Genomic DNA, 87,082 nt, shown 5'->3' with positions numbered 1-87,082 from the left:
CCGTCTCCGTAAGCGAGGTGGCGCATTATAGAGACCCAAACCCCAGAGTCAACACACCGCAACAAACTAATTACAAAAAAATGACAATCGATCAAAACTACAGCAATTAACGGTCAAAACAGCAGCAGGTTGATCAGCGAATCACCAGCAGCTGGTACTTCTTCTTCCCAAGACGCACTACATAGTAGCCATCGCCCAGCGCCTTTTCCGCCGCAAAGACCTCTGCAGCCTTCATATTGTCATCCATACCCGCAGCGACAGTGTTCACCCACACTGCATTTCGCCCCAGCGCATCCTTTACCTGCTTGCCCGCCGCCATTCCGACATCGGCAAGCAGCTGCGTGAGCGGTCGCTCCAGCAAGTCACCTCGCGACAACTCAGCCGAGGGCAAGCCATCCAACCGCAGTTGCTCCAGATCGGCCACCGAAAGATCTGCCAGTTCACCGGAGAACAACGCCTCAGTAATACGCTGCGCCGCCGCGAGCCCGTCATCGCCGTGAATCAGCGCCGTCATCTGCTCTGCCAATACGCGCTGCGCTTGAGGGCGACCTCCCGCCTGCGCGTCTTCGGCTTCTATTTCAGCAATCCGCTCTACACTCAGGAACGTGAAGTAGCGCAGGAATTTGTATACATCGGCATCGGCGGTCCCCAACCAGAATTGATAGAAGGCGTAAGGCGATGTCTTTTCCGGATCCAGCCAAATCGTGCCGGACTCCGTTTTACCGAACTTCGTACCATCAGCTTTGGTGACGAGCGGCATTGTCAAACCGTGCACAGCACCGCCATGCATTCGGCGAGTCAGGTCGATACCCGCTGTAATATTCCCCCACTGATCTGAACCACCCAACTGCAAGCTGCACCCATGACGCTTATGCAACTCTGCAAAATCCAGGGCCTGAAGCAGCGAGTAGCTAAACTCGGTAAATGAAATCCCAGAGCCCTCACGATCGATTCGCTGCTTCACAGACTCCTTGGCAATCATGCTATTCACCGAGAAGTGCTTGCCGACATCACGCAAGAACTCAAGCGCTGTCATGGGCCCAAACCAGTCCAGGTTATTCGCCATCTCCGCGGAATTATCACCGCAGTCAAAACTCACGAAGCGCGATATTTGGGAGCGCAAACGCTCAACCCACCCCGCCACCACATCAGGCGTGTTCAACTGCCTTTCCTGTGCTTTAAAGCTGGGGTCACCAATCAAACCGGTCGCACCACCCACCAACGCTATGGGTTTATGACCGGCATCCTGAAAACGCTTTAGCGCCAATAGCGGCACTAAATGGCCAATATGTAAACTGTCTGCAGTGGGGTCAAAGCCACAATACAAGGTCCGAGGAGCTTCAGAGAGGTACTCCGAAAGACCGTTTTCGCCGGTCATTTGCGCGATGAGCCCACGCGCCTCCAAATCGGCCAGTAACCGAGTATCGAGCCTTGTCATGTTTAAAAGAACCTTAATTCACTATTTCTGTCATACCAAACGCAGGGTACTGCGTCGACGCGAAAGGCAGGGACTGCCTAGGGCCGAGCACGATACAACAAGCCCTGTAAAAATGGAACGCGGCCCCTAGACCGCAGGCGCCACAAAAGCTAGAAATTACGTTAACATTCGGTAAATACGCCTTATAGCACCACAAGTCTTTGTTATAATGGTCAAAAAAACGCCAAATGACATTTACCCGGAACCACGATGCTTGACCGCCAAAAAAAACGACACACAGCCTTCCGGGAAGGCCCTCGCTTCCCACGGCGGCATTTAGCTATTGCCGCGTCAACGCTGATCGCCTTGGGGATCTCCCTGCTGATGCTGCCCGGAGAAAATGCCGAGGCCAAACGCACAGCGATTCCTCTTAACCTGGAACTCACGCCGATCAGCCCGAGCGAACAGGAACCGGACCCCCTCTCACCCATAGAACCGCAGCGCGAGTGGCTGGAGATCGAGGTTCGGCCAGGCGACTCGCTCTCAAGCATTTTCAATCGCGCCAAGCTGAGCCCGCAAGACCTACACGAGCTGATAAGCACCGCTAAGAAAACCAAGGCATTGAATCGCATTCGCCCCGGCCAGAAACTCGGCTTTCAGATTAGCGACCAAGGCAAGCTGGACGCGATGAGCCTGCAAGTTGATAAGCTCAACAGCCTGATATATGAGCGCGGCGTAACCGGCTTTTCTACGACAGAAGTCAGCGAAACCCCAGAGGTTCGACAACGCGTCGCGAGTGCGACCATTACCAGCTCTCTATATAAAGCAGCGCAAGAAGCCGGCGTCAGCCAGAGCATCATCATGGAGCTTGCCAATATTTTTGGCGGGGTTCTGGACTTCGTCTACGATGTGCGGAAGAACGATTATTTCATCGTCATCTATGAGGAGCTCTACCTCAATGGAGAACACCTTGGCAGCGGCCAAATCCTCGCGGCCCAGTACTTTAATCGCGGCGACTCCTTCCAAGCGTACCGCTATGTGAACAAACAGGGCGAGATCGACTACTTCTCGGAAAGCGGCGAGAGCATGCGCAAGGCGTTTTTGCGAGCCCCACTCGATTTTACCCGCATCAGCTCCCGCTTTGACCCCAAACGCCTTCACCCCGTCTTTAAAACGGTACGCCCGCACCGAGGCGTTGACTACGCAGCCCCCCGCGGCACGCCGGTATATGCGGCAGGCGATGGCAGAGTGCTGGAGGCCGGCTACTCAAGAGCAAACGGCAACTACGTTTTTATCAAACACGGCGAAGCTTACGTGACCAAATACCTCCACCTGCACAAGCGCGCCGTGTCTCGCGGAGAACGAGTTCGCCAGCGGGAGACTATTGGCTGGGTAGGCTCAACAGGCTATGCCACGGGGCCACACTTGCACTACGAATTCCTGATGAATGGCGTGCATCGCAACCCCGCCACGATCGTCGACAAACTGCCGCCGCCCACTCGCGTCGGGCGTAACGATATGCCGGACTTTTTACAACAGATCAGCGGTCTGCAGTTACAGCTGCGCACCTATGCCGCACAGCGCAACTACAACAGCCCCGGCTCCGAAGGGTGAGCAGCTCGCTATATATTGGGCTGATGTGTGGCACCAGCCTCGATGCAATAGACATTGCCCTGATTGACACCGCGAACCAGTGCGAACTACTTGCCGCCGCCGAGGCACCACTGCCCAGTGCGCTTCGCAACGCTCTACTCGCACTGTGCAGTGCTGGCGACAACGAAATTGAGCGAATGGGCCAAGCCGATCGCGAGCTTGCCCTCGCCCTTGCGCAAGCGGTGAATCAGTTTCTGCGCTCCCAAAGCTTAAACGCTCAACAGATCGCCGCCATCGGCTCCCACGGCCAAACAATACGGCACCGCCCCACAAGCCCGCAAAGGCCTGTCGAGCAGGCATATACACTGCAGATTGGCGACCCAAACACAATTGCCGAGGAGACCGGCATAACCACCATTGCCGACTTCCGTCGCCGCGATATCGCCGCTGGCGGCCAAGGTGCACCGCTCGTCCCCGCCTTCCATGCGGCCGTCTTCTCCCGCGCGGGCAGCAATCGGGTGATCGCAAATATCGGCGGTATGGCCAACATCACTGTATTGCACAAGAACGGCAGCGTTAACGGCTATGATACCGGCCCTGGCAATGTCCTTATGGACAGCTGGATTCAACATCGCAGGAATAGCGAGTACGACCGCGATGGCGACTGGGCCCGAAGCGGAACCGTAGAGACCGGCTTACTCGAGAAGCTACTCGACAACCCCTATTATCGGCAAACCGGCCCCAAAAGCACCGGCCGAGAGCACTACAACCTTGCCACCCTGAAGGCGCTGCTAAATACACTCCCGCCAATACCCGACAACGACGTTCAGGCAACGCTGCTTGAAGCAACAGCGGTAACATTGAGCGATGCAATTAAAGCTGAAAACTTGGAGGGCGAGGTATCGCTATTTCTTTGTGGCGGAGGAGCATATAACGGCGCATTGCGGCAGCGGCTTGAAGAAAAACTATCAGAGATGGTCGTTGAAAAGACAGATGCTCTCGGCATTCCGGCCAACGCAGTAGAGTCTGCCGCATTTGCGTGGTTGGCCTATGCCGCGCTCAACGGCAAGCCCGGCAATGTGCCAAGCGTAACGGGCGCCAAAGGCGCCCGCATACTAGGGGCTATCTACCCCGGCTAAGTTAGCGTTTAAAATTTGTAACCCACGCTAATGGTGTAAACCATTGGATCCACATCGATATCTGCGGTGAACTTACTGCCACCGTCAGTGCGAATTTCGGCCTCAGTTTCCAGGTCGAGCCAACGCGCCGACGCATTCACCAACCAACGCTCGTTCACGTGGTAGTCAGCACCCACTTGCAAGGCAATACCGAATGAGTCTTCAAGGTCGATACTGCCCTTGTCTACCGCGCTTTCGAATTCAGACGTCAGGTCCTCGTCAAACAGCACTGTATAGTTCAAACCCACACCCGCGTAGGGTTGAAAGCCGTTCACCGATGCAAAGTGATAAACCATGCTCAAGGTGGGTGGCAAATGTTTGAAGGTAGCGATATCAACACCGGCTAACGCACCGCGACCTGTCGCCGTATGTTCGAACGGTGTTGCCGCTAACAACTCGACCCCCCAGTTCGCATCCAGCATATACTCGGCGGTAATACCCAGCTGCGTGTCGCTGTCCAGGCCCACTTTCGCGGCCATTGGGCTTCCATTCGCAACGATATTATCGCTACTTTCCCGCGGGTCAGTCGTGGTAACACCACCACGCACCACCCAATCACCAGCTTCGAAACTGTGTGCGGCAATTGGCGCTACCAAGCTACCGAGAAGAAGGGGAACCCATGCTTTCATCTGTTTCATATCGTCATCCTCATGAGGAGTTATCTTCGTTCTGGGTTCCATTAGAACGAATTTTCTGAGGGCGACTCTTGATCTAGATTAAGCCTTACTAAAAATAAGGGAATTTAGCGATTGCATAAAAAAATACTGACTGGCGCCAGTATCTTAAATGCGCGTCAGCGCAGATTTACTCAGACGAGAGTTAAATAGAAAAGGACGAACCACAACCACAGGTGGTACTGGCATTTGGGTTGCTAACAACAAAACGCGAGCCTTCCAAGCCTTCGGTATAGTCCAGCTCAGCACCTTCAATATACTGATAACTAAGCGGGTCGACCAGGACGACAACACCCTCTTTCTCAACCAGCGTATCGTCTTCCTCTGCCAACTCGTCGAAGGTAAAACCGTATTGAAAACCAGAGCACCCACCACCGGTGACAAACACCCGAAGCTTGAGGTCATCATTCGCCTCTTCTTCCATCAGGTGCTTAACCTTCGCCACAGCACGCTCCGTTAACTGCAAAACTGACGGCGTATACTCTTCTACTACTGACATACCTTACCTCACTGCTTTTACCCAAAGGGCAGGACACAATTATCCTCTTATCCGAGTAAAACAGTCAAGAATACCAAACACTAGGGCAACAGCGCGACATCATCCAGGCCCGCTGACTCATCCAAGCCGAACATCAGGTTCATATTTTGAATGGCCTGACCCGAAGCACCTTTTACGAGGTTGTCGATCACTGACAGTACCACCAGCGTGTTGCGGTTTTGCGGGCGATGCAGCGCAATACGGCAGGTGTTTACGCCGCGCACTGTCCTTGTTTGCGGCAGACTTCCCAGCGGCATTACGTCGACAAAGGGCGCATCGGCGTAGCGCTTTTCAAACATAAATTGCAGCTCGTCCAAACCCACGGCGGGGTCCAACAGCTCTGAGTACAAGGTAGCGTGGATACCGCGCACTTGTGGCAACAAATGCGGTGTGAAGGTCAACTGCACGGGCTTGCCCGAGGCTACCGATAATTCTTGCTCAATCTCGGGCAAGTGGCGATGCCCCGCCACACCATAGGCTTTAAAGCTGCCATCTAACTCAGCAAACAAGGTATCCACCTTCGCCTGCCGGCCAGCGCCACTCACGCCTGACGCCGCACTGGCAATAAGCCGTTGATCGTCAATTAGCTGCTGTTCAAGCAACGGCAAAAACCCTAACTCCACTGCCGTGGGGTAACAGCCTGGACAAGCGATTAAGCGAGCATCTTTAATCGCAGCACTGTTACTCTCTGGCAGCCCGTATACGGCCTCAGAGAGCAATTCTGGGCAGGCATGCTCTTCGTTATACCATTGCGACCACAACGCAGCATCGCGGATACGGAAGTCGGCCGACAGGTCAATTACCCGAGTACCTGCGGCAAGCAATTCCGGCACCAACTGCATAGCAACGTTGTGGGGGGTCGCGAAGAACACAACGTCGCAGGAAGACAGTGCTGCCACATCGGGCACCGAAAAGGCAAGGTCGCAAACGCCGCGCAAACTCGGAAAGAGCTGATCAACCGGCACGCCGTCTTCGGCCCTTGAGGTAATCATTGCCACTTCAGCATTGGGGTGGGCGGCAATAAGGCGCAGCAGCTCCGCACCGGTATACCCCGTTCCACCAACAATCCCAACCTTTAACACGGGCCTATCTCCTATTCACTTATCTGTCGTCGATGAAGTATTGCTAGCGACCTCATCATCTTGCTTGCTTTTGAGCAAATGCTCCCAACTGCGAACTAAATCCTGTGCGAGCACGTGGTATACCGGCTGCGGCATTACCAGCTTTGAAACGACCGTTGCCGCTAATGCACTCACCATTAAGGCCGGTAGTATATCGTGATTATTCCCCGTTAACTCTAAAACAATCACGAAGGCGGTGATTGGCCGCTGCACCACACCAGCAAAATAGCTCGCCATGCCAACGAGTATCAATGCTGTCGCCTGCACATTGGGGAAGAGGCTCGTCATCGATGCACCCAACTCCGCCCCCGCCGCTAAACTGGGCGAAAATATCCCGCCGGGGATACCACTGAAATAGGTAAGCATCGTCGCCAGAATCCGGCCAAACGCCGTCCACCAGCTGCCCTCCGCTTGCTGAGCCAGCAGCGCTTTTGCCTCCACGTAGCCACTACCCATGGTCGCGCCGCCGGATACCAAGCCCATCAGCGCCAACACCACGCCAATCACCATTGCCACCCGCATTGGTCGCGCTCGCACCAAAGGCGCCACCGCACGACTTCCTTCGACCAAAAAGAAACTGAACAGACCACCGAGTAATCCGCAGACGACACTGGCAGCAATAATGAAGGGGTAGTCTTCAAACGGCATGGCGGTGACATCTGGCACGCCGAAGTAACTGTAATGACCAGCAAACATGAGCACGACAACACCCGAGAGGATGATTGCCATAATCAACGTCCCGGTCGTGCGCGCCTCCATCGACTGCTGCAGCTCTTCGATGGCAAAAACGATACCGGCCAACGGTGCATTAAATGCAGCAGACACTCCAGCGGCACCCCCGGCCACAATCAGGCTGCTTTCAATTTGTTTTTGCTTCAACTTTGCCCAATGGCCAAATTGATACATTAGCGCGGCGCCAACATGTACGCTGGGACCCTCACGCCCCACTGTTGCCCCCAACAGCAACGCGGCACAGGTTAGCAGTACTTTTAATATCGCGACCGGCAGCGATAGGAAGGGGCCTCGAAGCCAGTGATAACTCTGTTTGTGCACCAACAGCACCTGCGGTATCCCACTGCCTCGCGACGCCTTGGCCAAACGGTTCATCAACCACACAATCGCCATCAGGCCGAGTGGCGTTATCACCAGAAACGCATACGGATACTGCGAGTGCGCGTGCTCAAAAAGAGAAAAACTCTCCTCAGAGAGCCAGGCGAACCCCTGTATCACCAACCCCACAGTTAAGGCGCCAAGCCAAAACACCGCACGCATTTTCCAATCTTCCAGCGTACCGAGCTGACGCCGAGTGTGACGACGGTTCAATATCCACCACAAACGCAAGCGACGACGAGCGCGAGCAATGATGCTGTATTCCATGCCAATAAAGCCTGCGGGTAATTGCGAGAAGTGAGATAGCAGCCTAGCCAGACTGCCCAATAAGCGCGCAACTATTGTATGCTAAAGCCACCTACCGCCCAACTGCTGAGTAACATAAGCGAGCCCCACCCCCATGCTCTGGTTTAAAGCCCTGCATATTATTGCCGTTGTTTGCTGGTTTGCCGGCATATTTTACCTCCCCCGCCTGTTTGTTTATCACGCCATGGCTGAAGACGCCGCCACCCAGCGTCATCTCTCGACCATGGAGCAAAAGCTCTACCGCTTCGTTAGCCCGTTTGCGATGTTGACCGTCATCTTTGGCATCGCCATGATGGCGTACAACCCCAATTACTACCTGCACGCTGGCTGGCTGTGGCTTAAGCTGGCCTTTGTCGCCTTCTTAATCGTTTACCACCTATACTGCGGCAAACTCGTAAAACGCTTTGCGAATAACGAGAACCAACGTGGCCACGTGTTTTACCGCTGGTTCAACGAAGCGCCCGTTATTGCGCTGTTCGCTATTGTATTTCTTGTTGTACTCAAACCCTTTTAAAACCCGTATACCCAGTGAAGCCGACGACAAGATGTCGCGCTTCCCTAGGAAAAATCGCCCCAAGTCGGGATAATACCCGGCGCTTATCTGCCCAATATTGAGGTTCTCGCATCTACCATGAGTCGTTCAGAGCAGCTATTCCAGCAAGCCCGTCAACACATCCCCGGCGGTGTAAACAGCCCAGTCAGAGCCTTCAAAGCCGTTGGCGGCACCCCGCGTTTTATTGAGCGCGCAGAAGGAGCCTATGTCTTTGATGTCGATGGCAAACGCTATATCGACTACGTTCTCTCGTGGGGGCCTATGCTGCTCGGTCACGCCAACCCCTCAGTGATTACTGCGGTAACAGAACAAATTCAAAAGGGCCTCAGCTTCGGCGCGCCCACCGAAATAGAAACACGACTGGCAGATCGTCTTTGCGACATCGTTCCCGGCATGGACATGGTGCGCATGGTGAACTCTGGCACCGAGGCAACGATGAGCGCGATACGCCTGGCGCGAGGTGCCACGGGGCGAGATAAAATTATCAAATTCGAAGGCTGCTACCACGGTCATTCCGACTCCCTGCTAATCAAAGCCGGCTCTGGAGCACTGACCTTTGGCGTACCCAGCTCACCAGGGGTACCGGCCGCACTCGCCGAGCATACCGTCACCCTCAGTTACAACGATGTTGAGGGCGTACAAAAGGCGTTTGCTGAGTTTGGCGACCAGGTTGCCTGTGTGATCGTTGAGCCCGTCGCGGGCAACATGAACTGCGTTCCCCCGCTGCCCGGCTTCTTAGAGTGCCTGCGCGAGTGTTGCGACGCCCACCAAAGCCTGCTGATTATCGATGAAGTAATGACCGGCTTCCGCCTTGGCCTGCAAGGCGCTCAAGGCTATTACGGCGTAACAGCAGACATCACCTGCCTGGGCAAAGTGATCGGCGGCGGCATGCCGGTGGCTGCCTTCGGCGGTCGACGCGACATTATGGAGCAGCTGGCACCCAGCGGCCCCGTCTATCAAGCGGGAACCCTGTCCGGCAACCCCGCAGCCATGGCCGCCGGTCTGGCGATGATTGACGCCATTTCTCAGCCGGACTTCTACAACATACCCTTCGCTCGCACTGACATGCTTATTAATGGCTTACATGCACGCGCTGAAGCGGCTGGCATTCCCCTGAGCAGCAACCATGTTGGCACCATGTTCGGTGTGTTCTTCACCGAAGAGAAACGCATCAGCAACTACCAGCAGGTCATGGCCTGTGACACCGACCGCTTTAACCGCTTCTTCCACGGCATGCTGGAGGGCGGCGTATACCTCGCCCCAGCGTCCTATGAAGCAGGCTTTATGTCGGCGGCCCACACTGAGGCCGATATTCAGGAAACGCTGGATGTTGCTGAGCGCGTGTTCGCCAACCTTCGCTGATCCCACATTACAAGGATGCAAATCATGACGACCTCCCTGCAACGCGGTGCTTTTCCTGCCACGCGGATGCGTCGCTTACGCGCAGCTGATTTCAGTCGCCGCTTGGCGCGCGAAAGCTCACTCACGCCGGACGACCTGATATACCCGATGTTCGTCCACGAGGGTGAGAATCGGCGCGAGGCCGTGGCGTCCATGCCCGGAGTCGAGCGGTTGAGCATCGACCTGCTTGCCAAAGAAGCGAAAGCCCTGGTCGAGCTAGGCATACCGGCGATTGCCCTGTTCCCTGTTGTCGGCGACGGCGGCAAATCTCTTCACGCCGAAGAAGCTTACAACCCCGACGGTTTGGCGCAGCGAGCGATCAGAGCCGTCAAAGATGCCGCGCCCGAACTGGGCGTGATTACCGATGTCGCCCTCGACCCTTACACCACGCACGGCCAAGACGGCATCATTGATAAGCACGGCTATGTACTCAACGACATCACCACCGAAGTACTGTGTAAGCAGGCTCTCGCACAAGCGGATGCTGGCGCCGACGTCGTGGCCCCCTCTGACATGATGGACGGCCGTATCGGCGCCATCCGCCAGAACCTCGAAGCCGCGGGGCACATCAATACCTGCATACTCAGCTACGCCGCCAAATATGCATCGAGTTACTACGGCCCGTTCCGCGACGCCGTCGGCTCAGCGGGCAACCTGGGTAGCGGCAACAAGTACAGCTATCAAATGGACCCCGCCAACAGCAACGAAGCACTTCATGAATGCGCTCTCGACCTTGCCGAGGGTGCCGACATGATCATGGTGAAGCCCGGCATGCCCTACCTGGACATTGTTCGCCGAGTGAAAGATGAGCTGCGTGTCCCCACCTACGCCTACCAAGTGAGTGGGGAATACGCCATGCACTGCGCAGCATTCGACAATGGCTGGCTGAATCGCGAAGCAGTCATTTTGGAATCGCTACTGTCATTCAAGCGCGCTGGCGCCGACGGTGTTTTGAGCTACTTTGCCAAAGAAGCGGCAATATTACTGAACCGCTAGTCTTTACCCTGTAACAGGGAGGACTTATGGTTCTAAAACAATAGTTACGCACAACAAGAAATAACGACCACAACAGGGGAAGAGCATGATCAACAAAAAATTGATGACCGCAGCAATGCTAGCGACATTCGCGGCCGGCACACAGGCCGACATTCTCGGTGCCACAGCAGGTGCCTATCAGTGGAAGCAAAGCTGGGAAGGTGACGTTCAATCAGGCCCAGACGCCATCGACATGAACGACGACCTGGGCTACGACGACGAGACGGGCACCAGTATTTACGTCGCCCTGGAACACCCCATTCCGGTACTCCCTAATATCCGCCTGCAGCGCACCGACCTGGATATTTCTGAGCGCAACAACCTGTCTCGCACTTTCACGTTCGAAGGAGACGTCTACACCGCGGCTGATACCGTCGATTCAACGACCGACCTCACGCATACCGATGCCACGTTCTACTACGAAGTGTTGGACAACTGGGTAAACCTGGATGTCGGCCTGACGGTTCGTATGTTCGACGGTGAGGTTCGCCTGGCCACCACCGGCCGCGAAGGTTCGATCGAGCTGGATGCGCCGGTACCGATGCTCTACGGTAACGCACGTTTCAACCTGCCCTTAACCGGTTTGTATGCACAGGCAGTGGGCAATGTGATTAGCTTTGGCGACAACAGCGTGACCGACATGGCAGTAGGACTGGGCTACGAAGTCGCTATCGTGTCTCTGGAAGTCGGCTACCGCAACTTTGACGTCTCGCTGGAAGATGACGACGAAGAAGCCAGTGTGACTGTCGATGGCATTTACTTTGGCGTTAACATCGACATCTAAGCCCCGCGGTAAATAGAGGCTTCACAAACGCGCAGTACGGGGAACCGCTGCGCGTTTTTATTTGTCTGATGACCACATAGCCCTGCGATAACCCGAGTACGACAACATGCTCAGATTATTCGGCCCACTGCTACTCTCATTGCTAAGCCCATCAGTCCTCGCCTGCGACTGCCTGTGGCAGGGCCCCTTCAAAGCCGTATACGACAACGCCGACCTGCTCGCGCATGTGCGTGTTGAGGCCACCAAAGGCAATAGCGCCGACCTCAGGTTATTAGAGACCCTATCCGGAAAAGAGTACCGTGAGAACATTCGCTTGTGGGCAGACACTGGTGAACTCTGCCGCCCCGAAATCGACCAGTTCAGCGAGGGCAGCGAATGGGTTATTGCGGCGCAGCGCATCGACACCCCGCCCGAAGATAGCTTTAACCCCTTCAAGCCCAACATCAGTTTTGGCCGCCGAGGCGATTACTTTTTGTCCAGCTGCGGCGTATATTGGCTCCCGGTCAAAGGCGGACGCGTCAGCGGTAACATATTAACGGCAACCCGCTGGCAGTACCTCGACCCAAAAAAAACGCCAGTCATCATGCCCTTGTTTTACCAGTGGCTAAATGGCGAAGTCAGCGACGCCACGCTAAACGAAGCCGTTCGTCCGCAGCCAGCCTCTCGCCAACTGCTTAACGATACAAAAATATTCCTATGGCAGCTTGAGCGGGAGCGGAGCGAGACCGAGTAACTCGTCCAGCATCGCCAGGGACATTCCCCATATCCGCCGACCACCATAAAAGTAGCAGGGTAAATTCAACGCCAGCTTTCCCCTGCGCCACTCCATTCGCTCGCGGTTACTGTGGTCCATTAAAAATGCCAGCGGCACCCATACTGCTTCGGCCACTTCGTGATTGGGGGTAATACCCACCGGCGTATGCAAGCGGTAAACGTAGGGCGAAACCACCATTGGCCGGCGCCCGGAGTGAGGCCTGCTGACCAAATCCGACAATCGGCCAATGCAATGACCGGCCTTTTCCAAATCGACACCCAGCTCTTCCAAGGTTTCGCGCTCTGCAGTGCGAATGCCCGTTATGTCATCTGGATCCATGCGCCCACCGGGAAAACCCATGTGACCGGACCAGGGGTCGCCCTCCCTTTCGGCCCGCTTTATCATCAAAACCTCTAACTCATCAGCATGCTCGCGAAGCACAAGCGCCACCGCCGAGCGCTTAACCCAACGACGCCACCAGCGGCGGCGCGGGCGCGATGCGCTGAGTGCCGACATGAGATGTTTCAGGGTTAATTTGCTGCCTTTCACCGTTTTCAGCCTCGCGTTTCCCAGAACTTAGCCATAAAGGCGTTGCAAGCGATCTACCGCTTTTTCCAGTTGCGCCATACTGGTGGTATAGGCAAACCTAACATGCTTCTCTGCACCGTAACGGCCGAAGTCTGCCCCCGGTGTTATTGCAATGCCGTGCTCCTCGAGTAATTCCAGGCAAAATTGCTGGCTGTCCTTGGCAAACCGGTCAATGCCCGCGTAAAGGTAGAACGCCCCAGCGGGACAATGTGGAATCGAAAAACCGAGGTCGCGCAGCGCTGGGTACAAGAAGTCGCGGCGACGGGCAAACTCGTCTCGACGCGCATCCAGAATCACTCTGCTTTCAGGGGCAAACGCTGCCAAAGCGCCGTACTGCCCCATCGTCGACATGGAAATAAATAAATTCTGCGCGAGCTTCTCTAAATGAGGCACCGCCCACTCCGGCGCCACCAGCCAGCCCAGCCGCCAGCCGGTCATACCAAAGTATTTTGAGAAACTGTTGATCACAAAGGCCTCGTCGGTAATCGACAGGACACTCGGTGCCGCCTCGCCAAAACTCAGGCCATGATAAATTTCATCAACAACGAGGTGGCCGTTGCGCTGTTTGCAGAGCGTGTGCAGATCGCGCAATTGGCTGGCGCTCAGTATCTCGCCACTCGGGTTGGCGGGCGAGGCCACCATCACCCCGCAGGTATTGGGGCGCCAGTGCTGCTCGGCAAGTTGCGCATCGAGCTGATAACGCTGCTCGGGACCAACCGGCACCAATTGACCCTCACCCTCGACCAAACGCAGGAAGTGACGATTACAGGGGTAGCCTGGGTCGGTCATCAACATTCCCTCACCAGGGTTGACCAGCAGGCCCGCCAGCAACATCAGCGCTCCACTCGCGCCCGGCGTGATCATGATGCGCTGCGGATCGATGTCCAATCCGTAGTCACTGCGATAATAGTCTGACAGTGCCTGGCGCAGCTGAGGAATTCCCGCAGCGGGACTGTACTGAGTCTCGCCACGCGCCAACGCCTGCTGCGCAGCGACAACAATGGGCTCTGCCGTTGTGAAGTCAGGCTCACCGGCCGCCATGTGAACAATATCCTCACCGGCCTGCTGCAGGGCCTTGGCGCGAGTGAGAACCTCTACAACACGAAACGGTTCAATATCAGCGAGACGATCCGCGAAACGCATTACCACAACGACCTCCAGTCCGTTTTTCAGCCCCCTAGTGTAACAGCGCCCCTCACCCACCGGCAGCGCTACATCGCTTTCTGCGCGTTTTTCTGTAGCACCAACTACACTTATCTGGTAGTTTTGCCGGTTTGGCGGCACAGCGTCGCGCGCACATCCGCGGTCTGCGGTTAACGGCTTGTTAATAAAGAGGGCCAAGCATGCCTGCAAAGGACACAGCACAAGAAAGCCTCAAGTCATTTGTTCCCTACGTTCCAAAAAAGGGCGAGGAATACATGAACGAGGCGCAAAAAGATCATTTCCGTAAAATCCTGTTCAGCTGGAAGGCCGAACTGATGGAGGAAGTTGATCGCACGGTAACTCACATGAAAGACGAGGCGGCGAACTTCCCCGATCCCGCCGACCGCGCCACCCAAGAAGAAGAGTTCAGCCTGGAACTTCGCACCCGTGATCGCGAGCGCAAGCTGATCAAAAAGATCGACGCCACGCTCGACCTTATTGATGAAGACGACTACGGCTTCTGTGACACCTGCGGTATTGAAATCGGCATTAAACGCCTAGAGGCACGCCCAACGGCGACACTGTGCATTGATTGCAAAACCCTGGACGAAATTAAAGAGCGCCAGGAGCGCGGTTAAACGACAGGGCGGCCACCGCCGCCCCATAAGTCTCTGTGTATGGCCCACTCCCACGCTGGCTATGTCGGCCGCTTTGCACCTTCGCCTACCGGCCCCCTGCATTTCGGCTCACTGTGTAGTGCGCTCGCAAGCTATTTAGATGCCCGCGCTCACAACGGCCACTGGCTGCTACGTATAGAGAACCTAGACCCTCCTCGCGAACAAGTCGGCGCCGACCACGCCATTATCGAGTCGTTAAAAGCCCATCGGTTGCTCTGGGATGGCGAAGTACTCTGGCAAAGCGATCGCCTGAGAGCCTACCAAGATGCACTGGACCAACTCCTGACAGCCGAACACGCCTTCCTTTGCAGTTGCTCGCGCGCGCAGCTGGCAAGTCGTAATGGCATTCATCTCGGTAGCTGCATTGCCCCCCTGGACCGCAACGACGCGGCCGTCAGGCTGCGCACAAACCACCAAACCTATACCATCGAGGACCGACTGCTAGGCCCACAGCAACACCGCGTCGAGGACGGCGGCGATGTCGTGCTAAAGCGCCGGGATGGTCTGTTCGCCTACCAACTTGCCGTCGTCGTCGACGATGCCTACAGCGGCATTACCGATGTCGTTCGCGGCAGCGACCTGCTCAGCTCCACAGCCTGGCAATGGTTGCTGCAAGAGCGCCTGAACTACGCGCACCCAAGGTACCTCCACCTCCCCCTGCTCACTGACGACAAAGGGGATAAACTCAGTAAACGCAGCCACGCCCCAGCACTAGACAACAGCTGCGCCGAGGACAATATTCGCACTGCGTTGCGCTACCTGGGTCAGCCATCGCCACCACCACTAGGGAGCCTTGATGCAGTGCTAACGTGGGCGGCTCAGCATTGGTCTGCCAGTGCGATTCCCCACAGCGATATCGTCGTGCGCTAACACAGGCTTTGCAGTTTGCCGATGCGGCAGTAATAATTCGCACCATTACCTCTGCACACGGCTCACTCATGCGCTTACAAGCCCCACTACTATTGCTGCTCTGTTTCATGGTGGTGTTCACCCCCACGCTGAACCACTGGATATACAGCGGCGGGCAGGCCTGGTACCGACTGCATTTACTGTGGCTGGCCGTTATTGTTTTTGTTTTCCTGGCCAACTATCGGCGCAAGCGCGATGTTTGAAGCCAATGTTCTGCTGCTCTGCGCGCTCGCCTATCTGCTCACCTTGTTTGCCATCGCTTATGCCAGTGAGCATCGCTGGCTGCCGAGCAAGTTAATTGATCACCCGGCGGTCTATGTTTTGTCGCTCGGTGTCTACGCCAGCGCTTTCGCTTTTTACGGCGTAACGGGCATGGCCAAGGCCTATGGCCTGGGTTACCTTAATTATTACCTTGGCATTTCAGCTGCACTGTTTTTGTTACCGATCGTTATTACCCCGCTGTATCACATCTGCAAAAACTACCAGCTGCATTCACTGGCCGACTTGTTGAGCTTCCGCTATCGCAGCCAGTGGGTAGGCTCTTTAACGACTGTTTTCTGCAGCATCGCCATGTGGCCGCTGCTGGCGATGCAAATTCAAACAGTCTCCGATGCCACGCTACTACTTACGCCCTCAGCATCTGAGACTGACAGCAGCACGTTCAGGCACCTGTCTGCATTTATGTTCTGCCTGATCATTAGCCTGTTTACCATCCTCTTTGGCTCTCGCAATTTATCCTCGCGCGATAGCCACCAGGGGTTAGTCGTCGCACTGGCATTCGAGTCGCTGGTTAAACTTGTCGCTTTTATTTGCCTGGGCGCCGCGGCGATATTTGGCATATTCGGCGGTTTCAGCGACATGCAGAATTGGTTGCAAACTCAGCCTGAGTTAATTGAAAAATTACGAGATGCCAGCCAGCGAGAAAATGCCCGCATGATGCTGGTGCTGTTCTTCTCGGCATCGCTGTGCATGCCACATGTCTTCCACATGCTCTTCGCGGAAAACCCCAGTGGCAAAAAACTCTACGGCGCAGGCTGGGGCCTCCCCCTTTATTTATTGCTTATCAGCCTGCCCGTACTGCCACTTTTGTGGGCAAGCACGGCAATTGGCGGCGGGGAAAGTAGCGGCGACTATGCCGCGCTGCACGTGCTGAGCGCGCTTGATAGCCCTTTACTCACATTGCTCGTATTCATTGGCGGGATCTCCGCGGCCAGCGGCGCAATTATTGTCGCCACCCTGGCAACCGCCTCCATGAACCTCAACCACATTGTCCTGCCGCTACACAGCCCCCAGCGCCGCCCAGGCGATATTTATCGCCAATTGCTCTGGTCGCGACAGCTGCTGATATTCACCACCATCATGCTGGGCTACTTGCTATACGTCCTTATCCCTGAGCGGCAAGTGCTCAGCTCACTGGCCGTCATTTCCATCGCCGGTTGCGCGCAGTTTCTACCCGGTTTGCTGGCGGTCATGTACTGGCCCTCTGCAAACAGAAACGGCTTTATCGCCGGACTGCTTACCGGCTTTTCTGTCTGGCTACTCGGCCTGCTGATACCAGCATTTGGCCTGGAAACACCTGCGCTAATCCTTGCCCTGCCAGGCATCGACCCCAGCCGAGGCCCGCAGTGGATGGAGATCGCCACACTCTCACTCGGGCTAAATGCCTTTGTAATGATCCTCGTCTCACTATTAAGTGAAACCTCCAAAGAAGAACAAAGCGCCGCAGAAGCCTGCGCCATTGACGACTTAAACCGCCCTGGCCGCCAGGCACTTACGCTCAAAAGCGCTCACGAGATGCGCCACCGCCTTGCCGAGTCGCTCGGCAGCGCCGTCGCAAAGGAAGAGCTGGATCGGGCTCTGGAGGAACTCCAACTCGACGACAATGAGACCCGCCCTTACGCCCTGCGACGTATTCGCGACCGCATAGAGGTCAACCTCTCTGCGTTACTCGGCCCGACGATCGCCCGCAGGGTCATCGACCGCAGCCTGCCTTATGCCAGCAATTTGATGGGCGAGGGCGAAGACATCAATTACATCGAAGATCGCTTAGAGCATTATCAGGCCCACCTCACGGGGCTGGCCGCCGACCTCGACGCCCTGCGGCGGTACCACCGCCAAACCCTCGAAGATTTACCCACAGGCGTCTGCGCCTTGGCCGCCGATCAGGAAATCCTGCTGTGGAATAAAAGCATGGCGACCATCACCGGCGTGGCCAGCGGCGATATCACCGGGTCCAGCCTCAGCGGGCTCCCCGCCGAGTGGCAAACCTTGCTGCGAGATTTCAGCGCGAGCAAAGACCAACACTGGAGCAAGGCAGGCATTGTTGTCGACGGCGCGCCCCGCTGGCTAAATCTCCACAAAACGGATTCCGAGCTGCCCGGGCGCGACGAGCTGATTATCGTCGTTGAAGACATCACTGACACCCAGCTGCTGGAAAAAGAACTCGGACACCAGGAGCGACTAGCCTCTATCGGCCGACTGGCCGCTGGCGTTGCTCATGAAATCGGCAACCCGGTCACCGGTATCGCCAGCCTGGCCCAGAACCTGCGCTATGAAACCGACGACCCCCTACTACTGGAAAGCGCCGAACAAATCGTCAAGCAGACCCAGCGCATTAGCAGCATTGTGCAAAGCCTGGTCAACTTCGCGCACAATGGCCGCGAACACCCAACGCGAGCGAAAGAGGCGGTTGCGATACGCAGCTGCATCGCCGAGGCCATTCAGCTACTCGAGCTCGATCGCGCCGCCGAGCAGGTCCGCTTCGTGAATCAATGCCCCACTGACCTCGACGTCGCCGGCGACCAGCAACGGCTAATGCAGGTATTTATTAATTTGCTCACCAACGCCCGGGATGCCAGCCCCGGCGGCGGCCAGGTGACTATCGATGCCAATGCAGACGACCACCGTCCCTGGGCACATATTCGAATCAGCGACCAGGGCGGCGGCATCGATGCAGATTTGATCGAGCAGATATTCGAGCCATTCTTTACCACAAAAGAACCTGGCAAAGGCACCGGACTAGGCCTTGCTCTGGTCTATCGAATCATCGATGACCTCGGCGGCGAAATCAGCGTAGAAAGCCCCTATAACGACGGCGCTGAGCGCGGCACCCGCTTCCATATCCGGCTGCCTCTGGCCTGTCACCTCAGCGGCGACTGCGCTCCCCCAACACCCTCTGAAAAGTAGAAATATAGAGCCGGACGCGTTATGTTGTTCGGCTGAACTCAGGCAAGCAAATGTAGCGATGGAGTCCTCAATATGCCTCGTATTTTGATCGTTGAAGACGAAGATGTCATTCGCCTTGCGCTGCGGCGCCTGCTCGAACGCAACGACTATCAGGTAGACGAGGCCGGTTCGGTTCAAGAGGCCCTGGAGCGCTTCGACCTCAATAGTTACCAGCTACTGATCAGCGACCTGCGGCTGCCCGGCGCACCGGGCACGGAGCTGATTAGCAAAACCGAGCGCCCGGTTCTTATCATGACCAGCTACGCCAGCTTGAAGTCCGCGGTCGACTCGATGAAACAGGGGGCAATTGACTATATTGCCAAACCCTTTGACCACGATGAAATGCTGGAAACCGTCGCGCGCATCATTGCCGATAACGCCAGCAACCCGCCGCCGATGCCTGGCCAGCAAAAAGCTCTGCAGGCAGACACCAGCGGCATGATCGGTAGCTGCAAACCCATGCAGCGATTATATGAATACATCAACCGCGTAGCCCCCACCGACACAACCGTACTGGTACATGGTGAAACCGGTACCGGTAAAGAGCTGGTGGCCAGAGCCATTCACAGCCAGAGCACCCGCGCAAACAAACCCATCGTTTGCGTGAACTGCGCGGCAATACCTGAGACTTTAATTGAGTCAGAACTTTTCGGATACGAAAAAGGTGCCTTTACCGGGGCGAACGCCAATCGCATCGGCCTTATCGAAGCCGCGGATGGCGGCACGCTCTTCCTCGACGAAATTGGCGAGCTGCCACTGGAAGCGCAAGCGCGCCTGCTGCGCTTCATTCAGGAAGACGAAATCCGCCGCATCGGTTCAGTGGAGTCAAACAAAGTCGATGTACGGCTGATTTGCGCCACGCACCGCGACCTCAAAGACATGGCCCACAATGGCCGCTTCCGCGAGGATTTATATTACCGCATCAATGTGATGAAGCTGGAACTCCCCCCTCTTCGCGAACGCGGCAAGGATATCCTGGAAATCGCAGAAACACTGCTTAGTCGGCGCTGCGAGGCACTGGGGCGGGGGCCACTCAAATTCAGCCCCAAAGCCATCCAAGCAATTACCACCTACGTGTGGCCCGGCAATATTCGCGAGCTGGAAAACGCTGTGGAGCGCGCGGTGATTCTCTGCGAAGGCGATGAGATCGACAACGAGCTATTGGATATCGATCTGGAGCTGGTAGACATCAGCCAAATTCGCGGCCGCAAACCCGACCGTAATCGCAGCAGCAATAATCTGGGAAGCGATCGCAAAGACAGCCGCCCCAGCAGAGTGCGAAGCTCGGATCCCGCGGAAGACCTGTCACTCGAAGACTACTTCCAACGCTTTGTACTGGAACATCAGGACAGCATGAGCGAAACAGAGCTCGCACAGAAACTCGGTGTTAGCCGAAAGTGCCTGTGGGAAAGAAGACAACGCTTGGGCATTCCGCGCAAGAAGAGCTCACGCTCCAGCAGCAACTGACACCGTTACCCAAACCAGCTACGCGTAACAAACGCCGTTTACTAAGGTAACAACCGGCCATAAAAATCATGTCGCCGCCAACCTCACAAAAACACAACTCATTGATTTATATAGAAAATAAAAAGTTGGCACAGGCAGTGCATTTATAAGCGGCAAAGAAGAATAACAAATACAATAAAAATAATAAGAACGCGGAAAAATAAAAATAATAGACGTAGTAAAAAGACCTGGGTGGGGAAGACATTGTTTTCCCCTTCTTCATTTCTGGCCCCTCGAAAACCTTTCCCTTTCCAAAAAGCGCCTTCAGTTCTGCTTGTGCTAGAATACTCGCTTTGCCCTTCCAGGCTGACATCGAGAGCAATGAGCGCAAACACCGTTTCAGGACTTTGGAAAAAACTCGCTGGCAAACTAAGCCGTTCCAACAAAGGTTCGCATAGCCCGACTATTATCCCCCGCGACGACCACGGCGTGTCGCGCAGCATGATCAGCGACAGCGCCCTAAAGGTCATTCACCGCCTCAACCAATCGGGCCACGAGGCCTACCTTGTAGGCGGCGGCGTCCGCGACATTCTGTTGGGCGGCGACCCCAAAGACTTTGACGTCGCCACCGACGCCACCCCCGAGCAAGTAAGGGGCTTATTCCGCAACAGTCGCATCATTGGCCGGCGCTTTCGCATAGTCCACGTCCGCTTCGGGCGCGAAGTTATCGAGGTGACCACCTTTCGCGGCAGCCACGATGCCCCCACTTCGCAGAGCAGCCCGAAAGGCAAACACTCTGCACGCAATGAAGCCGGCATGCTGCTGCGGGATAATGTCTATGGCAGCATCGATGAAGATGCCATGCGCCGCGACCTCAGCATTAACGCGCTGTACTACTCCAGCCGGGACTTCGCCATCTACGACTTCGTCGGCGGCATCGAAGATTTGGAGCGCAGACTGATACGCGTAATCGGCGACCCCGAAACACGCTATCGAGAAGACCCTGTGCGCATGCTGCGCGTTGTGCGCTTTGCTGCCAAGCTAGACTTCGACATTGAGGCTGCAACAGAGGCGCCCTTGCGGGAACTCGCGCCACTGCTTGGCGATATCGCCGCCGCCCGTATGTTTGACGAGGTGCTAAAACTATTCATGGGTGGCCGCGCTCTGCAAACGTATGCCCTGATGCAGCGCTACGGGCTATTCGCCCCACTATTCCCTGCCACTCAGCGCTTGCTTGATGAAGAGTGCCCGGAAACACAAGAGCTCATTCACCAGGGCCTGGCAAATACCGACGCGCGCATTGCCGCAGGCAAGCCAGTCACCCCGGCCTTCCTTTACGCGGTACTGTTATGGCCAGTCGTGAAGAAGCTGCATAAAGAGGTGCTGGAGGATGGCGTCCCGCCGATTCCGGCCCTTCATCAAGCCGCCGAGCGCTGCCTCCACAAGCAGCAGCAACGCATTGCTATTCCCAAGCGCTTCTCGCTGCCTATGCGCGACATTTGGGAGCTACAGCTGCGCTTTGAGCGCCAGTCCGGCAAACGCGCCTCGCAATTAGTCGAGCATCGCTATTTCCGCGCCGGTTACGATTTCCTGCTATTACGAGAGCAATCCGGCGAAGTCAGCGAGCAGCTCAGCCAGTGGTGGCAAGCATTCTATGAGGCGCAGCCAACAACTCGCAGCGATATGCAAAAGCACACCAACGACGCCGCCGAGCGGGAGCGCAACCGCCGCCCCAGACGTCGACGCAGAGGTCCGCGCAAGCCATCATGATTCGCTGTTATATCGGCCTGGGCAGCAACCAGGCCTCTCCGCTCGCACAAATTTACGGCGCCCTGAACGCACTGCGGCGGCTGCCGGGCAGCCGCTTAGTGGAGAGTTCACGGTTCTATGGCAGTCGCGCTATCGGCCCTGGCGAACAGCCCGACTACATCAATGCCGTCGCCGCGCTAGACACCGCGCTCTCCCCTGAAGACCTGCTCGCCGCCCTGCAACGCATTGAGCATCAGCATGGTCGCAAACGCGATGTACGCTGGGGCGCGCGCACACTAGACCTGGACATCCTGCTGTACGGCGAACAATACATAGACAATAGCACGCTGCAGATCCCGCATCCGCGCATGCCCATGCGCCCCTTCGTACTCGCCCCACTGGCAGACCTGTCTGAGGAACTTGCCCGGCAACACAGCCAGCTCAGTGCGCCGACCGACCAGTGGGTAGGCAGCGAAGAACTCTGGCTGATAGGCACTGAAGAACTGTCGCAATATGCAGAATAGACCGCTGTTCAAGTCCGACGCACCACCACGCCATATCGCTATAGAAGGCCCGATTGGTGTGGGTAAAAGCACACTGATGCGGCGCCTTGCTGAATCATTAGGCTACGCAACCCTCGAAGAGAAGGCGGACGAGAACCCCTTTCTGGAGCGCTTTTACAGCAATCGCCAGCACGCCGCTCTCGCCACACAGCTGTTTTTTCTGTTTCAGCGCGCCCAGCAGCTCAGCGATCTGCAACAAAGCGACCTCTTTGCTCAGGGCTACGTCGCCGACTTCCTCTTTCAAAAAGATCCGCTATTTGCACAACTCACCTTAGACGCCAACGAACTTGAGCTATACCAAAAGGTTTACCAACAACTTGCCGTCGACCTGCCACCGGCCGATCTTGTGATTTACCTACAAGCGCCGAGCAAGGTACTCAAGGATCGCATCCAGCAGCGCGGCGTTCGCTTTGAGCGCAATATCGACAGCCATTACCTGGAGCAGGTAAACGAGGCGTACAGCGAATATTTTCTTCATTACAGCGCATCGCCACTCTTGATCGTGAACGCAGAAGATATAGACTTCGCCCACAACGACCGCGATTATCAGCAACTACTCGACTATTTGCTGGAAATTCCCAGCGGTCGCCATTACTTTAACCCCACCTTCTTCTGAGTCTCCGCGAGGCCCACTATGAGCAAAATCAGCATCCCCAGCCTGATGCAGAAAAAACAGCGTGGCGAGAAATTTGCCGTTGTCACCTGCTACGACGCCAGTTTTGCCCGCCTGGTGGAGAAAGCCGAGATTGAAGTCATTCTTGTTGGCGACTCCTTAGGAATGGTCCTGCAAGGCCACGACTCCACCATCCCCGTGACCGTCGATGACATGGCCTACCATACCGCCTGCGTGGCCCGCGGCTGCTCAACACCACTCATCATCGCCGACCTGCCGTTCGCCAGCTACCACAGCACTCAGCAATGCCTCGACAATGCAACGCAACTGATGCGTGCCGACGCACAGATGGTCAAATTAGAGGGCGGAGGCTGGCTCTGCGACGACATCCGCCTGCTAAGTCGTGCAGGCATTCCGGTTTGCGGACACCTTGGGCTTACGCCTCAGTCGGTGAATGTGCTCGGTGGATACCGCGTACAGGGGCGCGACGATGACCAGGCCCAGCGCATCATCAACGATGCAAAAGCACTAGAAGCTGCCGGCGCCGCAATGCTGGTGCTGGAATGCGTACCCCGCCAACTGGCCAAACAAATCAGCCAAGCCCTTGCTATCCCCGTTATCGGCATTGGCGCCGGCGCTGACACCGACGCTCAAGTACTGGTGCTGCATGACCTGCTTGGCATCACCGAGAAAACCGCCCGTTTTGTCCGCAACTTTGCCCAGGACAGCTCCAGCATCGAACACGCCCTGCAGCGCTATCGCAGCGCAGTGCTTGATGGCAGCTTTCCCGCCGCCGAACACGGTTTTGACTAAGCGGCTGAAATCCCTGAAACTGTTACCCAGCGAAACACTTTTGAGCGGTAACAATGCCATGAATTTTTTGTTACCAAGGCATTGAACGGCCATTGCTCTTGGGGCATACTTGCCCGCCACCGTAGAACTGGTCAGTTTGTGACCAATGTAAGCAGTGTAAACGCACCGCGGTGGAAAGGTCGCCAGCCCGCAGAATCAGCGGACTGACTTCACAGCAAACTGCCTTTACGCAAAGCGCGTAAAGATCGAGATTGGGAAGTTAGGTGGTATGAAAACATACAGCACAACCGCAGCGCTCAGGGCAGCACTTTCCGCCGCTCGACGCGCAGGTAAAACTGTTGCCTTCGTTCCCACTATGGGTAATCTGCACGAAGGCCACTTATCGCTGGTGAGACGCGCGGCTCGCGAGGCCGATGTCGTTGTCGTGAGTATTTTTGTCAACCCGCTGCAGTTTTCCGCTAGCGAGGATCTCGGCAATTACCCGCGCACCCTGGCGGCTGACAAAGAGAAACTGTTCGCTGAAGGCGTCCAGTTCCTGTTCCAACCTCAGGTGGAAGAAATCTACCCAGAAGGCATGGAGCAGCACACCAAAGTTTCCGTTCCCGCCGTGTCGGAACAGCACTGCGGAGCCAGTCGCCCAGGCCACTTCACCGGTGTGGCGACTATTGTAAACAAACTGTTCAATATGGTTCAGCCAGACACTGCGGTGTTTGGTGAAAAAGACTTTCAGCAGTTGAGCGTGATCCGCAAGATGGTTAAGGATCTCTGCATGCCCATCAACATTATTGGTGTGGCAACTGCCCGAGCTGAAGACGGCCTGGCTCTGAGTTCGCGCAACGGCTACCTAGACGATAGCCAGCGCAATACCGCGCCCCTGCTGCACCGGGTGCTGCAAGAAATGCGCGAAGCCATCGCCTGCGGCTACGACAGCTACAGCGACCTTGAGCTCTACGCCAAACTGGCGCTCAAGGACGGCGGCTTTGAACCCGATTATGTAAATATTTGTGATGCCCGCAGCCTAGAGCAGGTTCGCCCGGACACAGAAGAAGTTGTTATACTAGCCGCCGCTAAGCTCGGCTCGACGCGGCTTATCGACAACGTCACCCTGACCCTGAATCCCAGTGCCGACTGGGGCATGCTGGCGGCTAACTAAGCCCCGGCCGAGACCGAAGAGAAAGGAACAGCGTTATGCAGTCCGTTATGCTGAAAGCCAAACTCCATAAAGCTCGCGTGACCCATGCGGTATTAAACTACGAGGGCTCGTGCGCCATAGATGGCAAACTGCTGGACATGTCTGGCATTCGTGAGTTTGAACAGATTCAAATCTACAACGTCACCAATGGTGAACGCTTCACGACCTACGCGATTCGCGGTGAAGATAACAGTGGCATCATCTCCATTAACGGTGCAGCCGCCCACAAGGCCGGCGTCGGTGACACTATTATTATCTGCGCGTACGCGAGCTATACCGAAGCGGAACTGCTTAATTTCAAGCCGCGCCTGATTTATATGAACGAAGACAATACCGTGAGCCATTCAAGCAACGCCATCCCTGTACAGGTTGCGTAAACTCGCTCACAGACTTCCTTAAAAGGCCCCTTATGGGGCCTTTTTTATTGCCAATTTATAGACTTGCTCACATTTCGCGAGGCTGAGACATTGCCTTGCCCCCCTACCTCGTTACTATTTGCCAGCACCTTCCGGGGCCCAGCGCCTGCGGCAGCATAACAACAATAACAACGGCAGCACCGCGCGCCATCGCAGTGATCCATTCGCTGTATGCAGCTGCGCCTTGCCTCCAATACAAAAATAAGGAAATCTATGAAGCACTTTCTTAGCAGTCACCTGGCTGTTCTGCGCCGCTGCGCGGCAACCTGCGCTATGGTTACTGCCAGCATGTCAGCACAAGCACTGAACTTAGGCGCTCTATTCGGCGGCGGCAGCGAAACACTGCCACTCCCCCAAGCGGTTAGCTTTACCTATACCGCAGGTGAGCAGCTTATTCCCGACAAACTCACCGCGGAGGGGATTGAGTTGACCCCCGCCGTCAACGGGGAGGCCCTTACGCACTACCGGCTGTACTGGGCAGATACGCAAGGCAACAAAATCCTCAGCCTACCGCTGCTCGGCACACCCGCCCTGATTACCGAACTCCCCGCAGAGAGCGGCGAACTCAACTATCGGTTTGACGAAGACACCATTGTGCCCATTCAAGCTTTCTCGGTGCTCGCCTGCTCGGTGGGAGCAAATGGGGAATACTGTGGCGGCAGCGCTGAGGACAAGGTCATCTATCGTTTCCGGGATAGCGATCTGCCTGGCCTACTGACCGAGCTCCCTCTTTTAGTCGGCGATATCGGCGGGCTTGCCACATGCCCTAGCCTGGAGATCGCCGCCAGCTGCGGCAACCAGATGTGCGACGCCCTCGAGACCGCCGACAATTGCCCCGCCGACTGCGGCGATTGGCAACTCGCTTCTTACAACTACCAAACCCTGTGCGACGACATTGAAACACTGCACACACCCAGTAGCGTTGACGAGGTAAAGCAACTGGTGAGTGCAGCTGCCGCGGCCGGGAAACGCGTGAAGGTCACAGGCAAAGCCCATTCCGCGACCGATGTAATGTGCACCGACGGCGTGTTAATCAGCACCGCACAACTCACGATGCACAACCCCAATATGGGCATACAACTGGAGACCTTTGAAGGCGTCGACGTTGTCAACGTGCCCGCGGGCACACTGATGTGGGATCTCTCGGAATGGCTGCATCCTCGCGGCAAGTCCATTGGCTACACCCACCTGGGTTACGCATTTCCCACTGTGGCAGGGCACATTGCAACCAGTTCACACGGCAGTTCTCCCAAGCATCGCACCGTGCTTTCCCACAGCGTGGTCAGCATGGACGTCGTGACCGCAGACGGGCAGTTGCGACACTTCTCTCGCGGCACAACGAATAAAGACGAGTGGAAAGCCCTGACCGCCAACCTCGGCTATCTCGGCGTTGTCACCCGTCTGAGAATCGAGGTGCAAGACACTAAAAACCTTCACGTCAAAGTCACCTACCACGATGACGACTACCTGTTTAACAACGGCCCCGACTCAGCCTGGGAGAACATTAAGCAGTGTGATTTCGGCCAGTACAACTGGTATCCCGGTGTTGGCAAGGTCGTGCGAACCTGCGGCAAAGAAACAACCGCCGCGGCCGAGCCCGGCGCCCAGAATCGCCTATTGAACCCCGCCGTGCCCGCGCAGATTTTCCCCTTCTTCAAACAGGCCATGCACACCGCCGCGTGTAACCCTGGCGGGTATCTCGACGGGGTAATGGAGCGATTCCGCTATCTGCAGTTTGTGAATCAACCGCCCTTCACCAAAGAGCAAGACGGAAAAACGGTATTCAGCGCCGATGTTATTGGCCCCCAACACCGAATGATTACCAGCACCCTGGTCGACGGCCAAGACGGCTTCTTCCAAATGGACTGGGAAGTCGCGGTTCCTCGCGCCAATGCTGCCGCCGCCATGGAATATATCAACCGCTTCCTGCACGGCCAAAACCGCAAGAACCTTGACGTTCGACTTCCTCTTGTTGGCGTCTTCACCCGCTACGCAAAAAGTGAAGACCACACTCTCATGGCCTACACAGGCACCGGCGGCCCATTTGAAGACAACAGCCATGTCGTCCACATTGAGATGCCGATCTACGTGCCGGCCGGTTTCAGCGACGCAGAGCTGGAAGCGTATATGGCACCCTTTGTGGAGTATGTCACGGTATTGATTGAAGACTTCGGCGCCCGAGCCCACTGGGCGAAGAATCGTGAATGGGCCTTCGACCTGCAACGTGAACTCGGCGTTTACGACTACGGCAAACGCCTCAGCCGCTTTAATAAAGTGCTGGCAAAATTGGACCCCAATGGGGTTTTCGCCAATGAGTACGCCAAGCGCATCGGGCTTGAATACCCCAACTTCGACTACCCCGAACACTGGTAGCTCGCGCACAGGGCCTTCGGGCCCTTTTGCCCCACCATCCGCCCATTCGAGCGGAAATATCGCTAAAAAATCCCCTTCGACTTTAGTCTATTTGGGCTTCAACGGCGTGTTATCAGCAGGTATGCTCAATGCATCGGTCGCTGCCTAATGGATTCCGGCAGCCACAATAAATGCAATAAACAGGATGCGCCATGACGACTTTTACTCCCCATTCCGTACCCGAAGCCTTTGCCCGTGATGCGCATATTGATCGCGATCGCTACGAAGAAATGTATCGGCAATCCATCGACGACCCAGACACCTTCTGGGCGCAACAAGCCAGTGAAATGCTGAGCTGGGACACGCCTTGGAACAATATCTGTGAGTACGATTTCCCCAAGGGAGAAGCCAGCTGGTTTGACGGTGGCAAGCTGAATGTAAGTTATAACTGCATCGACCGGCACCTGGAAAGCCGCGGCGATCAAACGGCGATTATCTGGGAGGGCGACGACCCCAGCGACAGCGCTCATATCAGCTATCGCGAACTGCACACCGCGGTGTGCAAACTCGCCAACGTGCTGAAAGCACGCGGCGTGACGAAGGGCGATCGAGTATGCATTTACATGCCGATGATTCCCGAGGCGGCTTACGCCATGCTAGCCTGCGCCCGCATCGGCGCCGTGCACTCAGTGGTATTCGGCGGGTTCTCCCCCGAGGCACTGAAAGACCGCATTCAAAACGCCGAATGCAAAATGCTGATCACCGCTGATGAGGGTGTTCGCGGCGGCAAGGCAATTCCCTTGAAAGAGAATGCCGACAAAGCCCTCGCCGACTGCCCCACCGTCGACAGCTGTATTGTGGTGCGCCGCACCGGCGCCGATGTCAGCTGGCAGGAAGGCCGCGACGTTTGCTACGAAGAAGCCACCCAGGCGGCAAGCGCCGAATGCGCCCCTGAGGCCGTCGAGAGCGAGGCGCCTCTATTTATCCTCTACACCTCCGGCTCAACCGGCAAACCTAAAGGCGTGCTGCACACCAGCGCTGGCTATCTGTTGCAGTCAGCCATGAGCCACAAGTACGTGTTTGACTACAAAGACGGCGAGGTCTACTGGTGTACCGCCGACGTCGGCTGGGTAACCGGACATAGCTATATCGTATACGGCCCACTGGCTAATGGCGCGACCACGCTACTCTTTGAAGGCGTGCCCACTTACCCCGATGCCTCGCGCTTTTGGCAGGTCATCGACAAGCACAATGTCAGCATTTTCTACACAGCACCCACGGCAATTCGTGCACTCATGGGGGCAGGCGATGAATTTGTGGAGCGCAGCTCGCGCAGTAGTCTGCGACTGCTGGGCACCGTCGGTGAGCCGATCAATCCAGAAGCCTGGGAGTGGTACTACCGCGTTGTTGGCGACAAACGTTGCCCGATCGTAGACACGTGGTGGCAAACAGAAACCGGCGCACATATGCTCACCCCCCTGCCCGGCGCCACCGACATGAAACCGGGAGCAGCCACCAAGCCCTTCTTTGGCGTTGAGCCCGCCCTGCTGGACACCGAAGGCAACGAAATTGAAGGCCCCGGTGAAGGCCTGCTGGTAATCAAACGCTCCTGGCCTAGCCAAATTCGCAGCGTCTACGGCGACCATCAACGGATGATCGACACCTACTTTAGCGCTTACCCCGGCTACTATTTCACCGGCGACGGCGCGCGCCGCGATGAAGATGGCGACTACTGGATTACCGGCCGCGTCGATGATGTACTGAATATCTCCGGCCACCGCATGGGTACCGCCGAGGTGGAAAGCGCTCTGGTACTACACGATAAGGTCGCCGAAGCGGCGGTGGTCGGCTACCCCCACGATGTGAAGGGCCAGGGTATCTATGCCTACGTCACGCTAATGCATGACGTAGAAGGCAGCGAGGAACTGGTTAAAGAACTCACCGCGCTCTGCGTGCAGGAAATCGGCCCCATCGCAAAACCGGACCTGGTTCAGTGGGCACCGGGGCTACCCAAGACCCGCTCCGGCAAAATTATGCGGCGCATCCTGCGCAAGGTTGCCGCAAATGAGCTGGAGAACCTCGGCGACACCTCAACACTGGCCGACCCCTCCGTTGTCGACCAGCTGATCGACCAGCGGCTCAACCGCTAACCCCATAAGCTGAAACAAAAACGGAGCCATAAGGCTCCGTTTTTTTGCTGGCAGACAACGTTGTCTCAGTAGACAAACTCGTCTTCGCTAACATCCATTAACGCGTCAGCCCCCGCTAGCATAGCCGCCTTGTGGGTTGCGGTGCGCGGCAGCAGGCGCTGGAAGTAGAAGCGCGCCGTTTTAACCTTACCTCGGTACAGACCGTTGTCTTCACCGGCATCCAACTTCTGCTGGGCCACCTCGGCCATTTGCGCCCAAATGTAGGCAAATGCGACATAACCGGAGTACATCAGGTAATCCACCGACGCCGCGCCGACTTCGTCAGCATTGGTCATCGCTTTTTCACCCACCGCCATGGTGAGCTCGCCCCACTCTTTGTTCAGCGCCGCCAGCGGTTCAACAAATTCAGTCATCGCACTGTTGTCTTTGTGAGACTCACAGTACTTGTGAATGATTTTGGTAAAGTGACGCAGCACTTCGCCACCGCTGCCCATTACCTTGCGGCCAATCAAGTCCAGCGACTGAATACCGGTGGTTCCTTCGTACACCGTTGAGATGCGGTTATCACGTGCGATGCGCTCCATGCCGTGCTCACTGATGTAGCCGTGACCACCAAATACCTGCATGCCAAGGTAGGTAACTTCTTGGGCCGTTTCCGTACAGAATGCCTTGGCAATGGGTGTCAGTAACTCCAACAACTTGCCCGCGTGTGCCTGCTGTTCTTCATCGCCGTGCTTGGTTAAATCCACCTGTTGAGCCAACCAGTAGATGAACGCGCGCTGGCCTTCCACAAAGGCCTTCTGAGTAAGCAGCATACGGCGCACATCGGGGTGAACAATAATCGGGTCGGCGGGGCCATCTGGGTTCTTCGGCCCTGTCAATGAGCGCATCTGCAAACGCTCGCGGGCATAATCCATCGCCCCCTGATAGGCGATCTCACCCATGGCCAGCCCTTGCAAGGCTGTTCCCAATCGGGCGGAGTTCATCAGCTTGAACATAATTTCCAAGCCGCGATTCTCTTCGCCCAACAACACCGCCCGCGCGCCGTCGTAGTTCATTACGCAGGTCGCCGAGGCTTTCAAACCCATTTTCTTTTCAATGGAGCCGCAGTTGATGTTGTTGAAGTCGCCCGTTGAGCCGTCTTCATTCACCCAGTATTTCGGCGCGATAAACAGTGACACGCCCTTGGTGCCCTCAGGCGCCCCGTCAACACGCGCCAAAATGGCGTGAATGATGTTGTCGGTCATATCCTGCTCGCCACCCGAGATAAAGATCTTGGTGCCCTGCAGGGTGTAGGTGCCATCGTCATTCTTGGTGGCTTTTGTGCGCAGCAGGCCGACGTCGGAGCCACAGTGCGCCTCGGTCAGACACATTGTGCCTGCCCACTCGCCGCTTAGCAGTTTGGGGAGATAGCGCTGTTTTTGCTCCTCAGTGCCGCCGTTAAGCAGGCAGGTAACGGGAGCCAATGCGAGGCCGCCGTACATACTGAATGCCCAGCTCGGGGCGCCGACCATTTCACCGATCACCGTGCCAAGCGACGAAGGCAAGCCCTGGCCACCGTCTTCAGCAGGTACACCCAAGGCCTGCCAGCCGCCTTCGCCCCACTGGCGAAAGGCTTCCTTGAAACCATCTGGCGTAGAGACCTTACCATCAACGAATTTACAGCCTTGCTCATCACCAGTAGCGGCAATGGGGTTAACGACGTTCTCTGCGAACTTGGCCCCTTCGCTAATGATCGCATCCATCAGGTCACTGCTAAGCTGCTCACAGCCCTGCAGACCAGCATAGTGTTGTTCACTATTAAGGAAGTCATTCAAGACAAAATCGATATCACGCAGGGGAGCTTTATAATCGGCCATCACGAACCTCGTGGTGCATAATCTATTGGACAAAACGAGGCCGAAGCATAGCAGATACGCCGAAACGGTTGAGTAACATTGGGGGTCAATACAAGAACAGTTCGTGCGCCTAGCGGCCGGCCGCCCTTACTCGGCGTCAGCCGCCAGCCAGCAGTAGGCATAGGGCGGCAGCATTAGATCGCCGCGCTCGGCGCCAATCTCCGCGCCGCTGAGCAATTCCCGCCAGCGCAAGCCAGCATCGAGATTCAGCTCGGCAAGGGGCAGTCGCTGCGTGTCCGCACTGAGGTTGTAGATTGCCAGCAGGGTTTGCTCTGCGCCTTCAACAACGCTCTCTCGGCGCAGGCCAAACAGGGCGCTGCCCAAGTGAAGCGGGTACTGGGCGGCATTGGGGTGAAACGCCGGCTGCTGAGCGCGCCGACGAATCATCGCTTTAAGGGTATCGAATATCCGCCGGTGATGACCGCCCTCCGCCAGCGCGCTGGCGAGCTCGTCAGCCTGCCACTGGTGACGATTAATCGCGCGGTTGTGGTTGCTATGCGCTACGCGCTGCTCATCGTTAGGCGTCGCCAATAGGCTGTGAATATAAAACGCGGGTATGCCCTGCAGGGCCAGCATCAAAGCGTGAGCGCAGAGAAAACGCGCCTCTTGGAAGCCATCCTCGCCCGCGCCCTGGCGCTGGCGCATCGCATCGAACAAGCTAATGTTAATCTCGTAGGGGCGACTGGCACCACTACCCAAGGCGCGCCACGACACCCGGCCACCGCTGCGCTGCATCAGCGCCACCAGGTCATCAATTTCGGCATCGCTCAACAAGCCCTCGGCCGGGCGCAAACCAATGCCGTCGTGAGAGGCAATAAAGTTGAAGTAACTGGTACCGTCCTGCGCCGCTGGCATTCCCATCATCCAGTTAGTCAGCGCGGCGCTGTCACCGCTGACCAGCGCATTGAGCAGCAGTGGCGGCAATGAGAAGTTGTATACCAGATGCGCCTCATTGGCGTTGCCGAAGTAGGCCAAATTTTCTCGCAGCGGGATATTCGTCTCGGTAATCAGAATGGCATCTGGCGCGGCGTGCTCAACCAAGCTGCGAAACAGCCTGACAATTTCGTGGGTCTGACTCAAATTTAGGCAGCTGCCACCGACCTCCTTCCACAGAAAGGCAACCGCATCGAGACGAAAAATTTTTACCCCCTGATCCAGGTAGTGCCGAATAATGCGCACAAACTCCAGCAGCACCTCGGGGTTGCGGAAATTGAGGTCAACCTGGTCGTGGCTGAAGGTGCACCAGACATGGCGCTTACCGTCGAGCGTTTGCACCTCCGCCAGCAAATCGCTGGTTCGCGGCCTAACCACCGCAGACAGGTCCCATTGCGGGTCACCCTCTACGAAGTAGTCCTTTCCCGGGTGGCGGCGCTGCTTGTAATTTTCAAACCACTGACTGCGGCTGGAGCAATGATTGACGACCAAGTCAGCCATTAGATCGAAGTCGCGAGCAATGGCGCTCACGTCCTGCCACTCACCCAGCGCCGGATTCACCTCAACGTAGTTGATAACCGAAAAGCCGTCATCAGAACTCCAGGGATAGAACGGCAAGATATGCACACCACTGATCACCCCACGGCATTCGCTGCGCAAGAAGTCGTGCAAGGTATGCAGCGGCCATTCCCCCTCTTTGAGCAGCGAATCGCCGTAGGCAATCATTAAACAGTCGCGCTCGTCCCACAGGTTCTTGTGTGGCTCAGGCATAAAACAGCGCTGATTGAGGTCCATCAGCGCAATCATTTTTTCTACGAGCTTGTCAGCATTTTCAGCGGGGTAGATATGCTCAACATGCGCATAGAGCTTGTCTTTCAAGTGCTGCTGGGCGTCGCTACCTGTCATTGGCTGTACTCGGCCATATCAGCGTCCACCGCCGCCAGCAATTCGCCGGGAAGTCGGGGCTCAGCGCTACACACGCGGTTCCAGCTGGGAATGAAGGGCGTCTCCATCGGGTTGTCGAGAAAATCATTGCCCGCTTTAACAATATTGCCGGCAAACAACTCCACCGCCTCTTCCTCTCGGTGAAGATCCAGGTCCAGACCATTCATCACGGCGTCATTGCGATAGCTCTCAACAAAGTCCAAGGCCACGCGAAAATACGTTGCTTTGATGGAGCGGAAGGTCTCGCTGTTAAACACCACGCCGGTAGTCGCCAACTTGCGAAAAATCGCCTTGGATATGTCGATAGACATTTTCGACAAGCCACCGGCGTCGTTATCGGCAGACAGTGATTGATGCTTGTGATCGTAGGCATCCGCGATGTCTGCCTGACAGAGACGGTTCGTCGAGTAATTGCGGTACATCTCCGACAGTACGCCGATCTCCAGCCCCCAGTCGCTGGGGATACGCAGGTCATTGAGCACGTCTCGTCGCATGGAGAATTCACCGGACAAGGGGTAGCGATAGCTATCCAAATACTCCAAGTAATCGAGATCACCAAAAATCTTTTTGAGTGAGCGAATCAAGGGGGTCACCAACAAGCGACTAACCCGGCCATTCATCCTGCCGTCGGCAACCCGCGCATAGAAACCCTTGCAAAACTCGTAGTTGAAAGCGGGGTTGGCAACCGGATAAAACAGCTGTGCAAGCAGGCGTCGATCATAGGTCAAAATATCGCAGTCATGCAGCGCGATCGCCTCACTGTCGCCCGACGCCAATATGTAGCCGAGGCAATACCAAACGTTTCGCCCCTTGCCCGCCTCGAGCGGCGCCAGCCCGCGCCCTTGCAGTTTGGCATCCAGGGCGCGCAGGCGCGGACCATCATTCCATAACACTCTGTGACGCTGAGGAAGGCGGTTGAAAAAGGCCAAGGCGTGGCGGTACTGCGCTTCATCCGCTTGGTCTAAGCCGATCACCACCTCGTTGATGTAGGGCACTTTGGCGATTTCATCAATGATATTCGCCAGTGCCGGCCCCTCAAGCTCGGAGAACAGCGATGGCAACACCAGCGCCATCGGCCGATGTTGCGCGAATTGGCTGAGCTCTGTCTCAAGGGCTTCAATGGGGCGATCAACCAGATTATGCAATGTGGTGATGATGCCGTTTTGATAAAAATCTGCCATGGGGTTTCCCTGTCGTTATTGTCCGTCTGTGCATGCCGCCTCGCTGCCATAGCATTGTCGAGGTGGCGACCAGACGCCCGATTACCTATACATTACTAGGCATTTTCCGTGCCGTTTCTAGCGCTGTCGCCCAACAGCGCTAATACAGCGCTATTCCACCCCTCAGGGCCAACAGCATCGGTTAATTGTAGGCGCCCCCTCGGCGCGGGAACCGGCGGTGGCGCATTGGCATGGGAGCGAATCAACACCGCCTCATCCGCCAGCGCGAGCATGGGCACATCATTCCCGCCGTCACCCAAGGCAATGGTGCGAGGGGCCTGGCAGCACTCGACCAGGCGAGGCGCCAGCCAGAGCATGGCCTGCCCCTTGTCGCAGTGGTCGCTGATATGAATAAATCGTCCGCCACGCTGAGCTCGGAGCCCCTCCGCCGTTAACCGTTGTTCAAAGCGCTGCCAGCTCGCGTTGTCGCCCTGCCAGACAATCGGCTCGGAATATTCCCGCTGCAAAGCCGACTCTGCTTCATTTTGGGTCAACCCGGTTTCGTCGCACAATTCTGGTGCAGTCATATCCGCAAAGCCGCGAAAGCGAAACCCCTCCTCCGCTCGCCACTGGTGCAAGCGAGGAAGAAAGTCCTCTCGACAGCGGGCCAACTGCTTTACCCGCCCCCAGCGACACTCGCGCAAGCCCTCTGGCCCATTCTCTGGGTAAATCACCGCCGCGCCATTCTCAACAATGTAGGGATAACGATTGTTCAGCTGTCGGCGGAGCACTGACATCTCGGCGGCCGTTTTGCTGCTGTTCAATATCCACGGAATGTTGCGCAACGCCAGCAATGCCAGCGCTTGCGCGGCCGCCGCAAACGAGTAGCTGTCGTGGTCGAGTAGGCTGCCATCTAAGTCGGTAAACACAACGCTGGGCTTCAAGAATCCGTCTCCCGATAATGTAATGCACGCACTCGGCGCTGAGCGTCGAGCACCATGCAGGCATCGGCCTGCGCCGGCAGCACGGCAATGGCATGGCGCGTTAAGCGCTCGTAATGGCTGATAAACCGATGTATCTGGGCGGCGCTCATAAACTGTGCGTTGAGGTCATTCGCTCGCCGAGCCATTAGCTTTTTTTCCTGTTCACTGCGCCAGTGTGCCACACAGTCAAAGCTCGGCGCCTGCAGCATCAGTAAATAATCGAGCTCAGCAAACAGCGGTTGATAAACCGCTTGCAACTGCCCATTCACCCAGCGGCGCCAGTTTCCCGAGGCATCTTCGCCATGCTCTAGGGCATTAATTGGGTCACGTAATTCGGCATCCCGCTGAGGGGGCACTCCCAGGCACCAGCCTTCGAAAATCACTACATCGACACCACTCACCTGAGGCCATTCGACTGAGGGAAAGGCGCGATCCCGCGCTTTATCAAATCGCGGCAACGAGCACGCCTGGCCTGCCCTGAGCGCGGACAAGGTGCGACGAGCCAAGGCAACATCGTGCGTGCCAGGCACGCCTCGGGTAGCGAGTAAGGGGTGAACCTGCTGCGCTAATTGTTCGCGCTGTTCAGGGGAGAGGTAGAAGTCATCCAAAGAGATAGCCGCCACGCTAAGGCCACAACACTCACTCAAATACCATTGATAAAAGGCCGTTAACGTGGATTTACCACTGCCTTGCGCGCCGTGAATACCCAGCACGCGAACACCCTCGGCCGGGGCTGCCAGATACCCCTGAATAAAGGGCAGAAAATACTCATGGATTTGCTGGGAATACCTGGCCGGCAACGACTCACGCTGCAAAAACGCTGCGATACCAAGTTCTAATTGAGACACTCAATGCTTCTCCTTGAATTCTTATAAGCATAATAGCCACCAATAAAAGCGGCCGCTCAAGGTAAACAAGCAGGTTTCTTGCCAGCAACGGCAACAGGGTGAAACACGGGGGGGGGAAATACGAATGTGGGGAACGCAGGGGGGGACAGGCCGATGGCTACCGGCCCGTCAAACCGCTCAATCAGTGCACGTGACCGTGAGCAATTTCCTCTTCGCTTGCCTGACGCACGTCGGCAATGCTGACTTCGAAGTGAAGTGTTTGGCCTGCCAGTGGATGGTTGGCGTCGACCGTGACATTCTCGTCATCAACCGCTTTTACAACGACCATCTGCACTTGACCACCAGCGCCCTGCGCCTGGAACTGCATACCCACCTCGATCTGCTCTACACCCTGGAAAGCCTCGCGGGGCACAGCTTGAATCAGCTCGGGGTTGAGCTCGCCATAGGCGTCGCCTGGCTGAACAGTCACTTTCAATTCATCACCCGCGGCTTTACCTTCCAGCTCGCGCTCAAGGCCGGGGATAATGCCGCCATGGCCATGCAGATACGCCAGGGGATCCTGACCTTTTGATGAATCGAGTTCCACACCGTTGTCGTCGGTGAGGGTGTAGTGAAATGCCACCACGCAATCGTTGGCAATATTCATGGGAACCTCCCGTTAAAATGAGGCGGCAAGCATGACAGCTTTAGCCGACGAGGTCACGCGAAGCGGCGGTTCAGGCCAGGGTTTGGGGAATATTTGTCCGATTAATGGGTCACGGCCAAGTGTTCTCTAAGCCACTTGCAAGCGCTGTCGCGCGAGGGAAATAGCTCTAGTTTCAGTACGTGATCGCGCGGCAGACGACGAATAACATCGAAAACCAAGTCACTGCGCGGGAATTGCCGAACGATGGCGATAGCCTGTAAGCCCGCAACATTTCCCAAGTCGGCCTGCGCTTCAAAGCCCAGCGAGAAATCTAAAGAACCCGTGACCAACACCGCAAACCGCGGGGGCATATGCGCGCCTATCCACGTGCGAAATTCAGTGAGGGACTGGAGCGACAATTCACGCCCCTCGTCAATACAGAGTTCGACAATATTGCCGACTGGTCGAACGCGACCAAAACTCAACTGGTGCACCCCGGATGCCCTACAGATAAAAACTGCAGTGTACGCAGTGCCGGCGGGCGGCTATATAAGTAAATCTCGCTAGCCGTGCTCGATCATTTCCTGGCCCATATCAACGATGCGGCGGCGCAACCAAATGTGGCCGGGGTCATGCTGCAGGAGCGGACTCCAAGCCAGTTTCAGCTCGATGGGAATAATCATAAATGGCGGCTTGCGAACTGCCAGCCGTGGATCTTCGGCGTACAACTTGGCGACCTGGGTAGGCAGGGTAGCGATCAGGTCGGGGTGCCTCGCCAGCAAAGCAGCCACTTGATAGTGGCGCGTGAAAACGCGAATCTGACGTTCGTGCCCCACTTCGGCCAGTGCCTCATCCACCCAGCCCAAGCGCTGACTGTCTCTGTGGCTCATGCCACGGCCAACCCCCATACCGGTCTTGCTTACCCAGATATGCGGCGCAGCAAGAAAGGCATCCATATCAAAGTTCTCCAGCGCCTTATTCTCGCTGCTCATCAGGCAGGAAAAACTGTCGCGCCAGACGGTAGCCTGATGGAAGGATTGCGGCAAACGGTCGAAACGGTTGACCGCCATATCGATCTTGCCTTGCTCAAGGTCCTGGAAGGTCACATCGGAGGGCGTCAGGATATCCAGTGTAATATTAGGTGCCTCGTCGCGGAGCTTGAACAAGAGCCTCGTCAACAAGGTCGACTCGGCGTAGTCACTGGCCATAACCCGGAACACCCGCGTGCTCTCTGTCACTTCAAAGTCTGATACGGGCAGCACCGCCTGTTCTACTGAGGACAGAATATTCCTTACCTGCGGCTGCAGCTCCAGCGCGCGCTCTGTCGGCGTCATCCCCTCACTGGTGCGCACTAAAAGCGGGTCATTAAACAGGTCACGTAAGCGCCGCAAACCGTTACTCAGGGCTGGCTGGGTAATTCCCAACTGCTCCGCCGCTCGCGTGACATTTTTCTCGCGCAGAAGCACGTCCAGGTAAACCAGCAGGTTCAGGTCGATACGCGATAAATTCATGAGACTGATGACTCCGCTACTCAATATAATACGGGGTGATTATGGGCAGTTTTTCGCCACTTCGCCAGCAAAGCACATAGAAAGCAGGCAAAAAAAAGGCCCGGTAGAACCGGGCCAAGCCTCACTGACAGGAAATCGTTGTGGACCGGAGTCCTTAAGCGCCGTACTTCGCTTTGTATTCAATACGGCGGCGGTGCAATACTGGTTCTGTGTAGCCACTGGGCTGTTTGACACCTTCAAAAACCAGCTCACAAGCGGCCTGGAAAGCCACACTATCGTCGAAGTTCGGCGCCATATTGCGGTAGCTTGCATCGCCGGCATTCTGGCGATCAACAACTGCCGCCATCCGCTGCATAGTTTCCATTACCTGCTCTTCACTGCAGATGCCGTGGCGCAACCAGTTGGCGATGTGCTGACTGGAAATACGCAGTGTCGCGCGGTCTTCCATCAGGCCCACATCGTTGATGTCTGGCACTTTAGAGCAGCCCACGCCCTGATCGATCCAGCGAACAACATAGCCGAGAATACCCTGGGCATTGTTATCCAGCTCGTTCTGAATTTCTTCGGCGCTCCAGTCGGTGTTTTCGGCGACTGGGATGGTCAAAATATCTTCCAAAGCGGCGCGCTGACGGTCCGCCAACTGCTCTTGCTGGCTGCGCACATTCACTTCATGGTAGTGCATTACGTGCAGGGTAGCTGCCGTGGGCGACGGTACCCAGGCACAGTTGGCGCCAGCTTTGGGGTGGCCGATTTTGGCTTCCATCATCTGCGCCATTTCGTCTGGCATGGCCCACATGCCCTTACCGATTTGCGCCTTGCCACTGAGGCCGCAGGCCAGACCGATATCGACGTTCCAGTCTTCGTAGGCGTTGATCCAAGCCTGTTGTTTCATGTCAGCCTTGCGGACAAAAGCGCCGGCTTCCATGCTGGTGTGAATTTCATCGCCGGTGCGATCCAAAAAGCCGGTATTGATAAAGATCACGCGCTCACTGGCGGCAGCAATACAGGCTTTAAGGTTAACCGTGGTACGGCGCTCCTCATCCATAATGCCTATTTTCAGGGTATTGCGAGCCAGACCCAGAGCGTCTTCAACGCGGCCAAACAGCTCGGCGGCAAAAGCCACTTCTTCGGGGCCGTGCATTTTAGGCTTAACGATGTAAACACTGCCGGTGCGCGAGTTGCTCAGGCTGCCGGTCTTTTTCAAGTCGTGCATCGCCGCCAGTACGGTAACCATGGCGTCCATAATGCCTTCAGGGATTTCGTTGCCCTGTGCATCGATAATCGCGTTATTGGTCATCAGGTGACCGACGTTACGCACCAGCAGCAGGCTGCGGCCGTGCAGCACTTTTTCACCGCCATTGGGCGCGGTGAACACGCGGTCTTCAGCCATGCGACGAGTCTGCTCTTTGCCACCTTTGCTAAAGGTTTCGCTGAGGTTGCCCTTCATCAGGCCGAGCCAGTTGCTGTAGGCCACACACTTGTCTTCAGCGTCTACCGCAGCAACTGAGTCTTCACAGTCCTGAATGGTGGTCAGGGCAGATTCCAGGCAAACATCTTTCACCTGAGCGGCATCGGTTTTGCCAATCGGGTGGCTGCCGTCAATCTGAATATCAATATGCAGGCCGTTGTTAACCAACAGGATATTGCTGGGCGCAGCGGCATCGCCGATATAACCGGCAAATTTCTCCGGCGCTTGCAGACCGGTATTGGCGCCATTCGCCAGGCTAACTACCAGACTGCCATTTTCTACTTTGTATGCCGTGGCATCGGCGTGACTGCCTTCAGCCAGAGCAACATGCTTGTCGAGGAAGGCCTTGGCATAGGCGACAACCTTATCACCGCGAACCGGGTTGTAAGCGCCAGCGCGCTCGGCACCACCCTCTTCAGAAATCACATCGGTGCCGTACAGAGCGTCGTACAGGCTACCCCAACGGGCGTTGGCAGCATTCAGACCAAACCGGGCATTCATCACCGGCACTACCAGTTGAGGGCCAGCCAGTTCGGCAATTTCTTGATCGACGTTTTCGGTGGTAATGGTAAAATCAGCGGGCTCGGGCAGCAGATAACCCAGCTCCTCCAGGAACGCTTTATACGCCGCCATATCCGGCTTACCCGGGTTGGCGCGGTGGTAATCGTCGATCTTGGCCTGAATCTCGTCCCGCTTGGCCAACAGAGCTTTGTTCTTTGGCGCCAGATCAGCGACAATCTCGGCCAGTGCAGACCAGAATGCGTCGGGCTCGATGCCGGTACCCGGGGCAACTTGCTCATTCACCAGACGGTACAAGACCTCGGCAATCTGAAGACCACTGTGTTCTACCCGGTTGATTTGCTGCGCTGACATCTGCCACTCCTTCTAGCGTCGGTGAGTCTGTAAACCGCCCTTTATATAAGAAGCATGAATGTTAACAGCTAACACATGCAAGTCAGAGATAACGGCTTAGGAGGACATCCTAGCTACCCGCCAATAATTTCACAAATATATCCACATTATGCTTGTTATTCATTTATTAAATGGTGGACGGGCAGCAGGCCCCGCAGCAATTTATTAAAATAGAAATCGCTTAACATAAGCGAAGCAGCACACCCCCCCAGCAATATTCCCACCGAAAATACCGAATATAGAATCTATAAATTAGAAAAATTTATAGGCCGCGAGTACACTAGCCTGCGTTAAACCACCCACCGCAATGAAAAGGGACCGCATATGTCATCGTTAGAAGCAGACATCCAATCCATCGCCGGACTTAAAGAGCAAGCCGGTAGCCCATGGGATGCTATCAACCCCGAATCTGCCGCGCGCATGCGTGCTCAGAACAAATTCAAAACCGGCCTGGACATTGCCAAGTACACTGCTGGCATCATGCGTCGCGACATGGCCGAGTTCGACAAAGACAAAACCAAGTACACTCAGTCTCTGGGCTGCTGGCACGGTTTTGTTGGTCAGCAAAAGCTGATCTCTATCAAAAAGCACTTCGGCTCAACTGAGCGCCGCTACCTCTACCTGTCTGGCTGGATGGTTGCTGCACTGCGCTCTAGCTTTGGCCCTCTGCCTGACCAGTCTATGCACGAGAAAACCGTTGTTGCCGACCTGGTAAGAGAGCTGTACACCTTCCTGCGCCAAGCTGACGCACGTGAGCTGGGTGGCTTGTTCCGCGAGCTGGACGCAGCACGCGAAGCTGGCGACAGCGCTAAAGAAGCTGAAATCCAAAGCAAAATCGACAACCACGAAACTCACGTTGTACCCATCGTTGCCGACATCGATGCCGGTTTTGGTAACGCTGAAGCGACTTACCTGATGGCCAAGCAAATGATCGAAGCCGGTGCATGCTGCCTGCAGATCGAAAACCAGGTTGCCGATGAGAAGCAGTGTGGTCACCAGGACGGTAAAGTAACCGTACCTCACGCTGACTTCCACGCTAAGCTGCGCGCGCTGCGTTACGCTTTCCTTGAGCTGGGTGTTGATGACGGTGTTATCGTTGCACGTACAGACTCTGAAGGTGCTGGCCTGACTAAAGAGATCGCTGTTGTTCGCGAGCCAGGCGACCAAGGTGACATTTACAACTCCTTCCTGGATTGTGAAGAAGTTGCCCCAGAAGACACTGCTGAAGGCGATGTACTGATCAGCCGCAACGGCAAGCTGGTTCGTCCTAAGCGTCTGCCTTCAGGTCTGTACCAGTTCCGTCAGGGCACTGGCCACGAGCGTTGCGTATTTGACTGCATCGAAGCGATCAACGCTGGCGCTGACCTGCTGTGGATCGAAACTGCAGTACCGACTGTTCACGAAATCAAAGGCATGATGGACGAGATTCGCAAGGTTCACCCCGATGCGAAACTGGTTTACAACAACTCACCTTCGTTCAACTGGACACTGAACTTCCGTCAGCAGACTTACGATGCGTGGGCGGCTGAAGGTAAAGACGTTTCTGCTTACGACCGTGACAACCTGATGTCTGCTGAGTACGACGACTCTGAACTGTCTGCTGCAGCTGATGCACGAGTACGCACCTTCCAGGCAGACACTGCCCGTGAAGCGAACGTATTCCACCACCTGATCACTCTGCCGACTTACCACACTACAGCACTGTCTGTAGACAACCTGGCGAAAGAGTACTTCGGTGACAAAGCAATGCTGGGTTACGTTGAAGGCGTTCAGCGTAAAGAGATCCGTCAGGGTATCGCCTGTGTTAAGCACCAAAACATGGCCGGTTCTGACCTGGGCGACGATCACAAAGAGTACTACGCAGGTGAAATGGCACTGAAAGCAGGTGGTGCGAAAAACACCTCTAACCAGTTCAGCTAAATCTGAACACGCGTTAGGCGACGTGCCCGGCAATTAGCAACACGCGGGGCACAGCGCACTTGCGAATCGAAAGGCGACACCTTAAAAAGGCGTCGCCTTTTTTGTGGGCAGAATTAGCTAAATAAGATAATCGCAGACCTTTTAGGGCCCGCAGAGATATTGCTAAGCTGTGCAAAGCTTCCCTAAACTTCTACATGCTTTCCAACTCAAACCGACTGTGTAACTTCTACTATGACTGACGCACCAGATTTTCTTAAAGATGCCAGGGCTTTATTAAGCGAAAAGGGCTTTACCACCAGCAGCACGTGGTATCACGGCACCTCTTCGGCGCTGGTTGACGCCATCATGGAGCAGGGCTTAAAACGCTCAGGCGACAAGGCACTGAAGCAAGCGGCCAAAGAAACCATGGCCACTATCGGCAATAGCTATTCCGAATCCATTGAGCCGGTCTTCTTAACCCAGAGCAAGGAATTGGCTTTTTACTGGGCCGAGCAAACCGTGAGAAATCGCCTCGTAAGGTTTCAGGGAGAGGAGCAACCAGTTGTACTTGCGGTAACACTTCCCGAAGCACTGAACGCCAAAGTGAAACCCGATGTAGGCGCCGCCAGCTTATTATTAGTCGAAGAGGGCGAGCAATTTATGGCTTATCTGGCAGGTATTTACCAAGCTAACAATTTCGACGCGCCCGAAATAGACCTAATGAAAGCTGACCGCTTGGAGTACCTAAATAAATTGGGCATGGCCTATTACGATGCAGATATTAGTGCATCGTGCCTCGCTGTAGTCACAGACTAAGGCCCAAACCGAATCATTTATTTTATGCTCAGCGCCAACACTGCCGCGTTGAGCCCCCGGAGGAAAATCATGCCCATCTCTACACCCGATCTCTGCGACGAATTCGGCGACGACGTACGCGTTCTTGAACTGCCGCTGCGCCACTACGGCGCGGCTCACAATTTCGGCGGCCAAGTTGTCACCATTAAGTGCTTTGAAGACAACTCCCTGGTTGCCGAGCAAGTTAAACAACCTGGCGAAGGCCGCGTATTGGTCGTTGATGGCGGCGGCTCAGTGCGACGTTCACTGCTTGGAGACAACCTTGCTGGCGCCGCGGTCAAAAATGGTTGGAGCGGTATTATCATCTACGGCTACCTGCGCGATGTGGAAGAGATCGCCCCGATGGAGCTAGGCATATTGGCACTGGGCAGCGTGCCGCGTAAAACCGAGAAGCGCAACGAGGGGCAACTCAATGTCGCCCTACACTTTGGCGCTATCGATATCGCACCGGGCGACTATGCCTATGCCGATGAAACCGGCGTTATCTTCTCCAGCAAAGCGCTGGTAAGCTAACCGCTTCAAGGGGGCGCAGGGCCCCGCTAAAATAATAAGGGGAACAGCAATGAAACTGGGACTACTACTGGGCTACTCAGGCGCGAAATTAACGCTGCCAATGGATGACATTAAACACGCCGAAGCCCTGGGCTTCGACTCAGTGTGGACAGCTGAAGCCTATGGTTCTGATGCCGTTAGCCCGGCCGCCTGGATACTTGCACAAACCGAAAAAATTAAGGTGGGTACTGCCATTATGCAGATGCCTGCTCGCAGCCCCGCCATGGCGGCGATGACGGCAATGAGCCTGGACTCCCTGTCCGATGGCCGCTTTATCGTCGGCCTGGGTGCATCGGGACCGCAGGTGGTGGAAGGCTGGCACGGCGTGCCCTACGGCAAGCCCGTCACCCGCACCCGCGAGTACATCAAAATTATGAAGCAGATTTTCGAGCGCAAAGGCCCGCTGGAGTTTGACGGCAAGATGTACCAGATTCCCAACAAAGGCGAAGGCACCACCGGCCTGGGCAAAGCGCTTAAGTCAATTTTGCACGGCGACCCCAGCATCCCCATTTACACGGCGTCCATCACTCCCGCCGGGGTAGCCGCCTCGGCCGAAGTCGCCGACGGCGTATTCCCGGTGTGGATGAGCCCAGACAAATATTCCGTGCTTGAGCCGGCGATCAACAAGGGCCTGGAGAAGAGTGGCCGCAGCAAGGCCGACTTCGATGTCGCCCCCTTTGTCGGCGTTATCATGGACGACAACCTCGATGGCTGTCGCCACTTCATTAAAGACTTCCTCGCGCTATATATTGGCGGTATGGGCGCCAAGGGCAAGAACTTCTACACTGACTACGCCACCCGTATGGGCTACGGCGACGCGGCAGAAAAAGTGCAGGACCTCTACCTGGCCGGCAAGAAGGATGAAGCCCGCGAAGCGGTGCCCAACGAACTTGTCGACGAGGTCGCGCTGGTTGGCCCAGAAGCCCGCATTCGCGAGCGCGCCCAAGATTGGAAAGCAGCGAATCAACGCGGCGAAGTCGGCACAATGATCCTCAACTGCCAGCAGGCTGAAGCCCGTGAAGTAATGGCGGACTGCTTCCTGTAAGCGCAAACATCGCAGCCCCCACTGTCCGACTTCGCTTTTCTGCGAAAGTCGGGCAGACTCTTAGCTATACCCTCCTACGTGACAGGACACTACCAGCAATGACCGCTGTTACCCGCCGACTCGCGATGGCCATTCTCAATGGCTTCGATGCGTTTTTCGCCGAATTTAAAAATATCACCCTCGGCGCCCAAGCCCGTTTTGAAGCCGCCGATTGGCACGGCTCTCAAGAGGCGATGCGCGCGCGCCTCAACCTCTGGAAGCAAAAACGGGTCATTGTCGCCGAAGCCGCCCACACCATTACCGGCGGCAGCGTGCAGGACCGCGAGCACTGGGAAGTCGCCAAGCAAGAATACGCCGAGCTAATTCAGAATCACGACAATTACGAGATTGCACAATCCTTCTTTAACTCCATTTACTGCTACGTCTTCGAGCACGAAAAAATTCGGGATCAACACACCTTTGCCACCACACCGGCAGGACACCGAGGCCCAATCGACAGCGACTCTATTCTCCGGCGCTACAAGTTCAACGGCGATAATGGCGCCGCCATCGTCAAACAAATGTTGGACGATTGTGAGTTCAATATTCCCTGGGAAGACCAGCAGCGCGACATTCAATTTGTCATGAACGTCGTCAACCAAGACCTGGTGCCCCGCATCCCCGAAGGCACTGGGGAGATCTGGGTCGAGACCCTGGAGTCACTATTCTTTCGCAACAAAGCGGCGTATTTGGTTGGGCGCGCCTACAGCGGCAATTTCAGCAAGCCCTTCGTGCTGCCGATCCTGCACTCCGATGACGGTTCGCTCTTCGTCGACACCCTGTTGCACGAGCCTGACGACCTCTCAATTCTTTTCAGCTTCAGCCGCAGCTACTTCATGGTCGACGCCTCGATTCCTTCGGAATACGTTGCATTTTTACGACGCCTCATGCCGCACAAAGAGGTGTTTGAACTCTACAACGCAATCGGTATGCAAAAGCACGGTAAAACCGAGTTTTACCGCTTTGCCGTCAACGATACGTTAAACAGCGAAGATCCCTACGTGATCGCCCCCGGGATCAAGGGCATGGTGATGCTGGTATTCACCCGGCCAGACTTCGGGTACGTGTACAAAGTTATCAAAGACAAGTTCACGCCCCCTAAAGAGATGAGCCGGGAACACGTTAGGAAATGCTACAGCCTGGTAAAACGCTGGGACCGCGGCGGCCGCATGGCCGACACCCAGGAGTTTAACAACCTGGCCTTTGACCGCCGCCGTTTCTCCGACGAGCTCATGGCCGAGCTCTACAAAGAGGCTCCCTCGTTGGTCGAGGAGCACGGCAATGTGTTGATACTCAAGCACGTCTATATTGAGCGGAAAATGATTCCTCTCAACCTCTACCTGAAAGACTGCAACGAAGAGCAGCTTTACAGCGTGATGGACGAATACGGCAGCGCCATTAAACAGCTCGCCGCGGGGAATATTTTCCCCGGCGATATGCTGCTTAAAAACTTTGGTGTTACCCGCCACGGACGCGTGGTGTTCTATGACTACGACGAAATTTGTCCGCTGACCGACTGTAACTTCCGCCGCCTGCCAGAGCCCAAAACAGAGGAGCAGGCCATGGCCACTCACCCCTGGTATGAGGTCAAACCCGAGGATGTGTTCCCGGAAGAGTTTCGCCTGTTCTTCTCAGGGAATCAGCGCGCCAAGAAGGTATTTGACGAGTTGCACAGCGACCTCTACGACCCCGATTACTGGCGCGAGCTGCAGGACAAGATTCGCAACGGTTATGTCGCCGACGTATTCCCATATAGAAAGAAACAGCGCTTCCAACAGCGCGATGGCGGCAACAACAGCCCGGCCACCTCAAATTAACTCTGGCTGGGAATAACACCTTTATAGGCAGCAATTTCAGGGATCGCGATTACCGTGTTAAGAAAACGCCTCAAGTTCGTACTACCACCGTTAATCGTTATCGGCGCACTGCTACTGGCCAAGGTGCTTATCAGCAGCCGGCCAGAGCTTGCATCCCAACCCCGCGTGGACGAGCAACCGCTTGTGCAGGTGCACACCATCGAGCGCCAAGGGGCCGCGATGACCCTTGGCTCGCACGGCACGGTGAGAGCAAAAACCACCTTGCAATTAACCAGTGACGTCGCCGGCAGAATCACCTGGGTGAACCCTGCGCTGGAGGTCGGCGCCATTATCGCTGCCGATACCCCCATCGCCAGAGTAGACCGCAGCCAATACAAACTGGCAGAAGCCCAGGCGCTACTCGCCCTGCGCGATGCCGAGCTAGCCCTGGCAGACACCCGCAGCCGCTTTGAAACCCGCAACCCTCGCCACCCGCAAATTCGACGGGCGCGCGCCCAGATTGCCGCCGCCAAAGCGCAAATCCGCAAGGCCAATGTCGACCTTTCGCGGACAGAAATCTCGCTGCCGATGGAAGCGCTGGTCAGTATCAAACAAGTGGCTCTCGGGCAGTATGTGGCTCCCGGCAGTGTCCTCGCCAGCTTTCAAGCGGTCGACCAAGTAGAGATTCCCCTGCCGATTAGCCACGCCGAGTTAGAGATGCTGGAGGCAGTCGATGGCGCCAGCGTTACGCTCCATGCCATCGACCAACAAACCGGTCGCTGGCAAGCGCGCCTCGGTCGCCTCAATCAACAATTGGACGACGCGACTCGGGTCGCCTATGCCGTGGCAGTGCTGGATGCCCCCTACGCAACCAAGCCGGCGTTGCGCATCGGTCAGTTTGTTCGCGCCGACATTCACGGCGTTGAATTTGACGACGCGTTTCGCATTCCCGCGAGCGCGGTTTTTGAAAACCGCTTCGTTTACCGCCTCGACCCACAGCAGCAATTGCAGAGCGTGGCGGTAACCCTACTGCAAAAGAATGCCCAATACGCCGTGGTAAGAGGAGACATAAACATCGGCGACCAGCTGGTACTCAGCCGCCTCGACATTATGACCGAGGGCATGAAAGTTAGAGTCGAGTCGCTATGACCCCCTATGATCGCCGCAGTGGCGCCATTGGCTGGATGGCCCGCAATCCTGTCGCCGCCAATCTGTTAATGGCCGTGGTGATGCTCGCCGGGCTGGTCTCCCTGTTAGATTTGCGCAAAGAGGTCTTCCCCACGATCCCACTGGAGATGATCCGTATCACTGTTCCCTACCCTGGCAGCTCCCCCAGCGAGGTAGAGGAGGGCATTCTGATCAAAATTGAAGAAGCCCTGCAGGATATGGAAGACGTCGACGACATCATTGCCGAAGCCAATGAGAATGTCGCCACAGTGCTAGTGCAAATGCAGCCCAAGACCGATATGGCGCCGGTGCTCAACGATGTCACCTCCCGCGTTAACGCCATCACGTCGTTTCCCGCCAATGCCGAAAAACCCATCATTGAAGAAATACTGGCCAAGAATCACACCATCAACCTGAGTATCGCTGGCGAAAAACTTAGCGAGCATCAACTCAAAGCCCTTGCGGACGACGTGCGCGACGACCTGCTGGCCACTGGCGAGATTACCCAGATTGAACTCGTCGGTGTACGCGATTACGAGGTGGCCATCGAGCTCTCCGACAGCACACTTCGCCAGTACGGCCTGAGCTTCGACCAAGTGGTAACGCTCATTCGCAGTCGATCCGAAAACTTACCCGGCGGCAATGTTCGCACCGACAGCGGTACGATTACTCTTCGCTCACAAGGTCAGGCCTACAGTGGCGATGAATATCGCCGCATTCCGCTACTCACCCGCCCGGACGGCACCCGTTTGCTGCTAGGCGATATTGCCAATGTGCGCGATGGTTTCAGCGAGCAGCCTATTCTCAGCCGACTGAATGGCGCCAACGGCGCGCGGCTCACAATCTTCACCGTCGGCCGCCAGAGCACCCTCGATGTCAGCCAGTTAGTCAAAGACTACGCCGCCCAGAAGCAACTGGAATTACCCGATGGCGTCAGCCTCAATGTCTGGTTCGATAACTCGCGTATCCTCAAAGGCCGAATCGACCTACTACTCAAAAATGCGCTGCAAGGGGGCATTTTAGTTCTATTGGCACTGGCGCTATTTTTACGCCTGAGCATGGCATTTTGGGTGTTAATCGGCGTGCCATTCAGCTTTCTTGGCGCCATGATGGTAATGAACCTTGGCTTTTTCGACTACTCGATAAACCTGATGTCGCTATTCGGTTTTTTGCTGGTGCTGGGCATTGTGGTGGACGATGCCATTGTTACCGGCGAGAGTGCCTACAGCTATCTGGAGAGAGAACAGCAAGGCTTAGACAGCATTATTCACGGGGTAAAACGCGTCTCGACAGCGACAATTTTTGGCGTGCTTACGACTATTATCGCCTTCACCCCAATGCTGACAATGACCTCGCACATCGGCCGCTTTGGCTCCAATATCGCGGTGGTCGTGATCTTCTGCCTGATTTTTTCTCTGATAGAAACCAAGCTGATCCTGCCCGCCCACCTTCGTCATATCAAACTGGATAAAAAATCCACCGGCCCCATCGCCGCCCTGCAAAACGGCTTTGACCGCCAGCTAAAAGCGTTTGTGTACAATATTTATCGCCCAGCGTTGCAAACCTTGCTTGCGTATCGCTATGTCAGCCTCGCTGTATTTGTGGCCGGCTTTATCGTCGTTCTCAGCCTGGTACCCGCTGGCATTGTCCGCATGGTGTTCTTCCCCGATGTTCCCTCAGACCAGATCGTAATTAGCCTGCGACTGCCGCCCAGCGCGCCCTACCAGCTCACTCATGACTACGCACTGAAAATCGAGGCGGCGGCGACGACCGTCAATGAGCGCTACCGCGAACGTACTGGTGAAGATGTCGACGCCATTAGCAATATTGAAACCCTGAGCAGCTCCGACGACCAGGCAAGAATTTGGGCGTCCCTCGTCCCCTCGGAACAACGGCAAATCGATTCCGTTATTCTCGCCCAGTGGTGGCGAGAAGCGATCGGCCCGCTCCCCGGTATTAAACAGCTGAGCTTCGATGCGAAAGCGGGCCCTGGCGAAGGCGTCGACCTCGACGTCGCGTTAGAGTCTGACGACCTCGCTGAACTGCAGCGCGCCGCACAGTGGCTCAAAGCGGAGCTTCAGCAAATAAGCGGCGTATTCGATATCCGCGATACCTTTGGCGCCGGCGCACCGGAGGTGGATATTCGCATTAAACCCGCCGGCGAATTGCTGGGCCTCGGCCAGGCTGAAATTGCCCGCCAAGTGCGCCAAGCCTTCTTTGGCGCTGAAATTCAGCGTTTCCAACGCGGCCGTCACGAAGTGCGAGTCTACGCGAGATTGCCACTCGCCGAGCGCAACACGCTGGAAACCCTGGAGCAATTGTGGATCAAGCTGCCTAGTGGTGAGCGGGTACCCTTCAGTGAAGTGGCCGAAGCGCAATATTCCTCCGGCATTTCCAGCATCAAACGGGTCGACAGAAAGCGCGTGGTCAATATCCAAACAGGCATCGACAAAGCCACCATTGAACCCGATGCGGTGGTCGCCAAGCTCGATCGGGACGTAATGCCCACACTACTGAAACAATTCCCTGCGGTTAGCTATTACTACACCGGCCAGGTGGAAGAGCAGCAAAAAGACACTCGCGAACTGCAGGTGATGGGGGCGCTGGTATTACTGCTGATTTTTGCCGCACTGGCCATTCCGCTGAAGTCCTATATCCAGCCGCTGTATATCATGTCGGCAATTCCCTTTTCAGTGGCAGGCGCCATTATTGGACACTGGCTCACCGGCAATGATCTGAGCATGCTGTCTATTATCGGTGTGGTTGCGCTCGCCGGGGTGGTGGTGAATGACTCGCTGGTTCTGGTGGACTTCATCAACCAGAAGGTTTCCGAGGGGGAGGAAAAACTCAAAGCCGTGGTCGAAGCCGGACAGATGCGCTTTCGCGCGGTGATACTGACCTCACTGACCACTTTTTTGGGGCTACTGCCCATTCAGCTGGAAACATCAATACAGGCGCAATTCATCAAACCAATGGCCACTTCCGTTGGCTTCGGTATATTGTTTGCCACGGCGGTCACATTATTTTTAGTGCCAATCCTGTTTTTTATCGCCCATGACATCAGCCAGTTTTTTGCTAAACGACTGAGCCCAAAAACCCTCTGAAGCGTGCAAAAAAAACGGCGCTCCCTGCGCCGTTTTTTTGCTGCCGCCGCAGTTAAAACTGCACGCGGCCACTAATGCCAAAGCTGTCTGTATCCAGGTCGCCAACAAAGCTGCGATTCAGCTCCGCTGCCACAGAGACCAGCGGCGTCACGTAGAGTCGCACACCAGCACCGAGCACAGCGCCGCTATCATCACCCTTATCGTAATCTGCGTGGGCATAACCCGCACTGAGATTACCCTCTATATTATTGGTCAGCCAGGTGCGTGATTGCACACTCGCTGCCAAGGTATCAATGTCGTTGTCACCCCGGTCGGGATCGGTATAGCTATAGTCCAGCGCCAATACTAAGTCGCTGCGCTCAGAAATCCGCATCGGGTGGCCCACACCGAGGCTCACCACATCGGCCTCACCGGGATCAAAATCCAGATTACCCACTGACGCGCGAATAAATACATTGCGATCCAAGGCCAGCGAGCCGCCACCATAAAGGTAGTCGCCATCGCGATCATCCACCTCAATATCAGCCACCCCTAATTCCGCATAACTGTAGCTAAATTCCTTTGCCATCAGTGGTGAGCTGACCGCCAGTGCAAGAAAGCCCGCGGGAACCATTAGAGTCGGTGTAATGCGCTTCATAAGACATCCTTTTTTTGCCAATAGATGCCTTTTAGACGAGCTCATATTACTGAGTTCACCGAAAAAACCGGCTTTGTGAAGAAGTTGACACAGACGCAAAAAACGGCAAAAACGCGGGAACCGCGTCGCCATAAATCTGTCGGGAGTGGGATAACGTTACGATTCCAGTAGAAAAGTCACCGGCCCGTCATTGAGCAGAGAGATCTGCATATCCGCGCCAAATTCTCCGCTTGCCAGTTTTGCCTGGCGAGGAGAAAGCCACGCCAGGGCATGATCGTAAAGCTGGCGAGCATGCTCGGGTTCCGCGGCCGTTGAAAATCCGGGGCGCCGCCCCTTACTGGTTTGTGCAGCGAGGGTAAACTGGGAAACCACCAACAGCCCGCCATCAATGTCGCGCAGCGACAAATTCATACGCCCCTGCTCATCGGAAAAAATGCGGTAATTCAGTACCCTTTCCAATAACTTTTCCAGCTCGGTTTCACTGTCGTGTTTTTCCAGCCCGAGAAACAACAATATTCCCTGACTAATTTCACCAACACAGTGCTGATCAACCTCGACCTTCGCGTGGCGAACCCGTTGAAGTAGTGCTTTCATTCAATTCTCAATACGTAAATCCGTGGCGCAGTATTATGCGCCCTCGCCCGAAAACTGCCGTACCAGCACCTCGGCAATCTCATCTGTTGCCTTAACCAGGGCATCACTCATGCTCGGCTCAAAAGCGGAGTGCCCGGCATCGCGAACCACGAACAACTCGGCGGCTGGCCAGTATTGCGATAGCGTCATCGCGTTGTCCAGCGGGCAGATCATATCGTAACGACCGTGGACAATAACCCCGGGGATATCTGCCAACGCCGACATATTATCCAGGATTTCCTGACTCAACAGGTACGGGTCACTGCGGAAAAAGTGATTCTCGATATGCGCCATCGCCACAGCGGTGTGAGCGTCCAGCAAATGCGACTCAACATCGTGGTTAGGGCGCAGCGTTGAGCAGCGCCCCTCCCAGTGGCACCAAGCCTTTGCGGCGGACATCCGCGCCAGTTCATTACTGCCGTGCAACTGCCGGTGATAAGCCTCGATCCAGCTCTCACCGGGCTGGCGATGGGCAGCCTCATCAAACTCCTGCCAGTAATCGGGAAAAACGCGGCTCGCACCTCCCTCCTCGTAAAACCACTGAAGCTCCTGAGGACGGCACAAAAATATACCGCGCAATATCATCGCCAGCACGCGGCTCGGGTGACGTTGTGCATAGGCAATACTGAGCGTGGATCCCCAGGAGCCACCAAACAGCACCCAGTGATGTACACCCAAATGCTCTCGAATAGCTTCCATATCTTCGATCAGCGCTTGCGTCGTATTGTTGTCCAAACAGGCATGGGGCTCGGATTGGCCACAGCCGCGCTGGTCAAACAAAATAATGCGGTAGACCTCAGGGTCAAAAAAGCAGCGCGCCTTAGGGCTGCAACCTGCACCGGGACCGCCGTGCACAAATAGCACGGGGATACCGTCCGGGTTACCAGATTCTTCTACATAGAGAACGTGGGGGGCTTGAACAGCCAGACGATGACGTTGATAAGGTTTGATATCGGGATAAAGTGCCAACATTCAGCGCACCTGAGGTCGATTAACAGCGGAGACCTTCAGTGTAGCGCAGCGAGGGACGGCTTGCCCGCCCTCGCCCCAGGCAAATTATTTTGCCGCGCGTTTGCGCTCGTTTTCCGTTAGCAGTTTTTTACGCAGGCGAATACTCTTCGGCGTCACTTCCACCAACTCGTCGTCTTCAATAAACTCGAGCGCTTGCTCAAGGGTATGACGTACCGGCGGCGTCAGCGTCAGCGCGTCATCGGTGCCAGAAGCGCGAACGTTAGTCAGCTGCTTGGCCTTGGTCGCATTCACCACCAGGTCGTTGCTACGGCTGTGCAAACCGATAATCTGCCCTTCGTAAATTTCCTCAGCGTGGCCGAGGAACAAGCGGCCGCGATCCTGCAGGTTAAACAAACCGTAGGCAAGGGTTTTGCCCTTCACCATCGAGACCAATACGCCGTTTTGGCGCTTGGCCATCTCACCGCCCTTCACTTCACCGTAGTGGTCGAAGACTGTGGTCATAATGCCGCTGCCCGAGGTCAGCGTCAGGAATTGACCACGGAAGCCGATCAGGCCACGCGCAGGCGCAATAAACTCAAGCTTAACGCGACCTTTGCCATCGGGCTCCATGTTGGTCAGCTCTGCCTTTCGCAGCCCTAACTCTTCCATGACGGCACCTTGGTGCTGCTCTTCAACGTCGATAACGACCTGCTCGTAGGGCTCTTGCAGAACGCCGTCAATTTCTCGCTGAACAACTTCAGGGCGTGACACACCCAGCTCAAAACCCTCGCGACGCATGGTTTCAATCAATACCGACAAGTGCAGCTCACCGCGACCGGACACTTTGAATTTGTCGGGGCTGTCGCCCTGCTCAACCCGCAGCGCCACATTGTGGATCAGCTCTTGCTGGAGACGGTCGTTGATATTACGCGAGGTAACAAACTTGCCTTCCAAACCGGCAAACGGTGAATCGTTAACCTGGAAGGTCATACTGACTGTGGGCTCGTCAACGGTCAGCGCTGGCAACGCTTCCGGCTGACTGGGCGAACAGATGGTATCGGAAATATTTAAGCCTTCGATACCGGTGATACATACAATATCGCCGGCTTGTGCTTGCTCGACTTCAACACGCTCCAGACCGTGATAACCCATCACCGTGAGCACACGCCCTTTGCGCTGCTTACCATCGGCGCCAACAACCACAACCTGCTCATTGGGCTTCATGGTACCGCGGGTGATGCGGCCAACACCGATAACGCCGACATAGCTGTTGTAGTCCAGCGCTGAAATTTGCATTTGCAGCGGGCCGTCAACATCGACATCTGGCGAAGGCACTTTATCCACGATCATCTCAAACAGTGGCGTCATATCCTCCGCCAGCTCGTCGGCCTCTGGGCCGGCAATACCGTTCAAGGCAGATGCGTAAATGATGGGGAAATCAAGCTGTTCGTCGGTCGCACCCAGGCGGTCGAACAGGTCAAAGACCTGGTCGATTACCCAGTCAGGGCGAGAGCCTGGGCGGTCGACTTTATTGACGACAACAATGGGCTTGAGACCGCGCTCGAACGCTTTTTGTGTAACGAAGCGTGTCTGCGGCATGGGGCCGTCTACGGCGTCTACCAGCAGCAGTACACAATCAACCATCGACAACACCCGCTCAACTTCACCGCCAAAGTCGGCGTGCCCTGGGGTGTCCACAATGTTAATGCGGTAGTCGTTCCAGCGGATCGCGGTGTTCTTAGCAAGGATGGTAATGCCGCGCTCTTTCTCCTGATCATTGGAGTCCATAACACGCTCGGTGTCTTGGTTGCGGCGGTCGAGCGTACCCGACTGACTCAGCAGTTTATCAACCAGGGTCGTTTTACCGTGGTCAACGTGGGCGATGATGGCAATATTGCGCAGCTTATCAATCATGGGCGAGGTCGTCGTCGGATAAATTTGGGCGCGCAGTATACACCAGCGGCGCCGAGATACGCACAACTCATCAGCATCTACGACATATTGCCAGTGTTTCCTCGGCCACCGCACTGGCCAAACCTTGGGCCGAAGTACCATTTACCGCTACAATTCCCAAAAAAGCCTTCCCGCGACGGAAAAATAATATGAGTAAAGCCCTTTCGGCCCCCGAGGGCGTGACATGGAAATCGCGCTGGACATTTATACTTGCCGCCACAGGCTCAGCCGTCGGCCTTGGCAACATTTGGAAATTTCCCTACATCACCGGTGAATATGGCGGCGGTGCATTTGTACTGGTTTATCTCGCCTGCATATTGATGATCGGCATTCCCGTAATGATTGCCGAAGTTATGCTCGGCCGCGCCGGGCGCAGCGACCCCGCCGACTCAATGGCCAAACTGGCAAAAGAAAGCGGACGCAGTCGCTACTGGGGCGTGATCGGGGGTGTCGGCATGCTCGCCGGCCTGCTTATCATGATGTTTTACAGCGTTGTCGCTGGCTGGGCGTTGGAATACGTATCACAGAGTATCGGCGGCACTTACAGCAATTTAGACCCGGCACAAATCGAGAGCAATTTCAGCGGCTTACTCGCCAGCAACAGCCAGCAGCTGCTTTGGCACAGCGTGTTCTGCGTGCTCACTGCCGGCGTTGTGGCAGCAGGGGTCACACAGGGCATCGGCAAGGCCGTCGACATTTTGATGCCCATGCTGTTTTTCTTCCTGTTACTACTGGTGGGCTACAGCGCAGTAAACGGCGATTTCGAAGCCGGGCTGCACTTTATGTTCGACACGGATTTTAGCCGCCTAAACGGCGAGGCAATACTGGTAGCGATGGGGCACGCCTTTTTTACCCTGAGCCTTGGCATGGGCGCCATCATGGCCTACGGCGCATACTTTCCCGGGCATTCGTCCATCGGTAAAACCGTCATGACGATCGCCGCACTGGATACCATTATTGCCCTATTGGCGGGCATGGCGATGTTCCCGCTGGTCTTCGCTAACGACTTAACACCGGGCCAAGGGCCAGGGCTGATGTTTGTCACACTGCCGATCGCGTTCTCCAACATGAGCGGCGGCATCTTTTTCGGCACCCTGTTTTTCACGCTGGTGAGCATCGCCGCACTCAGTTCGTCGATCTCCCTTATTGAGCCGGGCGTCGCGTGGCTGGAAAAGCACGGCGTCAAGCGGCCAGTATCCACCTTCGGCTTGGCCGGTATCGCATGGCTGGGCGGCATCGCGAGCATTCATTACGAGTCCGTGTTCAACGCCCTGGACTACCTGACGGCCAACGTTATGCTGCCGCTTGGCGGCCTGTTAATCGCGGTATTTGTCGGCTGGCTGATGCCTGGCGACCGGGTGCTCGACGAAACCGGCATATTGCACGCCAAGGTCTTCAAAGCCTGGCGCTTTTTGTTGCGCTACATTGCGCCACTGGGCATTATCGCGGTGTTCCTGCACAGCCTGGGCCTACTCGGCTGGCTTATGCGCCACTGATACCGCTAGCACCTCATTTAGGATCACTTGTGAACAGCACCCTGCTCCGCAGCTTTATTTTGGTTGGTCTCATTGCCTTTGGTGGCCTGTATTACTACAGCAGCCAAGTCGAAGAGCAGTACGGCGAGCCCGCGCGCAGTTATTTAGACACGGCACTGAGCAGCATTTCGAGCTGGCAGCCCGCAGCGCTGCGCGCCCAGCTCAGCCGCGAAACACTGGCGCAAGTCAATGATAAGCAACTGGCTGCACTCAGCGCGCAATACCAGCATTTAGGGCAATATCAGCGCATGGATGAGCTGCGCTTTTCTCGCCTGAGTGGCGCCCTATCTCTCTTTGCAGACTCGCCGCGACTCAGTTACAGCAGCAAGCTTTATTTCGAAAACGGCAGCGCGATCATGACCGCAACGCTGACCCTGCAAGATCAACGCTTCAAACTGTATAACTTCAATTTGGCTACGCCCTGACGCGGCAAAAGCGCTAGCTTTCGATCAGCGACCGCGCCAGTACGGCCCTGGCAGCAGCAGAAATAGCCTCCGGCCGGTGATCCTCATTCACATGTACCAGGGTGGCATCGCCCTCTGCCACCAGCTGCTCACCATCGTCACTAAATAGCGCTTGCCGCAAACTAAAGCTACTGTTCCCCACGCGCGTAACCCAGGCGCGCGCCCGCAGCGATCGGCCGTGCCGCCACTCCTGCCGGTAATTCAAAGCGATGGCCGCAATCACAAGCCGAAAGCCGCCCAGGGCTAGCATTTCCTCGGAGCGCAGCCAGTGCACTCGCGCCTCTTCAAGATAAGAGAAGTACTGCACGTGATTGATATGCCCCAGGCTGTCTTGATCGGCCCAGCGAGGCGCTATCTCGACATCAAATAACGGCGGTTGCGTGTAGATAGTCATGAGGGGCGATACACCTTAATGTTGTCGTAACCCTGCTCAAGCAGGTGTGCAGCATGCAGACGACTCATCACTCCCTTGTCGCAATACAGCTGGTAGACCGTGTCGCGATCGAGCTCAACGCAGCGCTTATGCAATTCATAAAAGGGCATGCACGCCACGCGATTGCGTTCCAACTTGAGCGGCTTGCGGTCAACTTCATCGGGGTGGCGCACATCCAGCACCACGGCGTCAGCCAAGGGAATCGGCAGCACCTCGACCTCGGTATGGCTGACCTCTTCATCTGCCAATTTGTCGATGTTGATATATTTGGCACTGGCAACCGCGCGCTCAAGCACTGAAAAATCGAACTTCTCTTCCTCCGCAGCAATCCGCTCCGGGCGCGCGCGCGTGGTGGGCTTCACAGAAATCACACCGCAGTATTCAGGCATATTCGCGGCAAATTGCTCGGTGCCAATTCTGGACGCGGTATTGATAATATCCAACTTGTCGGTGGTGATCAGCGGGCGCAACACCAGGGTATCAGTCACCTGATCGATCACAGAGAGGTTGGTTAGCGTCTGACTACTCACCTGAGACACCGCCTCACCAGTCACCAGCGCTGGCGCCTCCAGCTCCGCCGCAACCTGTTCGGCAGCGCGCAACATCATGCGCTTGAGAATCACCCCCATCTGTGAGTTCTCAACATTCTTCAAAATTTCGGCGACAACATCTTCAAATGGCACGCTGATAAATTTCACGCGATGCGACGCACCAAACTTCTGCCAGAGATACAGCGCGACTTCTTTCACCCCCACCTCGTGCTCACGACCACCGAGATTGAAAAAGCAAAAATGCGTGCGCATGCCCCGCTTCATTGTCATGTAACTGGACACCGTGGAATCAAAGCCACCGGAAATCAGGCTAACAACGGAGTCGACGGTGCCGATGGGGTAGCCACCCAGCCCTTCGTGGCGTCGCCTGACAACAAAGAACTGATTGTGACGGACTTCGACGCGCACCACTTCATCGGGGTTTTTCAGCTTCACCCCACCCGTTTCTGAATACTGATTTAAGCCACCACCGACGTAGCGTTCAACCTCATTGGAATTGAACTCGTGATCACCCGTGCGTTTGCAGCGCACCGCAAAGGTTTTACCACGCAAGCTATCGCCAACGGCGTCCCGGACCTTTTCATAGATATCGTGCACATCTACCAAGGGGTACTCCGCCACCTCGACGACATGAGCAATGCCCGGGGTATTGCCCAACACTGCCAATATCGCCGCAATATCGGCGTCGGCACGACACTGGGTTTCAATAGTGATACGGTCCCATTCACGAACGATATGGAGTTCAGGGTCAATCGGGATCAGCAGCTTGCGCAGGTTATCGCGCAACTGTTTGATGAACTTTTTGCGAACAGGCTTGCTCTTGATGATAATTTCAGGGAAGAGCTTTACGATGAACTTCATTGTGGCACCACGGAGATAGCTGGGCGGGCATTATAGCGGTTCACTTAAAACGCTTCAGCTCCGCAGAAACCCCGACAACGCACCAAAATGAAACACCAAAGCACTATATTGGTGCGCACTTTTTGGCAAAACGCACAGTTTTCAGGCAAAGTGGGTTTTTCGCTCGGATTTTGAACAAAAAACCAGCACAAAAATATGGCACGCATATTGCTCTATAAATTTTGAACAGAAACAGCGGCGCTACGGCCCGCAGCGCATATGCGTGTTTACTTTCGGTTCTATGCAGATGTCGCTATGCGGCACGCGGCAATGAACCTATAATCGCCACTGCTTTCGGCCACGCCGAATCGACTACAAGACTCTATATTGGAGGATGTTAAGAATGTCAGAGAACACTCTGAAGTTAATCGCCGATAATGACGTGAAGTGGGCGGACCTGCGCTTCACCGACACTAAAGGTAAAGAACAACACGTCACCATGCCGGTGAGCGAAATCGACGCGGGCTTCTTCGAAGAAGGCAAAATGTTCGATGGCTCATCGATCTCAGGCTGGAAAGGCATTAACGAGTCAGACATGATCCTCATGCCAGACGACGAGGCCTCTGTTCTCGACCCCTTCACCGACGAGCCCACTATCATCATTCGCTGCGGCATCGTTGAGCCTTCTACTATGCAGGGCTACAACCGTGACCCACGCTCTATCGCTCAGCGCGCTGAAGACTACATGCGCTCTGCTGGCATCGCCGACAGCGCTCTGTTTGGCCCCGAGCCCGAATTCTTCGTGTTTGACGACGTGAAGTGGAAAGTGGCAATGGAAGGCGCGAGCTACGCGATTTCTTCTGACGAAGCCGCCTGGGTTTCTGGCAACAGCTTCGAAGAAGGCAACACCGGTCACCGTCCTGGCGTTAAAGGCGGTTACTTCCCCGTACCACCTGTCGACAGCCTGCACGACCTGCGCGCAGCAATGTGCAACGCAATGACCGACATGGGTCTGGAAGTTGAAGTACACCACCACGAAGTAGGTACTGCTGGTCAGTGTGAAATCGGTGTTGGCCCTAACTCTGCTGTGAAAAAAGCTGACGAAGTACAGGTACTTAAGTACTGCGTACACAACGTCGCTCACGCCTACGGCAAGACCGCTACTTTCATGCCCAAGCCTGTTGTCGGCGACAACGGTAGCGGCATGCACGTGCACATGTCACTGAGCAAAGACGGCCAAAACCTGTTTACTGGCGACGCTTACGGCGGCCTGTCTGAAACAGCTCTGTACTACATTGGCGGTATCATCAAGCACGCTCGCGCGATCAACGCCTTTGCTAACGCTTCTACTAACTCGTACAAGCGCCTGGTTCCCGGCTTTGAAGCACCGGTTATGCTGGCTTACTCAGCACGTAACCGCTCAGCGTCTATCCGTATTCCATTCATCACTAACCCGAAAGCACGCCGCGTAGAAGTTCGCTTCCCAGATCCCTCTGCGAACCCCTACCTGGCCTTCGCGGCCCTGCTGATGGCTGGCCTTGACGGTATCCAGAACAAGATCCACCCTGGCGATGCGGCAGACAAAGATCTGTACGACCTGCCTGCAGAAGAAGCGGCTGAAATCCCGACTGTTGCGTCTAGCCTGGAGCAAGCGCTGCAAGCACTGGATGCAGACCGCGCCTTCTTGACCGCTGGCGGCGTATTCGACGACGACATGATCGATGCTTACATCGAGCTGAAGTCTGAGGAAATCGAGCGCCTGAACATGACAACTCACCCCGTTGAGTTCGACATGTACTACAGCGTTTAATACGCCTTGTGCGAAAAAGCCCGCTTCGGCGGGCTTTTTTTTGCCTGTCTTTTTTTAAACCTTGCCGCGCCTATCAACTCGTCGCACACTACAGAAAAGTGATAGCGAGGGCTTTTTATGTATCGTCTGCTGAGCCTTATTTGCGTAGCGAGCGTACTCTGCAGCCCACTGCATGCAGAAATCTATCGTCATACCGACGAACAGGGTCGCACCGTTTACAGTGACTCTCCCCGCGACGGCGGCAGCCCGGTCGATCTACCCCCGGTAAACACCACGCCGGCTGTGTCGCCGCCACCACCGGCCAAGCTGGACCGCCATGCCACCCCCGTACCGGCCTCAATCAAGGTACAAATAATCCAGCCGCGCGACGGCCAGGTATTCCCCAATGGCCGCATTCCCACCGCCGTTAATGTAAAGCTCCAGCGCCCCCTGCGCGGCGACGAAAGCCTGCGCATCGCCGTCAATGGCAAAACCCTTAGCCGGGGAAGCGCCACCTCTGCACGCATTGAGCGCCTGAGCCGCGGCCGGCACCAAATCAGCGCAGAAGTCCTCGGCCCAAACGGGGAAAAGCTGAGTCGAGACACTGTTTCAGTCGTGGCCCACTGGCCAAACAACTGACCCTCCAGCAAAGCTATACACAAAGCACCAAATTGGTGCACACTAAGACAATAGCGGCGGTCGCGCGCGCCATCGCGGGGCCAGCCTCAGCGGCGCAGCACCGCGCCACGCCATATACAACGCCCAATTAGCGCCCACTCAATAACAACGCCCCCATTCCGGGGCACTGGCCTAATTATTGCTTTGCAATGAACCATAATGAAGACAGTGGCGAGCCCATGCCCCCAGCGAATTTGCACCACCACATACTCGACAACCTGAAAACGGCGATCCTACTGGTCGAGCCCAACCTCACCGTGAGTTATATCAACCCGGCGGCAGAGTCGCTGCTGGCGGTGTCTGACCAGCGCATCCACGGCGAGGCCATCACCCACCTTTTTCACGAAGACGAAGACACCGTTGTGAAACTGCTGGACGCCATCAACAACCGCGAGGCATTCACTAAACGGGAAACAGTATTAACCCTGCGCTCCGGCGACGAAATCACGGTGGACTATGCAGTAACGCCGATCGTGGAACACCCGCGAACGTCTCTTATCATCGAGCTGCAGCCGCTGGATCGACTGCTTCGCATCAGTCGCGAAGAAGGCCTGCTATCTTCCCAGCAAAACAGCAAAGCGCTGCTGCGCGGCATTGCCCACGAAGTGAAAAATCCGCTCGGCGGCTTGCGCGGTGCGGCGCAGCTGCTGGCACGCGAACTCGACGACCCGCGCCTGCACGATTACACCAACATCATTATCGAAGAGGCCGACCGCCTGCGAAACCTGGTCGACAATATGCTGGGGCCCAATAAGATGCCCAACCAGCTGCCCACCAATATCCATGAAGTGCTGGAGCGCGTGCGCCAGCTAGTGGAGGTTGAGGGAGGCGAGGAGTTAAGCATCATCCGCGATTACGACCCCAGCATCCCCGACATCATCGGCGATCGCGAGCAATTAATTCAGGCGGTACTCAACATCGTCCGCAACGCGCTTCAGGCGCTGAAACAATCCCCTCCTGAAGACGGCGCACAAATTACCCTGCGCAGCAGAACGCTGCGCCAATTTACCATTGGCTCTCACCGCCACCGACTGGTGTGCCGCGTGGACATTATCGATAACGGCCCGGGCATACCCGAAGACCTGGCACCGTCGATATTCCTGCCAATGATCAGCGGCCGCGCCGACGGCTCTGGGCTTGGACTGTCGATCTCACAGTCCATTCTCAACCATCACCAAGGCCTTATTGAATGCCACAGCGAACCCGGTCGCACGGAGTTTTCGCTGTTTATACCCGTGGAGCAAAACCGATGAGCTATAGCAACACCGTATGGATTGCCGACGACGACAAATCGATTCGCTGGGTACTCGAAAAAGCCCTCAACCAGGCCGGCATTGAAACCCGCAGCTTCGAAAATGGCGATGCCCTGCTTGCTCAGCTGGAGTCGGGGGTGCCCGACGCGGTTATCAGCGATATCCGCATGCCGGGTATCGATGGCTTAAAACTGCTGTCGCGCATCAGCGACATCCACCCCGATTTGCCGGTGATTATTACCACCGCCCACTCAGATTTGGATAGCGCCGTTGCCTCCTATCAAGGAGGCGCCTTTGAATACCTGCCCAAACCCTTCGACGTCGACGAGGTATTGGCAACAACCCAGCGCGCCCTGCAACACGCCAATAAGAACCGCCCGGTACTGCCCGAGGAAGTGCCGCTGGAGAGCACCGAAATTATCGGCGAAGCACCCGCGATGCAGGAGGTGTTTCGCGCCATTGGCCGCTTGTCCCAGTCCAATATCACGGTACTGATTAACGGCGAATCCGGTACCGGTAAAGAGCTTGTCGCTCAGGCCCTCCACCGCCACAGCCCGAGGGCCAGCAAACCTTTTATCGCGCTGAATATGGCTGCGATCCCCAAGGACCTGATGGAATCGGAACTCTTTGGCCACGAAAAAGGGGCCTTCACCGGTGCCACTGCCCAGCGTCGCGGACGCTTTGAGCAGGCCGATGGCGGTACGCTTTTTCTGGACGAAATAGGCGATATGCCCGCCGAAACCCAAACCCGCCTGTTGCGGGTACTCGCCGACAGTGAGTTCTACCGCGTGGGGGGGCATACCCCGGTGAAAGTCGATGTTCGCATTATCGCGGCCACCCACCAAAATCTTGAAAAGCTGGTGCAAGACAACAGCTTCCGCGAGGATTTATTTCATCGCCTAAACGTTATCCGCATCCACCTCCCCAAACTCGCCGAGCGCCGGGAAGACATTCCCAAGCTGATGCAGCACTTCTTTACCATCGCTGGCAATGAACTCAATGTGGAGCCCAAGCGCCTGCTGCCCGACACCGAGGAATACCTCAGCCAACTCGATTGGCCCGGCAACGTTCGGCAATTGGAGAACACCTGCCGTTGGCTAACGGTGATGGCATCGGGACGGGAGATTCACCTCAATGATCTGCCCCCCGAATTGCTGGAGCACAGCGACAGCGAAGCGGCGCCCGCGGCTAACTGGCAGGAAAATTTACGCCGCTGGGCCGATCAAGAATTACTTCTGGGCAGGGATAAGCTGCTGGATCGCGCGGTACCGGAGTTTGAGCGAATCATGATCGAAACGGCGCTCAAGCACACCCACGGCCGACGTCGCGATGCCGCCAACTTACTCGGCTGGGGGCGCAACACCCTCACCCGCAAAATCAAAGAACTGGATATGGGTGGCGATGAGGACGAGTAGTCCTGGCTAGCGCAATACCGCTACCGAAGCGCGCCGGCAAACCCCTGCTGGCGCCATGCTTCATAGCTAACCAGAGCCACCGTATTTGACAGATTTAAGCTGCGCGCGCCCTCCATCATGGGCACCCGCAGGCAGTGATCCGGACCGAGTTCATCACGAATCTCAGCGGGCAGGCCCGCTGTTTCAGAACCGAACAGCAACACATCGCCGGGCTGGAATGCCACCTCGGCATAGTTGCGCTGCCCCTTTGTCGTCAGCGCAAAAATGCGCTGCCCCGCCACCGCCTCGCAAAACGTGGCGTAATCGGCGTGGCGGCTAACCCGCGCCATGTCGCTGTAATCCAATCCCGCACGCCGCAGTTTTTTCTCTTCCAAGTCAAAGCCCATGGGCTCGATCAAATGCAGATGGCAGCCGTTGTTCGCCACCAAACGAATGATATTGCCGGTATTCGGCGCGATCTTGGGTTCGTGCAAAGCAATATGGAACATGGCGCATTCACCACAGCAGCAGGAAAGAAACAGGCCGAGACAGACATCCCGGCCTCGCCGCGCAGGGAGCGCGGCTGATATGCAGAGAGTTTAGTGAGTGGTCTCTTCAGCGGCAGCTTTTTCATCCGCCTGCGCTTTAGCCTGGCGGTAAAGCGCCTCAAAATTCACCGGCTGCAGTGCCAGCGCCGGGAAACCGCCTTTTACTGCCAGTGCGTCAACAGACTCACGCACATAGGGGAACAGCATATTCGGACAGGCTATGCCCAGTAGCTGGCGCAGCGCCTCACCTTCAATGCCCTCTGCGACAAACAGGCCCGCCTGCTGCACTTCAACCAAAAACGCGGTCTCGTCTTCTTCCAGCTTGGCGGTCACTGTCACCGTCAGCGTCACTTCATAGCTGTTTTCACCCACGGGCTGGCTGCGCGTGTTGAGGTCCACGTGCATTTTCGGCTTCCAGCTTTTGGTGAACACCACAGGGCTGGACGGCGACTCAAAGGAAGCATCTTTTATGTAAATGCGCTGCAATGCGAACTTGGGCGTATTGTCTTGTGCTTGGGCGTTTTCTTGTTCAGCCATTGTCGGGTCTCGACTCCTGATAGGTAAATTTTCGTTATTTAACTGGCTGCCAACAGGCGATCCAGCTTGCCGCCACGCTCCAGCGCAAACAGCTCGTCACAACCGCCTACATGGGTTTCACCCACCCATATCTGCGGCACTGTGCGCTGCCCCGTACGGGACAACAATTCTTGGCGCAAGTCGCTGCGACCGTCTACCGGCACTTCGTCGTAGGCAACCTGTTTGTGTTCAAGCAAGTGCTTGGCGCGCACACAGAAAGGGCAAAAGCGAGTGGTATAGATAGTGACCTTCGCCATAAGCCCTTAGCCTTTCACCAGCGGCATCTGCAGTGCCTGCCATTCGCTAACACCACCTTTTAAACGGTGCACATTGCTGTAGCCCAGCGCCGCCAGCTTTTTACCTGCCGCACTGGAGTGCTGACCCAATTTGCAGATCAACACCAAGGGCTGCTCCTTGTCACCCGCGACGCGGTCAATTTCCTTGTCCAACTTGGCAAAGGGCAGGCTCACCGCATCTAAAATGTGGCCCTTGTTGTACTCAGCCTTGTCGCGCAGGTCGATCATCAAGGCCTTTTCTTGATTAACGAGGTTCACCACCTGCTGTGGCGTCAACGCGCGACCTGCTCGGCGTGACTCGTGAAAGCTCAATAGCATAAGGCACGACAGCAGAGCAGCTACCAGCAGCCACTGTTCAGCGATAAATAAAATCAGTTTTTCCATGAATTCTCTCGAATCACTCGTGTGAACATCGTCAAAAAAGCCGTAGGCCGGCGCGCGAAAAGGCCAGAGTATACACCGCTAAACGGGAATTCTCACCACGCCAAGCGTGGCCGCCTCCCAAAGGAAAAGTTACAATGCCTTATTTCGTTTTCACCGCGCTACACGCGAGCGGTGATGAGACCTCAACGACTCAAGAATGGATTTTCTACGCATGGCTGACCCACAGGTAAAACAACCCGTCGTTCTGATTATTCTGGATGGCTTCGGCTACCGGGAAGCACCGCAGGACAACGCCATTTACCACGCCAATACGCCCAATTGGGACGCACTGTGGAAAAACCAGCCGCACACCCTGATCTCAGGCTCGGGGCTGGATGTTGGTTTGCCAGACGGCCAAATGGGCAATTCGGAAGTCGGCCACATGAGCCTGGGGGCGGGCCGCATCATCTACCAAAATATTACCCGCATTGACAAAGAAATTGCCGATGGCAGTTTCTTCGACAACGACGTTTACAAAGCCAATATCGACAAAGCGGTCGCCGCTGATAAAGCCGTGCACATTTTCGGCCTGCTATCCCCGGGCGGCGTCCACAGCCACGAAAACCATATACTGGCAATGATCGATATGGCCGCTCAGCGCGGCGCCAAAAAAGTGTATGTACACGCCTTTCTCGACGGCCGCGACACACCGCCACGCAGCGCCCAGGCCTCGCTGGAAAAAGTCGACGCCAAATTTGCCGAACTCGGCTGTGGCAGGCTGGCGTCAATGATCGGCCGCTACTACGCCATGGATCGCGACAACCGCTGGGACCGCGTTGAAAAAGCCTATCGCCTGCTGACCGAAGCAGAGGCCGAGCACCGCTACAGCACTAGCCAAGACGCCCTGAGCGCAGCCTATGCTCGCGACGAAAACGATGAATTTGTCGCCGCCAGCGTTATTCAAGCCGAGGGTCAGGACAGCGCCGCCATTGCCGATGGCGATACCGTCATCTTTATGAACTTCCGTGCCGACCGCGCTCGTGAAATTACTCGCGCGTTTGTGGAAAACGATTTCGATGGCTTTGAGCGCCGTGTTCGCCCGGCGCTTGCCGGCTTTGTTATGACCACCGAATACGCCGACAGCATCGACGCGCCCGTGGCCTACCCACCGGAGAATATCCAAAACAGCCTCGGTGAACTGCTGGAGAAACACGGCAAGACACAGCTGCGGATCGCCGAAACTGAAAAATATGCCCACGTTACGTTTTTCTTCAGTGGCGGCCGCGAAGCACTCTATCAAGGTGAAGAGCGCAAGCTGATCAACTCCCCCGACGTTGCCACCTACGACTTAAAGCCGGAAATGAGCGCCCCGGAAGTCACTGAAGAGCTGGTCGCGGCCATACGCAGCGGCAGCTACGATGCGATTATCTGCAACTATGCCAACGGCGATATGGTGGGCCATACCGGCGTTTTCGACGCCGCCGTAAAAGCCGTGGAAGCGCTGGACGACTGCATTAAACAGGTTACCGATGCCGTTCGTGAGGTCGGTGGCCACTGCTTAATTACCGCTGACCACGGCAACTGTGAGCAAATGCTCGACTACGACGCCGACCAACCACACACTCAGCACACCACCGAATTGGTGCCGCTGGTGTACGTGGGCGACGATACCGCAACCCTGACAGCCGAAGGCGGGCGCCTCGCTGATATCGCACCGACGATGGTCGCACTGCTGGGCATTGCTCAGCCGGAAGAAATGACCGGCAAAAACCTGATCAGTCACTGAGGAATTGCGAATTAGCAGCAAACGGGCACATCTAGGTATGCCGTTCATCGTCCTACTGTTCGCGGGCCTGTTGGCCAGCGCCAGCCTTGCTGAGGACGAAGCCGCCACCCGCCAACAGCTGAAAGACCTCAGCCAGCAGCTTCATTCGCTGAAAAAACAGCTTGGCAGTACCCAGAAAGAACGCAGTCGTGCCGCGCGGGAGCTTCGCGAGGTTGAGGTCGAGATCGGCAAAATCGCGGCTAAGCTGCACAGCACTCGCGCAGAGCGCGACCGCCGCCAGAGCAAATTGACCGCCCTTCAGGGCGAACAACAAACCCTGCGCCAGCGCCAAAGCCAGCAAAAAGCACTGATTGCAGAGCAAATTCGCAGTGCGTACACCTTGGGGCAAGAGCGGCAGATCAAAATGCTGCTCAATCAGGAAGACCCTCAATCGCTCAGTCGGCTGATCACCTACTACGACTATTTCAATGCCGCCCGCAGCCAACAGCTCGACAGCTATCGCGAAACACTCACTGCCCTCAATGCGCTGATCCCCGAAATCAGCGCACAAACCGAGGCGCTTAGCGCCACAGAACGCCAGCTGGCACAGCAGCGCCAGCAGCTGGAAGTTCAGCAGCAACGCCGCCAGCGCAGTGTCGCGAAACTCGACCAGGAGCTGAAACAGCAACAGAGCAGCATTGGCTCGCTGGACAAGCAACGCAAGAGCCTGGAGAGTATCCTCTCGGCTATTGAGCGCGAAATTACCGATATCGCCATTCCATCGAGCTACCGCCCCTTCAAACAAATGCGCGGTGCCATGCCCTGGCCTGTTGCCGGTAAGCGGCTGAATCGTTACGGCGCGCCGCGCCAAGGCAGCGCGGTACGGTGGCAGGGAGTGCAAATTGCCGGTGAAGAGGGCAGCCCGGTGCGCACCATCCACAATGGCCGCGTTGTCTACGCCGACTGGCTGCGTGGGGCCGGCCTGCTGATTATTGTCGACCACGGCAATGATTATATGAGCCTCTATGCTCACAACCAGAGTCTGCTCCGCCAGGAAGGCGACTGGGTGCGCGGTGGCGAGGCGATTGCGACACTGGGCAACAGTGGCGGCCAGCGGCGCAGCGGACTGTATTTTGAAATTCGCCACAAAGGCCGCCCTACTGACCCCGCCCGCTGGTGCCGCTGAACGCGGCAGCCCACGTTTAGAGGTAGCGACAAATCCCGACAAAGCTGGCTACAATGGGTGCTTTGTTTCTGTCGGCGGGCGCAGGACGCCCCGCCGCATGTTGTATCGGGAAGCTGATAATGCTGCGTCATCTTAGTCGAGCCGCCGTGCTCAACCTTGCTCTGCTCTCTCCCTTTTGTCTGGCCGAGGCGCCCGCCTCGCCACACAGCGCGCAAGGCGAGCTGCCCCTTCAGGCGCTGCGAAATTTTGCCGACGTTTTCAACCAAATTCGCCGTAGCTATGTCGAAGAGGTGGACGACGAAACGCTATTGGAAAATGCCATTCGCGGCATGCTCAGCGGCCTGGACCCGCACTCCGACTACCTGGACTCCGACTCCTTCGACAACCTTCAAACCCACACCACCGGCGAGTTCGGCGGCCTGGGTATCGAAGTGGGCATGGAAAATGGCTTTGTCAAAGTTGTTAGCCCCATCGATAACACGCCAGCACAACGGGCGGGTATTCAGCCCGGCGATCTGATTATCCAGATCGACCAACAGCCCATCAAAGGCCTCAGCCTGCAAGAGGCCATCGAACTGATGCGCGGCCCCAAGGGCAGCCCCATCACCCTCACTATTCTGCGCGAAGGGGTAAAAGCGCCGATAGAACTGGAACTGAAGCGCGACATTATCACCGTCGCCAGTGTGCGCGGCCGCATGCTCCAACCCGGCTACGGCTATCTGCGTATTTCGCAGTTCCAAAGCCGCACCGGCGAAGACCTGCGCAGCGAATTAGCAAAACTTAAGGCCAACCGCAGTGGCTTGCGCGGAGTGGTACTGGACCTTCGCAACAACCCCGGCGGCCTGCTGCAGGCTTCCGTACAGGTGGTCGACACCTTTTTAAACGACGGGCTTATTGTCTACACCGAGGGGCGCCTACCCAACGCCTTTAGTCGCTATATGGCCAGCGACACCAATAACGCCGACGACACCCCTCTGGTGGTGCTGATAAACGGCGGCTCGGCCTCCGCCTCGGAAATTGTTGCCGGCGCACTGCAAGACCACCGCCGCGCTATTATTTTGGGCACCCAGAGCTTTGGCAAAGGCTCGGTCCAAACCGTGCTGCCACTGGCCGAGGACAGCGCCATAAAACTGACCACCGCCCGCTACTACACCCCCAGCGGCCGCTCGATACAAGCGCAGGGCATCGTGCCGGACATTATTGTCGAGCGTGCTCGCATTGAGTCTCTGGGCGCAGAAAAAATGGTTACCGAAGCTGACCTGGCGGGGCACCTGGGCAACGAAAGCGGAAAAGAAAACAACGGCAGCAACCGCATTGTCGACAGTGCTGCCAACGAACTTGCTGCCACCGATAACCAGCTTTACGAGGCACTCAACCTGCTAAAAGGCCTGCATATTATGTCGGCCAATAGTCAGCGTTTGGCCAGGCAAAAACTGGAGGCGCCAAACGCTCAGTGAGCGCTTTCCGCCTCAACACGCAGGGGCTCGGCCAGGGCCTTAATCACGCCCTGGCCAAGAGGCAGCAGAAAAATATCGCCATCGCTGACGCCGTCCACCGACACTCCTAGTACATAGCGCTCACTCACTATGTACTCACGCAGCGCATTGTAGTTAACAGAGGTGTGCCAGAAGCGCTCTCCCTGACCATTCACCCCCTCGACTTCCAGCGACAGCTTCGGCGATACCCTCACCACCAGCCCTTCCACAATCCCGATGCCGGCACGGGTAATATCACTGGAGGGGTAGGACAAATAGCCGCGCAAATTCATATAGGCTCTGCCGGCGTCCACAGGGTACTCAAAGCGAATGGCTGACAACTCATTGTGATCACCGTACACCATTACCATTTCCGACTCCCCAGCCTGCACCACGGGCACACCTGACACCTCACGCACGCCATCAACAATCAGGCGTTCAAAGCGGCGCAACTGCGCATCCAGCTGAGCACTGGCGGCCGGGTCGAGAGCGCGCTCCACAGCTTGAAAAACGCGCTGCCAAGAGTTGATGCGCCGCTGATCCTTGCCCTCTGGCTCCGTCAATGCGCTGAGCGATTCAAAGTCTACCGTCAGGCTACGTATCTGCACGTCACCCTGATAGTTGTGGGTCAAAGGCTGATTGGCACAGGCGGCCAGCAGCACTATAGAAATAGCGAGTATCGCTCGCAGCATGATGGATTCCTCAAAGCTCGCACCCGCCGGATGGCGCGCACATTGCCGCAGATAATAGCGCAATACTCGAAGTTGGGAAGTAGCCGCAGCGCCGCGAGTCGCAAACTAACAGCAGCGCTCTCCCAGCACGGGCGCATTTGCCCGCGCGGATGCGTTATGCTGCGATTTTCCTTCTCGGATATTTAGGATAATGATTCGCTGCGAGCTGCACGATTACATAGAAATTGCCTGCACCTTTCGCTACCCCGTGCGCTTAACCATGCGAACCGGAGAGGTACTAGACGGTGTGGCGGTAGACACCAGGCGCGACGCACAGGGCGAGGAGTGTATCGCCATCCGCGTGGATGGCGCTGAATGCTTGGTGGTACTGGATAAACTGGCGAGCATGAAAGCGGGCGTACAAAACCCGCATTTCGACACAGTTTCCTTTGACTAAGCGGCCCTCATTGCACTCAGCAAGACCGTGAAACAAAGGCCTGGGGGCCTTGGCAATGCCTTACAGCCGAACCTCAACACCTTTGTCGGCCATATACGCCTTGGCTTCGGGCACTGTGTGCTCGCCAAAGTGGAAGATGCTGGCCGCCAACACCGCGTCGGCTTTACCGGCGGTTACCCCTTCGACCAGGTGGTCCAGGGTACCGACACCACCCGAGGCAATAACAGGCACCGAAACCGCGTCGGCCACCGCGCTGGTGAGCGCCAGGTCGTAACCGGCCTTGGTGCCGTCGCCATCCATACTGGTCAGCAAGATTTCGCCAGCGCCCAGCTCAACCATTTTTGCCGCCCACTCCACCGCATTGATGCCGGTAGGCTTGCGGCCACCGTGGGTAAATATCTCCCAGCGCGGGCTGCCATCGGCCTCATCGTCGACGCGCTTGGCATCGATCGCCACCACAATACACTGCGAGCCAAAACGCTCGGCGGCGTCACGCACAAAGTCGGGGTTGTGAATAGCTGCAGAGTTGATCGCTACCTTATCCGCCCCCGCATTCAGCATGGTGCGAATGTCTTTGATCTCGCGAATACCGCCGCCCACGGTGAGGGGAATAAACACCTCGGCAGCAATCTGCTCAACCGTATGCACGGTCGTCTCACGTCCCTCGTGGGTGGCCGTGATGTCGAGAAAGGTGATTTCGTCGGCGCCCTGTTCGTTGTAGCGCTTGGCGACCTCAACCGGGTCGCCCGCGTCGCGAATACCGACAAAGTTCACGCCTTTTACCACGCGTCCTTTATCAACGTCCAAACAGGGAATAATGCGTTTTGCCAGAGCCATTGCTGTGCTTACCTTGTTGTTAAGGGGCTTATTCGCCGTCGCAGTAGCGCTGCGCTTCTGCCAGATCCAGCTCGCCTTCATAAATCGCGCGACCGGTAATCGCACCGAGAATCCCGGCATCGGCCACGGCCTTCAGCGCGCGAATATCATCCATATTCGTCACCCCGCCAGAGGCAATAACTTTCAGGCCAGAAGCCTGGGCCATGGCAACCGTGGCATCGATATTCACGCCCTGCATCATGCCGTCGCGGGCAATATCGGTATAGACGATGGACGACACACCGTCTTGCTCGTAGCGCTTGGCCAGCTCTGTTGCCTGAATATCAGACACTTCGGCCCAGCCGTCGGTGGCCACCAGGCCATTTTTCGCATCCAGACCAACAATTACCGCACCGGGGAAGGCTTTGCAGGCCTCGGTAACGAAGGCGGGCTCTTTCACCGCCTTGGTACCAATAATCACGTAGTTCACACCGGCATCCAGGTATTGCTCAATGGTATCGAGCGAGCGGATGCCACCGCCAATTTGTATTGGCAGATCCGGGTAGGCCTTGGCGATCGCCATCACCGCCTCGCCATTTACAGGCTTGCCGTCAAACGCGCCATTCAGGTCAACCAAATGCAGGCGGCGAGCGCCCTGCTCTACCCAGCGGGCAGCCATTTCTACCGGATCGCTGCCATAAACGGTGGCGTCGCCCATTTCACCTTGGCGAAGGCGCACGCACTGGCCGTCTTTCAAATCAATTGCGGGAATCATTAACATAATTACAAAACCTGATAACGCTTAGGATACGGGCCGGAAGGTCGGTTGCCCGCCATCCCAGCGCAAAAAATTACTGAGCAGACGCAGACCTGTCTCGCCGCTCTTTTCCGGGTGAAACTGCACGGCAAACACATTCTCACAGCTCATTGCGGCATGTATCTCCACCCCGTAGTGAGCCGTGGCGGCAACAAATTCAGGCGCGTCGATATAGTAGCTGTGCACAAAATAGAAACGGCTATTATCGGCAATACCTTCCCACAGCGGGTGGTCGATGGTTTGGCTAACCGTGTTCCAGCCCATGTGCGGCACTTTCAGGCGCTCGCCGTTTGCCTCGCGCAGGTCTTTACCGAAAAACTTTACCTGGCCCGGTAGCACGTCCAGGCACTCGACGCCGCCGTTCTCCTCACTGCTTTCCATCAGCGCCTGCATACCCACGCAAATACCCAGCAGGGGTTTAGTGGCCGCCACTTCCTGAACAATTTCATCCAGACCGCGGTTTTTCAGCTCGGCCATGCAGTCGCGAATCGCGCCCACACCGGGAAAAATCACCCGGTCGGCAGCAAAGATGGTATCCGGGCAATCGGTAACCTGTACCTCAACGTCGTCGCCACCGACCTTGTGCAGTGCACTGGCCACCGAGTGCAAATTACCCATGCCGTAGTCGATAACGGCAACGGTTGATTTAGTCATATCGCAGAAATCCTAGAGACACCCTTTAGTCGACGGGGTAATGCCCGCCATACGCTCATCCACCGACAAGGCCATACGCAGGGCACGACCGAAGGCTTTAAACACCGTCTCGGCCTGGTGGTGAGTATTGGTGCCGCGCAAATTATCGATATGCAGGGTGACCTTGGCGTGGTTGATAAAGCCGTGGAAGAACTCTGAGAACAGGTCTACATCGAAACCACCCACGCTGGCACGGGTATAGGGCACGTGGTATTCCAACCCGGGACGCCCAGAGAAGTCGATAACGACACGCGACAGGGCTTCATCCAGCGGCACATAGGCGTGGCCGTAACGGGTGATGCCTTTTTTATCGCCCACCGCCTCGGCAAAGGCCTGGCCCATGGTAATACCGATATCTTCCACGGTGTGGTGGTCGTCGATATGTAAATCGCCCTTGGCCTGCACAGCCAGGTCAATCATGCCGTGGCGGGCAATCTGATCCATCATGTGATCGAGAAAGGGAACTCCGGTCTCAAAGCTGGACTGGCCGGTGCCATCCAGATTTACACTGACCGTGATTTGGGTTTCCAGGGTGTTGCGGCTGATACTCGCCTTGCGCTCTGTCATCGACGTCTCTACTGAAGATTGCGTACAATACGCCATTATAAAAAATCCCGACCCGTATTACAGCCAGCAGAGTGCGGATAAATGCCCGTATATTCAGAATACATTCGCGATCCTGCCCCAGAGGACCGTGTAGACCTAGAACGCCTGTATGCCGACGACGCCGAAAAACTGATCAGCGCCGCGCAAAGTGAGCAACTCTTGCTGATTGGTGGACGCTTTAATGACCGCCTGATTGCCGCGATGACCTTAACGCCGATCCACAATGGCGACTACCAATTGGCCAGGCTCACCGTTCGCGATATCACCCGTCGACGCGGTGCAGCGCGCCAGCTATTGATCCAGGCGATGAAAGCATTGCCTGAGGACCTGCGCAGTATGTCGGCCGACATCTCCAGCGCGCCGGAACTCAGCCCGCTGCTGACCGAGCTGGGGTTTCAAAATCAAGGATCGACGTGGCAGTGGCAGCGCCCAAGCGGTGAGTGACAGCGACTTCAGCCGCCGCCTGCTGAACTGGTTCGACCAGCACGGCCGCAAAGACCTGCCCTGGCAGCAAGACATCAACCCCTACCGGGTGTGGGTGTCTGAAATTATGCTCCAGCAAACCCAGGTCACCACGGTCATCCCCTACTATCAGCGCTTTATGGCCCGCTTCCCCAGCGCAGAGGCGCTGGCGCAGGCAGATATCGACGATGTTCTCGCCCTCTGGACGGGGCTGGGCTACTACGCCCGGGCCCGTAACCTGCACAAAGCGGCGCAAACCATTGTGAACGAGCACAACGGCGAGTTCCCGCAAACACCGGAGACTATCGCGTCACTGCCGGGTATTGGTCGCTCCACGGCTGCCGCAATATTCAGCATTGCCTGCGGCGGCAGCGCCGCCATTCTCGATGGCAACGTCAAACGCGTGCTCAGCCGCCACAGCGCCATCGATGGTTGGCCGGGCAAGCGCGAGATTGAACAACAGCTTTGGCAGCTCGCCGAGGCTTACACCCCACAACAACGGGCCGCCGACTACACCCAGGCCATCATGGACCTCGGCGCCACCCTTTGCCGGCGCAGCAAACCCGAATGCGATCGCTGCCCCGTCAGTGATGACTGCAAGGCCAAGGCCATGGGCCGCCAGAGTGACTACCCCGGTAAAAAGCCACGCAAAGTCCTGCCGGTAAAAACCACTCATATGCTGCTGATTGAAAACCCTCAAGGGGAGATCCTGCTGGAAAAACGCCCCAGCAGCGGCATTTGGGGCGGCCTGTGGAGCCTGCCGGAGCTGGACAGCGACGTTGATATCGACGACTACCTCGACGCAACGGTTGGCCACAGTGGCGTTGCCGAAGCACTGAGCCCCATGCGCCACACCTTTAGTCACTACCACCTGGACATTCAACCGCAGCACATCCGCCTGCAGCGAGAGCCGACGCGGATCATGGAAGGCACTCGCCAGCTTTGGTATAAGGGTGGGCAACAACAGCTCGGCCTCGCGGCGCCCGTCAAAAAACTGCTCGACAGCCTGCTGCAAAACGACTTATTTACGGAATCCCAGCCATGACACGCACCGTTTTCTGCAAGAAATACCAACAAGAACTCGAAGGCCTGGCAAAGCCGCCCTACCCCGGCGCGAAAGGTCAGGAAATTTACGAAACCGTTTCCAAAAAAGCCTGGGAAGAGTGGCAGGCCCACCAAACCATGCTCATCAACGAGAAACAGCTGAGCATGATGGACCCCGGCTCGCGAAAATTCCTCCAGGCAGAAATGGAAAAATTCTTTGCCGGCGAAGACTTTGAGCAAGCCGAAGGCTACGTGCCGCCCAGCGAGTAACTTCCTGTTTTCAGGGGCTTGACTCCCTGAATCGGAACAGGTTTAATACGCGCCTCTTGCGAAGCACATCAGATGCGTCGCCATGCCCAGATAGCTCAGTCGGTAGAGCAGTGGATTGAAAATCCTCGTGTCGGTGGTTCGATTCCGCCTCTGGGCACCATTTAAAATCAACAACTTAGCAAAAGCCATCTACCAAAATTCTTGTCTTGAAAATCTCGATGTAACTGCCGATGTAAGCACGTTTTCGGTGATTACCTCCGCCACAGGTGTACGTTCCAAGTAAGTTGGTATTTGCCTACACACTCGCATCGACTCGACAGTCAGTTAAAATCTAAGTATTTCAGATTATCCCCTCACAACGAAGTTAGCCCTGCTTAGCAGGAGCGCTATCGCCAACGAAGCAAGAGTTAAAGCACAGATAAAATATTGGCTTGATACTGTGCTCGAGACAGTCTGCACTAGGGGAAACGGCAAGCCTGGTGGTATTTGCGTGAGGGCTGAACAAGTTGAAGCCGATACCCTCTGGCCGCAGCCTAGAGGCGTAAACAATGTGGCCAACAGAGTCTTCAACAACCATAAGGAAGTATTTGGTGAAGAAGCGACACACAAAACAAGAGGTGGATACCCCCCAAATTCAGACGCCCTATACCTATTTGAAAGTGAGATGGACTCACTCGCCGACTCCAGTGAAACCTTGCGTCAAGAGAATTTTGTTCACAAGGGATTGGGTATGGTTGAGCCTGATAAGCTCAAACAGTTACTCGATACACTTTATGCGACCGGGAAAGATACCCCAGAGTTTGCGTAAATTGTGGACGAGCATAAGGGCTTGAAGGCTGCTGGAAGTAGTTTCTGCGGGATAATTATTGTACTTGGAAACCAAAAGCCCAAAGCAGAGAGGAAGAACTACGCCTCCTCCTGGCTTGGTAGAATGAAATCGTTACAAGGCGCCCCTCAGTTCTGACTGCAAACCTTTTTTCAGCATATCCAGCAACAACTCTGCAATCCCTTTGGAGACCCTCGGGTCTGTCAGAAACTGCATTGAGAGGTCATTGTGCGCCTCCATGCTGGCTATAACAGCCCGTTCGACTGCCGAGGGGTAATCCCCTAGCATGGCCTGCTCTTTCGTGTTGTTGCGAATCTGGGCCATGACTGCCTCATCCTCAGCGACCTTAGTAGCCAAGGTGTCCACGAAGCTGACCATGTCGCCTTCGGTCACATCACCGGCAAACAGGTCGTTGAGCCGCTCAATGATTTGCGACAGTCGCTCATATTCCTGCTCTTTGGGGTTATGACCGCCCAGCGCTGTCACCCCAGTCACATATCCCGCCTTACCCGGCTCCAGCACAATGCGCTGTTGTCGCACCTCATCCAACTTGTAATGGGTCATCACCACTTCACTGAGGTCGATGTCTTCTTTGATTTGTTCTTCGCGCAACAGCGGCAGTAAGTGAGCCGCATAGACTGAGAGCTTTTCCAAGTCCTCGTCACGGAAGTCCACCACCTGCGATATGAACTCGTAGTAGCGACAGAATGACTTCAGGTTTTTCTTGAAAGTATCGAGGACATCCTTGGTCTCCTTGGCGAGACTCAGAGCATGCTCAGCCTCTTTGATTCCGGCCTTGTTCGCGGCCTCCTGTGCTCGTCTCAGCGCGTCCTGAGCATCCTTGACCGTTTCCATTACCGCACTGTATCTCGCCCCGTAGCGCTCCACAGCGGGCCTACAGGCAGCTACCAGCGCAGGCTGTTTTGCCTTGGGATTGAAGTACGCCTCAGCGAACTGTTCGACCTCTGACCACTGAAAGATTCGCTCGTCCTTCAGGCTTTCCATCAGGTCGTAAACAAGGTTCGGCTCAGAGACAGCCGCAATCTCTGCGGTTTGGTAATACTTCTGGAACTCGTCGAGGACGTCCTGAGGGTCATTCACGAAGTCGAGAATAAAAGTCCTGTCCTTGCCGGGGTAGGTTCGATTCAGCCGCGACAGGGTTTGAATGCAATCCACCCCCGCCAATTTCTTATCGACATACATCGCCACCAGTTTGGGCTGGTCGAAACCGGTCTGGAATTTGTTAGCGACAATCATGACCTGATAATCGGGGGTATCAAAAGCGTCCCTCAGGTCACGCCCTTTCAGACCTGGGTTCATATTGCGCTCAGTAAATGGCTCAGGGCCTGAGTCAGAATCGTTGACGTCTCCAGAGAAGGCGACCATTGCACTGATACCGGCATAGCCTTGTTCAGCGACAAACTTTTCCATCGCCAACTTGTAGCGCACCGCTTCCTTACGGCTACCCGTGACCACCATCGCCTTGGCTTCACCGTTGAGCAAATGGGCAACACGGGTTCTGAAGTGCTCGACAATCACCTCAACCTTCTGGGAGATATTGTGCGGGTGTAAGCGCACCCATTTGGCTATCTCTGTCGCGGCCTTCTTCTTGTCTACGTCCCTGTCACCCTCAGGGTTTGCGTGAGCGAGCCTGTAGGCGGTTTTGTAGGTGGTGTAGTTCTGGAGCACATCGAGGATGAACCCTTCCTCAATCGCCTGCCGCATACTGTACACATGGAAGGCTTCAGGCTTGTTGTCGTCTGAGAGCGGCTTGTCTGGCGCTGGAGGCCGACCAAAGAGCTCCAAGGTCTTACCCTTAGGTGTCGCGGTGAATGCGAAGTAACTGATGTTCTCAGAGCCCTTACGGGCCTCGAGGGTGGCATCCAGAATATCCTCGCCGGTCAGCTCCTCATCATCTTCCAGTGCCTCAGCCATCAGTACTTCTCTGAGCTTTCTGGCGGTCGAGCCTGTCTGCGAGCTGTGCGCTTCGTCTGCGATTACCGCAAAGCGTTTGCCCTTGAGCCCTGAGGATTCCTGAATCGCCTGAAGCACAAAAGGGAAGGTCTGAATAGTGACGATGATGATACGAGTTGCGCCGGTCAGTGCTGCGGCAAGCTGTTCTGACTTGCTGCCCTCGCCTTCCTCTCGATTGATGCGACAGACCACCCCGTCCTGATGCTCGAACTGATAGATGGTGTCCTGAAGCTGTGAGTCGAGCACGGTTCTGTCGGTGATGACGATGACTGAATCAAACAGCTCAGTACCATCAACATTGTGAAGGGCCGACAACTGATGTGAGAGCCACGCGATAGAGTTGGATTTACCCGAACCCGCCGAGTGCTGAATCAAATACTTCTGCCCAGTGCCCTCAGTGACCGTAGCCGACAACAAACTCCTAACGGCATCCCACTGGTGATACCGGGGGAATATCATGGTCTCCTTCTTAACCTTCTTGCCCTGAACGTCTTCCTTGATGGTCTCCTCCAGATGCAAATATCGCCCGAGAATGTTCAGCCAGTTATCCCGCTGGAGTATCTCTTCCCATAGGTAGGCCGTGGGGTAACCGTGTTCAGGTACATCATTGCCTGCACCACCGTCTTCAGTACCCTTGTTGAACGGCAGAAAGAAGGTGCTTTTGCCTGCGAGCTTGGTGGTCATTGCCACTTCGGTTTGGCTCACCGCGAAATGCACCAACGCACCACGATTGAAGGTCAGTAGTGGTTCGGCTTTATTGGTCTTCTTATCCTTGGGCAGCCGGTCGAACATGTACTGTTTCTTGGCATTATCGAGCGCCTGCTTGAAGTCAGACTTCAACTCCATCGTCGCCACAGGAAGACCGTTAACGAACAGCGTAATGTCGAGGCGACCTTGAGAACCATTGGGGCTGTAGATGAGCTCAGGAACGACTCTGAGGCGGTTCTTGGTGTAGCGCTGGGATAACTCAGGGTTCAAGCCGTGGTCGGGCTTGAAGCTGCACAGACGCAATCGAGCGCCTCTGTCCTTAACTTCATTGCGGAGTACCCACAGGGTTCCCTTTTTGTCGAGCTGGCTGGCAACACTTTTGAGGAAGGCGGCTTCAGTGCCGGTGGCATAGTGTTTGGTGAAACGTTCCCACTGGTCAGGCTGGGTGTCCTGTATGTAGTCAATGACATCCTTGGGGTACAGGGCCAACTCCCGGTTGTAGTCCGCTGAAGTACCTAACAGCCAGCCTGATGCGACTAGACTGTTTACTATGTCATTCTGAAACTCGACCTCTCTGGCATCAGCCATAGGGCCTCCTGTTGTTATTGGTTGTCGTCCGGCTTCCAGTTCCTGACGTCTATCTTGCCAGTTACGGCGGCTGAGATTAAGGCTGTGCGGCGTTCTCCGAGCAAAGTTACTGCATGAGAAGCACTTTTTAACAACGCTCGGAATCTTTTCTCTTGATTATCCAAATACCGAACTATTTCTTCTTGCTCGTCTTTTGGTGGAAGCACAAAACACATCTTCCGCAAGTCGCCAATTAGTACAACAGGTTGCATAGCCGACGTATTGTTAATCTCTAGTGCGGTTCTAATATTACTGCTCGTTAGCCAGAAAACTGCAAAAGATGGCGAAACATGCCGACTGAAAGAAATTTTCGCAATATTTTGGTTGATGTGGTACCTGTCGTCTTCCGTGACCTCAGCGGCATTACCGAGTGTGCCCGTGCAGGGAAACACCACATCTCCTTTCTTCAACTTGGAACGCGAAAGCTGACGAGATAATGCTGATGAAATCCTCTCGGAGTTTGCTATATCAAGGAACCGTTCCTTTATATTAAATCCGCGTAATGCAATGATTTCGCCTGATTCGTCAGTCTCCCAAACATTCGTATACTCAAAGCCCGTCAGTTTAGTCACTTCTGCATAGAAGCCCATTTGACCTACACACCAATGCTCCGGCACCTCGCCAAGCCACTCGACACCTGAGTCCTTCATCGGTACATCAGGATTCAGCCCCTTGGTCACAGCATGTGAAATCACCGCCTGACGTTTTTCCTTCAGCAACTCGATGAGTCGCTCCTGTTTGGCGATGAGCTCGTCAATCTTGGCGGTCTCGTGGTCGAGGAAGCGAGCGATGGTCTTTTGTTCGTCTCGGCTGGGCAACGCCAACCGAATGTTCTTCATATCGGAATACTTGGTACTCCAGAGGTCAGCAACGATACCCTTACCATAACGATAAAACTCTTCTTGGAAGGGCTGGCTTCTCATGAGATGGTGGACAAAGCGGGCTTCAATGTTCTTTGGCTCAAGAACGATACTAATTAGCGAAACAGAGCCGTCCCTGTCGGCAACCCCCGAAGAACCCTTGCGGTCTGAGCGAGAGTTAATTACAAAGTCGCCTTTCACAACTTTTTTTCGGTTGTCTCCCGCATCAGACTTGGCTGCCGTCTCGACCTGAGGAACGATACCTTGCATCGTAACTGAGAGTGGCGCGTAGTCTTTGTCGCTAACCGTTTCCCTTCGCTCAGAAAACCACTTTCCAAGCCGAGTAAGCTCCCAAGTCTTCGGCACCTCTTGCAGCCAATCAACGCCACTGGATTGATATTCCTTATAGGACTGATACCGCCCCACCATCAGGAATGCACCTCCTGAAGTAACTCCAGTATCTCCGCGCTGACCTTGTCGAGGTCTGCATCAATCTCTTCGAGCGACCTCGGTGGCACATATTTGTAGAAGTGTCGATTGAATGGAATCTCGTAGCCAACAATACCGACCTTTCCGTCCTTGTCGTCCTTCTTGCTTTCATCAATCCATGCATCGGGCACATGGGGCAACACTTCTCGCTGGAAGTAGTCATCGATGGATTCACTGAGGGGGACGTTCTCGTAGTCCCTGAGGTCACTTGAGGGCTCTGGCTTACCCTTAGTCGTCACAACCTCGGCGTTTTCATCATGTTCACCGAAATACTTAAACAGCAGCTTCTTGTCGGTCGCGGAAATTTTGTATCCCGGTAGTTTTGATTGGAGATGCTTCTGGAATGCCTTCCACGACAGAAACTCTTCTCCTTCGGCATAAGGCTCAAGGTCACCAAGGGGCGGCACCACAAAGTCAATAATAGGTGAGTCATTCTTTAGGGCGGCCTTTTCTGCAGCTTTTGTCTCCTTTTCGATGAGGTGTTCCGCAAGGGCGGCAGCTTTGTCTTTGCTAAATACAAATTTCAGTTTCAGTGGGCGTTCAACTGTAACCCTTCGGTAACCGAAGTCGGCACTGTTGAATATCTTGCTGGTCTCGGACTCCTCAAAGTTGCCATAGAGGCGCACGATGTCTTCAATCTGCTCTTCGGTGAGGTACTTGCGCTTGGAACCGAGAGACTTGCGCATCTTCTCGAAGCTGTCGGTAGCGTTGATGAGCTGAACCTTGCCCTTGCGCTCCTCGGGCTTGTGATTACTCAGCACCCATACATAGGTCGCAATGCCGGTGTTGTAGAACATGTCTGTCGGCAAGGCGATGATGGCTTCCAACAGGTCGTTCTCGAGGATGTACCTGCGGATTTCACTTTCGCCACTCCCTGCGCCCCCGGTAAACAGAGGGGAGCCATTCAGGATAATACCAATGCGAGAGCCGCCTTCCTCAGTCCTGCGCATCTTGCTGATAAGGTGCATCAGAAACAGCAGGGAACCATCGGAGACTCGGGGTAACCCCGGCCCGAAGCGTCCGCCGAAGCCCTTCTGCTTGTGCTCATCGACAACAGCCTTCTGAACCTTCTTCCATTCAACCCCGAACGGTGGATTGCTGAGCATGTAGTCGAAGGTGTTGGTGGGGAGCTGGTCATCGGACAGGGTATTGCCCTGCTTGATGTTAGAAACCTCCTGCCCCTTGATGAGCATGTCGGCCTTACAGATAGCATAGGATTCCTTGTTGAGCTCCTGCCCAAAGGTCGCCAGTCGCGCCCCTTCATTCAGCTCATGCAGGTATTCCATTCCAGACGACAGGAACCCCCCCGTCCCCGCTGTTGGGTCGTAGATGGAGCGAACCACCCCCACCTTGCTCAGCACTTGGTCGTCCCCACAGAACGCCAGAGAGGTCGTGAGGCGCACAATGTCCCTCGGGGTAAAGTGTTCCCCTGCGGTCTCGTTAGACGACTCAGCAAAGCGTCTGATGAGCTCCTCGAACACCAAGCCCATGTCGTGGTTACTGAGGGTCTCAGGGTGCAAGTCCATCTCAGCGAACTTACCCGCAACCCGGAACAACAGGTTGGCGTCGTTCAGTTGAACCAGAAAGTCGGTGAACGAAAAGTAGTCAAAGATTTCCCGCGCATCCGGGCTGAAGGAGTGGATGTAGCTCTCCAGATTTTCCAGCACTTGATTCTGCCCCAGCATCCCCAGGTTCATTTGGGAGACGTTGTAAAAGGGCTGCTTGGCGGAGTGCAGCAGGAGCTTGTGAGCGGCGTCCTCAGGCATTTCCTTGGCCTTCTCATACTGAGCAAGAACCGCTTCTTTGGTGGGCTCAAGCACGCACTCAAGCCGCCTGAGAAGGGTAAAGGGAAGAATGATTCGACCGTACTGAGATTGCTTGAAATCGCCCCTGAGGAGGTCAGCAACTGACCAGATGAAAGCGGCGGTGGAGCTGAAGGATTGCGTGTTACTGCTCATTTTGTGTTTCCAATTATCACGAGGCCCCGTCCACAAAGGAAAGCTCACAATAATGAGAAAACCCTTTCCCTAGGAGTAGTTGTAGCGTGCTCAATAGTACGGAGCATTTGGACCCATGTCGACGGAAGACTCCCTCGAGCAGCTTGAGGACTTTTGATTCGATGCTAGACTCGTTTGAACCGTATGGCACCAAGTCAACCGTTTAGGGGGCAGTAAAGTGGACGATAATGAAAACCACGAAATAAGCGCTATGAGCGGGACCACAACATTTTTGCGAAATGCGGTGCGCGAAATCGCGAGAACACATCCACACCTGACGCCACAGCAGCGGAAGGCTCACCTCGAAGCGGTAGCCAAGGAGGCTGCGCGAATAAGCAAGGCCGAAGCAGACTTCGCGGACGCTCTAGCCAAAATCAAGTAGGGGAGCAAGATGGCGACTACCAAGAAGCCCAGCTCGCTTTCGACTTTTCCGACACCCGAGAAGGTGAAGCCCGAAGTGCAAGCAAGGAACAAAACCTTGCTCACGCCACAAGCGGAGCCGCTTCGTTGTTGCGGCGGTTTAACCGCACCCTATTTGACGCTGGTGCCCTGCGACAGCGATGAGCTAAAGTAGCCAACCCTCCCCCCTATCTCCCCCTTCTCATGGGGTTTGTTTTAAGGCGTTTTTTGATGAGCGCTCTTTACCCTCTCGTGAAGTGGGCCCTGTCGACAGGCCACCATGCAAACGGCAGCGACCAGAGCGATATACATCTTTCCTCTTACACATCCCCCCCGCCCGAGTTTTAGCACCACATTGGCGAGACTCGACGAACGCGACCATAAAAAGCCTCAATATTTAAGAAATAATCTGGAATACACATGGTAAGAGTCTTTAAAGGGGCCCCATATTTACCCCAATAAATCACCTCCTCAGAGCTAAATAAGGTGGCTCTCATCCCCCTTAAGCCTCAGCTCAAACGAGATTAAGGGGTCTCTACGCCACCACAAATGCAATTTAAGGGGCACATTTCCCCCAAGCATTATTCAATTATTTCGGCCTAAGGCTTTTCATGGGGATATTTTCGACACCAGCATCCAAGTAGGGTTTACCTTGCCAAGAGTCTATTTTTAACCAAGAAAAAGCGTACAAAGTTGGCTCCTTTTTTGCCCGAGGAATGCGCGTCACAACTATCCACCCAGCTGCCTCCAGCTTCTTCCTACACCTGAGCAGCGTCTTTTTATCCCACCCCCACTTGCCCATGACTCCGTGGGCGGCACTGATATTTCCGTTGTTATAACCGTTGTACTGACGATACATGTCCCACAGCAGCGCACGCGAAGTTTTATCCAGCGAGATATAGTCCGGATGGTCAGTTATTGCATGTAGCAATTTCGAGTATGTCCAAAATTTACTCTTCGACGAGCGACCGTTTGCCGACATGCTCCTCGACTTAGCTTTCTTTGAGGCCATATCAAAGCCCCTCCATGCTTCCTGGAGTGGGCTCATGTAGGATGTAGACTCCCTCGCCCGCACTCCCCCAACGGGTTTCAATATCCCAGCCCAGCTGACGAAGGACGCATATCGAGGCAGCCAAACGATGGCTACCTGTCATCCGAAAAAAGAAGTCATGGTCAATCGCACGCTCCCTACGCAGGTAAGTGAGCGCCCTATAAGGTAATGTTCCCCTCTTCGGCAGGACAGGCTGAATACCAACGCATTCAAATAGTGGAAGCTGCGCTCTGTCAGAGGGAATCTCCCGCTCCGAGCGGTTAGGAGATGACATAGCGGCTCTCATCACTCCCCCTCTAGCAGAGAACGAATTTCATCAACTGACCAGTGCAGTCTTCCAAAGATTCGGCGCGGTCGTATCGGCCCGTTTTCTCTACACGCCCACAACCTCAGTGTCTGCGGAGCCCGATTGAGATAGAAAGCTGCAGCAGCAGTTTCTACAGAAGGGCGATTGACCTTGTTTAGCGGGGGGTATTCTGAGGAATAATCACCATCAACTATATCCGGACAAACGGTCAAATGTTGATGTTGTTGATTGGGAACGATTTTCATTTCTAAGTACCTCTTGCTGTAGCGCTTTGTTGAGATACCTAGATATTTTGTCGTGATAAAAACCTGACAAAAAACTTATTTTTTATATAAAAAACAATATTTTAGTTTTTGTCTCGTTTTATTTATTTGACCACCACTCTGCTCTTAAATGACGAATGATGTAGTCTTGGTCAAAGTTAAAGTCTTTTAGTAAGCCTTTGTTCAGTCTATATGCAACCTTGTTCTTCACAGGCCTGAGGCCTTCTGTGCGAATTTCAGTCGCTGCCAGTATCGCGTATTTTCGCAAGATTCCAGCTTCAACAAGAGCTCGCATTGAGTCGTTAGACTTTGGTCGCCCAGTCGGTTTAGATGGCCCGTACCATTTCCTGAGTTCTTTGATATGAAATGGGGGGTTGGGAAACAG

At 55.7% G+C, this 87,082-nt stretch carries 79 protein-coding genes and 1 tRNA gene (1 of these 80 running past the window's edge); 43 read left to right on the top strand and 37 right to left on the bottom strand.

The genetic code is table 11. From position 1 onward, the window contains the following. Positions 1 to 133: 133 nt before the first annotated feature. On the bottom strand, positions 134 to 1,438 hold the full coding sequence (gene tyrS / locus ABNS66_RS04570) for a tyrosine--tRNA ligase (protein ID WP_348655231.1): 1,305 nt from the start codon (positions 1,436 to 1,438) through the stop codon (positions 134 to 136). 249 nt (positions 1,439 to 1,687) lie between these two features. Here tyrS and ABNS66_RS04565 point away from each other — a divergent pair, with 249 nt between their 5' ends. Together ABNS66_RS04565 and ABNS66_RS04560 are read left to right on the top strand one after the other, a co-directional pair. After that, positions 1,688 to 3,031, top strand: a complete 1,344-nt coding sequence (locus ABNS66_RS04565; protein ID WP_348655230.1) for a peptidoglycan DD-metalloendopeptidase family protein — start codon at positions 1,688 to 1,690, stop codon at positions 3,029 to 3,031. After that, positions 3,028 to 4,149: an anhydro-N-acetylmuramic acid kinase gene (locus ABNS66_RS04560; protein ID WP_348655229.1), complete on the top strand. Its 1,122-nt coding sequence runs from the start codon at positions 3,028 to 3,030 to the stop codon at positions 4,147 to 4,149. The genes ABNS66_RS04565 and ABNS66_RS04560 overlap by 4 nt, the downstream gene beginning before the upstream one ends. 8 nt (positions 4,150 to 4,157) lie before the next feature. On the opposite strand, the gene ABNS66_RS04555 is transcribed toward ABNS66_RS04560, so the two are convergent. The 4 genes from ABNS66_RS04555 to ABNS66_RS04540 all read right to left on the bottom strand — a co-directional run bounded on the left by ABNS66_RS04555 (position 4,158) and on the right by ABNS66_RS04540 (position 7,898). Beyond that, positions 4,158 to 4,826 (bottom strand): OmpW family outer membrane protein, encoded by a 669-nt coding sequence (locus ABNS66_RS04555; protein ID WP_286696211.1) that lies wholly within the window; start codon positions 4,824 to 4,826, stop codon positions 4,158 to 4,160. Positions 4,827 to 5,007: 181 nt separating this feature from the next. After that, positions 5,008 to 5,361 carry an iron-sulfur cluster insertion protein ErpA gene (gene erpA, locus ABNS66_RS04550; protein ID WP_027873028.1) on the bottom strand — a complete coding sequence of 118 codons (354 nt, stop codon included), beginning with the start codon at positions 5,359 to 5,361 and terminating at the stop codon, positions 5,008 to 5,010. 80 nt (positions 5,362 to 5,441) lie between these two features. Next, positions 5,442 to 6,482: an N-acetyl-gamma-glutamyl-phosphate reductase gene (argC, locus tag ABNS66_RS04545; RefSeq protein ID WP_348655228.1), complete on the bottom strand. Its 1,041-nt coding sequence runs from the start codon at positions 6,480 to 6,482 to the stop codon at positions 5,442 to 5,444. Positions 6,483 to 6,497: 15 nt separating this feature from the next. Then, a complete protein-coding gene (locus ABNS66_RS04540; protein WP_286696213.1) occupies positions 6,498 to 7,898 on the bottom strand; it encodes a chloride channel protein in 1,401 nt (466 codons plus the stop codon). 133 nt (positions 7,899 to 8,031) lie between these two features. On the opposite strand from ABNS66_RS04540, the gene hemJ reads away from it, so the two are divergent. The 5 genes from hemJ to ABNS66_RS04515 all read left to right on the top strand — a co-directional run bounded on the left by hemJ (position 8,032) and on the right by ABNS66_RS04515 (position 12,443). After that, positions 8,032 to 8,451: a protoporphyrinogen oxidase HemJ gene (gene hemJ, locus ABNS66_RS04535; protein WP_027873030.1), complete on the top strand. Its 420-nt coding sequence runs from the start codon at positions 8,032 to 8,034 to the stop codon at positions 8,449 to 8,451. A 117-nt stretch (positions 8,452 to 8,568) separates the two neighbouring features. Continuing rightward, entirely contained in the window at positions 8,569 to 9,852 is a 1,284-nt protein-coding gene (gene hemL / locus ABNS66_RS04530) for a glutamate-1-semialdehyde 2,1-aminomutase (RefSeq protein WP_348655227.1), read from the top strand. 24 nt (positions 9,853 to 9,876) lie between these two features. After that, positions 9,877 to 10,887: a porphobilinogen synthase gene (gene hemB / locus ABNS66_RS04525; RefSeq protein WP_348655226.1), complete on the top strand. Its 1,011-nt coding sequence runs from the start codon at positions 9,877 to 9,879 to the stop codon at positions 10,885 to 10,887. Positions 10,888 to 10,972: 85 nt separating this feature from the next. Next, positions 10,973 to 11,710 (top strand): TIGR04219 family outer membrane beta-barrel protein, encoded by a 738-nt coding sequence (locus ABNS66_RS04520; RefSeq protein WP_204997394.1) that lies wholly within the window; start codon positions 10,973 to 10,975, stop codon positions 11,708 to 11,710. A gap of 106 nt (positions 11,711 to 11,816) precedes the next feature. Beyond that, positions 11,817 to 12,443 (top strand): hypothetical protein, encoded by a 627-nt coding sequence (locus ABNS66_RS04515; protein ID WP_348655225.1) that lies wholly within the window; start codon positions 11,817 to 11,819, stop codon positions 12,441 to 12,443. Here ABNS66_RS04515 and ABNS66_RS04510 read toward each other — a convergent pair. After that, positions 12,405 to 12,980, bottom strand: coding sequence for a CoA pyrophosphatase (locus ABNS66_RS04510; protein ID WP_204997405.1), 576 nt, complete (start codon positions 12,978 to 12,980; stop codon positions 12,405 to 12,407). The two genes, ABNS66_RS04515 and ABNS66_RS04510, sit on opposite strands and share 39 nt — an antisense overlap. 60 nt (positions 12,981 to 13,040) lie before the next feature. Then, entirely contained in the window at positions 13,041 to 14,195 is a 1,155-nt protein-coding gene (locus ABNS66_RS04505; protein WP_239547925.1) for a pyridoxal phosphate-dependent aminotransferase, read from the bottom strand. Between the two features lie 200 nt (positions 14,196 to 14,395). Between ABNS66_RS04505 and dksA the strand changes: the two genes are divergently transcribed. From dksA to ABNS66_RS04480, 5 genes are all read left to right on the top strand, one after another. Further along, positions 14,396 to 14,833 (top strand): RNA polymerase-binding protein DksA, encoded by a 438-nt coding sequence (gene dksA, locus ABNS66_RS04500; protein ID WP_027873037.1) that lies wholly within the window; start codon positions 14,396 to 14,398, stop codon positions 14,831 to 14,833. Positions 14,834 to 14,872: 39 nt separating this feature from the next. After that, positions 14,873 to 15,742: a tRNA glutamyl-Q(34) synthetase GluQRS gene (gluQRS, locus tag ABNS66_RS04495; protein WP_348655224.1), complete on the top strand. Its 870-nt coding sequence runs from the start codon at positions 14,873 to 14,875 to the stop codon at positions 15,740 to 15,742. 68 nt (positions 15,743 to 15,810) lie between these two features. Next, complete coding sequence (locus tag ABNS66_RS04490; protein ID WP_204997390.1) at positions 15,811 to 15,984, top strand: hypothetical protein; 174 nt, start codon at positions 15,811 to 15,813, stop codon at positions 15,982 to 15,984. Beyond that, the gene (locus ABNS66_RS04485) at positions 15,977 to 18,967 is read left to right on the top strand and encodes an ATP-binding protein (RefSeq protein WP_204997389.1); all 2,991 of its coding nucleotides are present in this window, start codon (positions 15,977 to 15,979) and stop codon (positions 18,965 to 18,967) included. The genes ABNS66_RS04490 and ABNS66_RS04485 overlap by 8 nt, the downstream gene beginning before the upstream one ends. A gap of 72 nt (positions 18,968 to 19,039) precedes the next feature. Then, entirely contained in the window at positions 19,040 to 20,473 is a 1,434-nt protein-coding gene (locus ABNS66_RS04480; protein ID WP_348655223.1) for a sigma-54 dependent transcriptional regulator, read from the top strand. A gap of 143 nt (positions 20,474 to 20,616) precedes the next feature. On the opposite strand, the gene ABNS66_RS04475 is transcribed toward ABNS66_RS04480, so the two are convergent. Continuing rightward, positions 20,617 to 20,982, bottom strand: coding sequence for a hypothetical protein (locus tag ABNS66_RS04475; RefSeq protein WP_348655222.1), 366 nt, complete (start codon positions 20,980 to 20,982; stop codon positions 20,617 to 20,619). Here ABNS66_RS04475 and pcnB point away from each other — a divergent pair. The 8 genes from pcnB (at position 20,954) to acs (ending at position 30,300) form a co-directional block, all read left to right on the top strand. Next, the gene (pcnB, locus tag ABNS66_RS04470; RefSeq protein WP_348655221.1) at positions 20,954 to 22,222 is read left to right on the top strand and encodes a polynucleotide adenylyltransferase PcnB; all 1,269 of its coding nucleotides are present in this window, start codon (positions 20,954 to 20,956) and stop codon (positions 22,220 to 22,222) included. The two genes, ABNS66_RS04475 and pcnB, sit on opposite strands and share 29 nt — an antisense overlap. Next, positions 22,219 to 22,725, top strand: coding sequence for a 2-amino-4-hydroxy-6-hydroxymethyldihydropteridine diphosphokinase (gene folK, locus ABNS66_RS04465; protein WP_348655220.1), 507 nt, complete (start codon positions 22,219 to 22,221; stop codon positions 22,723 to 22,725). The genes pcnB and folK overlap by 4 nt, the downstream gene beginning before the upstream one ends. Beyond that, positions 22,715 to 23,380 (top strand): deoxynucleoside kinase, encoded by a 666-nt coding sequence (locus tag ABNS66_RS04460; RefSeq protein ID WP_204997386.1) that lies wholly within the window; start codon positions 22,715 to 22,717, stop codon positions 23,378 to 23,380. The genes folK and ABNS66_RS04460 overlap by 11 nt, the downstream gene beginning before the upstream one ends. An 18-nt stretch (positions 23,381 to 23,398) precedes the next feature. Next, positions 23,399 to 24,190, top strand: coding sequence for a 3-methyl-2-oxobutanoate hydroxymethyltransferase (panB, locus tag ABNS66_RS04455; RefSeq protein ID WP_348655219.1), 792 nt, complete (start codon positions 23,399 to 23,401; stop codon positions 24,188 to 24,190). Between the two features lie 268 nt (positions 24,191 to 24,458). Continuing rightward, entirely contained in the window at positions 24,459 to 25,343 is an 885-nt protein-coding gene (gene panC, locus ABNS66_RS04450) for a pantoate--beta-alanine ligase (protein WP_027873043.1), read from the top strand. Between the two features lie 35 nt (positions 25,344 to 25,378). After that, complete coding sequence (panD, locus tag ABNS66_RS04445) at positions 25,379 to 25,759, top strand: aspartate 1-decarboxylase (protein ID WP_027873044.1); 381 nt, start codon at positions 25,379 to 25,381, stop codon at positions 25,757 to 25,759. Between the two features lie 252 nt (positions 25,760 to 26,011). Continuing rightward, a complete protein-coding gene (locus tag ABNS66_RS04440) occupies positions 26,012 to 28,171 on the top strand; it encodes an FAD-binding protein (protein WP_348655218.1) in 2,160 nt (719 codons plus the stop codon). Between the two features lie 191 nt (positions 28,172 to 28,362). Then, on the top strand, positions 28,363 to 30,300 hold the full coding sequence (gene acs, locus ABNS66_RS04435; RefSeq protein WP_286696226.1) for an acetate--CoA ligase: 1,938 nt from the start codon (positions 28,363 to 28,365) through the stop codon (positions 30,298 to 30,300). A gap of 65 nt (positions 30,301 to 30,365) precedes the next feature. Here the strand turns inward: acs and ABNS66_RS04430 are convergent, their stop codons facing one another. The 9 genes from ABNS66_RS04430 to ABNS66_RS04390 all read right to left on the bottom strand — a co-directional run bounded on the left by ABNS66_RS04430 (position 30,366) and on the right by ABNS66_RS04390 (position 41,544). After that, positions 30,366 to 32,159 (bottom strand): acyl-CoA dehydrogenase C-terminal domain-containing protein, encoded by a 1,794-nt coding sequence (locus ABNS66_RS04430; RefSeq protein WP_348655217.1) that lies wholly within the window; start codon positions 32,157 to 32,159, stop codon positions 30,366 to 30,368. 126 nt (positions 32,160 to 32,285) lie between these two features. After that, positions 32,286 to 34,037: an alpha-amylase family glycosyl hydrolase gene (locus ABNS66_RS04425; protein WP_204997381.1), complete on the bottom strand. Its 1,752-nt coding sequence runs from the start codon at positions 34,035 to 34,037 to the stop codon at positions 32,286 to 32,288. Further along, a complete protein-coding gene (locus ABNS66_RS04420; protein WP_286696228.1) occupies positions 34,034 to 35,257 on the bottom strand; it encodes a glycosyl transferase in 1,224 nt (407 codons plus the stop codon). The genes ABNS66_RS04425 and ABNS66_RS04420 overlap by 4 nt, the downstream gene beginning before the upstream one ends. 95 nt (positions 35,258 to 35,352) lie before the next feature. Then, positions 35,353 to 36,180, bottom strand: coding sequence for an HAD-IIB family hydrolase (locus ABNS66_RS04415; RefSeq protein ID WP_348655216.1), 828 nt, complete (start codon positions 36,178 to 36,180; stop codon positions 35,353 to 35,355). Continuing rightward, a complete protein-coding gene (locus ABNS66_RS04410) occupies positions 36,177 to 37,067 on the bottom strand; it encodes a phosphoribulokinase (protein ID WP_348655215.1) in 891 nt (296 codons plus the stop codon). The genes ABNS66_RS04415 and ABNS66_RS04410 overlap by 4 nt, the downstream gene beginning before the upstream one ends. Before the next feature lie 181 nt (positions 37,068 to 37,248). Beyond that, positions 37,249 to 37,713 (bottom strand): peptidylprolyl isomerase, encoded by a 465-nt coding sequence (locus ABNS66_RS04405; RefSeq protein ID WP_348655214.1) that lies wholly within the window; start codon positions 37,711 to 37,713, stop codon positions 37,249 to 37,251. Between the two features lie 101 nt (positions 37,714 to 37,814). Then, on the bottom strand, positions 37,815 to 38,063 hold the full coding sequence (locus ABNS66_RS04400) for a hypothetical protein (RefSeq protein ID WP_348655213.1): 249 nt from the start codon (positions 38,061 to 38,063) through the stop codon (positions 37,815 to 37,817). Between the two features lie 192 nt (positions 38,064 to 38,255). Further along, positions 38,256 to 39,203 carry a LysR family transcriptional regulator gene (locus ABNS66_RS04395; RefSeq protein ID WP_204997376.1) on the bottom strand — a complete coding sequence of 316 codons (948 nt, stop codon included), beginning with the start codon at positions 39,201 to 39,203 and terminating at the stop codon, positions 38,256 to 38,258. 154 nt (positions 39,204 to 39,357) lie between these two features. Continuing rightward, positions 39,358 to 41,544 carry a malate synthase G gene (locus tag ABNS66_RS04390; RefSeq protein WP_289083696.1) on the bottom strand — a complete coding sequence of 729 codons (2,187 nt, stop codon included), beginning with the start codon at positions 41,542 to 41,544 and terminating at the stop codon, positions 39,358 to 39,360. Positions 41,545 to 41,907: 363 nt separating this feature from the next. Here ABNS66_RS04390 and ABNS66_RS04385 point away from each other — a divergent pair, with 363 nt between their 5' ends. The 7 genes from ABNS66_RS04385 (at position 41,908) to ABNS66_RS04355 (ending at position 52,040) form a co-directional block, all read left to right on the top strand. After that, positions 41,908 to 43,503 (top strand): isocitrate lyase, encoded by a 1,596-nt coding sequence (locus tag ABNS66_RS04385; protein ID WP_204997374.1) that lies wholly within the window; start codon positions 41,908 to 41,910, stop codon positions 43,501 to 43,503. A gap of 231 nt (positions 43,504 to 43,734) precedes the next feature. Beyond that, the gene (locus ABNS66_RS04380; RefSeq protein ID WP_348655212.1) at positions 43,735 to 44,298 is read left to right on the top strand and encodes a hypothetical protein; all 564 of its coding nucleotides are present in this window, start codon (positions 43,735 to 43,737) and stop codon (positions 44,296 to 44,298) included. Between the two features lie 69 nt (positions 44,299 to 44,367). Then, entirely contained in the window at positions 44,368 to 44,850 is a 483-nt protein-coding gene (gene rraA / locus ABNS66_RS04375; protein ID WP_348655211.1) for a ribonuclease E activity regulator RraA, read from the top strand. Between the two features lie 49 nt (positions 44,851 to 44,899). After that, entirely contained in the window at positions 44,900 to 45,934 is a 1,035-nt protein-coding gene (locus tag ABNS66_RS04370) for an LLM class F420-dependent oxidoreductase (protein ID WP_204997371.1), read from the top strand. Positions 45,935 to 46,032: 98 nt separating this feature from the next. Next, positions 46,033 to 47,790: a bifunctional isocitrate dehydrogenase kinase/phosphatase gene (aceK, locus tag ABNS66_RS04365; protein WP_204997370.1), complete on the top strand. Its 1,758-nt coding sequence runs from the start codon at positions 46,033 to 46,035 to the stop codon at positions 47,788 to 47,790. A 54-nt stretch (positions 47,791 to 47,844) separates the two neighbouring features. After that, complete coding sequence (locus ABNS66_RS04360) at positions 47,845 to 48,918, top strand: efflux RND transporter periplasmic adaptor subunit (protein ID WP_286837089.1); 1,074 nt, start codon at positions 47,845 to 47,847, stop codon at positions 48,916 to 48,918. Further along, a complete protein-coding gene (locus ABNS66_RS04355; RefSeq protein ID WP_286837091.1) occupies positions 48,915 to 52,040 on the top strand; it encodes an efflux RND transporter permease subunit in 3,126 nt (1,041 codons plus the stop codon). Before ABNS66_RS04360 ends, ABNS66_RS04355 begins: the two co-directional genes overlap by 4 nt. A gap of 52 nt (positions 52,041 to 52,092) precedes the next feature. Here the strand turns inward: ABNS66_RS04355 and ABNS66_RS04350 are convergent, their stop codons facing one another. The 4 genes from ABNS66_RS04350 to typA form a co-directional block, all read right to left on the bottom strand. After that, positions 52,093 to 52,677, bottom strand: a complete 585-nt coding sequence (locus ABNS66_RS04350; protein ID WP_286837094.1) for an outer membrane beta-barrel protein — start codon at positions 52,675 to 52,677, stop codon at positions 52,093 to 52,095. A 156-nt stretch (positions 52,678 to 52,833) separates the two neighbouring features. Beyond that, positions 52,834 to 53,271, bottom strand: coding sequence for a D-aminoacyl-tRNA deacylase (gene dtd / locus ABNS66_RS04345; protein ID WP_286837096.1), 438 nt, complete (start codon positions 53,269 to 53,271; stop codon positions 52,834 to 52,836). 33 nt (positions 53,272 to 53,304) lie between these two features. Continuing rightward, positions 53,305 to 54,282, bottom strand: a complete 978-nt coding sequence (gene pip, locus ABNS66_RS04340; RefSeq protein ID WP_286837098.1) for a prolyl aminopeptidase — start codon at positions 54,280 to 54,282, stop codon at positions 53,305 to 53,307. 84 nt (positions 54,283 to 54,366) lie between these two features. Then, positions 54,367 to 56,175 carry a translational GTPase TypA gene (gene typA / locus ABNS66_RS04335; protein WP_204997364.1) on the bottom strand — a complete coding sequence of 603 codons (1,809 nt, stop codon included), beginning with the start codon at positions 56,173 to 56,175 and terminating at the stop codon, positions 54,367 to 54,369. 188 nt (positions 56,176 to 56,363) lie between these two features. Between typA and ABNS66_RS04330 the strand changes: the two genes are divergently transcribed. Then, positions 56,364 to 57,710 (top strand): sodium-dependent transporter, encoded by a 1,347-nt coding sequence (locus tag ABNS66_RS04330; protein WP_286837100.1) that lies wholly within the window; start codon positions 56,364 to 56,366, stop codon positions 57,708 to 57,710. Positions 57,711 to 57,739: 29 nt separating this feature from the next. After that, positions 57,740 to 58,174 (top strand): hypothetical protein, encoded by a 435-nt coding sequence (locus ABNS66_RS04325; RefSeq protein WP_204997362.1) that lies wholly within the window; start codon positions 57,740 to 57,742, stop codon positions 58,172 to 58,174. Positions 58,175 to 58,187: 13 nt separating this feature from the next. On the opposite strand, the gene ABNS66_RS04320 is transcribed toward ABNS66_RS04325, so the two are convergent. Together ABNS66_RS04320 and thiI are read right to left on the bottom strand one after the other, a co-directional pair. Further along, a complete protein-coding gene (locus ABNS66_RS04320) occupies positions 58,188 to 58,607 on the bottom strand; it encodes an acyl-CoA thioesterase (RefSeq protein WP_286696243.1) in 420 nt (139 codons plus the stop codon). Then, positions 58,604 to 60,058, bottom strand: a complete 1,455-nt coding sequence (gene thiI, locus ABNS66_RS04315) for a tRNA uracil 4-sulfurtransferase ThiI (protein WP_286837103.1) — start codon at positions 60,056 to 60,058, stop codon at positions 58,604 to 58,606. Before thiI ends, ABNS66_RS04320 begins: the two co-directional genes overlap by 4 nt. A 382-nt stretch (positions 60,059 to 60,440) precedes the next feature. Between thiI and glnA the strand changes: the two genes are divergently transcribed. From glnA to ntrC, 4 genes are all read left to right on the top strand, one after another. After that, complete coding sequence (gene glnA, locus ABNS66_RS04310; protein WP_204997359.1) at positions 60,441 to 61,847, top strand: glutamate--ammonia ligase; 1,407 nt, start codon at positions 60,441 to 60,443, stop codon at positions 61,845 to 61,847. 117 nt (positions 61,848 to 61,964) lie between these two features. Beyond that, positions 61,965 to 62,465: a DUF4124 domain-containing protein gene (locus ABNS66_RS04305; RefSeq protein WP_286837106.1), complete on the top strand. Its 501-nt coding sequence runs from the start codon at positions 61,965 to 61,967 to the stop codon at positions 62,463 to 62,465. Between the two features lie 218 nt (positions 62,466 to 62,683). Continuing rightward, positions 62,684 to 63,757 (top strand): nitrogen regulation protein NR(II), encoded by a 1,074-nt coding sequence (glnL, locus tag ABNS66_RS04300; RefSeq protein ID WP_286837108.1) that lies wholly within the window; start codon positions 62,684 to 62,686, stop codon positions 63,755 to 63,757. Then, positions 63,754 to 65,172, top strand: coding sequence for a nitrogen regulation protein NR(I) (gene ntrC, locus ABNS66_RS04295; RefSeq protein WP_286837110.1), 1,419 nt, complete (start codon positions 63,754 to 63,756; stop codon positions 65,170 to 65,172). Before glnL ends, ntrC begins: the two co-directional genes overlap by 4 nt. 20 nt (positions 65,173 to 65,192) lie before the next feature. Here ntrC and ABNS66_RS04290 read toward each other — a convergent pair whose 3' ends face one another. The 4 genes from ABNS66_RS04290 to ABNS66_RS04275 form a co-directional block, all read right to left on the bottom strand. Beyond that, complete coding sequence (locus ABNS66_RS04290; protein ID WP_286837112.1) at positions 65,193 to 65,660, bottom strand: tRNA (cytidine(34)-2'-O)-methyltransferase; 468 nt, start codon at positions 65,658 to 65,660, stop codon at positions 65,193 to 65,195. A 90-nt stretch (positions 65,661 to 65,750) separates the two neighbouring features. Continuing rightward, the gene (secB, locus tag ABNS66_RS04285; RefSeq protein ID WP_204997356.1) at positions 65,751 to 66,236 is read right to left on the bottom strand and encodes a protein-export chaperone SecB; all 486 of its coding nucleotides are present in this window, start codon (positions 66,234 to 66,236) and stop codon (positions 65,751 to 65,753) included. A gap of 38 nt (positions 66,237 to 66,274) precedes the next feature. Continuing rightward, complete coding sequence (gene grxC, locus ABNS66_RS04280; RefSeq protein WP_027873077.1) at positions 66,275 to 66,532, bottom strand: glutaredoxin 3; 258 nt, start codon at positions 66,530 to 66,532, stop codon at positions 66,275 to 66,277. 6 nt (positions 66,533 to 66,538) lie between these two features. After that, entirely contained in the window at positions 66,539 to 66,955 is a 417-nt protein-coding gene (locus tag ABNS66_RS04275; RefSeq protein ID WP_204997355.1) for a rhodanese-like domain-containing protein, read from the bottom strand. Between the two features lie 196 nt (positions 66,956 to 67,151). Between ABNS66_RS04275 and gpmM the strand changes: the two genes are divergently transcribed. The 3 genes from gpmM to ABNS66_RS04260 all read left to right on the top strand — a co-directional run bounded on the left by gpmM (position 67,152) and on the right by ABNS66_RS04260 (position 71,342). Continuing rightward, positions 67,152 to 68,720 (top strand): 2,3-bisphosphoglycerate-independent phosphoglycerate mutase, encoded by a 1,569-nt coding sequence (gene gpmM, locus ABNS66_RS04270; protein WP_286696251.1) that lies wholly within the window; start codon positions 67,152 to 67,154, stop codon positions 68,718 to 68,720. 37 nt (positions 68,721 to 68,757) lie between these two features. Continuing rightward, positions 68,758 to 69,885, top strand: a complete 1,128-nt coding sequence (locus tag ABNS66_RS04265; protein WP_286696252.1) for a peptidoglycan DD-metalloendopeptidase family protein — start codon at positions 68,758 to 68,760, stop codon at positions 69,883 to 69,885. A 119-nt stretch (positions 69,886 to 70,004) separates the two neighbouring features. After that, complete coding sequence (locus ABNS66_RS04260; RefSeq protein ID WP_204997352.1) at positions 70,005 to 71,342, top strand: S41 family peptidase; 1,338 nt, start codon at positions 70,005 to 70,007, stop codon at positions 71,340 to 71,342. Here the strand turns inward: ABNS66_RS04260 and ABNS66_RS04255 are convergent. After that, positions 71,336 to 72,052 carry a hypothetical protein gene (locus ABNS66_RS04255; RefSeq protein ID WP_348655210.1) on the bottom strand — a complete coding sequence of 239 codons (717 nt, stop codon included), beginning with the start codon at positions 72,050 to 72,052 and terminating at the stop codon, positions 71,336 to 71,338. The genes ABNS66_RS04260 and ABNS66_RS04255 overlap by 7 nt on opposite strands. A gap of 190 nt (positions 72,053 to 72,242) precedes the next feature. Between ABNS66_RS04255 and ABNS66_RS04250 the strand changes: the two genes are divergently transcribed. Continuing rightward, complete coding sequence (locus ABNS66_RS04250; protein WP_286696254.1) at positions 72,243 to 72,488, top strand: Rho-binding antiterminator; 246 nt, start codon at positions 72,243 to 72,245, stop codon at positions 72,486 to 72,488. A 60-nt stretch (positions 72,489 to 72,548) separates the two neighbouring features. On the opposite strand, the gene hisF is transcribed toward ABNS66_RS04250, so the two are convergent. From hisF to hisB, 4 genes are read right to left on the bottom strand one after another with little or no spacing between them, the layout of a single operon-like run. After that, positions 72,549 to 73,325: an imidazole glycerol phosphate synthase subunit HisF gene (hisF, locus tag ABNS66_RS04245; RefSeq protein ID WP_204997404.1), complete on the bottom strand. Its 777-nt coding sequence runs from the start codon at positions 73,323 to 73,325 to the stop codon at positions 72,549 to 72,551. Between the two features lie 28 nt (positions 73,326 to 73,353). Beyond that, positions 73,354 to 74,085, bottom strand: coding sequence for a 1-(5-phosphoribosyl)-5-[(5-phosphoribosylamino)methylideneamino]imidazole-4-carboxamide isomerase (gene hisA / locus ABNS66_RS04240; protein WP_286696255.1), 732 nt, complete (start codon positions 74,083 to 74,085; stop codon positions 73,354 to 73,356). A 21-nt stretch (positions 74,086 to 74,106) separates the two neighbouring features. Continuing rightward, positions 74,107 to 74,775 (bottom strand): imidazole glycerol phosphate synthase subunit HisH, encoded by a 669-nt coding sequence (hisH, locus tag ABNS66_RS04235; RefSeq protein WP_204997348.1) that lies wholly within the window; start codon positions 74,773 to 74,775, stop codon positions 74,107 to 74,109. A gap of 12 nt (positions 74,776 to 74,787) precedes the next feature. Beyond that, positions 74,788 to 75,381: an imidazoleglycerol-phosphate dehydratase HisB gene (gene hisB, locus ABNS66_RS04230; protein WP_027873086.1), complete on the bottom strand. Its 594-nt coding sequence runs from the start codon at positions 75,379 to 75,381 to the stop codon at positions 74,788 to 74,790. An 81-nt stretch (positions 75,382 to 75,462) separates the two neighbouring features. On the opposite strand from hisB, the gene ABNS66_RS04225 reads away from it, so the two are divergent. From ABNS66_RS04225 to ABNS66_RS04205, 5 genes are all read left to right on the top strand, one after another. Further along, complete coding sequence (locus ABNS66_RS04225) at positions 75,463 to 75,864, top strand: acetyl-CoA sensor PanZ family protein (protein WP_204997347.1); 402 nt, start codon at positions 75,463 to 75,465, stop codon at positions 75,862 to 75,864. Continuing rightward, positions 75,857 to 76,927, top strand: coding sequence for an A/G-specific adenine glycosylase (mutY, locus tag ABNS66_RS04220; protein WP_286838587.1), 1,071 nt, complete (start codon positions 75,857 to 75,859; stop codon positions 76,925 to 76,927). Before ABNS66_RS04225 ends, mutY begins: the two co-directional genes overlap by 8 nt. Further along, a complete protein-coding gene (locus ABNS66_RS04215; RefSeq protein WP_286838591.1) occupies positions 76,924 to 77,196 on the top strand; it encodes an oxidative damage protection protein in 273 nt (90 codons plus the stop codon). The genes mutY and ABNS66_RS04215 overlap by 4 nt, the downstream gene beginning before the upstream one ends. Before the next feature lie 84 nt (positions 77,197 to 77,280). Beyond that, positions 77,281 to 77,356: transfer RNA gene (locus ABNS66_RS04210), tRNA-Phe, on the top strand. Positions 77,357 to 77,860: 504 nt separating this feature from the next. Next, positions 77,861 to 78,004 (top strand): hypothetical protein, encoded by a 144-nt coding sequence (locus ABNS66_RS04205; protein WP_286838593.1) that lies wholly within the window; start codon positions 77,861 to 77,863, stop codon positions 78,002 to 78,004. A gap of 132 nt (positions 78,005 to 78,136) precedes the next feature. Here the strand turns inward: ABNS66_RS04205 and ABNS66_RS04200 are convergent, their stop codons facing one another. The 3 genes from ABNS66_RS04200 to ABNS66_RS04190 are packed head-to-tail and all read right to left on the bottom strand — an operon-like array spanning position 78,137 to position 84,638. Next, positions 78,137 to 81,292 carry a DEAD/DEAH box helicase family protein gene (locus ABNS66_RS04200; RefSeq protein ID WP_286838594.1) on the bottom strand — a complete coding sequence of 1,052 codons (3,156 nt, stop codon included), beginning with the start codon at positions 81,290 to 81,292 and terminating at the stop codon, positions 78,137 to 78,139. Between the two features lie 14 nt (positions 81,293 to 81,306). Continuing rightward, positions 81,307 to 82,620 carry a restriction endonuclease subunit S gene (locus ABNS66_RS04195; RefSeq protein WP_286838596.1) on the bottom strand — a complete coding sequence of 438 codons (1,314 nt, stop codon included), beginning with the start codon at positions 82,618 to 82,620 and terminating at the stop codon, positions 81,307 to 81,309. Further along, positions 82,620 to 84,638, bottom strand: a complete 2,019-nt coding sequence (locus ABNS66_RS04190) for a class I SAM-dependent DNA methyltransferase (protein ID WP_286838598.1) — start codon at positions 84,636 to 84,638, stop codon at positions 82,620 to 82,622. Before ABNS66_RS04190 ends, ABNS66_RS04195 begins: the two co-directional genes overlap by 1 nt. Positions 84,639 to 85,068: 430 nt before the next feature. Between ABNS66_RS04190 and ABNS66_RS04185 the strand changes: the two genes are divergently transcribed. After that, entirely contained in the window at positions 85,069 to 85,251 is a 183-nt protein-coding gene (locus ABNS66_RS04185) for a hypothetical protein (RefSeq protein WP_286838602.1), read from the top strand. 414 nt (positions 85,252 to 85,665) lie between these two features. Here ABNS66_RS04185 and ABNS66_RS04180 read toward each other — a convergent pair whose 3' ends face one another. After that, the gene (locus ABNS66_RS04180; protein WP_286838604.1) at positions 85,666 to 86,088 is read right to left on the bottom strand and encodes a hypothetical protein; all 423 of its coding nucleotides are present in this window, start codon (positions 86,086 to 86,088) and stop codon (positions 85,666 to 85,668) included. Between the two features lie 709 nt (positions 86,089 to 86,797). Then, a protein-coding gene (locus ABNS66_RS04175; RefSeq protein ID WP_286838606.1) for a hypothetical protein crosses the window boundary here: on the bottom strand, positions 86,798 to 87,082 show its final stretch. It continues 390 nt past the right edge of the window; the window shows 285 of its 675 coding nt (coding positions 391-675); its start codon lies off the right edge, out of view; it ends in the stop codon at positions 86,798 to 86,800.

Source organism: uncultured Spongiibacter sp. (genome assembly GCF_964011655.1).
Lineage (GTDB): Bacteria > Pseudomonadota > Gammaproteobacteria > Pseudomonadales > Spongiibacteraceae > Spongiibacter > Spongiibacter marinus.
The sequence above is the reverse complement of the archived record's forward strand: the minus strand, read 5'-3'. Positions and strand labels throughout refer to the sequence as shown.

What these genes read in the sequence shown, in the direction of transcription:
- tyrS (WP_348655231.1), bottom strand. Translation starts at nt 1,438, where the DNA reads ATGACAAGGCTCGATACTCGGTTACTGGCCGATTTGGAGGCGCGTGGG.
- ABNS66_RS04565 (WP_348655230.1), top strand. Translation starts at nt 1,688, where the DNA reads ATGCTTGACCGCCAAAAAAAACGACACACAGCCTTCCGGGAAGGCCCT.
- ABNS66_RS04555 (WP_286696211.1), bottom strand. Translation starts at nt 4,826, where the DNA reads ATGAAACAGATGAAAGCATGGGTTCCCCTTCTTCTCGGTAGCTTGGTA.
- erpA (WP_027873028.1), bottom strand. Translation starts at nt 5,361, where the DNA reads ATGTCAGTAGTAGAAGAGTATACGCCGTCAGTTTTGCAGTTAACGGAG.
- ABNS66_RS04540 (WP_286696213.1), bottom strand. Translation starts at nt 7,898, where the DNA reads ATGGAATACAGCATCATTGCTCGCGCTCGTCGTCGCTTGCGTTTGTGG.
- hemJ (WP_027873030.1), top strand. Translation starts at nt 8,032, where the DNA reads ATGCTCTGGTTTAAAGCCCTGCATATTATTGCCGTTGTTTGCTGGTTT.
- hemL (WP_348655227.1), top strand. Translation starts at nt 8,569, where the DNA reads ATGAGTCGTTCAGAGCAGCTATTCCAGCAAGCCCGTCAACACATCCCC.
- hemB (WP_348655226.1), top strand. Translation starts at nt 9,877, where the DNA reads ATGACGACCTCCCTGCAACGCGGTGCTTTTCCTGCCACGCGGATGCGT.
- ABNS66_RS04520 (WP_204997394.1), top strand. Translation starts at nt 10,973, where the DNA reads ATGATCAACAAAAAATTGATGACCGCAGCAATGCTAGCGACATTCGCG.
- ABNS66_RS04515 (WP_348655225.1), top strand. Translation starts at nt 11,817, where the DNA reads ATGCTCAGATTATTCGGCCCACTGCTACTCTCATTGCTAAGCCCATCA.
- ABNS66_RS04510 (WP_204997405.1), bottom strand. Translation starts at nt 12,980, where the DNA reads ATGTCGGCACTCAGCGCATCGCGCCCGCGCCGCCGCTGGTGGCGTCGT.
- ABNS66_RS04505 (WP_239547925.1), bottom strand. Translation starts at nt 14,195, where the DNA reads ATGCGTTTCGCGGATCGTCTCGCTGATATTGAACCGTTTCGTGTTGTA.
- dksA (WP_027873037.1), top strand. Translation starts at nt 14,396, where the DNA reads ATGCCTGCAAAGGACACAGCACAAGAAAGCCTCAAGTCATTTGTTCCC.
- gluQRS (WP_348655224.1), top strand. Translation starts at nt 14,873, where the DNA reads ATGGCCCACTCCCACGCTGGCTATGTCGGCCGCTTTGCACCTTCGCCT.
- ABNS66_RS04490 (WP_204997390.1), top strand. Translation starts at nt 15,811, where the DNA reads ATGCGCTTACAAGCCCCACTACTATTGCTGCTCTGTTTCATGGTGGTG.
- ABNS66_RS04485 (WP_204997389.1), top strand. Translation starts at nt 15,977, where the DNA reads ATGTTTGAAGCCAATGTTCTGCTGCTCTGCGCGCTCGCCTATCTGCTC.
- ABNS66_RS04480 (WP_348655223.1), top strand. Translation starts at nt 19,040, where the DNA reads ATGCCTCGTATTTTGATCGTTGAAGACGAAGATGTCATTCGCCTTGCG.
- pcnB (WP_348655221.1), top strand. Translation starts at nt 20,954, where the DNA reads ATGATCAGCGACAGCGCCCTAAAGGTCATTCACCGCCTCAACCAATCG.
- ABNS66_RS04475 (WP_348655222.1), bottom strand. Translation starts at nt 20,982, where the DNA reads ATGACCTTTAGGGCGCTGTCGCTGATCATGCTGCGCGACACGCCGTGG.
- folK (WP_348655220.1), top strand. Translation starts at nt 22,219, where the DNA reads ATGATTCGCTGTTATATCGGCCTGGGCAGCAACCAGGCCTCTCCGCTC.
- ABNS66_RS04460 (WP_204997386.1), top strand. Translation starts at nt 22,715, where the DNA reads ATGCAGAATAGACCGCTGTTCAAGTCCGACGCACCACCACGCCATATC.
- panB (WP_348655219.1), top strand. Translation starts at nt 23,399, where the DNA reads ATGAGCAAAATCAGCATCCCCAGCCTGATGCAGAAAAAACAGCGTGGC.
- panC (WP_027873043.1), top strand. Translation starts at nt 24,459, where the DNA reads ATGAAAACATACAGCACAACCGCAGCGCTCAGGGCAGCACTTTCCGCC.
- panD (WP_027873044.1), top strand. Translation starts at nt 25,379, where the DNA reads ATGCAGTCCGTTATGCTGAAAGCCAAACTCCATAAAGCTCGCGTGACC.
- ABNS66_RS04440 (WP_348655218.1), top strand. Translation starts at nt 26,012, where the DNA reads ATGAAGCACTTTCTTAGCAGTCACCTGGCTGTTCTGCGCCGCTGCGCG.
- acs (WP_286696226.1), top strand. Translation starts at nt 28,363, where the DNA reads ATGACGACTTTTACTCCCCATTCCGTACCCGAAGCCTTTGCCCGTGAT.
- ABNS66_RS04430 (WP_348655217.1), bottom strand. Translation starts at nt 32,159, where the DNA reads ATGGCCGATTATAAAGCTCCCCTGCGTGATATCGATTTTGTCTTGAAT.
- ABNS66_RS04425 (WP_204997381.1), bottom strand. Translation starts at nt 34,037, where the DNA reads ATGACAGGTAGCGACGCCCAGCAGCACTTGAAAGACAAGCTCTATGCG.
- ABNS66_RS04420 (WP_286696228.1), bottom strand. Translation starts at nt 35,257, where the DNA reads ATGGCAGATTTTTATCAAAACGGCATCATCACCACATTGCATAATCTG.
- ABNS66_RS04405 (WP_348655214.1), bottom strand. Translation starts at nt 37,713, where the DNA reads ATGAATATTGCCAACGATTGCGTGGTGGCATTTCACTACACCCTCACC.
- ABNS66_RS04400 (WP_348655213.1), bottom strand. Translation starts at nt 38,063, where the DNA reads ATGCCCCCGCGGTTTGCGGTGTTGGTCACGGGTTCTTTAGATTTCTCG.
- ABNS66_RS04395 (WP_204997376.1), bottom strand. Translation starts at nt 39,203, where the DNA reads ATGAATTTATCGCGTATCGACCTGAACCTGCTGGTTTACCTGGACGTG.
- ABNS66_RS04390 (WP_289083696.1), bottom strand. Translation starts at nt 41,544, where the DNA reads ATGTCAGCGCAGCAAATCAACCGGGTAGAACACAGTGGTCTTCAGATT.
- ABNS66_RS04385 (WP_204997374.1), top strand. Translation starts at nt 41,908, where the DNA reads ATGTCATCGTTAGAAGCAGACATCCAATCCATCGCCGGACTTAAAGAG.
- ABNS66_RS04380 (WP_348655212.1), top strand. Translation starts at nt 43,735, where the DNA reads ATGACTGACGCACCAGATTTTCTTAAAGATGCCAGGGCTTTATTAAGC.
- rraA (WP_348655211.1), top strand. Translation starts at nt 44,368, where the DNA reads ATGCCCATCTCTACACCCGATCTCTGCGACGAATTCGGCGACGACGTA.
- ABNS66_RS04370 (WP_204997371.1), top strand. Translation starts at nt 44,900, where the DNA reads ATGAAACTGGGACTACTACTGGGCTACTCAGGCGCGAAATTAACGCTG.
- aceK (WP_204997370.1), top strand. Translation starts at nt 46,033, where the DNA reads ATGACCGCTGTTACCCGCCGACTCGCGATGGCCATTCTCAATGGCTTC.
- ABNS66_RS04355 (WP_286837091.1), top strand. Translation starts at nt 48,915, where the DNA reads ATGACCCCCTATGATCGCCGCAGTGGCGCCATTGGCTGGATGGCCCGC.
- ABNS66_RS04350 (WP_286837094.1), bottom strand. Translation starts at nt 52,677, where the DNA reads ATGAAGCGCATTACACCGACTCTAATGGTTCCCGCGGGCTTTCTTGCA.
- dtd (WP_286837096.1), bottom strand. Translation starts at nt 53,271, where the DNA reads ATGAAAGCACTACTTCAACGGGTTCGCCACGCGAAGGTCGAGGTTGAT.
- pip (WP_286837098.1), bottom strand. Translation starts at nt 54,282, where the DNA reads ATGTTGGCACTTTATCCCGATATCAAACCTTATCAACGTCATCGTCTG.
- typA (WP_204997364.1), bottom strand. Translation starts at nt 56,175, where the DNA reads ATGATTGATAAGCTGCGCAATATTGCCATCATCGCCCACGTTGACCAC.
- ABNS66_RS04330 (WP_286837100.1), top strand. Translation starts at nt 56,364, where the DNA reads ATGAGTAAAGCCCTTTCGGCCCCCGAGGGCGTGACATGGAAATCGCGC.
- ABNS66_RS04320 (WP_286696243.1), bottom strand. Translation starts at nt 58,607, where the DNA reads ATGACTATCTACACGCAACCGCCGTTATTTGATGTCGAGATAGCGCCT.
- thiI (WP_286837103.1), bottom strand. Translation starts at nt 60,058, where the DNA reads ATGAAGTTCATCGTAAAGCTCTTCCCTGAAATTATCATCAAGAGCAAG.
- glnA (WP_204997359.1), top strand. Translation starts at nt 60,441, where the DNA reads ATGTCAGAGAACACTCTGAAGTTAATCGCCGATAATGACGTGAAGTGG.
- ABNS66_RS04305 (WP_286837106.1), top strand. Translation starts at nt 61,965, where the DNA reads ATGTATCGTCTGCTGAGCCTTATTTGCGTAGCGAGCGTACTCTGCAGC.
- glnL (WP_286837108.1), top strand. Translation starts at nt 62,684, where the DNA reads ATGCCCCCAGCGAATTTGCACCACCACATACTCGACAACCTGAAAACG.
- ntrC (WP_286837110.1), top strand. Translation starts at nt 63,754, where the DNA reads ATGAGCTATAGCAACACCGTATGGATTGCCGACGACGACAAATCGATT.
- ABNS66_RS04290 (WP_286837112.1), bottom strand. Translation starts at nt 65,660, where the DNA reads ATGTTCCATATTGCTTTGCACGAACCCAAGATCGCGCCGAATACCGGC.
- secB (WP_204997356.1), bottom strand. Translation starts at nt 66,236, where the DNA reads ATGGCTGAACAAGAAAACGCCCAAGCACAAGACAATACGCCCAAGTTC.
- grxC (WP_027873077.1), bottom strand. Translation starts at nt 66,532, where the DNA reads ATGGCGAAGGTCACTATCTATACCACTCGCTTTTGCCCTTTCTGTGTG.
- ABNS66_RS04275 (WP_204997355.1), bottom strand. Translation starts at nt 66,955, where the DNA reads ATGGAAAAACTGATTTTATTTATCGCTGAACAGTGGCTGCTGGTAGCT.
- gpmM (WP_286696251.1), top strand. Translation starts at nt 67,152, where the DNA reads ATGGATTTTCTACGCATGGCTGACCCACAGGTAAAACAACCCGTCGTT.
- ABNS66_RS04265 (WP_286696252.1), top strand. Translation starts at nt 68,758, where the DNA reads ATGCCGTTCATCGTCCTACTGTTCGCGGGCCTGTTGGCCAGCGCCAGC.
- ABNS66_RS04260 (WP_204997352.1), top strand. Translation starts at nt 70,005, where the DNA reads ATGCTGCGTCATCTTAGTCGAGCCGCCGTGCTCAACCTTGCTCTGCTC.
- ABNS66_RS04255 (WP_348655210.1), bottom strand. Translation starts at nt 72,052, where the DNA reads ATGCTGCGAGCGATACTCGCTATTTCTATAGTGCTGCTGGCCGCCTGT.
- ABNS66_RS04250 (WP_286696254.1), top strand. Translation starts at nt 72,243, where the DNA reads ATGATTCGCTGCGAGCTGCACGATTACATAGAAATTGCCTGCACCTTT.
- hisF (WP_204997404.1), bottom strand. Translation starts at nt 73,325, where the DNA reads ATGGCTCTGGCAAAACGCATTATTCCCTGTTTGGACGTTGATAAAGGA.
- hisA (WP_286696255.1), bottom strand. Translation starts at nt 74,085, where the DNA reads ATGTTAATGATTCCCGCAATTGATTTGAAAGACGGCCAGTGCGTGCGC.
- hisH (WP_204997348.1), bottom strand. Translation starts at nt 74,775, where the DNA reads ATGACTAAATCAACCGTTGCCGTTATCGACTACGGCATGGGTAATTTG.
- hisB (WP_027873086.1), bottom strand. Translation starts at nt 75,381, where the DNA reads ATGACAGAGCGCAAGGCGAGTATCAGCCGCAACACCCTGGAAACCCAA.
- ABNS66_RS04225 (WP_204997347.1), top strand. Translation starts at nt 75,463, where the DNA reads ATGCCCGTATATTCAGAATACATTCGCGATCCTGCCCCAGAGGACCGT.
- ABNS66_RS04215 (WP_286838591.1), top strand. Translation starts at nt 76,924, where the DNA reads ATGACACGCACCGTTTTCTGCAAGAAATACCAACAAGAACTCGAAGGC.
- ABNS66_RS04205 (WP_286838593.1), top strand. Translation starts at nt 77,861, where the DNA reads ATGGACTCACTCGCCGACTCCAGTGAAACCTTGCGTCAAGAGAATTTT.
- ABNS66_RS04200 (WP_286838594.1), bottom strand. Translation starts at nt 81,292, where the DNA reads ATGGCTGATGCCAGAGAGGTCGAGTTTCAGAATGACATAGTAAACAGT.
- ABNS66_RS04195 (WP_286838596.1), bottom strand. Translation starts at nt 82,620, where the DNA reads ATGGTGGGGCGGTATCAGTCCTATAAGGAATATCAATCCAGTGGCGTT.
- ABNS66_RS04190 (WP_286838598.1), bottom strand. Translation starts at nt 84,638, where the DNA reads ATGAGCAGTAACACGCAATCCTTCAGCTCCACCGCCGCTTTCATCTGG.
- ABNS66_RS04185 (WP_286838602.1), top strand. Translation starts at nt 85,069, where the DNA reads ATGGCGACTACCAAGAAGCCCAGCTCGCTTTCGACTTTTCCGACACCC.
- ABNS66_RS04180 (WP_286838604.1), bottom strand. Translation starts at nt 86,088, where the DNA reads ATGGCCTCAAAGAAAGCTAAGTCGAGGAGCATGTCGGCAAACGGTCGC.